This window comes from Pseudobacillus badius (assembly GCF_002189605.1).
Classification (GTDB): domain Bacteria; phylum Bacillota; class Bacilli; order Bacillales; family Domibacillaceae; genus Pseudobacillus; species Pseudobacillus badius.
Genome location: NZ_MWMM01000001.1, coordinates 517369 through 623267, shown reverse-complemented (window position 1 = coordinate 623267; position 105899 = coordinate 517369). Strand labels below are relative to the sequence as shown.

General features: G+C 44.2%; 94 protein-coding genes, 1 rRNA gene and 1 riboswitch (1 of these 96 running past the window's edge). Of the genes, 20 read left to right on the top strand and 75 right to left on the bottom strand.

Features of this window, described 5'->3' with window-relative positions:
• Positions 1-91, bottom strand: a 16S ribosomal RNA gene (locus B1A98_RS02945); the annotation flags it as partial.
• A gap of 310 nt (positions 92-401) precedes the next feature.
• Positions 402-602, bottom strand: a complete 201-nt coding sequence (cspD, locus tag B1A98_RS02940; RefSeq protein ID WP_041101023.1) for a cold-shock protein CspD — start codon at positions 600-602, stop codon at positions 402-404.
• A 324-nt stretch (positions 603-926) separates the two neighbouring features.
• On the opposite strand from cspD, the gene yhfH reads away from it, so the two are divergent.
• A complete protein-coding gene (gene yhfH / locus B1A98_RS02935) occupies positions 927-1058 on the top strand; it encodes a protein YhfH (protein WP_082028256.1) in 132 nt (43 codons plus the stop codon).
• Between the two features lie 110 nt (positions 1059-1168).
• Here yhfH and B1A98_RS02930 read toward each other — a convergent pair whose 3' ends face one another.
• The 8 genes from B1A98_RS02930 to B1A98_RS20315 all read right to left on the bottom strand — a co-directional run bounded on the left by B1A98_RS02930 (position 1169) and on the right by B1A98_RS20315 (position 10102).
• Entirely contained in the window at positions 1169-2698 is a 1530-nt protein-coding gene (locus tag B1A98_RS02930) for an FAD-dependent oxidoreductase (protein WP_063383640.1), read from the bottom strand.
• A 157-nt stretch (positions 2699-2855) separates the two neighbouring features.
• A complete protein-coding gene (locus B1A98_RS02925) occupies positions 2856-3848 on the bottom strand; it encodes a metal ABC transporter solute-binding protein, Zn/Mn family (RefSeq protein ID WP_063383639.1) in 993 nt (330 codons plus the stop codon).
• 147 nt (positions 3849-3995) lie between these two features.
• Positions 3996-4739 carry a type I methionyl aminopeptidase gene (map, locus tag B1A98_RS02920; protein ID WP_041101018.1) on the bottom strand — a complete coding sequence of 248 codons (744 nt, stop codon included), beginning with the start codon at positions 4737-4739 and terminating at the stop codon, positions 3996-3998.
• Between the two features lie 72 nt (positions 4740-4811).
• The gene (locus B1A98_RS02915; protein ID WP_158286007.1) at positions 4812-5993 is read right to left on the bottom strand and encodes an amidohydrolase; all 1182 of its coding nucleotides are present in this window, start codon (positions 5991-5993) and stop codon (positions 4812-4814) included.
• Positions 5994-6010: 17 nt separating this feature from the next.
• Complete coding sequence (locus B1A98_RS02910; protein ID WP_087903721.1) at positions 6011-6367, bottom strand: response regulator; 357 nt, start codon at positions 6365-6367, stop codon at positions 6011-6013.
• Complete coding sequence (locus B1A98_RS02905) at positions 6342-7958, bottom strand: sensor histidine kinase (RefSeq protein ID WP_063383637.1); 1617 nt, start codon at positions 7956-7958, stop codon at positions 6342-6344. The genes B1A98_RS02910 and B1A98_RS02905 overlap by 26 nt, the downstream gene beginning before the upstream one ends.
• A gap of 30 nt (positions 7959-7988) precedes the next feature.
• Positions 7989-9596: a response regulator gene (locus B1A98_RS02900; protein ID WP_063383636.1), complete on the bottom strand. Its 1608-nt coding sequence runs from the start codon at positions 9594-9596 to the stop codon at positions 7989-7991.
• A gap of 359 nt (positions 9597-9955) precedes the next feature.
• Complete coding sequence (locus B1A98_RS20315) at positions 9956-10102, bottom strand: hypothetical protein (RefSeq protein ID WP_158286006.1); 147 nt, start codon at positions 10100-10102, stop codon at positions 9956-9958.
• Positions 10103-10300: 198 nt separating this feature from the next.
• Here B1A98_RS20315 and B1A98_RS02895 point away from each other — a divergent pair, with 198 nt between their 5' ends.
• Positions 10301-11023, top strand: a complete 723-nt coding sequence (locus B1A98_RS02895; RefSeq protein WP_223663406.1) for a class I SAM-dependent methyltransferase — start codon at positions 10301-10303, stop codon at positions 11021-11023.
• A gap of 113 nt (positions 11024-11136) precedes the next feature.
• Here B1A98_RS02895 and B1A98_RS02890 read toward each other — a convergent pair whose 3' ends face one another.
• Positions 11137-11460 (bottom strand): hypothetical protein, encoded by a 324-nt coding sequence (locus tag B1A98_RS02890; RefSeq protein ID WP_063383635.1) that lies wholly within the window; start codon positions 11458-11460, stop codon positions 11137-11139.
• Positions 11461-11715: 255 nt separating this feature from the next.
• Between B1A98_RS02890 and B1A98_RS02885 the strand changes: the two genes are divergently transcribed.
• Together B1A98_RS02885 and B1A98_RS02880 are read left to right on the top strand one after the other, a co-directional pair.
• A complete protein-coding gene (locus B1A98_RS02885) occupies positions 11716-14880 on the top strand; it encodes a hypothetical protein (RefSeq protein WP_082821615.1) in 3165 nt (1054 codons plus the stop codon).
• A gap of 16 nt (positions 14881-14896) precedes the next feature.
• Complete coding sequence (locus tag B1A98_RS02880) at positions 14897-15607, top strand: glycoside hydrolase family 16 protein (protein ID WP_063383633.1); 711 nt, start codon at positions 14897-14899, stop codon at positions 15605-15607.
• Between the two features lie 58 nt (positions 15608-15665).
• Here B1A98_RS02880 and B1A98_RS02875 read toward each other — a convergent pair whose 3' ends face one another.
• Positions 15666-16838, bottom strand: coding sequence for an MFS transporter (locus tag B1A98_RS02875; protein WP_063383632.1), 1173 nt, complete (start codon positions 16836-16838; stop codon positions 15666-15668).
• Positions 16839-16980: 142 nt separating this feature from the next.
• Between B1A98_RS02875 and B1A98_RS02870 the strand changes: the two genes are divergently transcribed.
• Positions 16981-17739 carry a TrmB family transcriptional regulator gene (locus B1A98_RS02870; RefSeq protein WP_063383631.1) on the top strand — a complete coding sequence of 253 codons (759 nt, stop codon included), beginning with the start codon at positions 16981-16983 and terminating at the stop codon, positions 17737-17739.
• Between the two features lie 96 nt (positions 17740-17835).
• Here B1A98_RS02870 and B1A98_RS02865 read toward each other — a convergent pair whose 3' ends face one another.
• The gene (locus B1A98_RS02865; protein WP_041100998.1) at positions 17836-18462 is read right to left on the bottom strand and encodes an HAD-IA family hydrolase; all 627 of its coding nucleotides are present in this window, start codon (positions 18460-18462) and stop codon (positions 17836-17838) included.
• A gap of 228 nt (positions 18463-18690) precedes the next feature.
• Here B1A98_RS02865 and B1A98_RS02860 point away from each other — a divergent pair, with 228 nt between their 5' ends.
• Positions 18691-19431, top strand: a complete 741-nt coding sequence (locus B1A98_RS02860; RefSeq protein ID WP_063383630.1) for a YwaF family protein — start codon at positions 18691-18693, stop codon at positions 19429-19431.
• 596 nt (positions 19432-20027) lie between these two features.
• On the opposite strand, the gene B1A98_RS02855 is transcribed toward B1A98_RS02860, so the two are convergent.
• The 26 genes from B1A98_RS02855 to B1A98_RS02730 all read right to left on the bottom strand — a co-directional run bounded on the left by B1A98_RS02855 (position 20028) and on the right by B1A98_RS02730 (position 53178).
• Positions 20028-20687: a hypothetical protein gene (locus B1A98_RS02855; RefSeq protein ID WP_063383629.1), complete on the bottom strand. Its 660-nt coding sequence runs from the start codon at positions 20685-20687 to the stop codon at positions 20028-20030.
• 525 nt (positions 20688-21212) lie between these two features.
• The gene (locus B1A98_RS02850) at positions 21213-22697 is read right to left on the bottom strand and encodes an aldehyde dehydrogenase family protein (protein WP_041100990.1); all 1485 of its coding nucleotides are present in this window, start codon (positions 22695-22697) and stop codon (positions 21213-21215) included.
• A gap of 256 nt (positions 22698-22953) precedes the next feature.
• Entirely contained in the window at positions 22954-23691 is a 738-nt protein-coding gene (locus B1A98_RS02845; protein ID WP_063383628.1) for a S8 family serine peptidase, read from the bottom strand.
• Positions 23663-25342 carry an ABC transporter ATP-binding protein gene (locus B1A98_RS02840; protein WP_063383627.1) on the bottom strand — a complete coding sequence of 560 codons (1680 nt, stop codon included), beginning with the start codon at positions 25340-25342 and terminating at the stop codon, positions 23663-23665. The genes B1A98_RS02845 and B1A98_RS02840 overlap by 29 nt, the downstream gene beginning before the upstream one ends.
• Before the next feature lie 9 nt (positions 25343-25351).
• Positions 25352-26344, bottom strand: a complete 993-nt coding sequence (locus tag B1A98_RS02835; protein WP_063383626.1) for a peptidase U32 family protein — start codon at positions 26342-26344, stop codon at positions 25352-25354.
• 18 nt (positions 26345-26362) lie between these two features.
• Positions 26363-27295, bottom strand: coding sequence for a hypothetical protein (locus B1A98_RS02830; protein WP_063383625.1), 933 nt, complete (start codon positions 27293-27295; stop codon positions 26363-26365).
• Between the two features lie 35 nt (positions 27296-27330).
• Positions 27331-28401, bottom strand: a complete 1071-nt coding sequence (locus tag B1A98_RS02825; RefSeq protein WP_063383624.1) for a YncE family protein — start codon at positions 28399-28401, stop codon at positions 27331-27333.
• Positions 28401-29834 (bottom strand): radical SAM/SPASM domain-containing protein, encoded by a 1434-nt coding sequence (locus tag B1A98_RS02820; protein WP_240492397.1) that lies wholly within the window; start codon positions 29832-29834, stop codon positions 28401-28403. The genes B1A98_RS02825 and B1A98_RS02820 overlap by 1 nt, the downstream gene beginning before the upstream one ends.
• 94 nt (positions 29835-29928) lie before the next feature.
• The gene (gene peaA, locus B1A98_RS02815; protein WP_063383623.1) at positions 29929-31548 is read right to left on the bottom strand and encodes a quinohemoprotein amine dehydrogenase subunit alpha; all 1620 of its coding nucleotides are present in this window, start codon (positions 31546-31548) and stop codon (positions 29929-29931) included.
• Positions 31549-31562: 14 nt separating this feature from the next.
• A complete protein-coding gene (qhpC, locus tag B1A98_RS02810; RefSeq protein ID WP_041100977.1) occupies positions 31563-31883 on the bottom strand; it encodes a quinohemoprotein amine dehydrogenase subunit gamma in 321 nt (106 codons plus the stop codon).
• A gap of 247 nt (positions 31884-32130) precedes the next feature.
• Complete coding sequence (locus tag B1A98_RS02805) at positions 32131-33999, bottom strand: sigma-54-dependent Fis family transcriptional regulator (RefSeq protein WP_063383622.1); 1869 nt, start codon at positions 33997-33999, stop codon at positions 32131-32133.
• A 229-nt stretch (positions 34000-34228) separates the two neighbouring features.
• Positions 34229-35242, bottom strand: coding sequence for a ThiF family adenylyltransferase (locus tag B1A98_RS02800; protein WP_063383621.1), 1014 nt, complete (start codon positions 35240-35242; stop codon positions 34229-34231).
• A gap of 13 nt (positions 35243-35255) precedes the next feature.
• Positions 35256-36074, bottom strand: a complete 819-nt coding sequence (gene thiS, locus B1A98_RS02795; protein ID WP_063383620.1) for a sulfur carrier protein ThiS — start codon at positions 36072-36074, stop codon at positions 35256-35258.
• Complete coding sequence (thiH, locus tag B1A98_RS02790) at positions 36016-37194, bottom strand: 2-iminoacetate synthase ThiH (protein WP_063383619.1); 1179 nt, start codon at positions 37192-37194, stop codon at positions 36016-36018. Before thiH ends, thiS begins: the two co-directional genes overlap by 59 nt.
• A 15-nt stretch (positions 37195-37209) precedes the next feature.
• Positions 37210-37974 carry a thiazole synthase gene (locus B1A98_RS02785; RefSeq protein ID WP_063383618.1) on the bottom strand — a complete coding sequence of 255 codons (765 nt, stop codon included), beginning with the start codon at positions 37972-37974 and terminating at the stop codon, positions 37210-37212.
• A 212-nt stretch (positions 37975-38186) separates the two neighbouring features.
• Positions 38187-38287: riboswitch (TPP riboswitch) on the bottom strand.
• A gap of 84 nt (positions 38288-38371) precedes the next feature.
• Positions 38372-39796 carry a glycosyltransferase family 2 protein gene (locus B1A98_RS02780; RefSeq protein ID WP_063383617.1) on the bottom strand — a complete coding sequence of 475 codons (1425 nt, stop codon included), beginning with the start codon at positions 39794-39796 and terminating at the stop codon, positions 38372-38374.
• Positions 39793-40848 carry a HEAT repeat domain-containing protein gene (locus B1A98_RS02775; protein ID WP_063383616.1) on the bottom strand — a complete coding sequence of 352 codons (1056 nt, stop codon included), beginning with the start codon at positions 40846-40848 and terminating at the stop codon, positions 39793-39795. Before B1A98_RS02775 ends, B1A98_RS02780 begins: the two co-directional genes overlap by 4 nt.
• 203 nt (positions 40849-41051) lie before the next feature.
• The gene (locus B1A98_RS02770) at positions 41052-42479 is read right to left on the bottom strand and encodes an alanine/glycine:cation symporter family protein (RefSeq protein WP_370511045.1); all 1428 of its coding nucleotides are present in this window, start codon (positions 42477-42479) and stop codon (positions 41052-41054) included.
• Between the two features lie 169 nt (positions 42480-42648).
• Positions 42649-45078 (bottom strand): DNA topoisomerase IV subunit A, encoded by a 2430-nt coding sequence (parC, locus tag B1A98_RS02765; protein WP_063383615.1) that lies wholly within the window; start codon positions 45076-45078, stop codon positions 42649-42651.
• A 4-nt stretch (positions 45079-45082) separates the two neighbouring features.
• The gene (parE, locus tag B1A98_RS02760; protein WP_041114288.1) at positions 45083-47053 is read right to left on the bottom strand and encodes a DNA topoisomerase IV subunit B; all 1971 of its coding nucleotides are present in this window, start codon (positions 47051-47053) and stop codon (positions 45083-45085) included.
• Positions 47054-47379: 326 nt separating this feature from the next.
• Complete coding sequence (locus B1A98_RS02755) at positions 47380-47793, bottom strand: CoA-binding protein (RefSeq protein ID WP_041114287.1); 414 nt, start codon at positions 47791-47793, stop codon at positions 47380-47382.
• Between the two features lie 301 nt (positions 47794-48094).
• Positions 48095-48982: a DUF4097 family beta strand repeat-containing protein gene (locus tag B1A98_RS02750; protein ID WP_063383614.1), complete on the bottom strand. Its 888-nt coding sequence runs from the start codon at positions 48980-48982 to the stop codon at positions 48095-48097.
• A gap of 118 nt (positions 48983-49100) precedes the next feature.
• Complete coding sequence (locus B1A98_RS02745; RefSeq protein WP_063383613.1) at positions 49101-50024, bottom strand: ABC transporter ATP-binding protein; 924 nt, start codon at positions 50022-50024, stop codon at positions 49101-49103.
• A 92-nt stretch (positions 50025-50116) separates the two neighbouring features.
• Positions 50117-51052, bottom strand: coding sequence for a sensor histidine kinase (locus tag B1A98_RS02740; protein ID WP_063383612.1), 936 nt, complete (start codon positions 51050-51052; stop codon positions 50117-50119).
• Between the two features lie 4 nt (positions 51053-51056).
• Complete coding sequence (locus B1A98_RS02735) at positions 51057-51737, bottom strand: response regulator transcription factor (protein ID WP_158286005.1); 681 nt, start codon at positions 51735-51737, stop codon at positions 51057-51059.
• Between the two features lie 142 nt (positions 51738-51879).
• The gene (locus B1A98_RS02730; protein WP_063383611.1) at positions 51880-53178 is read right to left on the bottom strand and encodes a purine/pyrimidine permease; all 1299 of its coding nucleotides are present in this window, start codon (positions 53176-53178) and stop codon (positions 51880-51882) included.
• A gap of 177 nt (positions 53179-53355) precedes the next feature.
• Here B1A98_RS02730 and plsY point away from each other — a divergent pair, with 177 nt between their 5' ends.
• Together plsY and B1A98_RS02720 are read left to right on the top strand one after the other, a co-directional pair.
• Positions 53356-53937, top strand: a complete 582-nt coding sequence (plsY, locus tag B1A98_RS02725; protein WP_041100952.1) for a glycerol-3-phosphate 1-O-acyltransferase PlsY — start codon at positions 53356-53358, stop codon at positions 53935-53937.
• Positions 53938-54092: 155 nt separating this feature from the next.
• A complete protein-coding gene (locus B1A98_RS02720; protein WP_063383610.1) occupies positions 54093-54389 on the top strand; it encodes a HesB/YadR/YfhF family protein in 297 nt (98 codons plus the stop codon).
• 57 nt (positions 54390-54446) lie between these two features.
• On the opposite strand, the gene B1A98_RS02715 is transcribed toward B1A98_RS02720, so the two are convergent.
• Positions 54447-54749 carry a hypothetical protein gene (locus B1A98_RS02715; RefSeq protein WP_041100949.1) on the bottom strand — a complete coding sequence of 101 codons (303 nt, stop codon included), beginning with the start codon at positions 54747-54749 and terminating at the stop codon, positions 54447-54449.
• A gap of 18 nt (positions 54750-54767) precedes the next feature.
• The gene (locus tag B1A98_RS02710) at positions 54768-55190 is read right to left on the bottom strand and encodes an acyl-CoA thioesterase (RefSeq protein ID WP_041100947.1); all 423 of its coding nucleotides are present in this window, start codon (positions 55188-55190) and stop codon (positions 54768-54770) included.
• Between the two features lie 148 nt (positions 55191-55338).
• Here B1A98_RS02710 and B1A98_RS02705 point away from each other — a divergent pair, with 148 nt between their 5' ends.
• Positions 55339-56475 (top strand): M20 family metallopeptidase, encoded by a 1137-nt coding sequence (locus B1A98_RS02705; protein WP_082821613.1) that lies wholly within the window; start codon positions 55339-55341, stop codon positions 56473-56475.
• Positions 56476-56499: 24 nt separating this feature from the next.
• Entirely contained in the window at positions 56500-58200 is a 1701-nt protein-coding gene (gene ggt / locus B1A98_RS02700; RefSeq protein ID WP_063383609.1) for a gamma-glutamyltransferase, read from the top strand.
• Positions 58201-58319: 119 nt separating this feature from the next.
• Here the strand turns inward: ggt and B1A98_RS02695 are convergent, their stop codons facing one another.
• Entirely contained in the window at positions 58320-58457 is a 138-nt protein-coding gene (locus tag B1A98_RS02695; RefSeq protein ID WP_063383662.1) for an FbpB family small basic protein, read from the bottom strand.
• A 311-nt stretch (positions 58458-58768) separates the two neighbouring features.
• Here B1A98_RS02695 and B1A98_RS02690 point away from each other — a divergent pair, with 311 nt between their 5' ends.
• The gene (locus tag B1A98_RS02690) at positions 58769-59614 is read left to right on the top strand and encodes an AraC family transcriptional regulator (RefSeq protein WP_063383608.1); all 846 of its coding nucleotides are present in this window, start codon (positions 58769-58771) and stop codon (positions 59612-59614) included.
• Positions 59615-59770: 156 nt separating this feature from the next.
• On the opposite strand, the gene acnA is transcribed toward B1A98_RS02690, so the two are convergent.
• Together acnA and B1A98_RS02680 are read right to left on the bottom strand one after the other, a co-directional pair.
• Positions 59771-62494, bottom strand: coding sequence for an aconitate hydratase AcnA (gene acnA / locus B1A98_RS02685; protein ID WP_063383607.1), 2724 nt, complete (start codon positions 62492-62494; stop codon positions 59771-59773).
• Positions 62495-62653: 159 nt separating this feature from the next.
• Positions 62654-63595, bottom strand: coding sequence for a magnesium transporter CorA family protein (locus B1A98_RS02680; protein WP_063383606.1), 942 nt, complete (start codon positions 63593-63595; stop codon positions 62654-62656).
• Between the two features lie 285 nt (positions 63596-63880).
• Here B1A98_RS02680 and B1A98_RS02675 point away from each other — a divergent pair, with 285 nt between their 5' ends.
• Positions 63881-64177, top strand: a complete 297-nt coding sequence (locus B1A98_RS02675; RefSeq protein WP_082821612.1) for a hypothetical protein — start codon at positions 63881-63883, stop codon at positions 64175-64177.
• Between the two features lie 197 nt (positions 64178-64374).
• On the opposite strand, the gene B1A98_RS02670 is transcribed toward B1A98_RS02675, so the two are convergent.
• The 3 genes from B1A98_RS02670 to B1A98_RS02660 form a co-directional block, all read right to left on the bottom strand.
• Positions 64375-66537, bottom strand: coding sequence for a type IA DNA topoisomerase (locus B1A98_RS02670; RefSeq protein ID WP_063383605.1), 2163 nt, complete (start codon positions 66535-66537; stop codon positions 64375-64377).
• Positions 66538-66774: 237 nt separating this feature from the next.
• On the bottom strand, positions 66775-67230 hold the full coding sequence (locus tag B1A98_RS02665; protein WP_063383604.1) for a DUF3995 domain-containing protein: 456 nt from the start codon (positions 67228-67230) through the stop codon (positions 66775-66777).
• 368 nt (positions 67231-67598) lie between these two features.
• Positions 67599-68036, bottom strand: coding sequence for a ferritin-like domain-containing protein (locus B1A98_RS02660; protein ID WP_063383660.1), 438 nt, complete (start codon positions 68034-68036; stop codon positions 67599-67601).
• Positions 68037-68209: 173 nt separating this feature from the next.
• On the opposite strand from B1A98_RS02660, the gene B1A98_RS02655 reads away from it, so the two are divergent.
• Entirely contained in the window at positions 68210-69484 is a 1275-nt protein-coding gene (locus B1A98_RS02655; RefSeq protein ID WP_063383603.1) for an MFS transporter, read from the top strand.
• Between the two features lie 352 nt (positions 69485-69836).
• Here the strand turns inward: B1A98_RS02655 and tlp are convergent, their stop codons facing one another.
• Complete coding sequence (tlp, locus tag B1A98_RS02650) at positions 69837-70073, bottom strand: small acid-soluble spore protein Tlp (protein WP_063383602.1); 237 nt, start codon at positions 70071-70073, stop codon at positions 69837-69839.
• 388 nt (positions 70074-70461) lie between these two features.
• Between tlp and B1A98_RS02645 the strand changes: the two genes are divergently transcribed.
• A complete protein-coding gene (locus tag B1A98_RS02645) occupies positions 70462-72216 on the top strand; it encodes an AAA family ATPase (RefSeq protein ID WP_063383601.1) in 1755 nt (584 codons plus the stop codon).
• Positions 72217-72303: 87 nt separating this feature from the next.
• Here the strand turns inward: B1A98_RS02645 and B1A98_RS02640 are convergent, their stop codons facing one another.
• The 11 genes from B1A98_RS02640 to B1A98_RS02595 form a co-directional block, all read right to left on the bottom strand.
• Positions 72304-73830: an APC family permease gene (locus tag B1A98_RS02640; protein ID WP_063383600.1), complete on the bottom strand. Its 1527-nt coding sequence runs from the start codon at positions 73828-73830 to the stop codon at positions 72304-72306.
• Between the two features lie 187 nt (positions 73831-74017).
• On the bottom strand, positions 74018-75787 hold the full coding sequence (gene xsc / locus B1A98_RS02635; protein ID WP_063383599.1) for a sulfoacetaldehyde acetyltransferase: 1770 nt from the start codon (positions 75785-75787) through the stop codon (positions 74018-74020).
• A gap of 31 nt (positions 75788-75818) precedes the next feature.
• Positions 75819-77183 (bottom strand): aspartate aminotransferase family protein, encoded by a 1365-nt coding sequence (locus B1A98_RS02630; protein WP_041100919.1) that lies wholly within the window; start codon positions 77181-77183, stop codon positions 75819-75821.
• A gap of 327 nt (positions 77184-77510) precedes the next feature.
• On the bottom strand, positions 77511-78236 hold the full coding sequence (locus tag B1A98_RS02625; RefSeq protein WP_063383598.1) for a GntR family transcriptional regulator: 726 nt from the start codon (positions 78234-78236) through the stop codon (positions 77511-77513).
• A 129-nt stretch (positions 78237-78365) separates the two neighbouring features.
• A complete protein-coding gene (locus tag B1A98_RS02620) occupies positions 78366-79265 on the bottom strand; it encodes a selenium metabolism-associated LysR family transcriptional regulator (RefSeq protein ID WP_063383597.1) in 900 nt (299 codons plus the stop codon).
• A 57-nt stretch (positions 79266-79322) separates the two neighbouring features.
• The gene (locus tag B1A98_RS02615) at positions 79323-80363 is read right to left on the bottom strand and encodes a YeiH family protein (protein WP_223663355.1); all 1041 of its coding nucleotides are present in this window, start codon (positions 80361-80363) and stop codon (positions 79323-79325) included.
• A gap of 186 nt (positions 80364-80549) precedes the next feature.
• On the bottom strand, positions 80550-80690 hold the full coding sequence (locus B1A98_RS20305) for a hypothetical protein (protein ID WP_156136660.1): 141 nt from the start codon (positions 80688-80690) through the stop codon (positions 80550-80552).
• A gap of 99 nt (positions 80691-80789) precedes the next feature.
• Positions 80790-81530, bottom strand: coding sequence for a thermonuclease family protein (locus B1A98_RS02610; RefSeq protein WP_063383595.1), 741 nt, complete (start codon positions 81528-81530; stop codon positions 80790-80792).
• 23 nt (positions 81531-81553) lie between these two features.
• A complete protein-coding gene (locus B1A98_RS02605) occupies positions 81554-82141 on the bottom strand; it encodes a lytic transglycosylase domain-containing protein (RefSeq protein ID WP_041113171.1) in 588 nt (195 codons plus the stop codon).
• Between the two features lie 208 nt (positions 82142-82349).
• Positions 82350-83858: a glycine betaine uptake BCCT transporter gene (locus B1A98_RS02600; protein ID WP_063383594.1), complete on the bottom strand. Its 1509-nt coding sequence runs from the start codon at positions 83856-83858 to the stop codon at positions 82350-82352.
• A 215-nt stretch (positions 83859-84073) separates the two neighbouring features.
• Positions 84074-85660 carry a coiled-coil domain-containing protein gene (locus B1A98_RS02595; RefSeq protein WP_063383593.1) on the bottom strand — a complete coding sequence of 529 codons (1587 nt, stop codon included), beginning with the start codon at positions 85658-85660 and terminating at the stop codon, positions 84074-84076.
• Positions 85661-85896: 236 nt separating this feature from the next.
• Here B1A98_RS02595 and B1A98_RS02590 point away from each other — a divergent pair, with 236 nt between their 5' ends.
• From B1A98_RS02590 to B1A98_RS02580, 3 genes are all read left to right on the top strand, one after another.
• Complete coding sequence (locus tag B1A98_RS02590) at positions 85897-86253, top strand: DUF485 domain-containing protein (protein WP_063383592.1); 357 nt, start codon at positions 85897-85899, stop codon at positions 86251-86253.
• A complete protein-coding gene (locus B1A98_RS02585; protein ID WP_063383591.1) occupies positions 86250-87776 on the top strand; it encodes a solute symporter family protein in 1527 nt (508 codons plus the stop codon). Before B1A98_RS02590 ends, B1A98_RS02585 begins: the two co-directional genes overlap by 4 nt.
• A gap of 187 nt (positions 87777-87963) precedes the next feature.
• A complete protein-coding gene (locus tag B1A98_RS02580; RefSeq protein WP_082821611.1) occupies positions 87964-88674 on the top strand; it encodes a L,D-transpeptidase family protein in 711 nt (236 codons plus the stop codon).
• A gap of 92 nt (positions 88675-88766) precedes the next feature.
• Here the strand turns inward: B1A98_RS02580 and B1A98_RS02575 are convergent, their stop codons facing one another.
• The 7 genes from B1A98_RS02575 to B1A98_RS02545 all read right to left on the bottom strand — a co-directional run bounded on the left by B1A98_RS02575 (position 88767) and on the right by B1A98_RS02545 (position 97612).
• Complete coding sequence (locus tag B1A98_RS02575) at positions 88767-89309, bottom strand: hypothetical protein (RefSeq protein WP_063383590.1); 543 nt, start codon at positions 89307-89309, stop codon at positions 88767-88769.
• Positions 89310-89502: 193 nt separating this feature from the next.
• Positions 89503-90615, bottom strand: a complete 1113-nt coding sequence (gene ald / locus B1A98_RS02570; protein WP_063383589.1) for an alanine dehydrogenase — start codon at positions 90613-90615, stop codon at positions 89503-89505.
• A gap of 103 nt (positions 90616-90718) precedes the next feature.
• Positions 90719-91957 carry a PucR family transcriptional regulator gene (locus B1A98_RS02565; RefSeq protein WP_063383588.1) on the bottom strand — a complete coding sequence of 413 codons (1239 nt, stop codon included), beginning with the start codon at positions 91955-91957 and terminating at the stop codon, positions 90719-90721.
• Positions 91958-92222: 265 nt separating this feature from the next.
• A complete protein-coding gene (locus tag B1A98_RS02560; protein WP_041100894.1) occupies positions 92223-92402 on the bottom strand; it encodes a hypothetical protein in 180 nt (59 codons plus the stop codon).
• A gap of 212 nt (positions 92403-92614) precedes the next feature.
• On the bottom strand, positions 92615-93208 hold the full coding sequence (locus B1A98_RS02555; RefSeq protein ID WP_370511044.1) for an SCO family protein: 594 nt from the start codon (positions 93206-93208) through the stop codon (positions 92615-92617).
• Positions 93209-93329: 121 nt separating this feature from the next.
• Complete coding sequence (locus B1A98_RS02550) at positions 93330-96470, bottom strand: AAA family ATPase (RefSeq protein WP_063383587.1); 3141 nt, start codon at positions 96468-96470, stop codon at positions 93330-93332.
• Positions 96467-97612, bottom strand: coding sequence for an exonuclease SbcCD subunit D (locus tag B1A98_RS02545; RefSeq protein ID WP_063383658.1), 1146 nt, complete (start codon positions 97610-97612; stop codon positions 96467-96469). The genes B1A98_RS02550 and B1A98_RS02545 overlap by 4 nt, the downstream gene beginning before the upstream one ends.
• Positions 97613-97820: 208 nt before the next feature.
• Here B1A98_RS02545 and B1A98_RS02540 point away from each other — a divergent pair, with 208 nt between their 5' ends.
• The gene (locus B1A98_RS02540; protein ID WP_063383586.1) at positions 97821-98246 is read left to right on the top strand and encodes a DUF2621 domain-containing protein; all 426 of its coding nucleotides are present in this window, start codon (positions 97821-97823) and stop codon (positions 98244-98246) included.
• 118 nt (positions 98247-98364) lie between these two features.
• Here B1A98_RS02540 and B1A98_RS02535 read toward each other — a convergent pair whose 3' ends face one another.
• From B1A98_RS02535 to B1A98_RS02525, 3 genes are all read right to left on the bottom strand, one after another.
• A complete protein-coding gene (locus B1A98_RS02535; protein ID WP_170808511.1) occupies positions 98365-98838 on the bottom strand; it encodes a CcdC family protein in 474 nt (157 codons plus the stop codon).
• Positions 98839-98928: 90 nt separating this feature from the next.
• A complete protein-coding gene (locus B1A98_RS02530) occupies positions 98929-99288 on the bottom strand; it encodes a response regulator (RefSeq protein ID WP_041100888.1) in 360 nt (119 codons plus the stop codon).
• Positions 99289-99389: 101 nt separating this feature from the next.
• Positions 99390-100097, bottom strand: a complete 708-nt coding sequence (locus B1A98_RS02525; RefSeq protein WP_063383585.1) for a cytochrome c biogenesis CcdA family protein — start codon at positions 100095-100097, stop codon at positions 99390-99392.
• A gap of 210 nt (positions 100098-100307) precedes the next feature.
• Here B1A98_RS02525 and B1A98_RS02520 point away from each other — a divergent pair, with 210 nt between their 5' ends.
• Positions 100308-100499, top strand: a complete 192-nt coding sequence (locus B1A98_RS02520) for an aspartyl-phosphate phosphatase Spo0E family protein (protein WP_082028248.1) — start codon at positions 100308-100310, stop codon at positions 100497-100499.
• A gap of 470 nt (positions 100500-100969) precedes the next feature.
• On the opposite strand, the gene B1A98_RS02515 is transcribed toward B1A98_RS02520, so the two are convergent.
• From B1A98_RS02515 to yneA, 6 genes are all read right to left on the bottom strand, one after another.
• The gene (locus B1A98_RS02515) at positions 100970-101185 is read right to left on the bottom strand and encodes a YneF family protein (protein WP_041100882.1); all 216 of its coding nucleotides are present in this window, start codon (positions 101183-101185) and stop codon (positions 100970-100972) included.
• Between the two features lie 80 nt (positions 101186-101265).
• A complete protein-coding gene (sirA, locus tag B1A98_RS02510; protein ID WP_063383584.1) occupies positions 101266-101712 on the bottom strand; it encodes a sporulation inhibitor of replication protein SirA in 447 nt (148 codons plus the stop codon).
• A gap of 222 nt (positions 101713-101934) precedes the next feature.
• Positions 101935-103941, bottom strand: a complete 2007-nt coding sequence (gene tkt, locus B1A98_RS02505) for a transketolase (protein ID WP_063383583.1) — start codon at positions 103939-103941, stop codon at positions 101935-101937.
• A 155-nt stretch (positions 103942-104096) separates the two neighbouring features.
• On the bottom strand, positions 104097-104330 hold the full coding sequence (locus tag B1A98_RS02500) for a DUF896 domain-containing protein (RefSeq protein ID WP_041100876.1): 234 nt from the start codon (positions 104328-104330) through the stop codon (positions 104097-104099).
• A gap of 109 nt (positions 104331-104439) precedes the next feature.
• Positions 104440-105096: a YneB family resolvase-like protein gene (locus tag B1A98_RS02495; RefSeq protein WP_063383582.1), complete on the bottom strand. Its 657-nt coding sequence runs from the start codon at positions 105094-105096 to the stop codon at positions 104440-104442.
• A gap of 6 nt (positions 105097-105102) precedes the next feature.
• Positions 105103-105423 (bottom strand): cell division suppressor protein YneA, encoded by a 321-nt coding sequence (gene yneA / locus B1A98_RS02490; protein WP_063383581.1) that lies wholly within the window; start codon positions 105421-105423, stop codon positions 105103-105105.
• Positions 105424-105582: 159 nt separating this feature from the next.
• On the opposite strand from yneA, the gene lexA reads away from it, so the two are divergent.
• On the top strand, positions 105583-105899 hold the 5' portion of the coding sequence (lexA, locus tag B1A98_RS02485) for a transcriptional repressor LexA (RefSeq protein WP_041100872.1). The gene runs 301 nt beyond the window's last position; 317 of the gene's 618 nt are visible here — the first part of the coding sequence; its start codon is at positions 105583-105585; its stop codon lies beyond the right edge, outside the window.

Below are 105899 nucleotides of genomic sequence, written 5' to 3'. Positions count from 1 at the left end.
CGGAAGCAAGCTTCCGTCAAGTCCGCTCGACTTGCATGTATTAGGCACGCCGCCAGCGTTCGTCCTGAGCCAGGATCAAACTCTCCAAAAAGATGGTTTGACTTGCTCATGTTTTAAAAATAAGAATTAACTTACTGGCATGTTTTTGTTCAGTTTTCAAAGATCAATTTGTTTTCTTTCACAAGAACTCTATCATCATATCATTATATCAACGTGAAAGTCAACTCTTTTTTTATTTTTCCTTCTCACCGATTTAAAATTTAATTATCGGAGGAATTACATTCTATCATCCATTTCAATAGAAAGTCAATACCTTTTCAATAAATTAATGGTATGAATAAATCCCTAAACAAATCATAAAAAAAGACGATGTGGTTACACATCGTCTTTTGTATGTTTAATTATTGTTTTTCTACGTTAGCAGCTTGTGGTCCGCGTGGTCCTTCAACAACTTCGAAAGAAACGCTTTGGCCTTCTTCTAAAGTTTTGTAACCTTCGCCTTGGATAGCTGAGAAATGTACGAATACATCATCTTGTCCTTCAACTTCGATGAATCCGAAACCTTTTTCTGCATTAAACCATTTAACTTTACCTTGTAACATGTAAATATCCTCCTCGAGCTAACTTGCTCATTCATTTCTTGCTGTTTATTACTATTTCAAGACGAAAACAACTTTATGTAAAAACTTGCTCTCTTTTGAAACGAACTTAAACAACTGCTTTCACTATACCATCTTTGCTGTTAAAAAGCAAGAAAATGTCGCAATGTATTTGGATGAAACTTCTTTTTTTAGCGCTTCAGGACTATGGGACCAATTTTCAGAATATTTCTTTTTGTTGTTTACAACATCAAAAAGAGTGAATATACTGTATTATAACAGAAAAACAAATCACAAAACTGTTTTATAAAAGGAGGAAATTAAGCCATGATGAGTCCATTAGAGTTTTTCAGAACACTGCCGCCAAAAATGTGTCCGGAATGCGGAGAGCATATGCATGAACAAGCCGAGTCTTACATGATGGAATGTGACCGCTGCTTATCAAAAAAAGATGAATAGACTAAAACAAGAAATAAAAAAAAGCTGACAGCAGTTAGTTCTCTATCTGCTCTGTCAGCTTTTTGTCTTTGTTTTTACTTATTCAAAAACAAAATGAACGTTTACAACGGTCATTCCTGCCACGTTTGGCCCCCGATCTCTCCAAGGTTTTTCAACGGTTTCTTGGCTGGTCCTTCAATTACTTCCCCCGTGATGGAATAACGCGAGCCGTGACAAGGGCAGTCCCAAGTACGTTCGGCATCATTCCACTCACATTCACACCCCATGTGGGTACATGTCGTATCCACAAGATGCACGGTGCCGTCTTTTTCTTTAAAGGCCCCTGCCCGTGTTCCTTCCCAATTAACAACAATGCCCTGATCGACTGGCAGATTCCCCCGCTCCTTAAAGAAATAATCAAGCTTGCCTTTAATAAATGTGGCAGCGACATCGCTTTGCTGTTTAACAAATTGCTGGATGCCAGGATCGGCTTTAAACCGGTCTGGGGAGAATAATTCGGTATAACGATTTTGTTTATGGACAATTAAATCTGAAAGAAGCCTTGCTGCAACCACGCTCGTTGTCATTCCCCATTTCTTGAATCCGGTAGCTGAGTAAATATTCTCTGCTTCATCGGCTTTTCCGATATAGGGGATTTTATCCATCGGAACTAAGTCCTGTGTAGACCAAGTAAACAATAACTCTTCTATGCCAAATTCCTTTTCAGCAAAGTCCATTAAGTTCTGGTAATGGCTCTCGGTCGGCTGCCCTTTTCCTGTCTTATGGCCATCTCCGCTGATTAGCAGGACTTCTTCGCCATTGTAAACCGTACTTCGTACAGAACGGGTCGGCTGTTCAGCTGTAATATACATGCCGCCTGGAAATTCTTTTTTAGGCTTAATAGCTATCACATAGGAGCGGGTTGGATGCAATTTAGCAAAATAAAAACCATTATCATAAAAAGGAAAATGACTAGCCACTACAATATCATGCCCGATAGCCTTTACACCCGACCTCAAGACAACAGCCGGCCTTTCACCTTTTTCTATATCTTCGGCTGGTGAATGTTCATAGATGGCGCCGCCATTTTTAGTAATGTATTCAACCAGCGGCTTTAGAAACTGTAAAGGGTGAAAACGGGCCTGCCCCTTCATTTGCACTGCTTGCTTAAAAGGGGTTTTCCATGGCATCGAATCGACAAGCGATCCGTCGATGCCTAGCTTTTTATAACTTTCTGCTTCTTTCAGCAGACTGGGCTCTTTTTCCTCAGAGTTTGTGTAGACATAAGCCGTTTCCTCTTGAAATCCGCACTCGATTCCCTCTTGCTGGATTGTTCCCTTGATCCAGTGGGCTGCCTCCGCGTTTGCTTCATAATACAATCTAGCCTGCTCCTCTCCCACAGAGGTAATCAGCTGATCGTAAATTAAATTATGCTGGGCTGTCACTTTCGCCGTCGTATGGCCGGTCGTGCCATTCAGTAACTCATCCGCTTCAAGAATGGCTACTTTTTTTCCTTCCTTAGTCAGCATATAACCCGTTACAATGCCCGTAATGCCGCCGCCTACAATCACAACATCCGCAAATATTTGTTCTTGCAAAATTGGAAAAGACGGCAGTTCTGTATCTGCTCTCCATAATGGCTCACGATTCATTTTCGTCATGACTATTCCTCCTTATAAAACATTGCTTGTTTTATATCTTTCCTTGATTGAGGAAAAGTATGCCAAAGAAAGCAAAGCTTTTTCATTTCCGCCTCTCTTTAAACAGCCCACAAGAAAGCCGCCTTCCCATTAACTAGTGAAGGCGGCTCTTTAAAAATTAGTTTCCAACGGCTTTTTTCAATGTCTGAACATTATGCTCCATAAGGGTAAAGTAATTTTCTCCCTTCGCCTCGTCTTCTTCAGTCAGTACAGACAGGTTATGAATTTGAAGCGCTTCGGCTTTTAACTCTTTTTGTACAACCTTCGCCACTTTCGGCGTAACATTTTGTTCAAAAATAACGTATTGGATTTGATGCTTTCTCGCTGTTTCAATCATTTCTTTCAGCTGTTTTTGGGAAGGCTCATTAGTAGGGGACAAGCCTGCTACACTGATTTGTTTGAACCCGTATTCTTTCTCCCAATAACCAAACGCTGCATGGGATACGAGAAACTCTTTGTTAGTCGATTGTTCAGCGACTTTTTGAAATTCTCCATCTAATTTCATTAACTTGCTTTTCAGCTCTTCATAATTTCTTTCGTAATCCTCTTTGTGTTTCGGATCAAGATCTGATAATTCATCTTTAATCACACCTGACATTTCCACTGCCAGTACAGGATCGAGCCAAATATGCGGATCTGTTCCTCCATGCGCATGTTCATGGCCGTGTTCTTCACGCCCCTCTTCATCGGCATGCTCGTGATCAGCTTCTTCCTCGCCGGAAGCGTCTTTATGGTCATATGATCCCAAATCGATTTCTTCCCCTACCTCAACGACGCGCACGCCTTCTTTATCCATTGACTTCTTGACTTTTGCGCCGAATGGTTCAAGCCCTAATCCGTTATACATAAACAAATCCCCGTCAGCAATATCAATGATGGTTTTGGCCGTCGGTTCGTATGTATGCTCATCTACTCCGGCTGGCAAGATACTTTCGACATCGACATGTTCTTTTCCAATTTCTTCTGTAAAAAACGTTAAAGGGTAAATTGTCGTATATACTTTCAGAGCACCCTTTTCCTTGCTATCGTCTTGTTGGCTCCCCTTTTCCTGCCCGCAAGCAGAAAGAAGAAGAACAGCAAACACAAAGAAAACTTTTAAAAAGCGGAACAAAATAATTCCTCCTCCAAATATAAATATAAAATGATAACAATCAGCATTATATCGAAATCATTCCGTTTTGTAAATAGTAATCATTTCGATTTATAACTGATACAAAAAGCCAAATGCTCTCTATCTGCATTTGGCTGGATCTTCCTTTTATTTTGTTAAGATAATCGGCTCATCTTTAGTAATGACAATTGTATGTTCAATTTGGGCGACGAGGCTGCCATCCGGCGTTTTAAATGTCCATCCGTCTCCCCCTTCTACGATCATGTCCGCTTTAGCAGAGATAAACGGTTCGAAGGCAATGACCATTCCTTCTTTTAGTAAATCATTGTCCCACGGATCAAAATAATTTAATATGTGGTCCGGCGATTCATGAAGTGTGCGTCCGATGCCATGGCCGGTTAAGTTTTTGATCACCGTCAAGCCATTGCGTTTCGCTTCATTCATCACTGCTTTTCCGATTTGGTTTTGCTTAGCCCCTGCTTTTGCTTTCAGCAGGCCCCGCTGAAATGCCTGCTCGGCTGTTTCGCATAGCTTAAAGAGCAAAGGATCGCCCTCGCCTACAACAAAAGAAATGCCTGTGTCCGCAAAATAACCGTCATAAGAGCCGGATACATCAATATTGACAAGATCGCCCTCTTTAATAACACGGCTGCCCGGGATGCCATGAGCCACTTCATCATTCACGCTGATGCACGTATACCCTGGAAAATCATACTCGCTTTTCGGGCCTGATACTGCGCCTTTTTCTGCAAATAGCCGGCCGCCGAGTTCATCCAGCTCTTTAGTCGTTACCCCCGGCTTTGTTGCAGCGCGCATTTCGTCGCGAATTTCTGCCACAATCTTTCCGATTTTCTTCAATGACTGCAGTTCTTCTTCCGTTTTTATAATCATCAAACTCTTCCTTTATCTTAAAATTGTTTCCGTAACATACTATACAGAAAATACCTTTGATTGAAAAGAAGTTCACTCTTTCTCATTCAAAAATCTCCAAGCAGCTGAGGCTAAAATTTTCCCAGCATGGAGCATCGCTTCCTCATCAATATCGAACCGCGGATGATGATGCGGATATACTGCATTTTTTTCGGCATTGCCTGCTCCTGTTAGAAAGAATGTGCCTGGAACATGCTGCAAATAATAGGAAAAATCTTCGCCTACCATGAGCGGTTCTGTTACATAGCAATTGTCGCTTCCGAGAACTTCCTCCGCACATGAACGGACAAAATTGGTCTCGCGTGCATGATTGATAACCGGAGGATACCCTTTGATATATTGATAGTTGTAAGAGGCGCCTGCCGCTTCACACAGCGAGCGCACTATCGACTCCATTTTTCGCTCAATCACCTGTTGAACCTCTGTCCGAAACGTTCGCACCGTTCCTTTGATGGCTACTTTTTCCGGAATAATATTGAAAGCATCACCGCCATGAAAGGCGCCGACCGTTATAACAGCCGAATCGAGCGGGCTGACATTGCGGCTGACAATCTGCTGAACGAGCTGCACCCAGTTCGTTCCTAGCATAATCGGATCGACTGTTTCATGCGGCAGCCCGCCGTGCCCGCCTTTTCCGGTAATTTCCACTTCGAAATGATCTGCCGCTGCCATAATCGCCTGCGGCTGAAAAGCAGCCTGTCCTACTGGGATAGTTGACCATAAATGTGTGCCAAAAATCGCATCGACCCCTTCTAAGCAGCCATCCTTGATCATCTCTTTTGCTCCGCCCGGCACAAGCTCCTCTGCAAATTGATGAATCAGCACAACGTTGCCGCTTAACCATTCACGCTTTTCCTGCAGCGCCTTTGCCACCGACAGCAAAGCAGCAGTGTGGGCATCATGTCCGCACGCATGCATTTTTCCAGGAACGGTTGACCGATAAGCCACTTCTTTTAAATCCTGAATGGGCAGCGCATCAAAATCAGCCCGCAAGGCTACTGTTTTCCCCGGCCGCCCCCCGCGAATGATTCCGACTACGCCGCGCCCGCCAACTCCGGTTTTCACCTCTATGCCCATTTCTGTTAACAGGCGGGCAATAAATTTAGGTGTTTCTTCTTCTTCAAATGATAATTCCGGGTGCTGATGCAAGTACCTTCTAACCCTTACTGTTTCTTCAAAATCTCTCTCCAGCTGCTGATAAATTTCCTGCAACATCCTCCCATCCCCCTTCTTTATCTTTCTTCCAGTTCTGTCACTAATTCGATCAGTTTTAATGGGCTGAACGGCTTCGCCAGAAAAAAGTCTGCTCCCGCCTCCTTCGCTTCCTCTAAATTTCTCTGCTGTGTTTTAGCGGTCAGCATGACAATTTTCACGTCACTCGTTTCCCTTACCTTTCGAATCACTTCAATTCCTGTCATTCTCGGCATCATGTAATCCAGAAGCAAAAGGTCAAATGTTTTCTCTTGAAAACATTCGATTGCCTCGCGTCCATCAGCAGCCTCCGTGAGAACATGCCCTTCTTCCTCCAGCGTATCGACGATAAGCATCCGCAATACTTCTTCGTCATCTGCAATCAATATATTCATCAGACCTCTCCCCATTTACTGTCGTCTCTTTTTCCTCCCACAGAGGAAGAAGAACAGAAAAAACACTTCCTTCCCCATATTCGGAAGATACCGTAATGGTTCCTCCATGAGCTTCTGCTATTTCCTTGCAAACTGCGAGTCCTAAGCCAGTGCCGCCGATTTTCCTGCGATCAGAATTATCAATCCGATGGAACTTTTTAAACACATGCGGGATTTCGGCAGCCGGTATGCCAAGTCCTTCATCCTTTATCTTTATGAGCATACTCTTCTCATTGTTCGTTACATACACAGTGATCTGCCCTCCCTGCGGAGAAAACTTCACTGCATTGCCAAGTAAATTAGTAAATACTTGGATCAGGCGTTCCTGATCGCCGGACAGCCACTTTTTAGAACGTTGATCAATCAGCTGAAAATGATGGCGGTTCGTCGTCTGGCTGATCGTCTCTATAATTGACTCTATTAAAGGAGCGGGGTCTACCTTTTCAAATGAACAAGCGAAAGCGCCTGACTCCATTCGCTGCAAGTCTAAAAAGTCATTAATTAAGTTAGTCAGCCGCACAGCTTCCTGATGAATCGTCGTTAAGTATTTTTTCTGTTTTTCTTGATTAAGTGAACGATTCAGCATTAATTCGGTAAAGCCTAAAATGCCGGCCAGCGGCGTTCGCAGCTCATGACTGACGGTGCTGACAAGCTCAGATTTCAACTGATCCACCTCGAGCAGGCGGTCTTTCATCTGTTCCGTTTCCGCCAGCATTCTTTCCAGCTCTTCCTGCTGCATCATCAATTCCTCATTATGAGCTGTTAGTTCATGCTCCCTTTCCTGGATCGTTTTCGTCATATGAACAAATGCAGCAGAAAGCACACCAAGCTCATCTTTTCTTTTTATTTGACGAATATGTACTTGACCTCCCGCCGCTAATTTCTCAGCGGCTTCTGTCAGCTCCTGAAGCGGCTGCCCAAGTTTTCTCGAAAGCAGCCAAACTGCTCCGCTAGTCACGGCAAAAACGAAAACAAAATAACCGGCCACCGCTGCATTAAGCGCCCTTGTCCTCTCCAAAAATTGTTTATACCGCTGGTCAATCAGCTCATTTAGGCCGGACTTTTCCGCTTCAACCGCTTGTATTAAAGAGAGGATCTGATCGGTTGTCCCCAAAGACGACAATTGCCGCACGCCTTCATAATTCCCAGCCTTGACGAGAGCCTCTGCTTTAGGAACCAGTTGATTGGCATACGTACCGTTGAATTCAGCCAGCTCCGCAACGAGCTTTTTTTCCTCTGCCGAAGAAGCAAGCGGCTTAAATTTCCGCATCGCCTCCTTTAATTTGCGCGCACTGTTATATGCTTGCTGAAGTTCTTCTTCATTTTGGAAAGCGATATAACCGCGCATGGAGAAGATAGTATGTTTAAAGCTGCTTTCGACCAGTCCGATCGCTTTCACCTTTTCGTTCATCCTTCTTCTTTCTTCCATGTACTCATCAGCGAGCCGTTTTTCAGCCAGATAAGCAACTGCTGCTCCGGCCATTAAAAGCAAAAGCATGGCTACCATAATGACCAAGAATTGTTTGCGGATAGTTTGGCCGAATAGTGTAATCATGTAACCCTCCTATTCAACGGTCCAGATAGATTAATTGACGATTCTCATCGCAAGCCGGCGCACACGCGCTTCCAGCTCTTTCATGCTGAACGGCTTTGTTAAATAGTCATCCGCCCCTAACTCCAATCCTCTGACAATATCTTTTTCACTTTTTCTTCCTGTGAGCATAACGATAATAAAATCCTCTTCCGGGAATTCCTTTCGAAGCCGCTGGAGTACTTCTACACCATCCATTCTCGGCATGACGCCATCGAGCAAGATGATGTACTTTCCCCCTTGCTTGTACCAATCATCGTTAAAGAAAGCTTCCCCTTCCCGAAAGGAACGAATATCTATCTGATAATTTCCAAATGACATTTTGTGGAGTTGATCTTCAAGAATTTGCCTCATAACCGCATCGTCATCAATAATTCCGATGCGCAGCCACTTTTCTTTATCGATAGAAGGATTAATATCTTGATAGTTTGTTACCTTCCCGCGGCCGTTAATCTTCGAAGAGTAAAGAGCGAGATCTGCTTTTTTCAAAAATTCTCCCGGACGCTCTTCTGTATGATTGACTTCCGCTACCCCTCCGGAAAAGCTGCAAAAAACAGACTGGCCCTCAAACAAAAACTCATGCTGTTCAAACTCCTGGATCATCGATTGAATGATTTGCTTCGCCTTTTCTCCCGTGCATCCCGGCATAAGCAAAACAAACTCTTCTCCTCCAAAGCGGATAAAAAAGTCATCCTGGTGAATCCGGCCCCGGACCATGCGGCTAAACTCCTTCAAGACCTCGTCTCCAGAAGTATGGCCATATGTATCATTGATTTTCTTGAAATGATCAAGATCCAGCATCGCTAAAGAAAATGGAGAGTGAGATTCTTTTAATAAATGAAGCTGCCGTTTAATTTCCACATTAAAAAACTTACGGTTAAATGCTCCGGTCAGCTCGTCAATTAACACGACCTCTCTCATTAAATCCCGATAATTCATTTTATTCTTCATCCGAATAAGAATTTCATCTGGGTCAGCCGGAAGTTGAATGTAATCAAGGGCGCCTGCTTCATAAGCTTCCATGCGCGCTTGCTTTTCCGCGCTTGAACTAATCGCTATAACAGGAGTAAAACGGTTTCCTGCGATTTCTTGAATCTTTCTGAGCAGTTCGATCCCGCTGTTTTTTGGCATGTCCAAATCAATCAGCAAAAGATCCGGATGCTTTGACCAAAAAGCAGAAAGCCCCTTTTCCGGTGTCATTGCGGCCAGTACCACCCAGCCTTCCTTTTCCATTTCTCGCCTTAATGCCGTCAGCTTTTCAATATCGCTTTCAATAAACAGAACGACCTCACTGCCGCCGGCTTTTTTCTCTTTTATTTGCTCAATAGGCGGTGTTTCCTCTTGCTCATCATGATTTCCTAGCAGTTCCTTTAAAAAAAGCGGCCACTCTTCCCTGCTCCAGCGCTTGTCGCTCTCCTCATCCAGCTGTTCCAGCTTAGCAGCGGCCACTCTTGAAATATCTTCCAACCCAATCGAGCCGGATGTTCCTTTCAAGGAGTGAAGAAATCGGTACAATTCTCTTTCCGCAAGAAACGGCTGGCTCTTCCAGCGTTGAAAAGTGGTGTCCATTTTCTGAATGAATATTTCCTGATATTTTTTCACACATACCCTTCCCCCTTCCATTGATCATACATAAGCAGGCAGCTTACATAAGTGTATATGATAAATAGTTTGTAAATATTATCTCTCAACGACGCTATAACGAAAGCTTCATCTAAATATTGTACATGGGTTTTGTTATTGCTACAACGAATTCACCAACAGCCCGGCCGCAAAAAAAGCTTTGATATCTAACTATGTACAAAGTGACAAAACTGGAAAAGCAATGAACCAACCCATTTTTTCTGAAGAATGGATATGAAAAAAGCCCTTTAAGCAAAGGGCCTTATACTTATGGAAAGGGGCTCGAATCGTCTATAGGTGGAACAAAGCATTTCATTTTGTTTTAATTCCGGCAATAATTAATCTGGTGAGACCATCCCGCCGGCTCCAGCTGAATCAGTATCAGGGTGGGCGGCAAATGCAGATAATTCGTTTTCCTCTGGCTCAGGCTTTTGTTGTTCAGCAACTTGCAGCTTGCTAGATAACTTTTCTTGTTCAGCTTTCATAGTAAGATTGCCTCCTTATATCGGCCCCTTTTGTTAACTTTTCCCTTTTTATTCTTTATTAAACCGACGCAGAACTAATATATGGCTATCATCGAGCTTCATACAGGTTTTCTTATGTGAAAGCGATGCGGTAAAGAAGCTTGAGAGGAACCATCCTATTGGTGGCTTCATATCCTATAAAGGAGATTAATAAAGAAGGTGGTCTTCATTAGAGAGTCAATGTATTTAGATTTTTTATCAAAATTTGGTGTCGGCGGTGCCCATCCAGGCGGCCTTGATTTAACCCAGGAAATATTAAAAAATGAAAAAATCAGCGAGTCCTCACATATCTTAGATGTCGGGTGCGGCACTGGGCAAACTGCTGCTTATTTGGCCGATCGCTACGGGGCCAGTATCATCGGCATGGATATTAATCCGATTATGATAGATAAAGCGAAAAAGCGGATAAAACAATGTCAGTTGCCAGTAGAAATCATCCAGGGCTCTATCGAAAATTGTCCTTTGCCGGATGGTCAATTTGATTTGATCCTATCCGAATCTGTATTAGCTTTCGCCGATAAGCCCCGCTCTCTTCATGAGATATTCCGGCTATTAAAACGGGGCGGCCGTTTTGTTGCTAACGAATTAACGATTAACCAGCAGCTAAATTCCGCCTATATAGAAGAAATTCAACAATTCTACGGACTGGATTCTGTTTTTACGGAAAAGGACTGGCTCAGTCTGCTTGAAAAAACCGGTTTTACGGATATAAAGACCTCCATCCAAAAACCATCCATGCTTGAAAACAATCCTTCTCCTGAATTCCAATTCTCAGAACATATTGAACCGCACCTTTATATGATACCGGACCAGCATCTTTATATGATGACAAAATACCGGAATATTTTGGACTACAGAGTGTTTTCATGTACCAAAGAATAAACAGGCGCCAGCGGCTGTTGATCGACAAAAGGAGTTCGGAAGGGTCTTATTCCGAACTCCTCAGTCTTTTTATTTTTTTAGGGATGCCTGCAAGCTTGCAGGCATCCCTCTATTTAAATAAAGAATGGAAAGAACGGACCGAACCCTCTTATGCCATAGAAAGGAAAGCCAAACAAACCAAACGGGCCAAAAAAGGGATAGAGCCGACTTTCGTCTTCGGTGTGCATAGATGGAGCATTTGATGCATTCGGCTGATTCGTGTTAGGCATGATGATGTACATGTTATTTTTATCATAGCTATGCAGCAAGCCTTGATAGATCGCGCCGTCATCCATTTCTACTTGAATAAATTGATATAAATGCTTTTTACACTTATCGTGTAATTTTTTATGATCCCTCTGGTAATAAGGAGCAGCCTCATTTGCATGTGGTTGCATGATATTCCCTCCTCCAATTCATTATATTTACACATATTCTTAAGCCAGGCTTCATGTTACAAAGTCTTGCCATTATTCAAACTCCCGGCTTGAAAAACCGCAAAATTTTTCTGGCATGCTTTCGCTGCTGCGCTGCTCTTTAGCCGCTGTCTTCTGTCTCATTCCTGTATCAGGCCAATGAATGGTTGTTTATTTTATGGGTAAAGGAGCGATATAATCAATTGAAGCAATTTAAATTCGAAAAAGGAGTTAGATATGATGAGAAAATGGCTGTGGTTTGTTCTCCTGCTGATTGTGATCCTGTCACCGATACTCGTCTGGCAGTTCAAACCAGCTGAAAAACTAGATCTATTAATCTTTGATAAAACCGTGCCGGATGATACATACCGGGAGCATCAAGGGTTAATGTGGCTGTTAAATTACAATAAATACACGTCCTCCTCAGGTACAGCGTACAATAAGAAACTGGACTACGCCGGCATCAGGCCGGACGGCAAAGCATATGCGAATCGGCCAATTTCAGAGCTGGCCCACTCGCCGCAGCTTATTTACACAGCTGATACATATGGAGTGGATACCGACCGCCGGAAAGCCATGCACGGAGGCATGAGCCAACAAGAATGGACGGAACTGCAAGAGCTGTATTACGATCATCAGCCGGTGTGGGTATCAGAATATAATAGCTTTGCCTCCCCTACATCCAAAAGCGTGCGTGAAAATTTCTTAAACTTCTTAAATATCGACTGGACGGGATGGATTGGCCGCAGCTTTGCGGAATTAGACCCGGATAAGAACAAAGAAATCCCTGTTTCCGCTGTTGAAGCCTATGAAAAACAAGAAAAGCAGCCATGGGAAAGCTCAGGTCCCGGATTTATATTTATTCATGAAGATGGAAAAGTGGCCGTGCTCGAAGAAAAGCATTTAAAATCCCCTAAGTTAACCGTTCAATTTACCGCACAAGGAAAAAAAGAATTCGGCCTGAAAGAAAGTCCAGGCTATAACTATTGGTTTGATGTCATTGTTCCGCGCGACAAAAAGGAAGTGATCGCCCACTACCAGTGGCAATTGACGGACAAAGGAAAAAAACTACTCAGCCGCAATGGCATTCCTGAGCAATTTGCAGCTATCACGAAAACCGACAAAAACGGCTCGCCCGCCTACTACTTCGCCGGCGATTATAATGATACTAATCACTTGCCTTCTTTCCATAAAGTAGCCGGTCTTGTTAAAATGAAAAGCTTATTCACGAAAGAAAACAGAATCGACAGCGAGGCTTTTTACTGGAACACCTATGTACCGCTGATGAAAAAAATCCTTGATCAGGCCGCTCATGAAAAGCCGGAGAAAAAACAGACAACTGCTATAGAAACTAAAAAAATAGACGGTCTGTCTGTTAATGCCAAGCTAGCCAATGATCAATTTCAAATTTTGAGAAATGGCAAATGGGTGCCGCTGACGATCAAAGGGGTCAATATGGGAATGGGGAAACCGGGAGTCTTTCCGGGAGAAGCAGCTATTACGGAAGAAGAATATTACCGCTGGATCAAGCAAATTGGCGAAATGAACGCCAACGCGATTCGCATCTATACCCTTCATCCGCCTGGGTTTTACCGGGCGTTAAAGCGGTACAACGAACAAGCTGATACGCCAATCTATCTCTTCCATGGAATATGGATCGATGAAGCGCCGCTTGAAGAAAAGCTAGATGCGTTCGACAGCAAGATTATGAAGCAGTTTCAATCCGATATTAAGACTATTGTAGACGTGGTGCATGGAAATGCCAAGGTTCCTGAAAGACCTGGGCATGCGAGCGGTTCCTATCAGGCTGATGTTTCTCCTTATTTAATCGGCTGGGTCATCGGGATTGAATGGTATCCCTACATGGTGGATAACACGAATCAAAAACATCAGGGAAAAGGAGACTTTTCCGGCACATACATGAAAACGAAGGATGCGCAGCCATTTGAGCATTGGCTCGCTTATATGATGGACTACACTCTTCAAGAAGAAGCAGCTAATTATGGGACGCAGCACCCGATCAGCTTTACCAACTGGGTGACAACTGACTTGCTGGATCATCCGTATGAGCCGCTTGAACAGGAAGACTTAGTCGGGGTCAACCCGAATGTCATTCATCCGACACAAAAGCTTCAAGCGGGTTACTTTGCTGCTTACCATGTGTATCCGTACTATCCGGACTTTTTGAACATTGATAAAAACTATTTGAACTATAAAGATCATCGCGGCCAGCCAAACAGCTATGCCGGATACTTGCATGATTTAAAGAAAGCCCATACGATGCCGGTGTTGATTGCTGAATTTGGTCTCCCTGCCTCACGAGGCATCACTCATGCTAACCCATACGGCTGGAATCAAGGCCATAACAGCGAGAAAAAACAAGGAAAAGTGGTCGCCGAACGCTTTGAAGATATTATGAAGGAAGGATATGCCGGAGGGCTTGTCTTTAACTGGCAGGATGAGTGGTTCAAACGGACGTGGAATACAATGGATTTTGATAATCCTAACCGCCGCCCGCATTGGTCAAATGCCCAAACCAACGAGCAGCAATTTGGCATCCTTAGCTTTGACCGCTTCGCCATTCGCGTGGATGGAAAAACGGATGATTGGGAAAAAGCCGGCATTCAGCCGGTCAAACTAAAGAACAACGATGAAATCAAACGAGCTTTCGTCACTCACGATGAAAGGTACATCTATCTGCGCCTCGATTATAAGAAGGCAAAAACAGCCGGAATGGACACAACTCTTTTGATCGATACCATACCGAAACAAGGGAACAAAAAGATTCCGTACAATGGCGGCATCTCATCCGGACGAGGCATCGACTTTCTTTTGCGGCTTAACGGCAAACAAGATTCGCGCATGCTTGTTGACAGCTATTACGACAGCCATTATTTTATGTATGGCGAAAAGTTAAAGCTTATTCCTGAAAAAGCGTATGCTTCCAGAAAAAACAACGGGCAATTCCATAAAATCGAAATGGCTTTAAACAAAACATTAGTGAACCCTGTTACGAAAGAAGTCTATCCGTTTGAGTCATTTGAAACTGGAAAATTGGAAAAAGGAAACGGCAATCCTGCTGATAAAAGCTATAATTCTCTAGCTGATTATGAAATCAATAAAGAAACCGGCGTGGCAGAAATACGTATTCCATGGCTGCTTTTAAACGTAAAAGATCCAAGTACGAAGGAAATCGCCAGTGATTATTGGCAAGAGGGCTTGGAAGCCTCCCAAACGATTAAAAATATTTCCTTCGCAGTGGCTGCCGGACCAAAAGCAGGTCAATTTACTGGCGATGACTTTTTCTCATACAGCTGGAAGAAATGGGAGAAGCCGCAATACGAGGAACGGTTAAAACAATCCTATCCAATAATCAAAGAAGAATTTGCTAAATATAAATAACGATGGAGACAGACAAATGAAAAAGAAGTGGCTGCTGGCAAGCTTGTTTTTGTTTATGATTGTTTTTTCTGTGATTCTGCTGCTCTCACTGAAGGAGAGAACCGGAATGCCGAAAATAGAGCGAGAGAAGTTTACCCCTTCAACCGTTGATACATTTCAATTGTTCAATCGGGAAGACTGGGAGATAAGAGAGAAGTTTAAATTAGGACGCGGTTACCTGCTTGCCCGGCAAGTGGCGCCTGCTCCCGGCAAAGTAGAAATCAAATTAAACAGCCGCACAGCAGATGGCGGGGAAATAAGAACAAGGGAATCCTTTCAATACGGGCAGTTTGAAGCGGTTATTCAAACGGCCGATGCGCCCGGGTCCATCACCGGATTCTTTCTATATGCCCCTCCTGATCTGCATCATGAAATTGACATCGAAATTTTTAACGAAAGAAAAAGCAAAGTGCTTCTGACTATTTATCAAAACGGAAAAGTGGCAAAGCAAATGGAGCATCCCCTTCCTTTTGATCCGACAAAGGAGCTTCACCATTACCGGATCGATGTGCTCCCTGAAGAAACGCGTTTCTTGATTGACGGAGAACTCATCCAAGCATGGAAAGGCAACTTCAGCTCCAAGCCGATGCAGCTAATGATTAACAGCTGGTACCCTTCTTGGCTGGAGATCAAGAGAGACGCTTCATCAGCCACCGTTATTGATCAAGTCAGCTTCAGCCGCCAGTAAACAGCTTCCTTTACACAAAGCAGCCGGCCGGGAAACCTCTTCCCAGCCGGCTGCTTTGTTATTGCTTGACCGTTTTCATCCCCTCTGCCCTCTTGCTTTCTTTGGCAATAGAAAACACAGCAAGAATGAGGGCGATCACAATAAACACTCCGCCGACGCTCGCATTTTGTTCAACCGAAGCATGCTCAATCACGAGCCCGCCAATAAACGAACCAAAAGCGATTCCAAAGTGAAGCGCCGAATTGTTTAAGCTTTGCTGAATGTCAGCCGTCTCTGGGGAAATTTCTATTAAATAGCTTTGCATAGCTGGTGTAATGGCCCAGCTAAGCATACTCCATAGCACCATCACAATCAAAAAGATCGGCAAAGCAAAGGTCGTATGCGGAATGGCAAACAACGTAAAAGCAAACAACACGAGAACAGAAAGAATCGTCCGCTTCGTGCCGAACCGGTCCGCCAGCACGCCGCCAATCCCTCCGCCAAGTACGGCTGCGATCCCGAACACAAAATAAGCTATGCTCACCCATGTGCCATCTAAATGCAGCTCCGACTTTAAAAAAGGAGTCAAGTATCCGTACAGTGTTAAATGACCGGCAAGAAACAAGAATGAAATCAGCTGAGCAAGCAGCACCTTGCCTTCTTTTAACGTCATGAGCTGCTCTTTAAACGGGATAGACGGCTTGGCTTCCAGCTTTTCCATAAAAAGATAGACACCGGCCATGGAAAGAATGGTTAACAGTGAAATAAGAACGAATGGGGCTCTCCACCCAAATGCATTTCCGAGCACTAATCCGATGGGCACACCCAGCACCAGGGATGCGCTGATTCCCATAAATACAATGCCAATCGCCCGGGCCCGATATGTATCTGCTACAATATTCGCGGCCATGGTCACACATAAAACAACAAGCAGCGAGCCGCTTGACGCTGACAAAATGCGGGCAAATAACAAAATTTCATAGGTCGAACTGACCGCTGCCGCCATATTTCCGATCAAAAAAATAAACAAAGCAAGCAAAGTCAGCTTTTTTCGTTCTACCTTTGCAGTCATGGTCAATAAAATTGGCGCTGAGACAGCAAAGGTCAGTGAAAAAATAGTGATTAACAAACCGGCACGGCCAAGACTTATCTTTAGATCTGCCGCCACTAAATCGAGCAGTCCACCAATAATTAATTCTACCATTCCAACCACAAAGGAAACGATAGTTAATAAATACACTCTTTTATCCATAAAAGTTCAACACGCCCCTCAAAAAAAGTTACTACTAAAAGAGTAACTTTTATAAAAAGAAAAAACAAGAGTAAATTTTTAGGGAGAGCCGAGCTTTCCAGTTGTGTTATGATGGGGGTAAAAAACAATGAGGAGGCAAGCGATGCTTCAACAATTTGGATTCACCCAGTATGAGAGCAAAGTATATGAATCCCTTGTTTCAGCCGGGGAGCCGCTAGATGCAACCAGCATCGTTAAATTATCCGGTGTCCCCCGGGCAAAAGTGTACGAAGTCCTTCATCGAATGGGCGAAAAAGGAATGATCCTCGAATCAACTGTGGAGAAAAAGCGGCTGTATAGTGCTCTTCCTCTTGAATCAGCTATTGAGAAGCTAAAAGCGGATTTCGATTCCCACATTAACGAACTGCGCAAAGCCAAAGTGAAACAAGCAGCAGCAGATGACCGTATCTGGACATTAAAAGAAAATCATTCCATTCAAGCCTTGATGAAAAGCTTAATTAATAATGCAGCTGATTCCATCATTATTTCCGGATGGTCTGATGACTTTGCTGCCTATCTTCCTCTTCTTGAAGAAAAATATCTTCAGGGAGCAGAAGTAACTATTCATGTCATCGGCGAAATTTCCACAACAATCCCGACCGTTACTACATTAATTCCGGATACAAATCATGAACAGTTAGAGAAGAGCCGAATCTTAATTGCGGACGGCCAGGAAATGCTGTTTGCGGGAATTGAAGACAATAAGTGGCAGGCGATTCATACGATGTCCCGGCCGTTGGTTAAATTTTTCACCGAATTTTTCTATCATGATGTCGCCCTGACAAAAATCACAGGCAGATACAAGGATACAATTATGAAGGACCCGGACATTTGCGATCTGCTGCTCGCACTCAGATACTAACCTGCCGCCCGAGCAGCGGCTTAATCATGACAAAAAAGCTGCCGCCCGGCCATCTTTGGCTAGGCGGCAGCCCTTCGCAGTTATTCTTAGCCGCTATTACAAACTCGCTGCCATCTTTACAATATCCTCCGGCTGGCGCGCGATAAAGTCAGGGCTGGCTTTTAAGGCGATTGCTTCATCATCATATCCCCAAGCCACCCAGGCCACTTTAATCCCTGCTTTTTTGCTGGCAACAATATCCCTTTCCTCATCGCCAACATACAAAACGTCTTCCGCCTGCAATTTATACTTATTCATTAATTTTTTCATCAATTTGTCTTTGCTGAAAATATGCCGTGAGCACAGAATGTCCTCTATATAATCAATTTGATGCGCATTGAGTGAACGACTGATAATATCCGTTGCATTTGATGAGATAATCGCAATTTTCAGCCCTTGCTGATGAAGCTGATTCAGCATTTCTTCCATTCCTTCATAGAGAGGAAGCCCCTTCTCCGATTTTCTTAATGACCGGTAAATTTTTGTCGCCGCCAGCGGAATGTTCCTCATGGGAAAGTTCAAATGGCGGCATCTGTCAGGAATGGACATTTTGCTTAAAAACTCCATGTCCTCTATCTTTACTTCACGATAGCCTTCTTTTGCCGCCAAGTCGTTATAGCCAGCAAGAAACAGCTCCAGTGAGTTGGCCAGCGTCCCATCAAAATCAAAAATAATATATTTCACAGTTGTACCCCCTTGTTATTTCCTGTACAGTCGAATTATACCAATATTTTTTATGCCTTACATAATTGCACCGTATTTTATTTTGTTCAGATGCGTATAAATTAATAATAGAATAGAAACCAAGTAGATCTGCTCTAGGATCCCGTCAGCTTGTCTGCTTACTATTTCGATTCATTCACAACTTACTATTTATATGTAAAACTACTGCTCAAACAAGGAGGCGAGTAGATGGAATGGTTCAGCGGCAGTTATCAGCATGTCCAATTTAAGATGTTTTCTGCCAGCCACCTCATCGCGCTGCTTTTATTAACACTAATCGTTTGTACACTCTTTCTATTCCGGGAAAGGATGCAGCAGAAAAATATGCAAGCTATCGAACGGACGGCGGCTTTCTTTTTAATCGGAATTGAGACTGCTTATCACGCTTGGATGTTCCAAACCGGCATATGGACAGCAGACCGTTCTCTTCCGCTTGAATTGTGCAGCTTCGCTTCGTTCTTTACGATCCTCCTGCTGCTCACCGGAAAAAAGCTGTTTTATGAGATTTTGCTGTTCATTGGGCTGCTCGGAGCTTCTCAGGCGATGATTACGCCTTACTTATACTTTGGCTTTCCGCACTTCCGCTTTTTTCATTTCTTTTGTACGCATATATTGATTTTCTGCACGCCGCTTTACTTTACGTGGATAAAAGGGTACAGGCCTACATTTATGTCCGTTGTTAAAACGATGATCTTTCTAAACATTCTCGTTCCAGTTATCTCATTAGTCAACCTGCTTACAAAAGGAAATTACTTATACCTGCATCATAAACCAGCAACAGCGAGCATACTCGACTTGCTTGGTCCTTATCCCTGGTATATTCTTTCCCTTGAAGCCATGGCCTTTACACTCAGCACGATTGTCTGGCTCATTTTTCGGGAAAAATCAGCAGCCGTTATCGCTGAAAAGCATGTTCATCATCATTTCTAACATATGATAAGCCGTTTCAAAGCCTTTTAGACAGCAAGAAAAGAAGCGTTTGCTTGTGAACGGAGACAGTTGCTTTCCATTCCAGGTGCTTCGCTTTCTGCGGAGCAGGCGGTGAACCTGCAGGAGCTTCGTACCTTTCATTCTGTTAGTTTAGAATAAAGTTGGATTAAGAACTGTATTCAATCCTTATTTAACAGCAGCGGCAAAAGCTCCATTTTGAAAACAGTGATCAAAATGGAGCTTTTCGTTTTAGCTAAATATGAGGTTTTTATAAAAAAGTTTGAACAAAACAGTTAAAAAGGATATATACAACTATCGAGGAACTTATTGAAGCTGTAAAAGATTTAGGTTATTAGTACCAAGTCGCTAAGGATATATTACATGTTCCTCAAATTCAAGATCTAAACCAAACAGAGACGGATTGGCTAATACTCCGTCAACGTATATTTGTCCCCTTAGTATAAAAGCATACCTAGCATACAGAAATTGATCTGGCGAGAAATACTATCTGTTTCATGAATTTGGTGTGTATGAACCATAATCAGAAGTTAGTCTTTCATACCACCATATTCGTTCCTCTCATTTAATTTTACATGTTAGGAGGTTAATGGCTCTACCCTTATAACCCGACATTGAGCACAAAGGAAAAAGTTGAAAATTAGTTCTCCAAGTGAAAAGGGAATAACAGTGATTAAAGTTCCTTCCATCGCGTCCTCTGTAACGGCAGCTACATGTACCATTTCTTCATTGCAACATAGACATCTACATTTTTCTTCTGAAGGAGAGTCTTCTACTGGTCCACCAAAGAGGCGGGCAATGTATTCCGTTCCAAAACGGTCAAAAATAATATCCCTTTGATCATCTGTTGTCGAATCAAATAGTATCTCTTCTTCTTCAAGAGGAACCCGTTTAACGGACACTTCAGGCAACGGAACTGGTAATCTATCCTCTTCGTCCATAATCCAATGCTGCTCATCCTTTTGTAAAAGAACCTTTACTTGATTCTCCTCTATTTTGAAAAATTGTGTTTCCCAACACCCGGAACAATTTAAACAACTAACAAGCGGCAGTACAGAGAAATCAGCATTCACTCTTCTAAATACCGGGTCTGATAAATCGAACCTTAAGATTAAATGCATAGGTGTTTTACAGTTGGGACATGAGGGTGTTTGAATACTATCCCCGCCAAAATAATGCGCATATTCTCCCTTTCCCTCTAACATTTTATATCCTATAGATTGTTGATCTTGACACATATCCTGACCCCTTTTCTCTCAATTCAAACTTCCATGATTACAACTCCATTTGAATTATAACTGATATCATCTTCTGCAAAACGTAAATCCGGCCTTTTTATAATTTGGTATGGACCGGTAATTCAATTTACACTGAAATAGTAGCCGCCCACTGACTTATTTTGGATGTCACTGGAAATTCATCATCATTGATCCAAACTGATTGGCCGATAAAGCGTGCATATACCAAAGGGCTTCGCCTTGTTTCCACTACTATTTCTCTGATCATATAGTAAACATTTCATTTTAAATACTACTATGGCTTCAATGCACTGTACAAGTATAGGTGATACTTACCTTCACTGCCCTAACTCTCAAGAAAAGGATTTGAATAAGCGCCTTGGAAAGATCTATCGTTCTCTCAAATGGCTTGAAAATTATTTAAAAATCGAAAGGGGGTTCGGAATAAAATTATTCCGAACCCCCTTTTGTCGACAAACTGAAGCATTTGACTGTCTAGGCCAACCGCTTCTTTTTCTATCCTTGTTACATGTTCAAATCGACCCAGACGCTTTTCACTTCCGTATACGCATCGAGAGCATAAGAACCCATTTCCCGGCCGAGGCCTGATTGTTTATAGCCGCCAAATGGACTCGCTGCATCTAATGCATTATAGCAGTTCACCCACACGGTTCCTGCCTTCAAGCGATTGGCTATATAATGGGCTTTCTTTACGTTTTCTGTCCAAACTCCGGCAGCTAATCCGTAGTTTGTCTTATTCGCCCGTTCCACCAGATCATCAATATCCTCGTATGGAAGTGCTGATACAACCGGTCCAAAAATCTCTTCACGGGCAATCGTCATCGAGTCATCGACATCAGCAAAGATCGTCGGCTGCACGAAATATCCTTTTTCAAACGGCACAGATCCGCCCGTTAGCATTTCGGCTCCTTCCTCTACTCCCTTCTCGATATAGCTCATTACTCTCTTTTGCTGCTCATCCGAGACGAGCGGCCCCATTTCTGTAGATGGATCAATTCCTTGTCCCTGCTTGATTTTTTGCGCATGGCCGACCATATCGGCAAGAAAGTTGTCATATTGTTTCTTTGGCACGAACAAACGGGAGCCGGCACAGCATACTTGCCCCTGATTAAACATAATGCCGAACAAAGCCCCCGGCACGGCTTTGCTTAAGTCTGCATCAGGCAGAATGATGTTCGGCGACTTTCCGCCTAATTCAAGCGTTACTCTTTTCAATGTATCAGAAGCCTGTCTCATAATCAGCTTTCCTACTTGCGTAGAACCCGTAAAGGCAATTTTATCTACTTGTTCATGATGAACGAGCGGAGAACCGGCTGTTTCTCCAAATCCGGTAATCACATTGAGCACACCCGGCGGAAAACCGACCTCCTGGGCAAGCTCCGCTAAATAAAGGGCGGAAAGCGGCGTCTGTTCGGCCGGCTTCAGCACGACTGTACAGCCAGTAGCAAGTGCTGCACCAAGCTTCCACGTAGCCATCAGTAAAGGGAAATTCCATGGAATAATCTGGCCGACTACCCCTACTGGTTCATGGCGCGTATAATTTAAATAATTGCCGCTGACCGGGATCGTTTGGCCAAGAATTTTTGTTGACCATCCTGCAAAATAGCGGAAATGCTCAATAGCAAGCGGAACGTCCGCTGCCGATGATTCACGGATTGGCTTTCCGCTATCAAGTGTATCCAGCTGCGCCAGCTCCTGCTTATGCTCCTCCATCTTATCAGCAAGCAAATAAATAAGCCGGCTTCGCTCCGCAGCACTCATTTTGGACCACGGACCTTCATCAAAGGCTTTTCTTGCTGCCTTGACCGCTTGATCGACATCTTCTTTTTGTCCGTCAGCCACTACAGCGAGTACATCTCCTGTAGCTGGATTGGTTGTTTCAAATGTTTTGCCCGATACTGGCTGGACCCATTCACCATTAATAAACAGCTGTTTTGTCCCTGATAAAAACGTTTGAACGCGCGGCAGTACTGAAAGTGTTTTTTCCATAGTTATCCCTCCACTTTTTGAATAACAAACTGCAGCTCTTTTGGCGAGAGCTGTTTATCCGCTTACGAAGACTAAAAGAATCATAGATGAACGACATGTTATACTTATGCAAGAGTGATGCCATACATTCTTCTTTTTAAAAAGAGCGCCATTGCCCGCTTTCTCGCCATTGCCTGTGTGAAATTGTTCAAAACTCTTAAACAAACTGTTCAGCCTGATTGAACAATTTGTTTTCGATTCTGCCCCTTCTTTCTCTTTACGTGCTCAATGGGTGCTTCCCGATATCCATCAGTACGTGATTCATTTTCTCTATCGTTTCCGCCTCCGGGTATTTTTCTTTTATTTTGGCAAGAAACCCGGTCATGTGGGCTGCAGCAAAGCTATGTCCTTGAAAATTAAACTTTTGCATTGGGCCTTCCAAACTTCTCGGAAAACCCGATGTTTGAAATTGGACCGGCTGTTCAGGATGAAAGTAAAAGGACTGGCTCTTTCCGTTCTCCAATGACTGAACAGCATAAGCGGACCTGTAATATCCCGGCCAGTACAGCGCATTTTGCTCATCACAGGCTGAGACAATCATCACCCCCGCTTCATTTGCTTTTGCGCAAATAAACTGCAGGCTGTCCAGGTCTGTTTTTACCCCTAGGCTTAAATTAATAAAATCAGCCTCTTGTTCAATGCACCATTCAATCGCTGCACAAAGCACCTCAATATAAGAAAACAGCTGATCATGAAATATTTTCACAGCTAAGATCTCTGCATCCGGCACCTGCTCTTTAATCACGCCAGCTACTGCCGTTCCGTGGCCAAGGTCGTCCTGATAGCCCGCCGCCGTCACAATTTTTCCTTCCTCATTTACTTGAAAAGCGATGCCGCCGGCTACTCGGCCGACGTGCGGATGCCATTCGTTAATTCCGCTGTCAATATGCGCAATCCTGATTCCTTTTCCACGGCCCCATTCTTCCTCAGCCATGTAATATTGATACGCTGTCATTTGATCCTCCCCCCGCTTCCTGTTGACTGTACCGCTCCTGTCCTTCAGTTAAATCAATAATCCGATCCATCCAGTCTAAATTGTCATACCTGTGAGTAATCACAATGACTGTCTTTTCAGAAAAGCAATCCTTCAGAAGTTGAAAAAGCTGGTGCTCTGATTCCACATCCAAATGGCAGGTGGCTTCATCAAATATATAAATATCCGCCTCGCTTAATAAAGCGCGGGCGAGCAACAGCCGCTGCTTCTGTCCCGCTGATAGCGTGATGCCCCGCTCACCGATCACCGTCTGCCATTTTTCGGGAAGACTATGCAGCCATGCGGTTAGCCCAACAGCCTCAAGGGCGTTGAACATCTCTTGTTCAGAGGCTTTATGTTTCCCTAGTCGCAGCCAGTCAGCAACAGTGCCAAACCAGACGGGATGATGATGCGCCACCAAGCACACCGCTTCATGCCAGCTTTTCCTGGAGAAGCTGTGAATATCTTTATTATCAAGATAAATCGCGCCGGCAGACGGGCGGTACATGCGGGCGAGCAGCTGGGCAAATGTGCTCTTTCCAGCACCGTTTTCACCAATCACCCCGAGCTTTTCTCCCCTGCGAATCTCCATGCTCAAATCGGTAATTACGTCCCTGCCCTGCTCATGTGCAAATGACACACCCTGAAAATGGATGGCTCGAAAGGATGAAGGCAGCGGCTCTCCCTCCTCTTGTTCTTGAGGAAGATGAAAAAAGTCATGTACCCGCTGAATTGAAGCCTTGCCTTTTTGCCAGCGGATGTATAATTGCGACAATCCCTGAACGGTTCCGTATAAGCTCGCTTGGTAAGTAATAAAAGCAAGCATCGCTCCGATGGTCATCGTTCCGCTGATGACCCGAGCCCCTAAAAACCAGAGCATAAAGATAGCCGATATCATCAGCAGCACTTGAGGAATGCCTTGAGCCCACGCCTGGCAGACTATCACCTTCATAGTCTGCCGATTGATTTCCTGCAGCTCGTTTTTGAACCTCTGTTGCAGCGTGCTTTCTAGATGCGACGCGCGGATAAAGTCAATCGCTGAAAAAGTATCATACATAAAGCTCTGATTTTTGGCGGATTGCCTGCGCAACTCCATTTGATTGGCAAAAATCAAATGACGGAACTTTTGCATGCCCCAAATAAGCAGCGGCATGAATAAAAAAGAGAAAAAAGCTAAACGCCAATCAAGCCAAAATAACAGCACAATATTTAAGAACATGGTTAATCCGATTGTAAAAAACTGCAGCACGCTTTCTGTATAAAGCCGCTGAATTTCTGTTAAATCCTCATTCATCCTAGAAACGATATCCCCCGTGCGGTTTTTTATAAAGAAAGCAAACGGCAAATGAAGCAAATGGTTATAAAAAGCGGAGCGCATGTCGACCATAAGACGCAAGCTCATCCTTAAGTAAAGAAACTTCGTCAATAGAGAAACAGCAAAGCCGGTCAGCATGAGCAGCAAGCCGGCCGCAAAGACACTGGAAAAGGGAAACCGCTTAGCGATCAGCACTTCATCAATGAGAAATTTTCCCATAAGCGGCTGGACCGCTGTAAGGATGGTAGAAATGAGCCCCATGAAAAAAACGAGGACAAATATAAAGCGGTACGGTTGAATATAAGAACGGATATTCATCTTTTCCCCCTACCGGTAATAACACATCAAACCGGATTCACAATATTGCGGCTGGTTGCGGATTTTTCGCGCCAGCTTCGCCACCTCTTCCTCCGCAGCCTTTCCTCTTACCTGCTCCATTACCGCTTTGACCATTTGCACACTCGCCAGTTTTCTGTATGGAGCCCCTTCCCGTCCGACAATTTTCAGGGAATCAACCCCCATGCTGTCCAATTTAGCAAGAGAGCATAAGCCGCAAGGACCGAGCGGCAAGCCATCGTGAGCAATTTGACAGTTGCAATCATTGACAAACCAGACAAACTCCCTGTAGTCATCTACCTGCTCATTCAGTGTCTCCAGCTCCGCTGCCGTTAAAGACTTATTTCCATCAGCATGGAGAGGAACATAATCCCATTGCGCTTGAGAACAAAAGGCCCCTGCCGAATGTGTAGTCATGCAAAAGCTCTCCTCATACACGCAGCCGTCATTTAAAATAAAAACCTCTAATTCAATGTCGCCCGCCGCTTCTTTCAGTGCCGGTATTTCATTTAACTGGACGCTTCTTGGCAAAACGATGCGTTCGACCTGCATTTGCTTATACAGCTCTATACTTCCGGTATTCATCGGGGCAGCCAGGCTGCTGACATGAATAGGCGCTTTCGGCACTTGGCTTTTCATCGCCGCCATCAAACCCGGATCACTGACAATAAAAGCTTTAATTCCGACCTCTTCCTGGCAGCGTTTAATTAAATCAATCAGCATCGGATATTGTGTTTCCGTATAGTAAGGAGCATTCAGCGTTAAAAAAAGGGGGATATCATAGGCTTCTGCTCTCCGGACTGCTTCCTCGAGATCTTTAAAAGAAGGAAAGCCCGCATACGGATTGCGGCGGTTAATCCAGACACCGGGCGAATATTTTTCCATCCATTCCATCGGTGTGATCCCGCAGTAAAATTCTTCAGCTCCACTTTCTGCCAGCATTTCCACTTCTTCCTTCGCTCCCAATGGAGCAAGAATATTCACATTGATTCACCTCCATGATTACACCGGGATGCGCAAGCTGTAGACAGCCCGCCCGTTCTTCATTGCCCGCAAACTTTCTAACCCCATTCTTACTAAGCCGCTGTCATGGCTGTAAAAAGCACTGTTGCCTTTTTGAAAAACGCGGTTGCGCATATCAAGATGGCGCTTATTCTTCAATTCGAATACATAGCGCTGACACTGCTGCTTGCATTCGGGGTCTCCCCGGAATTTATCAGCTTTATTCTGATCAATAAAGCCAACCATACAGGCGCTGCCGCTCGCTGTGCAGCCAAAAGGGAAATGAAGGCCGATGGTCTGCTCGGCCTCTTCCTCACTTAAGGAATTCCCTTGAATTAACTGGTCAAATTCAAAGCCTGTCACCCTTCCATTACCGAGAAACTGGCGAAATGACTGAGAAAACAAGCCGGTTTTTTTAAAAAACTCTTTTCCTTCCTCCGGAGCATTCGATTCATTATAATAATGGGCGACTCTAGGATCACGAATTGATTTATTCAAAAGCCTCCCTATCACTAAATCCAGCTCCGGGAACCGCTTTTTCGTATAAAAATAAACGCCCCAATCATTGACAATGATCTCTATGTTCTTTTCATGCTTTTTCACCTGCTCATTCAGCACGGCCAAAATATCAGCAAGCTCTTGAAACTTTTCTTCATGCATATAAGAAGTGGCGAAGGAAAATTCCAAGCCGTTTTTCCAGCAGTAATCAAGCGCTTTATTCACCGCTCGTACCGTTGGAAGGCGATGCTGGCAAAATTCCGAGCCGAAAATAATCCGGCTCGGCGCCGCCACCTCTCCGAACACCTCTTTCCACGCCCCGAAAAAAGCAGACTGCATTTCAGTCTCGATCTCATTTTGCAAATCAATCGGAGCCCAAGGCTCTTTAACGAATTTCAAATCCCGCACTGACTGTACAGCTACAGCAAACTTCAATAAGCTGACCCCCTCCGCATTCGACATGATCCATTTTACTGCTCAATTTTTACCACTTTTAAATCTAACGTATCAGTCGGCAACACTAGCTGCTTCTCTACCTCCAACTCTTTGTTCGCAATGATAAATTCATTGCCGGCACCGCTGTAATATACCTTGTCTTCGTCTGCACTTAGATTCACGCCATACAGACTGCCATTCGGAGGGACGGATTCCTTCACAATCTTCTGACTTTTGATATCAACCTTGTACCATTTATTCAATGTGGTATAAGCGTATTTCTCTTCTTTATCAACGACCGCTGAGAACATTCCGACCGGTTCTCTGTCATATTCCAGCGTTTTTATGGTGCCGGATTCTCTGTTCATCCACATGATTCCTTCTGTCACGCGCCCATCAGGGTATTCCTTCATTAATGGAATCGAATTCATGCCATTTTCTCCTCTAGGGAAAAGCATCAAATAATTTCCGGTTCCATCTTTTTCATTCTTTGGATGCTTTATTCCTTGCCTCAAGGTTAATTTCATTTTTTTGAGATCCAATTCAAATAAATCATAGCCCCAAACAAAGAGAGTATTGGCGTCATTTTGTTTAAATTGAAGCACATGCGTGCCGTATGGAGCTTCTACACTTCGCAGCTCCTCCTTGCTTTTCAGATCGATTTCGATAATTTTGCTTGGATGGACTTTAAAGCTGCTTCTTCTCTTTTCCCCTTGGGTTACAAAGGCATAGGCTTTCTTTCCGTCCGGTGAAATTGCGCTTCCCCACACACGGCGGTCAAGCAGTCCTTGATCTGTTCGGGCCTCCAAATTGACTTCATTAACAATCTTATTTTGCACAGTGTCCACGACATAAAGAGATTTTCGGTCATTTGCAAGGAACAGTCCGGTTTTGCCGTCATCGGTAAAACTCATATCGCGAACGGGGCCTTTCACTTTAATGCTGGCGGCGATTTTAGGCGCAGCGGGATCAACAACAATAATTTGTCCGTATCCAGAAATGAAGACTCTCTCTGTATACTTTTCTGCGGCTGCCCCGGCAGGAACAGCACTTAAAATAAGCAGAGGAAAAACAAAAATGAGCAGTTGGACTAATCTCCTTATCATTAGTTACTAATACACCTCTCTTTCGTGATTCCGCTGATTTGATCTAAAAATGCCGGATTATGCTGCAGGATCTTCACGTATGCTTTCAAACCGATGGTGATCCATTCATGCATCCAGCTGCAATAATGGGCGTTAGGCGCCCGATAATCACCCTGCCGTTCCATTGCTTCATAGTAGCATCCGCCAGAACAAATATGCTTGAGTGCACACGATTGGCAAGTCGGCTTATGATCGACATGCAGCTCGTTCAGCATCGTTGTTCTTTTCTTCTGATCAATGCCAAAGTAAATGTCCCCGAGGCGAAACTCCTCCTGTTCGTTAAAGCGGTGGCATAAAAACAAACCGCCATCAGGGCTGACAGCAAAGAAGCCGAGCCCCGCTCCACAGCCGTACGCTTTATTCGTGCCGGTATGCAGCTCCTTTAATAAATTTGTCAGGTTGGAAAAGCCGACATATTCATTCTTGAGCGCATGCTCGACAAATAAGTCGGACAGTTCCTCAAACTGCCGCAATAATTCGGCTAAATCCTCTTCATCCAAAGCTAGCTGCATATTCGTCTCCGTGACAGGAGCAAAGCCCACCTCATAAAATCCTTTAGAAAGCAAATGCCGCAAAGACGTTTCCAGCTTTTCAAAATCCTTCACCACGGTCACTCTCGTTCCAATAGGTGCGGCCGTGTGAATCTCCATTAATTTTTCCACATTCTTGCTTACCCGGTCATAGGAGCCCTGTCCTCCAGCCATCGGACGGTAGCGGTCATGTGCTTCCTTCGTTCCATCCATGCTGACAGATACCATCACTTTATATTTATTTAAAAAAGCCATTTGCTCCTCGTTCATTCTCGTTCCATTGGTTGTGAGGGAAAAGCCTACTTTCTTTCCCCGCCGTTTTCCCTCTGCACTTGCTTGTTCAACCACATGCTTTAACGTTTTCCAGTTGAGAAAAGGCTCCCCGCCAAAAAGAACGATATTGACCTCTTTTTCTCCTAAGCTGTTTTCCATTAAAAATTGAATGGCGCGGTCGGCTGTCTCTACCGTCATATATTTTTTCGGAGCCCCATATTCCCCGTCGCCTGCGTAACAGTACGTACACCGTAAATTGCATTCATTCACTAAATGAAAGACTAAGGTTTTTACCGGCATATCTTCTGTCGTTTGCGGAGGAGGCGGGGTAGCAGAAAAACGGGCATGTTTCTTGTCGCTCTTCTTAACAATTTCCAGCTGCTCCAATTCAGCCAGCACGCGGGAAAAAGAAGGGTTCTCCTGCAATAGGGCCTCTTCGGACAAAATAGTTGTATCTGCGACATGCTCCCCCTTGCTTCTGAACACATCCACCATGTCTTTAGACAGATCATCCAGCTGAATAATGCTGCCTGTTAAGCCATGATATAAGAACTCTTCGCCCTGCACCCGAAATGGAATATAGTTTGTCAATGCTGCGTTTATGATTGTAACCCTCTCCTTCCCAATAAATGATCGCACCCAAAAGTTTGAGAGATTGTGATGCCTGTTGAAAAAATGAACAGCCTTAATGAATAGTATTTACGTAATCTGGAACAGTAGTAATGTGATGGGATTTAACCGTCAGTTCTTTCCCATCTACCTTTGCCTTCGCTGCAACCGTGGCGCTCCCCACATTTTCCTGAACAAACTCCCTTTCTTCATTTACACCTTCCACACTAGGTGTGTATAAGCCATCGGCAGCAATTTTCCCAATATAAGGGCGGTCGTCTCTCCCCTCTGCTCCTTCCGGATACGGCAGGAGCGACCATTCTGCCGGCACGGGGCCGAGCTTTAAATCATCTTCCGTTTCCTTTTTTCCATCCTTGCCCTTGCTATACGCATAAGCTACATATTGAATACTCATTTTATCCATCGGACCAGCGCCGCCCATCCGCGACACACCATAAGATGGTTCGATTTTTAAATAATCTGCCTGATCATAAACAGTAAACTTTCCATGAACAGCCGCTTGGTCTCCGTTGATCATAAACATGTTGGATTCCGCCTTTTTGTCCACTTTGACCTCAGCTGTCAGCTGCTCGTCAGAAACGGCCGTTAACTTGGTCAGCTCTACTCCTTCCGGCAAGCTCAAGTCTTTCTCTTTCAGCTTGTTTAAGTTCATGCCATAAAACGTAACTTTATTCACTGACCCTTTTCGCCAAGCCCGGGGCTCAGAATGGATAATTTCCGGCTTTTCCGTTTGAACTTTATAATAGGTTTCTTCTCCGCTGATGCCCAGGTCTTCTTTATAGGACCAGTCGCCTTTAATTAAATTTTCGCTCGTTACATTATAAAAACCATTGATCTTATGGTCATTTTGCTTATAATGCGAACGAAGCATATAGCCCGTATAGATTTTCATATCGCCGTTCAGTTGCTTTGTTTCTTGCCCTGTTAGAAACTTAATGGATTTTTTCTCGCTGTATCGATCATCCGCTTTCGTGAATTCGCTTTCCCCGAGATAAAAGCCTTTTGTTCCTTGAAAACCAACTACCTTCCATTTGCCGCTGACATCATATTCATTGCCTTTCCATTGATCCCATACCTTCGATTCCACCCCATAATTTTTTGCTAAATACTCGATCGCTTTATCTGCTTCCTGCGGCCAATCCATGTGGCGATGGTTTAAATAAATAGAAGGGTATGAAACAAGGTGAAAGTCCTTCAAGTTTTTCCATTCTTCTTCCGTGCGCCTTTGAGCTTCAAATCGGCCGGCAGCATGGCAATTAATACAGCTTTGGGCAACGCTTTCATTTTTCGGATCTGGTTCTGCATAAGATGGTTTATTGGCCAGCCAATACTGGACCTTTTCCGCTTCTTCAGGAGCAAGCCCTCTTTCCCGGCTTAAATCAGTAATCAATTGTTCCCGCTCCTCATCCGTGATCGTTAACCCATGAGTCCTTTCCATGCGGGCAATGGTTTGAGACCAGCCTTCTGGACTTTTTCTGACCGATTCAATTCTTTCCAGCTTCCCCCCCTGATCAACTGCATGACAGCCCATGCAGCTCTTTTCCACCTGCTGGCTGACATGAACAGCCGATGTTGCTTTTTCGTTTGTTTCAGTTGACGGGTTTTCTGCACAGGCACTCACTAGCAATGCCACTCCTACAGCGGCTGCCACAGATAAAAACTTTTGTTTGATCATCGCATTTCTCCTTTTTATGGTTTTACATATTTTAATTTTCGCCAGTCATTGGCAGCCACTGGACATTCGTCTGCCCAGCTTCCATAGTTCGTTAAGCCGTCAGGCACTTGAGCTGCCCACCAGCAATCACCATAGCAGCCATAAATATCACGGTAATGAGGCTGGCAGACCCCTTCAAGCCCCATGCCTGAGAAATCTGTTTCCCATCCTGGATCGAAAAGACTGGTACATCCCATCGGCAGCAGCGCCAGTCCTTGCACCTCGGGCTCCTTTTCCAAATTAACCGTTTGCTCAATCATTTTTCCTTTCCAGTTCAACGGCTTTAAATGCTTCATGCTGTCCCTCCGCTCCCTTCTTAGCTAAAGCTTGTTCATGCCACTGTTTAAAAAACAATGAATCACCGCCTGACAGGCATATAAAAACCTAAGGCAGACAAGTTTGATAATCAACTTGCAATTTCTATGCCATCTTATTTCATCGCTCACACCCGCTATTTTCGCTTCTTTCACCAGCAGAAGAGTTAAATTTATTCACTAAAATAAACAAACTGTTCAAAATAATTTGAACAGTTTGTTTATTTTATCATCTATAGGAAATATTATATTTCTTTAAACGATTGTACAAAGTTCCCCGGGAAAAGCCTAGCAGCTGGGCGGCTTTCGTTAAGTTGAAATTTGTCCGTCTCAACATATGCAGAATATAATCGCGTTCATCTTGATCGCCTTCCGGCTGATCTCCTGCTGATTCACTGCAAGCTTCTGCCGTCATTTGCTCATGAAAGGCATCCGGCAGATGAGAAGGCTCGATTACCTCATTCTCCGCAAATAATTGAGCATACTGAATGACGTTCTTAAGCTCCCTGACATTTCCAGGCCAGTCATACTGCTGCAATAGTTGTTCTGTTTCCGGTGCCAGCATCACATTCGCCTGTTTCTCGTTCTGTTTGATAAAATAACTGGCTAACAAAGGGATATCTTCTTTTCTTTCACGCAAAGGCGGAATCATTAAATGGATAACATTTAACCGGTAATATAAGTCCTCTCTGAAGGTTCCTTCCTTGATCATCTGCTTTAAATCTCTATTTGTCGCTGCAATGACCCTTACATTGATTTTTTTTGGAGCGTACTCTCCAATCCTCATGACTTCCTGTTCTTGCAGCACTCTCAGCAGCATCGGCTGAACAGACAGCGGAACCTCGCCAATTTCATCAAGAAACAGGATGCCCCTGTCGGCTGCTTCAAACAGCCCCTTTTTTCCTTCTTTTAATCCCCCTGTAAATGAGCCAGGCCCATAACCAAACAGTTCACTTGCTGCCAGATCATGATTCAATGAGGAACAGTTAAAAGAAACGAACGGCTGATCACAGCGATCACTGAGACGGTGAATCATCCGGCTGAATACTTCCTTGCCGGTGCCGCTTTCTCCAGTTAACAGTACAGGTACGCTGCTCGGTGCGATTTTCTCTATTTTGCTGATAAAAAAGTTAAATTTATTTCCGCGGCCGATAACGCCATAGTGGTTATATTCTTTCTTAGGAGCTGCGGAACTTTTCTCAAACAGATGATGTTGAGGAATTTGAACAATGATGCCAATCACACTGTTTTTATGAACAACAGGCAAAACTTTGCCGCGGGGATGGCCATGCAAAAATGGAATTATTTGTTCTTCCCATTCCGGCTCGCCCGAACACTGCCATTTATGCATATATTCATGCCAATTAAACGGTGTTTTCCAAACATAGTGAAACGGCTCGGACAGGTGATTTTGCTCCATTAAGCTCCCTTGATCATCAATGGCCAATAACCAGTCGCTGCGTAGTCTGCGGCTATGTTCTAAAAATACCTCTTTTAACAAATTATTTTTTTCATAAATACGGACAAGCATATCCGCTTGAATCATTTCCGCTATCGCCTTTGTTAAAGGCAAACTGTGTTTGCGGAAATCCTCATCTTTACTTGATAAATCAAGCACTCCTATCACTTGCTTATCCACAGGGTGCCAAATAGGAACTCCAGCACATGAAAATGCACTCCACGCCTCGCAATAATGCTCTGCCGTATGTATAGTCACAGCTTCTCGGGCAGCAAGGGCCGTGCCGATTGCATTCGTCCCTGCTATCGTTTCATCCCAATGACCGCCTGGATAAAAATTCACCTCACCCAGCTGGTCATGCAGCTTGCCTTTCATGCGCACGCCAATCATTCTGCCGTCTTTATCAGCCAGACCAAGGGCGTAGCAATCATCAATCTCGTTTTTCATTCTGCTATAAGCAGCTGCAAACGACTGGTATAGTTCGCCTCTGCTTTTTATCAGCTGCAATTCCGTTTCCGTTAGCACGAGAGGCGCTTTAGAGAGGTCACGTGATATATTATTCTTCCGGCTTCTCTCCCACGATTCCATCACTAGTTCAGACATGTTTTTCTTAACCAGTTGACCACGTTTTCCTATCATGATCGCTATCTCCCTTCCACCCTATATAGTGATAACCAAGCAGGATAGTTGTGATTGTGTCACAAGTTCAGATTAAACTATTCTAAATATTAAGTCAATTCAACAGAGGCTTTTGCAGAGAAGATGGGCTTGATTTCCCATGTTCTCTCTGTGAAGGCCGGCAAGAAAGAAAAAGGGCCGTCGTCTTAGTCAGATATGGACAGCCCTTTTCCCTCTATTCTGCTTTCTTTTAACCGAGCAGCCGCTGATAAAGCTTTTTTGCCTCTTCCGGATCCTTTGATCCATGTACCAGCATTCTTCCGTCCTGGAACAAGACAATTCTCTTTCCGGAAACAATCGCCGACAACAAAAAACCATTCATCTTTACTGAAGCGTCCCACTGCTTCAGCATAGCGGCAATCTCTGGCAAATTAAATGCCCTGTTGTTCGGCGGTCTTACTTGTACCGTATTTCTTCCGCATAAGACCGCCGTTTTTGTTTGATTTTCTTCCGTTAAATACGGATAGACGGCTGTGTCGCTGCAGGATGGGCAATCTGCCTTCTTTAAAGAGGCTGTAGAAATAGATGAATATGTATTTTTCCACAAATCAACAGCCACAAGCTCCCGGCGAATGTCCTCCCCGCGGCCCGCAAGTATTTTCAAAGCCTCTGCTCCTTGGAAAGCCGTTGTCATTTGAACAGCTGGCGCAATAATTCCTGCCGTGTCGCATGTCATTCCTTCTGCCGGCAGAACATCGAGCAAACAGGCGAGGCACGGAGTTTCTCCCGGCACAATCACACAGCTGACTCCCTGGCTGCCTACGCAAGCACCATATATCCAGGGCACCTGATATTTTTGAGACAGATCATTGATAACGAATCTTGTCTCAAAATTGTCCGTTCCATCAAGCAGCAGGTCCGGACATTTTTCATCCATAAGCGCAGAAAGCTCCTGCGGGCCTGCATCGGCTGTGATAGCCGATATGCTGACGTCGGAATTAATCTCCTGAAGCCTTTTTTTTGCCGCCTCCGCTTTAGGCAGACTATCCCGTGCGTCCTGCTCATTATACAGCTGCTGGCGCTGGAGGTTGGTCCAATCGACGTAATCACGGTCAATGATAGTAAGCTGCCCAATGCCGGCCCTGACCAGCATTTCGGCCAGTGCAGAGCCAAGTGCACCGGCTCCGACAAGCAGCACATGTTTAGTAGTGTAAGGATGCTCTTCCTTTAAAAATAACTCCTGTCTCGAATAACGGCTGTTCATTGCCTTCTCCTCCTCAACCGCCTCCCACGAATTGAACAATTTCAATTCGGTCTCCTTCATGAATAGTTGTCAAGCCAAGCCGTTCTTTCGGCACGATATGGCCGTTTATCTCTACAATGACCGCTTTTCCTTGCAAGGAATAAGAAGCCAGCAGCTCTTCAATAGTCAGCTCCTGCAAAGAAATTGGCGTCGATTTCCCATTAACCACAATGTGCATGTCGTTGATTTCCTCCTTTTTTATTGCTGTTTGATAACTCGCGGCTGCAGCCGCCGGGTCCTTGCTCGCAAAGATCCCTGACATGACTGCCACGCCTCTTGCTCCGGCGGCCTTGACTTCCCTAATATGGTGCGGTTTAATGCCTCCGATAGCAATAACAGGCACGCGGGAAGCATAAGCTGCGGCCTGCAATGTCTCCAAGCCTCTTGGTTTCCTCCCAGGCTTTGATGCTGTATCATAAATGTGGCCAAATAAGATCCAATCCGCCCTTCCTTCATTGGCATGAGCCACGGCATCCAGCTCATGAACAGAGCAGCCTGCCGCCAGTTGTCTGAGAAATGGGCGAACCTGCTTTAACGGCACGCTGCTTTCCGTCAGCTGTACACCGCCGGCTCTGGCTGCAAGAGCAACATCCAGCCTGTCATTAACAATAATCTTTTCGGCCGGAACCCCCGCTTTCCTAAAGGCTTCCACCCAATACAACAGCTCTCTGGCGCTGCGCTGTTTTTCTCTTATGTGAATATAGTCAACAAATGAGTGAATGGCGGCGGCAATGCTAGACGCCTGCGCCAGCCCGAGTGTCCCCGTGGTGATGGCGTGAAGCTGAAAAGTCATTCCATTCCTCCTCGTCCGCCAAAATGTCCCAATCTTTAAAAATCGGCTGATACCCAAGCTGCTTTAAGCGTTTTTTTACTTCTGCCACCGAACGAGTATCGGAAATTTCAAATTGGCTATTGTTTTCTTTCTTCGCCGCGTAGCCGCCAACAACTGTCGAAGAAGCAGCGGACATTTTTGTCACGCCCAATTTAATAAGGTGATCTCTAAGCCCTGCTTCCTCGCGTGTAGACAGTGTAATACCTGCCCGGGGCATAAACAGGCGGACAGCAAGCATCGCTTGCACAAGATCTTTATCCTCCACAACAGCACGAGGCTCGAACCCTCCAAGATTCGGGCGAATACGAGGAAATGAAACGGCAATGTCCGTTTCTAAATATCTTTTTTGCAGGTATTGGGCATGCAGAGCAGTGAAAAACACTTCCTTCCGCCAGTTATCCATTCCGAGCAGCGCTCCAATGTTTACCGATCTCATGCCGGCCTGGCATCCCCGCTCTGGTGCATCCAGGCGGTAACGATAGTTTCTTTTTGGACCTTTTATATGAATCTCCTTATAAATTTCTTCATTATATACTTCTTGATAGACAGTAAGCCCATCCACTCCCGCCTGGAACAACTGGCGGTATTCCTCGGCATCAAGGGGCTGTACTTCAATGGAAATCGAGGAGGCATATTTTCTTAAGATACGGGCGCTTTCTGTAAGATAGGCAACGGATGAATGAATGCGCGATTCCCCCGTCAGCAGGATGACATGCTGAATCCCCATGTCTTTCAACGCTTTTGCTTCTTGACTGATCTCCAAAGCGGTTAATTTTCTTCTCGGAAAGTCATTGTCAAAACTGAAACTGCAATATGCACACTTGTTTACACAGTAATCCGTTAAATAAAGCGGCGCATACAAGGAAATCACTTTTCCGAAATTCTGAATGGTCAGCTTTCGAGCTTTCTGGGCCATATCCTCCAGCCGCTCTGCAGCAGCCGGGGAAAGGAGCGCCAGTAAGTCATATTCGTCCGGTTCCGCTTGATTCAGTGCCTTGTCTACATCTTGAACCGTCATAGCAGCAAGGATTTCCTCATAGGGATGATGCTTGATTTTGTTGTATCTGTCATAAAAGCTCATAGAAACTCCTCCTTTTTACCGTAAAAACCCAGTGAGCGGAGATGAAGCAGCTGCCCGTTGCGACACCGGTCCGAGCCCTGCAAGATAAGCCTTTCTGCCGGCTGCTACAGCTAAACTGAATGCCTCTGCCATCCGCACAGGGTCGTCTGCTGTAGCAATAGCCGTATTTACGAGAACCGCATCCGCTCCCATCTCCATTGCTTCAGCCGCTTCTGACGGCTTGCCGATTCCGGCATCCACGATGATCGGCAGTGTTTTTTCTTCGATAAGTATGCGGATCATCTCTTTCATGCGGATGCCCCGGTTTGATCCGATCGGGGAACCAAGCGGCATGATGGCCGCAGCCCCGGCATCAGCCAGCTTTTTGGCTGCCATTAGGTCTGGATTCATGTAAGGAAGAACAACAAAGCCTTCATTAGCCAATATTGCGGTCGCCCGGATCGTTTCTTCATTGTCAGGAAGCAAATATTTCTGATCAGAAATAACTTCGATCTTAATCCAATCTCCCATCCCGGCGGCCCTTGCCAGCCTTGCAATACGGACAGCTTCCTCCGCATTTCTTGCCCCGGATGTATTGGGCATAATCGTCATATTCTCTGGGATATCTGCTAAAATATTTTCATGGCCTGCCTCTAAATCCACTCTTCTTACTGCTACAGTTACCACTTGCGAGCCTGAGGCACTAAAGGCTTGTTTCATAACAGAGTGATCGGCAAACTTCCCCGTTCCTGTAAACAGCCGGCTTGACAACTTTTTTTGACCAATAATTAATTCATCCATTTAACATCCTCCTTTTTGCAATAGGCTCTGCCATTATCGACGATTGATTGGTTAATTGTTCACCTAAAAGGGCAAAAGCGGCGACTTCCACGGAAAGTGTCCGCCTGCAGTGAAACCGATAGACAAACCAACGATATTCTTTAACAGAGCCGTACAACAAAAAAAGCCTGCCACAACGGCAGGCTTTTCTTTATGCATCATAAATAAAGACACGTAAATAAAGACAGCTTCCCTCCGTTGGTACTAACCAAATCAGGTTCAAGAGTTGGATGCATGCATCCTCTCAGCCGTAAAGGCACCCCTAGCTTACTTTTTCTATATTCAGTTTCCTCTAGTATACTCCTAATATTCTAAATTGTTAACCACTTTTTCAAAAAAAGAATTCCGCTTTTTTGCTTTATTTCGCTTCGGTCTTCGCCCCTACGCCAATCCGCTTCATTTCTCCCCAATCCTTCTTGCCGGCTAAAAACTGAAAAAAGCCTTCCAGCCGCCATTTAATCATGAGCGGCCGATACCAAAACGTTTCAGAAAGTGCAAAGAAAAACAGTCTGACGATGTCTCGCGGCTTCGGATATTTTCTCAAGCTCCATTCCTCTAAGAGCACTCCGCCCATCGATAACACCGATCCGTATAAGAACGACAAAGAGGCAATCAGGACGGTGATTTCAACACTGATAAACGAAAACAGCAAACCGAACAGAATAAGCAAGTAACCAAGCAATTCGACAAAGACACCCATCAGCTCAATCAAAAAGAAATAAGCCATCGATAGCACACCAACCAGGCCATATTTAGGATTAAACAGCATATCCTTGTTATTCCAAATCACTTCGCAAAGTCCGCGGTGCCAGCGCTGGCGCTGTCTGCGCAAATAAAGGGCGGACTCTGGCGCTTCTGTCCAGCAAACAGGATCAGGAACATACAATATCTTTTTCTTTAATCCTCTATCTTTAATCATCCGGTGCAGGCGGACAACCAGATCCATATCTTCTCCGACTGTATCCGTGCGGTACCCGCCGATTCTGGTCACTGACTCTTTCTCAAACACACCGAAAGCACCGGAAATAATCAGCAACAGGTTATGACGGCTTAAGCCAATCCGGCCGATTAAAAATGCGCGCAAATACTCGATCACTTGCATAACCACCAACGGTTTTTTAGATAAACCGACCGTCATCACTTCCCCGCCTTCAATATGACAGCCATTCGCAATCCGCACGCTGCCGCCGACTGCAATCACCTCTCCGTCTGAATCAAGAACCGGCTTGATCACTTTCAAAAAGGCATTTCTCTCTAATACAGAATCTCCGTCGAGTGAACAAATGTACGGGTAATGGGATAAGTTTATTCCAGCGTTCAAGGCATCGGCTTTTCCGCCATTTTTCTTGTCAATCATGTATACATTTTCATAAATCGTTGACCGGTAGATGCCATTAATTTCAGCAACAGGTATTCTCGTACGTACAACAAAATTTATTTTTACCATTTGAAAGGCCTCAATCATCGTTTCGGCTGTTTTGTCTGTCGAACCGTCATTGATAACAATCACTTCATATTCCGGATAGTAAATACTTAAAAGAGAGCGGACACTGTTATAAATCCCTGCCTCTTCATTATAGGCAGGCACAAGAATCGAGACCGGTTTTGTATCAAAAGAATCCAGCAAATCTTCTTCTGCCTCTTTTGAATTAAATCCATATTCGCTCCGCAGCTGCCTGGCTGAAATAAATAAAATGACGAGATAAAACAAAATGACAAAGGAGGTGTAGAAAATAAATAACCACGGCAAAAAGGTGAACAGATTGCTAATGAATTGAGTCATCCTATTCTCACTCCTTCACTCTCAAGCCACTGGGCAGCCATATCCTTTGCATATCGGTCATGATGGGTTTCAATAATATGCTGCAAAATCAGTGTGCCGTTTGCATATTGCTGCAGCGCTTCCCCTGCCGCATTGCGGACAAACCAGTTTTCATCTGCAATCAACTTCGTAAGCTGAGGCAGAAAACCGTCTTTTTTCGCTGCGCCTGCCAGCTTGGCGAACATCATTCTCTCCTGCCAGTGCTGAGAATAGCTGAATGGATACACATCTGCTGAATCAGCCGTGTACCCGAACAAATAAAGCACTTTTAAGGCAGCAATTCTTAGCTCTAAATGCGGCTGCTTCAGCTGTTCTACTACAAAAGGAAGATAGCTGTACTCCTGTGTTTCTGCTACCCACTCAATGATTGCCTGCTTAAACACATTGTTCAGCTTCTCATAATTCTGGATAAACCCTGCGTCATATGTATCGTTAAATCTTCTTAATACATCCTTGTAAACAGCTTTCGAAAGCGGAGGATCCAGGCTGATTAAATCCCTGGCCAGCGCGTTCGATTGCAAGGAAGCCAACACACGGATCGCTTCTGTCCGTTCTGCCTCTGTTCGCAGAGCGTTTTCGGCAAGCGCCAGCCACAAATGATGCGAAAAGGAAGACATATAAAAATTTTCAATGCGATAAAGCACATTCATTCGTGTGCTCCACCTTCCTTTCGCCAGCCGCCGATGATACTCCTCTTTCAGCCACTCCTCAGCAAGAAGTGTAATCGTCTCTCCTACCATTTCTCCCTTTAGGATACTTGCAGCCTCCTCCAGCAATTCTTCTAATGCCTGAATGCTCAATGGATCATTATTTAGCCATCTGTTATGGATCTCCTCTTCCGTTCCTAACAAATAAGCAAATAAATCCGGACGCAAGTAATCTTTTATTTGTTCCACTCTCTCTGTTCTTTTATTTGTTATCACTTTTTGAACAATCAGAAAAACGAGCAAGAAAAGCAGAATGCCCAGGAGGATCAAATTGATATATATAATGACTTTCATCGTATCGCTCACATTTTTTCACCCGCTTTACCATTTGCTTGGCAGCTCAATTCCTTCTACTTCCTTTATTCCACGAATAAAAAACGATAAACTGGCCGTGCCTCTTCGATTCTACCAAAGTTGTCAAAATAAAAATAGATGTCTATAGAAGCGAATGTCTTGTTCTATTCATCCTGCATGCAAATAAGCATAGGGCAGCCGAAGCTGCCCTATGCTTATTTTTCTTCCTGCGGTTTCCGTTCCCAGCAATCCGCCGTACCGACTCCTTCGATGGAATCAGCATAAAACACCGGTTCTTTGCCGGCTTTTCGCTGCTGCTGATAATCTTTTAAAGCAGCCACAGCAATTTTATAAAGCATGGTAATGGCCACTAAGTTGATCAGCGCCATAATCGCCATGAAAAGATCGGCCATATCCCAAACAAGGCTGATTTTGGCAACTGAGCCAAAGTACACCATGCCGAGTACAGCTAAACGATACACAAACAAGGCAGCGGGAGAGTTTTTAATAAACTCAATATTCGTCTCCCCGTAATAATAGTTTCCAATCACAGAGCTGAAAGCAAAAAGGAAAATAGCAACCGCTAAGAAGATAGATGCCCAATCACCGATATGCACGGAAAGAGCAGACTGTGTTAGGTTAATAGAAGAAGCGTCTTCCCTTAAATATTCGCCTGACAGTAAAATAATAAAAGCAGTAGCTGAACACACGACAATCGTATCAACAAACACGCCAAGCGTCTGAATCAGACCTTGTTTGACAGGATGGCTGACAGCAGCGGCAGCGGCAGCGTTAGGAGCAGAACCCATCCCTGCTTCATTAGAGAATAAACCGCGTTTAATTCCGTTCATCACAGCCGCACCAAGCGTCCCGCCCAATGCCTCTTCTATACCGAAGGCATTTTTGATGATAAGCATAAACATTGCCGGAATTTCAGTAATATTCATAATTAACACAACAAGAGCGACAAGAATGTAGATAATAGCCATAACAGGGACAAGCACTTGTGTCACGTGAGCGATGCGTTTAAGCCCCCCAAAAATAATTAACGCTGTCAATATACATAGAACTACACCGACAACAGGCTTTGAAACATGAAAGCTTTCATTCATTGCGATTGAAATGGTGTTAGACTGAACAGAATTGAAGACGAGGCCAAAGCAAAAAGTAATTGTAATGGCAAAAATAATCCCCATCCATCTTTTATTCAAGCCTCTTTCCATGTAGTAAGCCGGGCCGCCGCGAAAGCCAGTTTCATCCTTTACTTTATAAATCTGGGCGAGTGTGCTTTCTACAAAACTGGAGGCCGCACCGATAAAAGCAATCAGCCACATCCAGAAAACAGCACCTGGTCCGCCGGCTGCAATCGCTGTCGCTACACCAGCAAGGTTGCCGGTGCCGATTCTGGAAGCCGCACTGACGGTAAACGCCTGGAACGAAGAAATTCCTGCCTTTCCTTTAGTGGAGATGGTCGACTTTTCAAAGATCACCCGAAACATTTCCCCAAATAAACGAAATTGCACAAACCTGGTTCCGAATGAAAAGAGTAGACCCAGTCCAATTAATAAAGCGATCATTACATTCGTATACAAAAAGTCATTTATTTTCAGTATGTAATGATCAATCATTTCCATCCAATCCATAAAACGCATCCCTTCTTAAAGTGAAATGGTAAAAGTTAATCTATTTCAATCTATCAAAAGATAGCTATCCAATCAACCGGCATAATGATCATTCCGCTCTTCTTTTTTAGCAGGAACGGGCACAAGGAGCGGCACACAGCCGAAAAATCGACTGATGAGCCGCCCCTTGTCAGGATTCCTCTGATTCGATCTTTTTCCAAACAGCTATGACTTTTCCGCTCTCATTCTCATCTAAAACGAATGAGCCGTTCGAATAGCGGTCACTTTTCTTTAGAGGGGAGAAATCAAATGGGTCGGATAGGCCCTTTTCTGTTTGCAACACAAACTGTGCTTCTTGTTCTATCAATTTCAGTCCCGCCACACGATGCGGATTCCCTTTTAACTCCCGAAGCATTACCACGCCTCTCGAAGCGCGTGAAAGCGGTTCAAACTCTCTTGAGCTCATTTTCTTAACAGCGCCCCGCTGAGTGACGAGCAGCAAATCCCGTTCTTCGTTCGCTTCCCATACCTCCGCGCTGACTACAGTGTCGTTCTCTTTTAAGTTGATTCCTTTGACTCCCGCTGCACGCGGGCCAACAAGGCTCGCCTCCTCCTCGGCAAACAAAAGCCCGTAACCGAAATAAGTCGCCAAGAACACCTGCTTGCTGCCGGTGGTGAGGTGTACGTCAATCACCTCATCATCGCCTTTTAGCTTAATGGCGGTTAACGGCCTCGAGTAGCGCTGCACTTTATAAGCAGCCAGCTCGGTTCGCTTTACCATGCCGTTTTTCGTCACAAACAATAAATACAGAGGGGCTTGAAAATCTTTCACAGCAAAAACACTTATAATCGATTCATCTTTTTCAAGAGCAACAAGGCTCGCCACATGTTGCCCCAGATCTTTCCAACGAATATCAGGCAGTTCATGGACCGGCAAGTATAAATAGCTTCCCTTGCTCGTAAAGACAAGCAAAACATCGGTTGTATGAACCTCTTCCTTAAAGAGCAGACGATCCGTCTCCTTCATCGCCAAATCTTTCCCGCCGGATGCCGAATAGGAACGCAGACTGGTCCGTTTAATATAGCCGTCTTTTGTCACTGTAACAATGACCTCTTCATTCGGAATAAGCACTTCAAGGTTCACTTTGATTTCTTCAATTTGCTCTTCGATCACGGTCCGCCGCGTGTCGTTATATTTCTTTCGCACATCTTTCAGTTCTTTTTTAATGACACCTGTCAGCTTTTTCTCACTTGCCAGAATAGCGGTGAGCTGCTCGATTTCTGCCAACAATTCTTCGGCTTCCTTTTGGAGGGCAGTGATATCTGTATTCGTCAGCCGGTATAACTGCAAGCTGACAATCGCTTCTGCCTGCGCCTCTGTAAACTCAAAGGCTGCCATCAAATTATTCTTGGCATCGCGCTTGTCCTTCGATGCCCGAATGGCCGCAATCACTTCATCTAGGATGGATAAAGCCTTAATCAAGCCGTCTACAATATGCTGGCGGGCCCGCGCCTTCGCCAATTCATATTCAGAACGCTTTGTAACCACTTCTTTTTGGTGGCTTATGTACGCATCAAGCAGTTCAGGCAGTCCCATCAGCACTGGACGCTGATTATGGATGGCCACCATATTAAAGTTATAACTGATTTGCAAGTCGCTGGCTTTGTATAAATAATTTAAAATGCCTTGGGCGTCACCATCTTTTTTCAGCTCAATGACGATGCGGAGCCCTGTGCGGTCTGTTTCATCCCTTACTTCGGCTATCCCTTCTACTTTGCGGTCCAGACGGAAATCGTCTATTTTTTTCACCAGGTTTGCTTTATTGACATCATAAGGAATTTCGGTGATGACGATTTGTTTTTTTCCGCCGCGAATATCTTCAATCTCGGCTTTTCCGCGTACAATGATTTTGCCTTTTCCTGTTTTGTACGCTTTCTCAATTCCTTCAATTCCTTGAATAATGCCGCCGGTCGGAAAATCAGGCCCTTTGATCACCGTCATCAGCTCCTCGACCGTGCAGCCAGGGTGCTCCATTCTCATAATCGCTGCATCAATCACTTCGCCGAGCTGGTGCGGCGGAATTTCAGTTGCATATCCGGCGGATATCCCGGTAGAACCATTGACTAATAAGTTAGGGAAGCGCGCCGGCAAAACGGTCGGCTCCTCTGTCGTATCATCAAAGTTCGGAATAAAATCCACTGTGCGCTTATCAATATCTTTCAATAATTCGCCGGAAATAGCAGAAAGCCTTGCTTCCGTGTAACGCATGGCAGCCGGCGGATCGCCGTCCACGGAACCGTTATTTCCATGCATCTCAACGAGCAGCTGCCGAAGCTTCCATTCCTGGCTCATCCGCACCATCGCGTCATACACAGACGTATCGCCGTGCGGGTGAAAGTTCCCGATGACGTTCCCCACTGTTTTCGCGGATTTACGAAAGCCTTTTTCGTGGGTGTTCCCCTCTGTATGCATCGCATATAAAATCCGGCGCTGTACAGGCTTCAAGCCATCACGGGCATCGGGAAGCGCCCGCTCTTGAATAATATATTTACTGTAACGCCCAAAACGGTCTCCAAGCACCTCTTCAAGCGGTAAATCCTGAAATACTTCTTTTTGCATCTACTTACTCCTCCTTGCCGACTGAAAGATTCTCATTATCTAAAATATTGCTGTCTTCTTCCAGTCCGAAAGCAACATTTGACTCGATCCATTTCCGGCGCGGCTCTACTTTGTCCCCCATTAGCGTCGCAACACGACGTTCGGCGCGGGCAGCATCGTCAATCAGCACACGGATCAACGTTCTTGTTTCCGGGTTCATGGTCGTTTCCCACAGCTGGTCTGCATTCATTTCCCCGAGCCCTTTGTAACGCTGGAGCATGCATCCCTTTCCGACTTTCTTCATCGTTTCCGCCAACTCTTCATCGGTCCAGGCATACTCCACCTTTTCTTTCTTGCCGCTTCCCTTGCTCACTTTATAAAGCGGCGGCAGTGCAATGTATACTTTCCCCGCTTCAATCAGCGGCTTCATGTAACGGTAGAAGAAGGTCAGCAGCAGCACTTGAATGTGGGCGCCGTCGGTATCTGCGTCCGTCATGATAATTACCTTATCATAATTGGCATCCTCCACGTTAAAATCCGGTCCTACCCCTGCTCCGATCGCATGGATAATCGTATTGATTTCTTCATTTTTGAAAATGTCGGCCAGCTTGGCTTTCTCGGTGTTAATAACTTTTCCGCGCAGCGGAAGAACGGCTTGAAAGCGACGGTCGCGCCCTTGCTTAGCCGATCCTCCGGCTGAGTCCCCCTCCACTAAATACAACTCATTTTTTTGCGGATTGCGTGACTGGGCAGGAGTCAATTTCCCGGACAGAACGCCTTCATTGCGCTTGCGTTTTTTTCCGCTGCGGGCATCTTCACGGGCCTTTCTTGCCGCTTCTCTTGCCTGGGCGGCCTTGATAGCTTTTTTAATTAGCAGAGAGCTTGTTTCTGGATTTTCCTCAAGAAAGTAAGAGAGCTGTGAAGAAACTACACTGTCTACTGCGGAGCGGGCTTCGCTCGTCCCTAGCTTTCCTTTTGTCTGACCTTCAAACTGCAGCAGCTCTTCCGGAATACGCACGGAAACAACGGCCGCTAAGCCTTCACGGATATCGGAGCCCTCTAAGTTTTTTTCTTTCTCCTTAAGCAGGCTTACTTTGCGGGCATATTCATTGAATACTCTTGTCATCGCTGTGCGGGCGCCTGCTTCATGAGTGCCGCCGTCTTTTGTGCGGACATTATTTACAAAAGACAGGATCGTTTCAGAGTAGCCGTCATTAAATTGGAAAGCAAAGTCTACTTCAATGCCGTTTTGATCTCCTGCAAAGGAAACAACCGGGTGCAATGTATCTTTCTCTCCATTTAAATATTTAACGAATTCTTCAATGCCTTTTTCATAGTAAAACACTTCTTCTAATCGCTGCCGTTCGTCCGTCAAACTGATTTTCAAGCCTTTTAACAAGAAAGCTGACTCCCGCAGGCGCTCGCTTAACGTATCAAAATTATAATGAATGGTACTGAAGATAGACGGATCTGGCTTAAAGTGAATTTTCGTTCCTGTTTTTTTCGTGTTTCCGATCTTTTCAAGGGTGGTGACCGGAACGCCTCCATGTTCAAAGCGCTGCTCATAAACGAAACCGTCGCGGTGAATGGTCACTGTCAGCCACTCAGATAAAGCATTGACGACAGAAGCGCCGACGCCATGCAAGCCGCCGCTCGTTTTATATCCTCCCTGGCCAAACTTCCCGCCGGCATGAAGAATCGTTAAGATGACTTCCGGTGTCGGCTTTCCGAGTTTATGCATACCTGTAGGCATACCGCGGCCAAAATCCTGGACGCTGACCGATTGATCTTTATGAATAATAATTTTAATTTCGCTGCCATAGCCGGCAAGCGCTTCATCCACTGAGTTGTCTACGATTTCATAGACTAAATGATGCAGCCCCCGTGTATCCGTGGAACCGATATACATTCCGGGGCGCTTTCTGACTGCTTCCAGGCCTTCGAGAACCTGAATAGCGTCATCATTATAGTCAAAGGTCACTTCTTTTTTCGTCACAAAAATTCCCCTTTCAGACTTCCTAGAGAAACAAACAAACGTTCGTACGCTTCATTATATCATAAAAATTCCAATCCTTCATCTCCCCCGCCGCCGGGAGCTTATAATGGTACTGTGCCGTTCTGTATTTTCCTCTGCCTTATTGTATGGTCAACAAGCCATTTATGCAAACGCCTTGTCCAGATTTTTTGTTCTTTTTCAATCATTTTGATGACAAAAAAGAGAACGCGGAAACGTTCAGGCTGTATCGTTTACTTTTAGATATATCTTCATCTTTCACGTTAAAAAACAAGCGGCAGCACACCGCTTGTTCTTTGTTTGGCTGATTATTTTGTGAGAGCATGCTCCACTTTAATGCATCTATCCATAATCACCGTTTTGCCTTTCTCTTTTAGAAATTGATACGCCTCTTCATTGGCTACGCCGAGCTGCGCCCAAAAAATCTCACTATCTATTTCAGCAAATTCTTTAGCAATTTCCGGCAAAAATTCTGAGCGCCGAAACACGTTCACGATATCCACCGGCTCTTGAATTTCTTTAAGAGAAGCAACCGCCCGTTCTCCCAGCACTTCATCGATCGCAGGATTAACCGGAATAATTTTATATCCGGCCCGCTGCATTGCTTCAGAGACCATATAGCTTGTCCGCTCGGGGTTATCACTTAAACCGACTACGGCGATCGTTTTCGCTTTTTTTAACAGCTTGCCCATTTCTTCTCTTGTTGGATTTATTATCATCAATAACTCTCCTCCTTGCACAAACTAATTCGTTCCTGCCCAGTCATTTTCCTTCTGCCGCTTTCCCCGACATGCTTATCTTAAAATAAAGTTTGGTTCTATCTTTTCTGCATACTTTAGAATCTATCCGATATGCACTAAAATTTCCAGGGATTTAAAGGGCCCGCTCTCGCTTGGAAAATCCGCAGGCAACTGATGCATATATACCCATTCTATACCGGATTGGCGACTATCAGCAATCAAATGACGGATGCATATCCATAGGACAGAAAAAAATGACTTCAAGGAAAGTTAAGCAACGTGATTAAAAAAACTTAAATGAAAAGTCTCCGGATTCCGTTCTTGCATTGAGCAAATATTTTTTCTTCCCGATCTCTCCCAGCAAACTATTTTCTGTTTTTTCTTTAATAGTAAAGTATTTTTCCGGCAAATGAGCCTTTCCTGAATGGCTTAAAAAATCAACCTTTAGCGAATCTGGCTGTTGATTTGACTGAACAAGTATATCACCGCTTGATGAAGCCAGCTTCATATTCCCTTCCATGCTTTCGGCAGAGACGGAAATATCCCCAGATGAAGTGCGGGCTGTTAAATGATCGGCCTGCATACCTGTTGATTGAATATTTCCGCTTTCGGTAAAGAGCTTTGCTTTGTTAGCTTCGTTGTGTTTAAGACTTAAGGAGCCGCTTGATGAAGCAAGGGCCAGCTGTTCATGAATGATTACCTCATTCATTGTCTGATCCCCTGATTCAGTTTCTATTTCCATGTGTTTTGTATGTACTTTTTTAACCGCTATATCTCCGGAAGAACCCTTCACTTGCAGGCTGTCATACAGCTTTTCCGGAAGCTTCACAATGAGGTTAACATCTTTATCACTGCCTGTGCGCAAGCCTACTTTTCCTTTTTTCAGAAGGTACTTCACCTGCAATTTGTGATTTTCCTGCTCAACTGTCCATTGATATCGATCAACCATCCTTTCATCGATTTGCCCTTCAAGTGAGACCACGAGATCCGTACCGCTTGCCGGTATAACTTCAATATCAGAAGCAGCTGTCTCAATGAAAACTTCATCCACCGCCTTTCCATCCATCGTTTTCTCTTCATGTACATCCGCCGTCCCCCCAAAGCCGAACCAGCCGCATCCCGCCAGGATGCCGCAGCCGGCGGCGAACAAAAATAGTCTTATCCTCTTCATCCTTCTGCCCACTCCTTCTAAACCCTTCCTCAATTGGCGTTCTCACGCTCTATGCTTTGGAAGGATAAACATCCAAACGCTGCCATCGCTTAAGTTTTCCGGCCTTGCATCTCATCATTTACGCACTCGTTTTGCTCCCATTAATAATATCCATAAAATAATCTTCCAGAGAGTGGCTCTTTTGGCTGATCTCTTTCACAAGCACATCACTCATAATCAATGCCTTGGAAATCTCTGCTTGAGAGTCAGCAGCTTCATACACTCTTATTCTTGACTCATCTATGATCTTATAATTTTTCAATGCTAGTTGATGCTCCAGCACATAACCGGCTTTTTTCACATCGTCTACCTTCACTTCCATATACTCCGTTGTCCCCTGGTGAATCGATTCCAGAGAAACCTCCTGCAACAGCCTCCCGTCACGGATAACGCCAATCGTATCAGCAATTTGTTCAATTTCAGCTAATATATGGCTGGAAATGAACAAAGTAATGCCATATTCTTCAGACAACATGTGGAATAAATCTCTCATTTCTTTTATTCCGACCGGATCAAGCCCATTGATTGGCTCATCCAGAATTAACAGCTCCGGCTTCGTGATCATCGCTCTGGCAATGCCGAGCCTCTGTTTCATCCCAAGTGAAAATTCCTTCACCGGCTTCTTCTCGCCCACGGATAAACGGACAAGATCCAAAGCTGATTGGACGGCCCCGTTTTTGTAATACCCCATATACTCACAATGCAGTTCAAGATTTTCCCGTGCCGTCAAATGGTCATAGAAAACCGGATATTCAATTAAGCTTCCGATTCGCTTGAGCTTTTCATGCGGCGTGGAATGAACCTCCTCCCCGAATAAGAGGATTTCTCCGGCTGTCGGTTTGACTAAATCCATCAGCATCTTCATCACCGTTGTTTTCCCTGCGCCATTCGGGCCGAGGAATCCATAAATCTCGCCCTTTTTCACATGAAGATTGACATTGGATACGACTTCTTTCCCTTTGTAAACCTTCGATAACTGTCTGGTCTGGATAATATAGTCCATTGTTTTGAATTCCTTTCATCTCAATTTCTTTTATTGTAGGGAAAAGAATTTTCTTTTTTCTTACTCAATCCTTAAGAAAATCTTACGTTTATTTAAAATGAGATCTTTTTTAATTCCACAGTAAAGACCGTCTGAACATACGGCTTGCTTTCAAGATAAATCCTGCCGCCGAGCTGTTCTATGATTCTCTTTGTAATGGTCAGACCCAGCCCGCTTCCTTGATACGCTTTATTTCTGGAGTCCTCCAACGTATACAGCCGTTCAAAAACGCGGTCTTGTTCAGGCTCGCGAATGCCTTTTCCCTGATCCCAGACATCTATGAATACGGTCTGATCATTCGAGCGAAGAGCAAGGCCAACCACACCTCCCTCGCTGCCATATTGGATCGCATTGGAAAGTAAGTTATGAAGCACCCGGTCCAGCTCTTCATCATTTCCCCAGCCATAAACCGGGTCTTCAGGAATATCAATCCTAACTTGCAAAGCTTTTTTCGTTAACACGTCGTAAAAGCCGAGAATATTCCTCCTGCACAGTTCATTCATATTCACCCGGGAAACCGCTATCTCTTTATCCCCTGAATCCAGGCGGGAAAGCTCAAAGAACTTTTTAATAAGGGCGGACAGCTCCGCGGCTTTGCTATTTGTCTTTATCAGCAACGTCTTCATTTCTTCCTCGCTGGCATTGGCATCGTTCAAAATAATCTCAATGTAGCCTTGAATAACAGTAAGCGGTGTTTTTAAATCATGAGAAATATTGGCAAGCATTCTCCTTTTCGAAATCTCCATTTTCCGATAAGCGGCGATCGTCTTCTGGTTATGCTCGAGCAAGGCATTAATTTCTCTTAAAACAGCTTTCATTGAGGGATCATCTGTATCGATCAGCAGCTTTTCACCTGTATGCTCTGCTATGATCCGGTGCATTTTTTGGGCCGCGTACTCAAGCTGTCTTTGCTGCTGCCGGCGTGCCCGATATTGGTATATGTGGCCTCCTGCGCTGGCTAGCAATATCATAAACAAAACAAGCGCCATCCTATCATTCTCCTAATTTATAGCCGATCCCCCACACCGTTTGAATATACCGGGGAGCTGACGGATCGTCTTCAATTTTTTCTCTTAATCTTCTAATATGTACGTTGATGACGTTTTCGTCTCCAAAATAGTCTTCATTCCAAACTTGCGTATAAAGCTGCGCTTTTGTAAAAACCCGTTCCGGCTTGGCAGCAAGCAGATTCAGTATTTGAAATTCCTTCGCTGTTAACTTGATATCAACTCCTCTTTTTTGAACAGAGAAGTTCGTCGAATGAATAAGCAGATCGCCTACCTCGATTGCAGCCTGCTCCGGCTGGCGGGCGACTGTGTAAAGGGTGGCCCGGCGTATAAGCGCTTTGACCCTGGCAGCCAGTTCAATCATGGAAAAGGGCTTTGTAATATAATCATCTGCTCCAAAACCAAGACCAAGCGCTTTATCTACCTCGCCATCCTTCGCCGATAGAATAAGGACCGGCACCGTACTTGTTTCCCGGATCTTTTTCAAACAATCCAGCCCATCCATTCCCGGCAGCATTAAATCGAGCAGGATTAAGTCAAATGGATCAGTCTGCCCGAGCACCTCTATCGCTGACAAACCGTCGAACACCGGCGTTACAGCGTATCCTTCTTTCGTTAATTGCATAGAAACAACATCGCTGATTGACGGATCATCTTCTATAAGCAATATGTTTTCCCGCAAATCGATCACCCACTTCTTTCGTTATGTTAAAAATAGAAAAAAAACGCTTTGCATTGCGGAGATGGCAATGCAAAGCGGACGTTTACTGTTGTATGTTGCTGCCAAGAATTTTCATCCAGCCCGATGTTCAAGCGCCGGCCTTTTTTCGCTTGCCTGCTGCCCGTAAAAACTGTTCTACACAAATAGCTGTCATGGTCCCGAGGATAAGTCCATTGTTCAAAATAGAAGCAGCGGCAGCCGGGAGATTAGTGAAGGCAGCAGCCGGCACAAACATGACACCTACCCCGGCCAACAGCGACACTCCAGCCACAAGACGCGCACGGTCCTGCTGTGTCTCCTTTTCCATTTCCGCAAAGGCAAAACCGGCCATGCGGGAGAAAATAACAAATGTCACAGCATACCCCACAGGAGCCGGCAAGGAAGCAAGTCCATTCATCACCGGCGGAAACAAGCTCATCCCGACAACGAGCAGCGAACCGGCCAAAAACGGACGAACCGACGCATTGCCGGTTTGGGCGACAAAGCCGGCCGCTCCCGAAATTGGAACAGAACCGATGGCGGAGAATGCGCCCCCGAGCATTTGATTAAGACCTGCGGCTACTCCAGCACTGCGGTAGCTGCCTTTTCGGCCAGTCGCATGCAAATGAGCCATCACCTCTTCCATCACCCTGATTGAAGCGATCATATTCGCTGTTAATAGCAAGGTAATAAAGGCAGCGGTAACAACCGTGCCGGAGTCGAACAATGGCGGGCCAAAAACAAACAAGCCCGGCAAGCTAAACAGCTGATTGCCTGAGGAGGCCATGAGCGGAGCCTCGCCAATCAGGAGAAACAGCAGCCAGCCAAACGCTAACGAAATAATGACAGAATACTGCCTCACCCACTGGATTTGATGCGAAGAAAAATAAAAGGCGGCCAGCAAAGTAGCGGCACTGCCTGCCAAAATAAGCGGACGAATCGTTCCCGCTTCATTCGGCAAGCCGAGCATGCCGTTTAAAAACGATCCGCTCAATTGTAAAATCAGCAAAAGCAAATAAATGAACGTTACCGTTGGCGTAAATAGCTTCGCCATCTTTTCCAATAAACCGAAAGCGGCCAAGAAAATAAAAATAACGCCTGAAACAATCATCCCGCCTTCAAGACTCTGCAGCGCCTGCTCGGTCGAAGAGTAAATAGTTCCGGCAAAGCCAGCATAAATGGCAAACACACCCCACCAAAGCCCAGCCGGTCCTTCATTGATCGGCAGCCTGTGGCCTATCAGCACTTGCAAAACGCCTGACAGCCCCAGCACAAACATCGTCCGCTGAACAAATTCTGCTGTATCGGCCGGAGAGAGATGAAATAACCCGGCAATCGCAATAGGAGCTACGAGTGAGCTCGCCAGCATAAAAAACAGCCATTGGACAGCGCTAAAAAACAATCCCATACTTTCACCTGTTTCTTTCTTAAGTTAACTTCTTCCATTTAATCAGCGTACGCTAATTTTTTCATTCAGGCAACGGAAAAATCTCCTTTTCTCATTCTTTGCATGTTAAAATAGGAATCAGCATGTAAAACTTTTCATACATATACTCACAAAGGACAAGATTAAAGGAGTAAGTTTATGATTACTGCATTTATTATTTTACTAGCGTATTTACTCGGTTCCATTCCTTCGGGCCTAATCATCGGCAAGTCCTTTTTCGGCATTGATATCCGGGAGCATGGCAGCGGCAATCTCGGTGCAACAAATTCATTCCGCACGCTCGGTGTAAAAGCGGGCATCGCTGTGACACTTGCCGATATTTTAAAGGGAACCGCAGCGACGCTGCTTCCGCTTCTTTTCGGATCGGGCCTAGACCCGCTGATCCCTGGCGTAGCAGCTGTCATTGGACATATGTTCCCCGTCTTCGCCGGCTTCAGAGGCGGGAAAGCGGTGGCCACCTCAGGCGGTGTTCTCTTAGGTGTTCAGCCTGTCATGTTTCTTGTGATTTTTCTCAGCTTTTTTCTTTCACTTTATCTCACTAAATATGTTTCTCTGTCATCCATTATCGTTGCGGTGGTTGCGCTGACCTATGCCATTATCCTGCAAAATACACCACTGATTCTCGTTGTCGGCATTTTAGCTTTTTTTGTCATTTACCGTCATCGGGCAAATATCGTGCGGATTAAAAACAAGACAGAGCCGAAAATTAAGTGGATGTAAAGTACCTTTATAAAAGGAAGCGAAAAGCATCGCCTTGCTTGAGCAGGCGATGCTTTATTATATCGGCTGGATAAGGCGGTCCGGCAGTGAGGCATCTATTTTCCTTATTTCAGGCTTCCATGGTACACTTGGGGAAAAGCAGAGGTGAATCACCCATGAATATTCAAATAGGAAACAAAGCCCTCTCATGGTTTAAAGAGGAAATGGACGTGAATCGAGGCGATGCCATCCGCTTTTTCGTCCGATACGGGGGTTCCAGTCCGCTTCATGAAGGATTTTCACTCGGTGTTACGAAAGACGAACCGATGGAGATTGGTGCCCAAACAGAAATAGACGGAATCGTTTACTTTGTTGAGCAAGCCGATCTCTGGTATTTTGACGGACATGATTTGCATGTAGAGTACAACGAACAGCTGAACGAACCGCGCTACCAATATGTCCATCCTTCTTAAAAAGCGAAAAGGCCGCTTCCTGCGCCTTTTCGCTTTTTTATTATTCAACGGGTTGATTTATAAACGAAATTTCTTAATATGGCTGTGCAGCCCTTCTTTTTCCAAAATTTCTTTCTGCCGGTCGCCAAGCAGATCAAAGTGCGAATAGCCATCCTTTCTCCGATCAATCCACTCTTTTTGGAGCCCGTGTGCTTCTCCCCAGCAGGCCAGCTTGTCTAAATCCCTGCAGCCTGCCTTCGTTACCGTACGGCAGTGAGGGAATCGATCATCGAGCCAATAATGGGTTAAAAAAGCGATATTGCCTTTGTCAATTTGCCGCTTCCACTCCGCCAGCTCCCGTTTGTCTACACCAAATGCCATTCCCTTCGCCTGCCCGTCCTATGATTGTTTTTTATTTTCCTCGTACACTTTATGCCAATCCGGAAATACACGCTTCATTGATACCGGCCGAAACGTGTCTTTTTTCACGATTGTGTGGGAGGTGGTGCCTGTCAAACACACCTCTCCATCCTTGTTTTTAATTTCATACCCGTATACCGTGCGGACTCCATTATATTCTTGAATCCACGTATAGACCCAAGCGGTATCCCCGTAACGAAACGGCTTTTTGTAAGAAAGCTGGATATCCAAAACTGGCGCCACATACCCTTCTTTCTCCATCTCTGCATAATTAAAGCCTAGATCTTCAATCAATTGAGTGCGGCCCAGCTCAAGCCAGACGACATACTGGCCGTGATAGACTACCTGCATTGCATCTGTTTCTGCATAGCGTACTTGTACTTCTTTTTCTGAAACGAACATCTATTGATTCTCCCTTATTCTTTCTTAACGTATATCTCCTGATTAAACTAGTATATCTTAGCCAGCTGGTAAAATAAAGCATGTTTACCTTCAAAGCTAAATAGGGAATTAAACAAGGACAACTACCAATAAAGAAGGAGTGCTTCTTGTGATTGATTATTTGCAAAGCCAAAAGCAAGAGATGATTTATTTGTTAGAAACGATCGTAAATATCGACAGCAATTCTTATGATAAAGATGGTGTCGACCAAGTGGGTGCTTTGCTTAAAGATAAATTTGAAGAAATCGGAATGCATGTAAAAGTTCACCGCCAAGCGGAGCACGGCAATCACCTTGAAATTAAAGCGGAGCGGGAAAGTGAACCTAAAATTTTAATCGTTGCGCACATGGACACTGTATTTCCGAAAGGAGAAGCTGAAAAACGCCCATTTTCCATTATTGGAGATAAAGCGTACGGACCAGGCGTCAACGATGAGAAAGCGAGCCACGTACAGGTTCTATATGCGATGAAGGCGCTAAAGGAAAGCGGCTCCCCCGCTATCCGCAACGTTCACATCATTTTCAACAGCGACGAAGAAATCGGCTCTGTGTCTTCGAAAGCATTAATAGAAGAAGCAGCCGCAGAAAAGGATTACAGCCTGATCGTGGAATGCGGACGGCCAAATGACGGAGTCGTCACTTCCCGAAAAGGAGTCGGCCACTTTACGATGAATGTACAAGGAAAAAGCGCGCATTCCGGGGTAGAGCCAGAGATCGGGGTCAGTGCAATTGAAGAACTGTCCCATAAAGTGATTCGCCTTCAAAAATTAAATGACTATGACCATGGACTGACCGTAAATGTTGGCTTGATTAAAGGCGGTACCTCTGTTAATACGGTCCCGCCCCATGCAGAAGCGGAAATTGATGTCCGGATAAAAAATAAAGATCAAGGAATGAACGTGACAAAATCCATTAATGAAATTGCCTCGGAGGAAACCGTAGAAGGAACCAGAACAGAACTGACAGGCAGTATTAGCCGCCCTCCTATGGAACGGACAGAAGGAACAGGGAAATTATTTAAAACCATACAGGAAACGGGAAAAGAACTAGGATTTTCCATTCATGAAGTCAGTACCGGAGGAGGATCGGATGCCGCTTTTACAGCATCAAAAGGAATCCCTACGATTGATGGCATGGGGCCGATTGGAGAATTTTCTCACAGTGAAACAGAAGAATATACTGATTTAAACTCTCTCGTTGATCGAACCCTTTTACTCGCCAAAACCATTGAACGATTGTCTGAATAACTTATCAAATTTGAGGTGGAAAAAATGAATATCGAATCTATTATAAACAATCAAAAAAGAGAAAACGGCGGGCAGCGCGCCTGGGCTGACGGCGGAATGACAGCAAGCGCCACAGCGGAATCCTCCGCCATTGGCGCCGAGGTGTTAAAAGCCGGAGGAAATGCGATTGACGCCCTGGCTGCTATGCAATTCGCCCTGGCCGTCTCTGAGCCTTTTAATACAGGTCTCGGCTCCAGCGGGTTTATCGTCTATTATGATGCCAAAAAACAAAAAACCACCGTTATTCAAGGGCATTCAAAGGCACCTAAAAGCGCCAGAAAAAATGTGTTTGTTGATGAAAAAGAAGATGTGATCCCCTTTCTAGAACGCTCAACACCCGGCACAGCCGTTGCCATCCCCGGTATTATTAAAGCCTTTGATAAAGCAATTAAGCTTTACGGCAAAAAAACATGGGAGGAAGCGCTAGAGCCGGCCATCCGCTTATCAAAGGAGGGCATAAAAGTAAATAAAACATGGGTTTCAGGTCTTCAGCGATTCGGCAACCGCCTCGGGAAAGAAGGACGGGCTTTTTTCTTTCCTGATGATGTGCCGTTGGCAGAAGGCGAAACAGCTGTTAATAAAGAGTTGACCCGTGCCTTAATCGAGCTTCAGCAAAACGGCGCCGACTCCTTCTATGGAGGCACGATCGGAAAGGCCATTGTAGAAGAGGTGCAGAAGCTGAAAGGCTGTTTAGAGCTTGAGGATCTGGCCGGGTATGAGGCTGAAGTGAAAGCTCCCCTTCAAGCCGCCTATAAAGGATTTGATATTGTCGTGCCGAGTCCTCCCAATGGGGGCGGCTTTGCCCTTCTTTATATGCTAAAGCTGCTTGAGCAGCTAAATATTGGCCAGTACGATGTTCATTCCTGGGAGAAATATTATTTAATTGCAGAAACATTAAGGGTAATGACCGCCGATAAATTAGCGTTTATGACAGACCCTGACTATTATGATATTCCTATTGACGGCTTGCTTCACCCCGACTATATTAAAAAACGGCTCAAGCTGTATAATTTTTCATTCCGAAATGATCAAATCAACCCTGGTAATCCTTGGGAATTTGATCGAGATAAAAAGCCAAGCGGTTTAAAGGCTCAAGCCGTTGAAGTCGGATCGGAAACTACTCATTTTATCGCTGTAGATGCTGAAGGAAATGTTGCTGCCTGCACTTCTTCTTTAGAGCACACATTCGGTTCCGGCATCATGGTGCCAGGTTACGGCTTTTTATTAAATAATGATATGACTGATTTTGATCCTTCTCCGGGAGGCATTAACAGCGTAGAACCAAATAAATATCCTGTCAGCATGAAAACACCTACGCTGATTTTTAAAGACGGCCGGCCATTTTTGACGCTCGGTTCTCCTGGCGGCCCTACCATTGTAGCTTCTGTCCTGCAAACGATCATTCATGTGATTAACTATGGAATGGATGTAAAGGATGCCATCGAAGAACCGCGGATTTTTAATGGAACGGGCCCGCTGATCTGGTGGGAAGATGGTTTCCCGGAAGAAGCGATGCAAACATTAAAAAAGATGAATTATCAGTTTGATGATATTGCTCTTGCGATGGGCAATGTACAAGCCGTAATGTTTGACCACCAATCGAATCAGCTATACGGGGCGAGCGATTCCTCACGGCCTGGCATTCCTGTCGGCGTGGAGAAAAACGAAATTCAGTGGAACCAATGATAAGCTAATTTTCATTTTATAGAGAAAAAAACAATAGTGACTAACGCGAAACAGCTCTTCTGTTTTAACTAATTAAAACAGAAGAGCTGTTTTTATGTATGGCAAGCCGTTCTGCCCTCTTACTTGGCTGACCGTTTTATTTCTAAACGCTCTTCCAGTCTTTCTTCTATCTCCCGCATAGCAGCCGGATTTCTTAATAACTCGCTTTTATTTTCCTTTACAAGCTCAGCAAAGCTTTTCCTTTGTTTTCTTCTCATTCTTAATTGCTCCTTTTTTGTATAAATCGTTATGATGATCATTCTGCCCCTAACTCTTCTTTTTAATACTAAATTTTCAAATAACTGCGATAATTAATCTGTATGCTCCACCGCTGTCCGCTAATAAAGAAGAGGCCCGTAAAGAACCTGAGTTGAACCTTTTTTAGTTAAGTTTAAGGGATAGAGCATCCAGAGAAGGAAACTTCCTGTAAATTATAGAACTATTATAAAAAATCCGACTTGTTTGTGCATGAAATGTCGGATGAATTGCTTCCTCTTATTTTAGAGTAGAAATAGAAAGGAGTGAAAATATGGAATGGCTGGAGCGAATGAATCACGCATTAGATTATATTGAAGAAAACCTTAAATCAGAAATAGATTATAAAAAGATAGCGCAAGCGGCTTGTTGTTCCGAATACCATTTTCCAAGGATGTTTTCGGCTTTATCAGGCATAACACTTTCAGAATATATAAGACGCAGGCGCTTAACACTGGCTGCTTTTGAATGGCAAAAAAATGATCCTCGTATCCTTGATCTAGCATTGACCTATAGATATGAGTCCGCTGATTCTTTTTCACGCGCTTTCCAAAAGACACTCGGATTAAAACCATTGGATGTCCGAAATAAAGGAAAGCTATTAAAAGCGTTTCCGAGAATTTCCTTTCAACTGTCAATCAAAGGAGCTATTGAGATGGAGTATAGAATAGAGAGGATTGATTTTGAATTAAGCATTATAGGAAAGGGGGCGCCCGTGAAAACAAGCCAAGCAGCTGAGGCGATCCCTGCACTATGGCATTCGGCTCAACTGAATGGATTGATGCAAAAACTAATTGATCTATCCTGGGAAAATCCGAAATGCACTTTAGAAAGTCTATTAGGTATTTGCGGAAAGCAAGCAGCCATAACAGAGGATGAATTTACTTACTTTATGGGAATACGGTACGATGGCCATGTCCCTGATGGCATGGACACCCTGGTCATCAACCACCGTACGTGGGCTGTTTTTCCGAATATAGAATCGGCCTGGAAACGTTTATATGCCGAGTGGCTTCCTGCTTCAGGCTATGAGCTTGCTGATTTACCATGCATTGAATGTTATTATCCGCCGAATCATCAGCCAGAAAATGAGCTTTGGGTTCCTGTAGTTTCTCTATAGCTACATAGACAGGGCAGAAAAGGAATGACCAGAAGATTGAATTCCCCTGCTGGCTGACTCAAGTATCTTTCATTTAGGCCTCTTCCCCGAAAGATAAAAATAGCTCAATAATAAGCAAACAAGACCGGCCAGCTGGCCGGTCTTGTTTCAGCGTTCTTATTTTGTTTTGACATCTTTCAGCTTATTGCGAAGCACCATTTGCAGGATGCCTCCGTTGCGATAGTAGTCAACCTCTACCTCAGAATCAAAGCGGACAAGAGCTTGGAATTGCTTCTTGCTGCCGTCTTCATCTATAGCTGTTACTGTAACCACGTCACGCGGCTTCACGTTGTCGTTTAAATCTACTTCAAACACTTCTTTGCCCGTTAAACCAAGAGTTGTTGAGTTCTCGCCAAGCTTGAATTGAAGCGGAAGAACACCCATCATGACAAGGTTGGAACGGTGGATACGTTCGTAGCTTTCCGCAATGACTGTTTTAACGCCCAGCAGGTTTGTACCTTTCGCTGCCCAGTCACGGGATGAGCCCATACCGTAATCTTTACCAGCCAATACTACAAGGCCAGTACCATCTTCTTGATACTTCATGCACGCATCATAGATCGGCATGATTTCGCCTGTTGGCCAGTAAGTTGTAAATCCGCCTTCTGTACCCGGAGCAATTTGATTGCGGATACGAATGTTCGCAAATGTTCCGCGCATCATTACTTCATGGTTACCGCGGCGGGAACCGTAAGAGTTAAATTCACGCGGCTCTACGCCTTTTGAACGCAGATATTTGCCGGCAGGTGTATCCTTGCCGATTGCACCGGCAGGAGAAATATGGTCAGTTGTCACTGAGTCACCGAATTTACCCATTACACGCAAACCTTTAAGCGCTTCGATCTTCTCAGGCACTGCAGACAGCCCTTCAAAGAATGGCGGGTTTTGAATGTAAGTAGAGTCATCGTTCCAGCTGTAAAGAGCTTCATTGCTTGTTTGAATTTGATTCCAGCGAGAGTTGCTGTCAAATACACGCTCATACTCTTTACGGAATAACTCAGGCGTTACCGCACGACTTACCACTTCTTTTACTTCTTCGGTTGTTGGCCAGATGTCTTTAAAGAATACATCTTTGCCATCTTTATCTTTACCGATTGCCTCTTTAGCAAAGTCAATATTCACTGTTCCCGCAAGAGCGTAAGCAACAACTAACGGCGGTGAAGCCAAATAGTTCGCTTTTACAAGCGGATGAATACGGCCTTCGAAGTTACGGTTACCTGAAAGAACAGATGTAACTAAAAGATCGGCATCCATAATGGCTTTTTCAATTTCTTCTTTCAATGGACCGGAGTTACCGATACAAGTTGTACAGCCGTAACCGACAAGGTTAAAGCCCAGTTTCTCCATATAGCCCATTAATCCAGCATCACGCAAGTAGCCGGTAACAACTTTAGATCCAGGCGCCAAGGATGTTTTTACATACTTAGGCACTTCAAGGCCAAGCTCAACGGCTTTTTTCGCCACTAGACCCGCTGCAAGCAGAACATATGGATTGGATGTATTTGTACAAGATGTGATCGCAGCGATGGCAACCGCACCTGTTTTCATTTCAGCTGTTTCTCCGTCAGCAAACTTAACAGTTGCTGTTTTATCCAATTCTTCAGGTTTCAAGCCGAAGCCTTGGTTGCCTTCTGGGGCACTGATTGCGCCTTGGAAAGATTTCTGCATGTTGGAAAGCGGAATTAAATCTTGCGGGCGTTTTGGACCGGACAAGTTCGGCTCAATTTCAGCAAGATCCAATTCAACAACGTCTGTGTATACAGGATCTTCGTTATCAGGCGTAAAGAACATATCATTTTCTTTCAAATACTGTTCTACTACTTTAATATGGCTTTCTTCACGGCCTGTTAAGCGCATGTAGTCCAGTGATTCTGAATCGACTGGGAAGAAGCCGCAAGTCGCCCCGTATTCAGGTGCCATGTTAGCAATCGTTGCACGGTCCGCAAGCGGCAGCTGGGATACACCCGGTCCAAAGAACTCAACGAATTTGCCGACAACGCCTTTTGCACGCAATACTTGCGTGACTTTAAGAGCCAAGTCTGTCGCTGTTGCGCCATTTGGAAGCTCGCCAACCAATTTCACGCCGATAACTTCCGGAACAGGGAAATAAGACGGCTGGCCAAGCATTCCTGCCTCTGCCTCAATACCGCCGACACCCCAGCCAAGAACACCGATACCATTGATCATGGTTGTATGGGAGTCCGTTCCGACGAGTGTATCTGGGTACGTCTCGAATTCACCGCTTGCTGTTTCTACCGCATGAACAACATTTGCCAAGTACTCAAGGTTTACTTGGTGAACGATACCTGTAGCCGGCGGAACAGCACGGTAGTTATCAAACGCTTTTTGTGCCCAGCTTAAAAACTCATAACGCTCAGCATTGCGTTCAAATTCAAGTTCCATATTGCGCTCAAGCGCTTCAGGTGTGCCGTATGTGTCTACTTGCACAGAGTGGTCAATAACAAGGTCCACTGGAATTTCAGGGTTGATTACGTCTGGGTTTCCACTCATATCTCCCATTGCTTTGCGCAAGGAAGCAAGGTCTACAACAACCGGAACACCGGTAAAGTCCTGTAAAATAACACGTGAAGGCTTAAATGGCACTTCAGCATCCTTTAAGTCTGCTGCTCCCCATTTAGCCAGGTTTTCAACATGGTCTTTTTTAATAACATAGCCATCATGCTGGCGTAATACAGATTCTAATAATACTTTGATCGAATATGGCAGGCGGGATACTTTCGCCACACCCGCTTCTTCCAGAGCTGCTAAACGGTAGTAATTATACCGTTTGCCATCAAGCTCAAAACTTGAACGGGCATTGAATACATCATTGTTTGCCATCCCGATTCCCCCTCTTTTTATAGATATGTAAGCATCGTTGAAAGCGAAGCAGAGATCGCTCCCAGCTTTCGCACTATTTCATCATAATACAATCGTTAACATAAGTAAATAACGTTAATCAAATCGAGTTCAATAAGTATTTCTTATAACACAATCATACTATTTGAAAAAGGAGTGCTTCTTTTTTCCGCGCAAAATGTCACCCATCCAGCCTTTTTTCAATAAATAGACATACAGCGCCAACGTACTGACGGCGATCACTGCCCAGGAGAAAATATAGCCGATTTTCCATTCTAGTTCCGGCATATTTTTAAAGTTCATTCCCCAAATCGCCCCCCAGGCGGTCACAGGCGTAAATAGCGTAGTCAGGACGGTCAGAGTTTTCATAATTTCGTTCCCTCGATGCGTAGAAACCGTATTCTCGAGTTCAACCATCGCTTTTAATTGTTTGTCGTACTCATTCAATAGCATATGGGCCCGCTCGATGCGCTTGGACGCGCGTTTAAAATAAAGTCCTTTTGATACGTCATCGCCAAATGTTTCTTCAATTCCGTATTTGATTTCTAAAATAGGGATAATTAAATTCTGCCATACGAGCAGTTCATGGCGGCTTTTTGCTGTTTGATCGAGGATTTCTATATTATTTTTCTCCCTGATTCGCCAAAGCAAGTCCCTTAAGCGAACCTCGAACATATCAATTTTGGCGAGAAAATGGCTCATTAAATCGCCAATCATGATCATGAATCCCTCAACCGGGCATTCTGCCTCATCCAGCTTCTTTCTCATGACCGCTTCATCTACCTTATCGAGCAGGGACAAGTCTAAGTTATCAGTAATTAGCCGCTTTTTTGTTAAGTAGAAATGAAAAACACGTCTTCTTTCCTTATCTTCGACGTCCTGGAAATAAACAAGGGAACCCCATAAGGCTTCTTCCCCCCGTTCACTCGTATCTGCCTGCAAAATACTCGTCATATTTTTCTTTGTTTCTTCTGACCATCTTCTATATGAATCATTTTGTTCAACGTATTTAGCCGCCGCATCCGTTTCGGACTGCTTCAGCTCATACCAGGACCATCGACCTTTATTGAAGGTATGCTCCATTCCTATTCCTCCTATAAACTGATGACTGCATTTTTTAATACCCTATGCAGAGGAGAAAAAAACAAAACTTAAAGGGAAAATCAGTTTTCTTGATAAAACTTTGTAAATCGACCGGGCAGTCTCTGCGAGATTAAGCTTCTTTCTTATAAGCAAACAAAGACAAAATTGTTTCTTTAGGCGCTCTTTAGTTTTAATTTGTCCAGTTTTGGGTAAATATAATGCAAGCACAAGTAATTGGTTTTTACAAAATATGAAAAGCTTGAAGTGTTAAGGAGGAATTCTATTATGTTTGGAAAAAATACGGATAAAAATCAGGGTGGTATGGGAACTAATTTAAGTTATATGCTTTTAGGAGCAGGAGCTGCGGCTTGGTGGCTTTCAAAAGAAGAAAATCGCGATAAATTAGAAGGCTGGATGAATACGGCAAAAGAAAAAATGAATATGGATGTTCAGCCTTCTACAGAAGAATTCCCCGTTTTGAAAGCTGGGCACCCTCATCCTGACGATATTGCTGACAATAAAATGGTAGCTGAAGGCTCTCAATTCGGCGTTCATTATTACAACGAGAAAGAACAACAATAAATCATGAAAAAGACGGCTTTCCAGCCGTCTTTTTATTTTGCCGGAAAAATGGCTTCCGAATATCACTCTCCCACGCTCGCACATAAAAGAAAAAGCAGTTCTGTTGATCGGAATGGAAGGTGTGCCGCCCGCCCTGCGGAAAGCGAAGCGCCTGGAATGAAAAGCAGCAACCTTCGTCCGCAAGCAAAACTAGACGTTTATTTAAGAAATTCCATTTCCCAGCTGAAATACGGTTGATCTTTGTTTTGCACATACCGTAAGCGAGCATCAAACTTATTGCCCTTTTTGCTCGTTAACCCTTTCACTACAGCCGAGCCATTTTTCAGCAGAGCCTTCACCATTGTTTTAGTCGGCTTCTTTTTTAAAGCTGCTAAAAATTTATCGTTTTTCCAAATGACAAACTTACAGCCATTCTTCCAATTGCTGCAGCCAAAACCCTTTTGCCCTTCAATGATCCCATGCCCGCACAGAGGACACTTCCCAAGTATTTCAGCTCGCTTCTTTCCTTTAGAGACCTCGCTAATGACGACTTCCTGATCACTTTTTATTTTTTCAACCGCTTTAGAAGTAAAGTCAGAGATCGCATTCAAGAAAGATTCTTTGGTGAAGCTCTGTTTTTCAATATCTGATAATGTTTTTTCTAACCGTCCAGTAAACTCTAAATCAAATAACTCCTTCACAGGAAAGGTTTCTACTAATTTCCTGCCAAGTTCGGTACATATTAAATTCTTATTTTGCATTGTAATATAGCCGATATCTTTTAACTTTTTAATGGTTTCGGCTCTTGTGGCCGGAGTGCCAATACTGTACCCGCTTAGAATAGAAGCAAGCATTTTTTCTCCTTCTTCTCCTTCTTCGCTCCCGCCGCCTTTCCCGCATGTTTCCATGACCCTGAGCAATGTCTTTTCTATATGAGGCTTGGGAGGCTTTGTCACATGAGATGATACCTTTTGCTTGATTATATCCACATGTTCATTGAGCGCAACAGCTGGCAACAGCGTATCTTTCGATTCAATGTTTTCAAGCTTTTTCCATCCAACAATCGTTTGCACTCTTCCCTTAGAAATAAACACACCTTTTATCTCGCTAACATTCGCTTTCGTCGTAATTTTCGTTTCTTCAAATTCTGCGATAGGCATAAACTGAATGATAAAGCGGTTTTTAATGGCCGTGTAAACAATCTCTTCGTCCTTCGTTAACGATTTAGGCACTAAATAAGTAGGAATAATCGCGCTATGGCTCTCCACCTTAGCGTTATTAAATATCCGTTTCGTCTTCTGGAATTTAATTTCTGCTTCAAACGGCAGCCCCTTTTTTAAGACATCCAGCACTTTAGCTGCCTTGCCGGCAAGGCTTTCCTCTAACGCAATACTCGCTGTTCGCGGGTATGTAATCAATTTTTTCTCATAAAGAGATTGGGCTACTTTTAATACTTTGTCGGACGTCCACCCTTTATATTTGCTCGTAATGTACCCTTGTAAATTGGACAGGTTAAATAAATAAGGAGGGAATTCCTTTTTCCGTTCTATTTTCTTATCAATAATAGTTGCACTTTGATTAGCTAGGGCCTTTTCAATTAGTTCGAGAGGCTCTTTGCTTTTAAATTTCTCCTGCCCCTCTTCGAAATAAGTTCCCTCGTACTCTTGTCCGTCTTTTGTTTTAAACGCAGCGGTTAATTTATAATAATCCTCCGGCACGAAATTCTCGATTTCCTTATCACGGTCGTAAATAATTTTTAAGGTTGGCAGCAGCACTCTTCCAATATTTAAAGCCTGTCCTCTTCCCTTTTGATACTTTAATGTAGCAACTGAAGTTAAGTTGATGCCAATGAGCCAGTCTGCCCATTGGCGGCTTAAGCCGGCATCCTGGAGAGGCTTCATCTCAATATTAGGTTTAATATTTTTGAGACCTTTTACTACTTCCTCAGGCGTCCACTCGTTCAATAACAGCCGGTAGACCTTTTTCTGAGACTTCAGATTATAAATGATCGTATCACCAATAATCTGGCCCTCGCGATCATAGTCACAAGCTGAAATTACAGCTTCCACATCATTTCGTTTAATCAAAGAATAAATAATTTTCAGCTGCTTTTTCGCTCCCAAGTCTTCTTTGTCCCGATTGCGCGGATCGCTCTTTACTTTGTAACGAAAATGCGATGGGACGAAGGGGAAATTCTCCATGCTCCACCTTGTCAATTTTTCATCATAATCCTTTGCATCATACAGCTGCAGCAAATGCCCGAAAGCCCAGGTGATAATATAGCCATTCCCCTCAAAGTAACCCTCTTTTTTCGTTCTGATCTTTAACGCATCCGCAATATTTTTAGCGACAGATGGCTTTTCTGCGATAATAACCTGCATTCTGTTAAACTCCCTAATCATTATATAGTGTTTATTATTATAGCTATTTCCCTTTATAGTTTAAAGAAATGAAACTGTCCTTAGAAAGAAGGATGCCCTATGTTTAAAAAAGCCATAGAAATCCTTATGTGCTTGGCTGCTGTATGGAAACGAATACAGCGGCCCGCACTTTAAGGTAGACCTCTTGCTATTCATCATTTCTGCAGATAACATTTTGCAGCCTGCTGACATGGCCGTTCATTTACCTCTAAATCCTTTCGCCGATAGAATAAATAATATGCCGCCGAGCATCCAGAATGGTTCCCAGAATAACATCCGCCATTTCAGAGAATACTCCTCTAGTTCAAGGTTTAATACAGCAAAACAATCAAGAATAAGCGTAGTAAAGTTGGCAAGGCCGTATAAAAATAAACACACTCCGCCGGCCAGCGACAAATAATACAACACTTTCCTCATGGACTCTGGCCAATCTCTAAGCAGCAGCAACAAGAAAAACCCTCCGAACATTTTTACAACTCCCGTTAACCGAACGATCGAAAGAAAATTTTCATCACCTGACAGCGCCTTCTCATAAATAACTCCACCTAGAGATCGCACGCCCAGCATGCCGCCGCTTGCCCAATAAAAGGTTAGTGCCGCAAATGCCATACACCAAATGAAGCCGGCATAAATAACAAGGTTTTTCTTTTGCATCGTACCTCTGCTTCCCTTCTTTTCTCAGCCTATTCTCCGAAAAAGCGCATAGAGCTAGGTGAAATTTCTAAAAATGGTTTGGATCATTTCAAGTCATGCCTTTCATCTCTAATCAAATTAAGTTCCCTTGCTTTTTCATAAAGCAAGTTCGGGAGAGCCTCTCCGATATCTCTTTCTACTAGTTTCATTATAATATGACACAGCTACATTAGACAGAAGGCATAGATAGAAGAGAGGAAGAAATAGTTGATTTTATTTTTGATGAAAAAGATAGCTGCTGGCCATCCCCCATCATTCATACAATAATAAAGCGCAAGAATGGCCTTTAGAGCGGCACCCTTCTTGCGCTTCTTGTGTTCCTATCCATCTCACCGGCTCGTTCTTCCTTTAGTAAAATAATACAAAAACCAAACAGCATGGTTTTGTTCGTCTGCTGCCGTTCGGCGAAAGAGCTCTTTAATATATTGATTAGATGTTTCATCAGAGATGCTTAGATAAAAATCAACCGCTTCTTGTTCATCTTTTAAAGCTGCTTCCAATCCCTTCATATACTTATTCGGGCAATTCTCTATCACTTTGGGCTGCGGCTGGCGCCCTGTCAATTGAGTATACAATTGCGTGAATTGCTGAAAATGCCGCTGTTCATCCCGGCGAATTTCTAAAATCCGCTTCTTGACCGCCTCGCTTGGAGCCATTTTCGCTAAACTTGTATAACATTGAATAGCTGTATATTCTCCATTGATTGCCTTTTCAATATCAGTGATCAACTTATTTGTTTGCCTGCTTACAGCAGAATAAGGATACATTTCTGACACGTATTTTCCCTCCCCGCTTCAACTATTATTATCTTACGAAAAACCACTGAAAGAGGTGCAGCATTTATCCATATGCTTTTTCAGTCTCCTGTATAAATGAAAATACTTCACTTATTCAAACTTATTTACATAAAATACCCCTTACCGTATAATGAAAGTAATAAATGAAAGCAGAAGGGGATCCGTGCTTCTGGGAGGTGCACCATTTGAAGAATATCCAAGCAGGAATAAAAGAAAATTTACTGCAGTTTTCATTGCTAGTCGTCATTAATTTTTTTGTAGGCTCGATGGTCGGTCTGGAAAGAACGGTTCTGCCGATTATAGGGGAAAAACAGTTCGGCATTGCGTCAACTAGCGCTGCCTTGTCTTTCATTGCCAGCTTTGGCTTTTCCAAGGCGGCCACTAATTTTTTTGCCGGAAATCTGGCTGACCGGATTGGCAGGCGGCAAGTGCTGCTGTTCGGCTGGGGCATCGGGTTATTTGTTCCGCTGCTCATTATCTTTGCCCAGTCATGGTGGGTCATCATCTTAGCTAATGTTCTTTTAGGCATCAATCAAGGATTGACTTGGTCTATGACTGTAAACATGAAGATTGACTTAGCAAAAGGGACAGAGAGAGGATTGGCTGTGGGGTTGAACGAATTTGCCGGTTATATCGGCGTGGCCTCTTTTGCCATGATTTCCGGTTACGCAGCCTCCACTTATTCGTTGCGTCCCGAGCCATTTTATATAGGGATCGGCCTCGTTGTTATCGGTTTTCTGCTTTCACTCGCAGTAGCAGACACGACAAAGCACTTGACCATATCGGGTCAAAGCAAACCGGCTAACAGTCATTTAAAGAGGGTATTTGCTAAAACAACTTGGAAAGACCGGACCTTATCAAGCATCAGCTTTGCGGGAATGGCCACTAATTTAAAGGATGGAGTAGCCTGGGGGCTATTTCCGCTGTTCTTTGCTTCAAAAGGCTTGACACTCGCACAAATCGGAGTAATTACAGCTGCTTATCCAGCCGCATGGGGGATTTTTCAGCTGTTTACAGGGGCTTTAAGTGATCGAGTCGGGCGCAAATGGTTTATTACTGCCGGCATGTGGCTGCAAGGTCTTTCTCTTTGGTGGATTCTCTTTGTTGACAATTACTTCTTGTGGTTGGCTGGAGCAATTTCGTTAGGCCTGGGAACGGCGATGGTCTATCCCACACTGATTGCTGCTATCGGCGATGCCGTTCCTTCTAGCTGGAGAGCCACGGCCACAGGCGTATACCGTTTTTGGCGTGACAGCGGCTATGCCTTTGGCGCTCTGATAGGAGGCCTTCTTGCCGACCAACTAAATATTAACTGGGCTATCGGCTTTATTGCCCTCCTTCCTTTCTCCGCTGGGATAATAGCCGCTCTCCGGATGAAAGAAACATTAAAAAAAGCTGAAAAACCAGCCTTTAAATAAACTATAAATTTATTATGTTAACTTTAAACGGTAATAAAAATCTAAAGCGACCCTATCTATTTGGTCCTGTGGGATGGGATTGTGTTTCGGCAGCCTCTTCCTCCCCTCAGGCGTTTGATCGATTTATTTTCAAACAGATATAGCTGTACGGCATCCCTTTTTTGTGCACTCCGTTGATTGCAATGGAAGGTGCGCAGACTCCGGCGGGATTTGCGGGACAGGTGGGACCCCGCACGCGCTTTGGCGCGGAGGAGGCTCACCGCCCGCCCCGCGGAAAGCGAAGCGCCTGGAATGGAAATCAACCGGGTCCATCCGCAAGAAAAATAAAAAGGCGCATGTGTGCGCCTTTTTATTATCCCTCTATTTGTCCATTTTCACGAGCGGCTGCTTCATCCTTTATTTCCTCGCGCATACCGGCAATGCTTTCTCGGCGGCGTGCATTTTTTTCTTCAATTTCCTGGCGCTGCTCAGAATTGGCATTCATCATAGTTTCTTCTGCTCTTTCCATATTGCCGATTGTATTCTGCACCATGTCCTGAAGTCTTTCTACATTGTTTGATCTGTCATCTGGTTTCGGTTTGTTGTTCATTCCATAATCCTCCTTTTGATGATGATTCATACAATAGCCTTTCCTATTCGCCTAGTCTTTAACGAGGTAATTTGTGGAATTTATGAATTTTGCACATATCTAAATTTACATATTTTTTCACTTTCGAAAACGTATTTAGTTATTAAACAGCTGAAGCTCTGAACAAAATTAGAAGCAAATATATAGACAAATGCCTATCCTCCTCTATACAATGCTTTATAAACAGCTATTGCTATTCAAAACCTTTTTCCCACATCTAATGGTTTTTTAAGCTTGCCAAATGATTGATTTTCTTTATTTTAACAATATATACATTACATTTTACCTATTTATATATAAGTTTAAATACTTATAATAAATATATATATTATTTAGGGAGTTGAATTGAGTGGAAGCTAAATCCAATTTAATGAAAAAGCTCTTTCCGCTGTTCGCCTTAATCGCCATCATTATTGCGGCGGTTTCCTGGTCGTTAAAAGATGTTGATAAGCCAGTCACTGTCTCCTTTTCCTCAATGGAAAAGATTATACAAGAACAAAATGGCGCACCAGTTTCTCTCGAGGAAAAGCCAGATGGCGCCCTTTATTTGACAACGAAGGATCATCAATACGTCTCGTACACTTCCCCTGGAAGCTCGTCAGTAGACAGATTGGTTGAAACATATAATATCCGCTATTCCTATTCTAATAAAGGACCGTATGATAATTGGATTATCGGCGGCGTCCTGCTCGCTGTTATTGCATTGGCAGCTGTTCTTTATAAAAAAGGAAGAAGCGGAGCAAATTCATCAACAAAAGCTATGAAAAACAGCTTATCAAAAGCGGTTCCTCTTCCTTCCATTACACTGAATGACATCGGGGGACTGTCCGCTGAAATGAAAGCTGAAATTAAACAAACGCTGGCTATATTAAAAAACCCTGAGCGGTCAGCTGAAATTGGAGTAAAGGCCCCGCGGGGAATCTTGCTGTATGGCCCTCCGGGAACGGGCAAAACGCTGCTTGCACAGGCGATCGCCAAGGAACTGAATGCCACCTTCTTTTCAGCAAGCGGGTCCGCGTTCACTGAACTATTCGTCGGAGTCGGTGCTTCCCGCGTCCGCAGCCTGTTTGAACAAGCTAGAAAACAAAAGCCTGCCGTCATTTTTATTGACGAGGTGGATGCTCTTGCCGGACGGCGCAAAGCCCATGGCGGCGAGGAGGCAGAAAGAACGTTGACTGAACTGCTCGTTCAGCTTGATGGCGGCCATTCTAACGATGATATCCTATTTATAGCCGCCACGAATAGAAAAGATATGCTTGATGAAGCGTTCCTTCGTCCAGGCCGGATTGACTTCTCTTTCCTTGTGCCGCTTCCGGATACGAAAGGCAGACGCGAAATTATCGACATCCACATTAGAGGAAAAAAACTTGCTGACAATGTGCTTTCCCGGCTTGAAGATCTGGCAGAAAGCACGTCCGGATTTTCGGGTGCAGAATTAAGTTCGTTGTTTGAGACGGCCAGCCGCAGCGCGATCCGCAACGAGCGAAGTGTCATCGAAAAGAGCGACCTTGATTATGCGCTCGACCGCACGATTCTCGGCAGCACTTCCCGCACGCTTCAAGACCCTGAAACAAAGCGCCGTGTCGCCATCCATGAAGCCGGACACGCGCTGGTTGCTGCTGCTACTAATCCCGGGTCTGTCAGAAAAGCAACAATCATTCCAAGAGGACAGGCGTTAGGTTATGTGGCTCCTATCCCAAAGGAACTCCACTTGTCTACTGCCAGTGAATTGATGGATCAAGTAGCCATGATCTTGTCAGGCGGGACAGCTGAGCGCAAATTTCTTGGTGAACATAGCATTGGGGTAAGCGGCGACGTGCAGCAGGCCAAGCAAATTATTGAACAAATGGTCGATATGGGCGTCTTGCAAGACGGGTTCACCCTTACATTCGGGAAAATGGAGCGGGAAACGAAAATGCAGGAGCTTTTCCAAAAAGCGCTCTCACGCTCTGAAACACTGATCGCTGAACGGGAAGACCAGTTTCATCAATTAGTTGATGCCTTATTAAAAAAAGAAACGCTAGAGGGCTGGGAAGTAGAGCAAATTGTAAATGGCTCCTCTACAGCAAATGAAGTGAGTGAAAAAGAAGCTGTGCTCGTTTAAATACCGTTATTATTAACCGCAAAACAGGATGCACCTATTCAGTGCATCCTGTTTTATTTACTTCTCTGTATAACGGAAAGCCTTGTCTCATTTAGAAACATCCCATTCCAGCTCAGCGAATGCTTTTTTCTCCCCCTCCTTATATTCCTTAGGCATTTCTTTTCCAAGAATATAATAATCAAGTGTTTCTTTAGGCACTTTCTGATAATCTTTTGCCTTATACATATAGAAAGCAATTCCAAGAAGTGTCCAAACAGCTAAAGCAATAAGGGAAGGGGCTCCAAGAGCAGATGGAGAGCCCGGGACAAGCAGCAAGGCTAAAAAGACTATACTTGACAATGTCCCTAAAAGGCAGATAAGCTTCTTGACTGGTGAAACCATTCTTCCCTCTTCCTCACTCTCCCCTTTTCTCCCTCTTAAGTAATCGCTTTCAAATCCCCAGACAAACTGTTTAAATGCGGCGAGGCACGTATAAAGATACGCAATCGTGACGCCAATCGCTGACATATCCACAATCCATAATAAAACAGGGCGGCCAAACCATGGAGCCAGCAAACAAAGAACGCAAGTAAACAAGATTCCGATATAAGGAGTTTTATGTTTACTATGCAATTTAGAAAAGGCAGCGGGAAGAATTTGTGCTCGCCCCATCGCAAACATTAAGCGGCTTGCTGACACGTAAAAACCATTTAACCCTGTAAAGATTCCCATACAAACTGAGATGGCCAGGCAAATAACCCCTAGTACACCTAACCTTTGAGAAACAATATCTCCTGTTCCCCATACCGGCTTGCCGGCAACAAGCTGCTGCCAAGGTCCGCCGACAGCTGTGGCTATCACCATAAAAGCATATAAACAGATGGCAACGATAATAGAATAAATAATTAAAGAGAAAGCTTTCTTCGCCGGGAAATTAAATTCTTCTGCTGCCTGAGGGATATTATCAAATCCGACAAAAGCCCAGGGGGCAACAGCAAGTATCGCTACAATCCCGGCAATAGGAGCAATTCCTGGCTTAAAGGCTGGTGTCATATGAGTGAAATCGGAGGCGGGGTGCAAGAGCATGCTGGCTGTTAATAATATGATTCCCAAAACAAGGATCAGACAGAAGATAAATTGCAGCTGTCCTGACAAGGAAGCGCCTTTAATATTAAACCAAGCGAAAAAGATAAGGACAGCGCTTGCAACCAGGACTTCCCCTAGATAAACTTGCCATCCGTTGATTTCATATAAAAAGACTGTATTTGTAATGGAAGGGAAAAGAAATTTTCCAAGCAGCGCCATCGCTGAAGCATTCAAAGCTACAATACAAATGTAGCCTAGCGTTAAAAACCAGCCGCAAAAGTAGGCATGTGTTCGGCCAAATCCAAGATAAGCGTATGTGAAGCCGCCGCCCGAAACCGGAAACTTGTCTATGAGAATGCCGTAGCTTACGGCAATAATCATCATAATGAAACCGCCAAGAAGCAAACCGATAATCACTCCGGCCGGCCCCGCTTTTGCCATCCATTCCGTTGGCAATATAAAGGCTCCCCAGCCAATTGCAGACCCTAATGCAATGGCCCACACCCAATGCGGCTTAAATGTTTTATCAAGCTGAACCCTTTCTTCCATCGTATACCTCCTGTACTGCCGGATTATCCGGCTGCTTCTTCATATGGCTTTAATCAGCTAATCAAAAATACTAATTGGTCTGCCGCTTTCTAATTTGCTGCAAGCTGTATCAATAGATAGCCTTTTCTCGGATGGAGGAAACATGTTTTTTAAAAAAAGGGGCTTTTCAAGAAAGCCCCTTTTGTCTTTACCAGTTTTTATGATCAAGGTGTGCATATTTTTCAAGCAGGCGCGTCGGCATTTGCAGTGCATCTTTTCTGAATGGCGGTGCCAATTGTGTGCCATCCACTAAAATGTCAATGACCGTTGGTTTTTTTGCGGCAAGCGCTGTTTCAATCGCTTGTCGCAGGTCTTCCGGGTTATCTACACGGATTCCCTGAGCCCCCATGCTTTTCGCTACCTCGGCAAAGTTTGGCCCTTCAATATCCGCTCCCACAAAACGATTATTGTAGAAGTCTACCTGATTTTTCTTCTCGGCACACCAAGCACCATTATTGAATACACAAGCAATGACCGGCAAATTTTGCTCTACTGCTGTGCTTACCTCATGAAGGCTCATGCCCCAAGCACCGTCTCCAACAATACAGAAGGCTGGAGAGGACGGATCAGCCAGAACAGCTCCCATAGCGGCTGGATAGGCGAAGCCGCAGTTTCCAAATGTCAGGGCGGCTAAGTGCTTGCGCGGCTGATTAAATGTTAAATAGGCATTAGAGGTAGATGATGTATTGCCGATATCAGAAGCAACCACCGCATGATCCGGAAGCGCCCGATTAATTTCCAGCAGAGCTCTTCTCGGATTCATCGGCTGGCCTGGCACCATAGCCAGATCAACCAGCTCTTGCTCCCACTTCTCCTTTTCAGCAGCCATTTGTTGCAGGCGTTCTTTATTTGGCTCAAAGGAGGCACCGCTGTTTGCCAACCGTTTTAAAATTTCTGCTGTAGCATCGTAAGCATCGCCAAGAATCCCGACTTCCACCGGATGCGTTCGCGCAATATTCCGATGATTAATATCAATTTGAATAATTTTAGCACTTTTCGGAAAATAATCAATATCGTAGCATGGAAGCGTGCCGAAAACAGACAGTCTCGTTCCAATGGCCAAAAGAACATCTGCTTCTTTCAAAGAATTCATCGCCGCTTTGGAACCCATATAACCAATCGGTCCTACGGCTTGCGGGTGGTCTGCCGGAAATGCGTCATTATGCATGTAAGAAACAGCTACCGGCGCACTTAACTTCTCCGCTAGATCTTTCACAAGTTCAATAGCGTCTGCATCAACTGCCCCCCTGCCTGAAATAATCACCGGGTTGTTAGCGGCTTTCAGCAGCTCTACCGCTTGATCAATAGCCTGGGAATCTCCAAAGCCCTTCTTCTCCACACGATATTGTGACGGCTTTAAAATATAATCTTCTACTTCTCCATAGAAGTAATCACGCGGGATATGATAAAGAACCGGTCCGCGTTCGGCATATGCCAGGCGGAAAGCGGTGCGCAAACAGTCTGCCACACGGCTCGGGTGTGTCACCTTTACTGTTGCCTTCGTAATCTTATCGAATACAGAAGCTTCATCACATTCCTGGAAACCGTCCCATCCGATTGTCTTAGTACCGGCAGACGGGGCAATGACGATCATCGGCGTATGGGCCATGTTAGCAGCTGCGACGGATGTAACCATATTGGTCACCCCCGGACCGTTTTGTCCGATCACCACTCCTGCCTTTCCAGTGATCCGTGTAAAGGCATCTGCCATATGGGCCGCACTTTGCTCATGGCGAACCGGGATAAATTTAATGCCGGCTGTTGGCAGCAAATCCAGCATATCCATGAAGGCTGAGCCAAGAATACCGTATATTTGATCAATGCCTTCCGCAAGCAGGGTCTCAACAATGGCCTCGCTTGGCGTCATCTTTAATTTTTTCCCTTGCATCACTTTTAGTTCTTTTTCTGCTTTAACCATATTTTTTCATCCTCTCTTTTTATCATTTCTTTTATTTAGTATCTTGAAAGACTTCAAAGATCGTGTTGACAAGAAACTGCAAATCTTCTTCTGTTGAAGAGAGCGGCGGAGCTACGATAAGAACATTGTTAAAACCGGGTACCGTATCACCGTTTCTTCCAATAATTAATCCTTTTTCTTTGCACTTGGCAATGATCTCACCAATGACTGGGTCGGCAATCGGCTCTTTTGTCTCTTTATCTTTTACCAGTTCCAAGCCGTACAAAAAGCCTTTAGAGCGCACTTCTCCGACAAACGGATGATCAGCCAGCTCATGCAACTTACTCAACAATGTTTCTCCAAGCCTGGCTACCCTTGCGACTATGCCTTCCCGCTCAATAATTTCAATGTTTTTTAAAGCAACAGCACAGCTTGCCGGATGCCCTCCGTATGTTGAAACGTGCCGAAGGTGATTATCTGTGCCTTGTTCTTTGAATTTTTCATAAATGCGGGAATGAACAGCAGTCGCTCCAAGCGGCAAATATCCGCTCGTCAAGCCTTTCGCCATCGTTACAATGTCCGGCTGTACTCCCTCAGAGTGCATAAAGCCAAACATCTTGCCTGTACGGCCAAAGCCCGAAACAACTTCATCAATGATCAGCAATACATCATGCTTTTTGCAAATTTCAGCCACTCTTTGCAAATAATCGCTCGAAGGCACGATGACTCCGCCGCCGGAAATAAACGGCTCCATAATAACGGCAGCGACCGATTCGGCTCCTTCCCACACAATCATTTGGTCAATTTGATCAGCAGCGACTTTATCACAATTGGTTACTTCCTCTCCAAATGGACAACGGTAACTATATGGAGGCGGAACATGGAGAAAGCCTGGCACGCCTGGATCATACTTTACGCGCCGGTTCGCTTGCGCGGTCGCACTTAGCGCCCCAAGCGTTGATCCATGATATGCACGATATCTGGAAATAAATTTATATTTTCCCGGATTGCCATTTTGCTGATGATATTGCCGGGCAATTTTGAAGGCGGTTTCATTTGCTTCAGAACCGCTGTTTGAGAAAAAGGTTTTATAGGAATCCCCCAGAAGCTCGCTTATTTTTGCAGATAATTCAATCGCCGGCTGATGACTCAATGTAAGCGGGAAATAAGAAAGCCTTTTCATTTGTTCAGCGGCTGCTTCTACAATTTCCTCGCGCCCATGTCCCAAATTTAAACACCAAAGTCCTGAAACCCCATCCAGATAACGCTTGCCTTCCAGATCGGTAAACCATGCTCCCTCTCCTGATTCGGCAATCATCGGTTTACCGCCTTCTACATGCCGGCTCATCGCATGCCACAAATGATCAAGATCTTGTTTTTCCAGCTTTTCACTGTCCCTTACTTCTAATTGAGTCATCCTCTTTTCCCCCTTTAACAAGTAATTACAAGTAGCTGATTATCTATTAAACTCAGCTGGCTCTGCAGCGAATTTATTAGGAAATTTCTTTGACGTCTAATCTGCTCCTTTCTTAACTATTTGTCACATCATGTCGTCATGTCGTCCGTACCAGTTGATGCATCATCGTTGTTATTTATATTAAAACACACGTTTTTAAAATATTCAATCTATTCTAACTATATTACCTATTGTAAAATCCACTTAGTCTTATCCGTTTTTTTAATAGGTAGGACAACACCCCAACTGGCAGAGAGCAGATCTGCTTTTCATGAGGCTGCTCTCTCATTAACTGTTTCTTTGGCTTAGCTTTATGCGAAAGGAGTACATATCAGACCGAAAAGAAGCCACATAGTATTCAATCAGCCTGCCCGAGTGATCCATCAATTTTCTCTCTGTATTTAAAACATTAAATGAATCCGCAACCTCTAACAACTCCGCATCTTCCGCACTTAAAAAGCCGCTCGTAATCAACTGTTCTGCTTCAGCGAGCTGAATGCCCAGGTTTTCCTCCATCAAGTCAAACAGCGTTCCTTTGTCAATATCAAACTTTGCCAATTGACTTCCGATATCAACAGGATAATATTGCAGCTCAATAGCAAGCGGGATATCATTCGCATATCTGACACGTTTGATAAAGTAAGCTTTTTGAAGGCCCGTGGCTTCCACAATTTCCTCAGGCGGCTCAATAATTCCATGTGTAATCAGTCTCGCTCCCGGTTCCATTCCCATCTTTCGGATTGTTTCTGTCGTGCTCGTTAATGAACCGAGCCAGTCCTGAATCACTTTCGAAGAAATAAATGTCCCTTTGCCATGGACTTTTTCTACAATCCCCTCCCTGACAAGGTGTGCAACAGCTTCTCTTACTGTGCTCCTGCTCACTTCATACTCATCCATCAATTGCCGCTCGCTCGGAATTTTATTGCGGTAATGCCCTTCATTAATCAAGCCTTCAATTTTATTTCTTAATTGAATATGAAGCGGCACCGGATCTTTAGGGTTCAGCTTCTCCATATGAATACCCCTTTCCTCGTAAATGTTCTTTCTTCTTTTTATCTTATGATGATTGGACAAGATTGTAAAACAATTCCTAAAAAACCTCTTGCGTTCTCCTTGTATAAAAACATGAGAACGCAAGAGGTTTTAAGATAAGCTGCCCGATTGGGAGAAAACGAGCTCTATCAATTTTTTGCTTGTCAGCTGTAACGCTTCTTCAAAATAAACCATATAAAACTGCCTTGTTAGTGTGACCCCCTCTATCTTTATTTCTTTTAAAGTCCCCAATTGCAATTCCTTCTTCACTGCGGATTTAGAAATAATGGCAATGCCCAAATCTGCTTCCACCGCACTTTTGATGGATTCTGTATGTTCAAGCTCTAACACCGTCTTTAGCTGGTTGGGGTCAACCTCATTTTTTCTGAGACTGCCTTCGATCACCTGCCTCGTTCCCGATCCTTTTTCTCTGATAATAAACGGCAAGGATGTGAGCTCATCCTTTGACAGGCGCGTGCTTTCAATGATTTGGGAGGAGCTTGAAGCAATTAAAATAAGCTCATCTTCCTGAAAGGGGATTTGCTTCAAGTTTGGGTACGAGAGCATAGATTCAATAAAGCCGAGATTCAGTTCATGTTTATACAATTTCTCGATAATCTGCTCAGAGTTGCACATTTTTAAATGCACATCAACGAGCGGGTAACGCTTTTTATAGCCGGCAATTAAAAATGGCAGCACATGCTCGCCAATGGTCAGGCTGGCTCCGATATTTAAATGGCCGGCTACCTCCCCTTTGAGCTCTTGCAGCTCGTTTTGAATCTCATTCATTAAGAAAAGCATCTTTTTTGCTTTCTGGTATAGTATTTGCCCTGCCGGCGTTAATTCGACCTTTTTTGTTGTCCGTTCAAACAGTTTTGCCTGAAGCATATCTTCCAAATGCTTGATTTGCAGACTGACAGATGACTGGGAGATGTGCAATTCTTTCGCCGTCTGCGAAAAGTTCTTGTTGTTTGCTACTGCATAAAATAACCGTAAATACTCTAAATTCATTTTTCTTCTCCCCTCTGTTCCCCTTTCATTATAAATGAACGAGAAGAGCTTTTTCACTTAAATCGTGCGAAAGATCCATAAAATCAGCGGCGACAAAGCCAGAAGTCCGGCGAAGCCGGCCACAGCGACTGCTGCCGGCTTGATGCCTTCCTTGGCAAAATCCTTGTAATTCACATTCAGCCCAAGCCCGGCCATCCCCATCGCCAGCAGATAAGTGCTCAGCAACAGGCAGTAAGAGACGATGCTGTCAGGAAGAAAGTGAAGAGTATTAATAAAGCTGGCAAACAAAAATCCAAATATAAACCATGGAACCGGCAAGCTTTTCAGCCCTTTTTCTGCAAGCTCCTTCCGGTTGACAATCAAGCTGATCACTAAAGCCACAGGTATTAATAACAGCACCCTTCCAAGTTTGACGACGATTGCAGCCTGACTGCTTTCCTCCCCTCCCGGCACAGCAGCGGCAACGACATGGGCAAGCTCATGAAGCGTCGCTCCCGTCAACACCCCGTACTCATACTTGCTGACAGGCAAGTAGGGAAACAAAAAGATATAGAGCAGTGCACCGATCGTTCCTAAAATAGCAATACATGAAACAGCGATAGCCGTGTGTTCTTGTTTGTTCTTAATAATGGGGGCAACCGCAATGATAGCAGCTGCTCCACAGATCGCTGTTCCTGCGGCAATCAACATTGACAGCTGCTTATCGAGCTTGAACACTTTTCCAAGCAAGAGGATAAACAGCATTGTAAATGCAATGACTAAAACATCCGCTGCCAAAACAGCATAGCCGGCCGCTGCAATATCCAGCAAATTGAGCCGAAAACCAAGCAAAATAATTCCGGCCCGCAGCAGGACCTTGCTGCTGAATTGAATTCCCTGCTGGTAATCTTGCTTGACTTGAACAGTGTTTTTCCATATCATTCCGATCAAAATGGATAAGATCATCATGCCCATAATTTGAAAAAAAGGCAGCTTCGCAATTAAACCCGCAACAATGGCGATCAGCAAAGTGAGCGACACGCCTTTTGACGCTCCGCGAAATTGGCCCTGTTTTTTCCGTCTCTCTTCTGTATAGGATTGTAATTTTGGTGCTTCCAACCTGATCACCTCCGCAGTAGTTACATTAACCGTAACATACTTTGGCTGCTCCATTATTTTGATTATGTGATAAGTGTTATTGTATTCCTTCATGAAAAGACGGTTCAGGAGGCTGCCAAACCATCCCAGCGAACGCGCCAATGACTTCTACACAAAAAAGCGACCTGTACAGGCCGCTTTACTGCATTACTTATTTCTCTTAGGAGGCTCCTCCTGTTTTGGGGCAGGGCGCTTTCCCCACCAAAATTCATTCACGCGCCGCATATGCTCCTGGCGTTCTTCCTCTGTCATGCCTACTCTTTCTTCCGGCTTATTTTTTTCGCTCATTTTAAATTCCCCTCCGCAGGTGATTTTGTCATAATATCTTATGCACCTTAAAGGAAATGGTGCCTCATAGACTAGTCACATTAAAAGAGGGAAAGCTTTTTACCGTTTAGCTGCCCTGAACCCCGCCGCTTCTGCTTCTTCTTTTGTGCAAAACATTTGTTCAGGTTTTGTTGCTTCATAAGACTGGTTTCCCGGCATATGATAGATTTTCTCTCCCCCGCCTGATATATTCCCTTTTATTCGGCAAGCGGGCTGGGGAGATGCTTGATCGCCGCCTTCAGGCTGTTCCGCCCTATAGCCGCGGTCGGTTACGTAATCCTCCACTGACCAAATGCCGAGACGCTGCTCGCGGGCATGCTGCTGCACCTCTTCAAAGCGGTCAACATATTTCGTATTCGGCGGAAAAACAGCTACGCGCGCCAGCCCTTTGGCGACCAGCTGCTCATTTACAAGCTCTTCGTCCAGCCATACATAAGCAAGCACACGTCCATAACGGTCGCGTTCTTGAACATCCATTTCTAAAGATACTTGCTTATCTGTCAAAAGATCTTTCGTATAAGCTGAAGCTTCCGGACCGAATGGCTGAACCCCGAGGCGCGGATGTTTCGTTTCCGGCGTATCAATCAAGGTCATTCTCACTCTTTCTTTTTTGCCGCTGGTGAATTGAATATCAAACGTGTCGCCATCAACCACGTAAACAACTGTGCCCTGCAGCCGGTCTTCCGCTGCTAGTTGCTCTTCCTTTTGCTGATCCTCTGCGGGATCTGCAGACGGCTCTGCTGCGCAGCCGCTAATAAGCAAGAAAACGGCAAGAAATAAAGCAGTTTGGATTTTACTCATTAAAAACACCTGTTTCTCTATAGTTATTCTCTAGAGGTATACGCATGAAAATAATGAAGTACATCCTCTACATATTGGTCGCTGTGATTATAAGAATAAATGGCTTTTTTTAACTTGCCCTCGGCTGCTCCGTGCGCCTTTAAATAAGCCGCTGCACTGAAAACGGCATCTTCAATATCGTAAGGATCTGCTTTGCCGTCTCCATTGGCATCCACCCCGTAGCCGCCATATTTTTGAATAACAGCCGGATTGACTTTATCTTGATTCGGAATGTTCCCCTTTCCAAGTCCGCTGCATGTCGGATGGCTCCAGCCAACAAACGTGCATGGCATAAATTGCAGCGGACCTTCTGCGCCAGCCGGTGACAACATAGGGTCCATTGTTGAAAATCTCGTCTCTACCCGATGATGGGCCGCCAACAGCTCCCAAGGCACGCCATATTCTTGTTCTGCTGCCTGATACACCGGAATAAACTCTTCTGGGATAGAAGATTCGACAACAGAATTTTGCGGAGCGCTTTTCTGATTCAACGCTATATACACTAATGCGGCTATAACTAGTAAAAAAAATAATTTTCTTTTTACTGATTTTTTCAGTTTTCTCTTTTTCATGCTGTTCTCTCCAAAATAGAAAATCGGTTCGCATTTATATTAGATAACTAAAGGGAAATCTGCAAGCAAAAATAACGCCGTTCAGAAAAAGACCGTCCTGCATCGGACAGGACGGTCAGTCTAAAGTCTGATTTTTTAATGATCGGCGCCCGTTCGGCTTATTTTAATAAAGCCTAAGAAACACGCTTAGTCTATAAATAAGCAAGCCCTATTTCTGCGGCGCACGAAGCGATTTGATCAGTTCTTTTCTTTCTTTCGCAAGTGACCGGTACAAGGACAGCATCATTAATATCATGATGACTGAGAATGGCAGAGCGGCTATAATTAAAGCATTTTGCAGCGCCTGCAACCCTCCGCTGTACAAGAGAATCACCGCTATGAGTGATTGGGCAATTCCCCATGTCAACTTCACACGTGATGGCGGTGTTAACGAGCCATAGGTTGTTTGCATCCCTAATACAAAAGTAGCGGAATCAGCAGAGGTAATAAAGAAGGTGCTCACCAAAGCAACGGCCACTACAGAGAGTACAGATGACCACGGGAGCTCATTGAACACGGCAAATAATACTTCCTCTGTCGCATTTTTTGTTAAATCTACTGCACCTGAGAACTGCAGGTCAATCGCCGCAGAGCCAAACACAGCAAACCATAAAAAACTGACAAGCGCCGGCATAATAAGCGTCCCTATTAAAAACTCGCGAATGGTCCGGCCTTTAGATACACGCGCAATAAAAATACCGACAAATGGGGACCAAGAAATCCACCAGGCCCAATAAAAAATAGTCCAGCCATTAATCCACGTCCGATGCTCCTCATTTAAAGGAGCAATGCGAAAACTCATATTTACCAGGTTTTGCAAATAGCTGCCAAGGGTATCTGTAAACATATTCATCGTAAACAGCGTCGGTCCAAGAATGAGCATAAGCCCCAACAGCACAATAGCCAATACCATATTAGCATTACTCAATATTTTAATGCCTTTGCCTAATCCGCTCATAGCAGAAATTAAGAATAAACACGTGACAACAATGATGATGACCAACTGCACAGAGAAGCTGATCGGCGTGCCGAATAAATAAGACAACCCGCCATTAATTTGGGCCGCTCCAAAGCCAAGTGTCGTAGCTACACCTACGACGGTAGCAAATACAGCCATCACGTCAATGGCTGTGCCAAGCGGGCCTTTTGCCTTTTCCCCTAAAATTGGAACTAGCGTTGCGCTGATTAGCCCTGGCTCTCCTTTACGGAACTGATAATAAGCAAGCGCAAGCGCTACAATAGCATAAATGGCCCATGCATGAATGCCCCAATGAAAAAATGTATAGCGCATCGATTCTTTAACTGCCGCTTCTGTGCCTGCTTTTGCTAAAGGGGGATCGATCGCAAAATGACTCAACGGCTCTGCAGCCCCCCAAAATACTAAGCCTATTCCCATACCTGCACTAAAGAGCATCGCAAACCATGTAGGAGTAGAATAATCAGGCTTTTCTCCGGGCTTCCCCAGCCTAATAGCTCCTACAGGGCTAAAAATTAATAATAAGCAAAATAAAACAATACCGGAAACCAAAATTAAATAATACCAGCCAAAGGCTGATGTAATAAATGTTTGAACATTGCCTGTCAGCTGTTCAAACGTTTGTGGCGCTGCTACGCCGAATACAACCGAAGCGAGCACCAAAGCGAGTGTAATCCAAAAGACATTTGAAATTTTCTTCACAAAATTCTCCTTTCATTATTTAGACGAAATTAATGCACATGGGAATGGGCAGTATATAATGGCGTTCAATCGCGCTTTTTCGACAGCCTCTATTACCCTAACAAATAACTGGAAGCCTATCAAGTAAAGACACTTTCTCCTCTATACCTTACCCCCATCCGTGTAAAAAAAAACCCCCGCGGGCGCATGAACGCCGGCAGAGGATTAGAAAGTGATTACCGTTCATTATGCTGGGAAAAGGTTTGTTCTTCCATTGCAGCTTTATATAATTGCGAGAGGCCATACGTTTGCTTTTCCGCCTCCGCAATCGCGCTTCGCATTTGCTTTTCCTGTTGTTTCGCTTCCGTTAGCTTCTCTGTAAATTTGTCAATCTTGCGCTGAATCTCCTGTTTGCGGCTGTTTAGTTTTACCAGCTCGTCATCGGAGAGATGAATTTCCAAAACCAATTCAGGCTCGTAATCATGATATTTATCTAACACTAAGGCGCTCATATCATTGAACACCTTATCGATTTTCTTTTCAAGCTGGGTCTTTTCGGTCTGATAATAACTGGATTTGATAAAGGTGGAAACTGCTCCGATAATTCCCTTCTTCTCTTTTTCCTGCTTGGCTAACTTCGCTTCTACTCTTCTTAAATCCTCCTGCAGCCGATTGTTCCTCACGCTTAGCTCACCGAAATAAGGACGGGCCGGGTCTTTCTTTAATTGCTGTGTCAGCTTTCCATGAAGCTGTTGGTTGTAAGCCTCCGTTTGCCGGAGCACGGTCTCTACCTCCCGCAGCTCCTCTTCTAAAATGGACAGCCCTTTTTTCCAGTCGTTTTGCTTTTGAACTTTTTCATTGACTGAGCGCAGCATGTTTCTGTAATCATCAAACCGCTTATTCCAAGAACGATTAATGATCGCCAGCTCCTCATCCTGTTCTTCTTCAGACAGCTTGTCTGCCAAATAAGGAAGCATTGTTTCAAATAAAACCATCGGCAATAATCCTTTGTTAAATAACAGGTTTTGATAGCGGTAAAGAATTCCGCCTCCTTTGAAAATGAGTGACAACAGCAAATCCGGATTTGTCATCCAGGAAAAATAAGCAGCCTCCTGTGGCGCAAAAGCAGACGCCTGTCCTGTATTTGAAAAACACTGAAGCAAATATTTATAAAAACCAAAGCCTGTCTTTTCCACAATGGCAGTAAAAACGAGAAAAGGATCGTCTGAAAGAGCCGCATGCAGCTCGGCCTTTGTCCACTCCGACAGGTGAATCCGCTCCTTCAGCTGTTCCTGCTGGTAAGTTGGCAGCTGTCCAATAAAGGCTAACATTTCATCTACCCAAATCATGGCTGCCATTTCTTTTTCAGCTTTGGATTTCTGAGCATTCATATGTCTGTACAACTGGGTCATTTCCCAATGGACAAGAAACTCCACCTTGTTTTTCTCAGGAAACTGGTCAAATGACTTGGAGAAATCCTTATATTGCTTTTGAAGCTGCTGAAAAGCTTCTTCAATAATTTCTTCGCATTGTTTTATCACTTTATAAGGATCATCTAACAGCCGCATTGGAAGCTTAAGCGCCTTGCTTAACTCCAGCAGCAAATCAAGCTGTAATTCTTCATCCTTTACTACATTCAATTTGTCGGCTTCCTTCTGCAGCCACTCATAAAAATGAGCAGATTGTTCTTTTGAGACTAAGTCCTTCGTTTTGGAAGAAACAAGATCCCAAAAATTCAAATCATGCAGCATAACATATACAAAGCGCAAATGTGCACCTTTTAGCGACACGAGTGAATGTGCCAATTGCCGGCCTTCCATCATAATCAATCCGTCCAATCTGTTGAAGTTATTTACGTATCATTATATATCAAAATACCAAAAGAAGACATTTTTAGAAAGGAAATCGCTATTCTCTGCCTGCAGTGTCGAACCTTGTCTAAAACTAATCAGTCTGATTTCCCGTGTGTTATTGCAGAACTGGCAAAATTTCTTTAAAATTAATATATAATTCTGAAATTTTTATAATTTCAAGAAATTATTAACCAAGGAGGATGTTTATGGAAAATACCAAATTGAAATCCCCGCTCCAAGAAGAAAAAACCATCTATGAAAACATTGCCTCAAGTCCAAAGTTTACACAAATGGTGAAAAGTAAAAACAAGTTTCTCGTCCCTCTTTCCGTCTTCTTTCTGCTCTTTTATTTTTCGCTGCCGTTGCTTACATCCTACTCAAATATCTTAAATAAACCGGCGCTCGGCCCCATTTCATGGGTCTGGATTTTTGCGTTCGCTCAATTTATCATGACTTGGTCTCTGAGCATGATTTACGTAAGGAAGGCCAACCAATTCGACCAAATGTCAGATGAGATTTTGAACGACTTTCAAGCAGAGGCCAAAGGAGAGCAGCAATTATGAGTATCGTCGGTTTAGTATTCTTTGTGGCAATCGTCGGATTGACTCTTGTTATCACTTACTTTGCGGCCAAACGGACAAATACAGCCAGTGAATTTTATACAGCTGGAGGCGGACTGACAGGCTGGCAAAACGGACTGGCCATTGCAGGGGATTATTTATCAGCAGCTTCCTTCCTTGGCATCGCCGGGGCGATCGCTTTAAATGGCTTTGATGGCTTTTTTTTCAGCATCGGCTATCTTGTTGCTTATTTAGTCGTACTTTATTTAGTGGCTGAACCGTTGCGCAATTTAGGAAAATACACGCTGGCCGATATGATTCATGCCCGCTTTGACCAAAAGAAAGTCAGGGCGACAGCTGCTCTCAGCACGATTACAATTGTTATTTTCTATATGATTGCCCAGCTTGTCGGCGCCGGCGCCCTGATTCAATTACTGCTCGGCATCGATTACTGGATAGCCGTTTTGATCGTCGGTGTCATGATGACCATTTATGTACTCTTTGGAGGCATGACGGCTACGAGCTGGGTACAGATTATTAAAGCTGTTCTGCTGATGATTGGCACGGTCATCATTTCTTTCCTTGTATTAATGAAGTTTCACTTTAACATTTTTGAAATGTTCTCTGATGTGAAGTCAGCTACCTCACATGGCGAAAACTTTTTAAACCCCGGCGTGAAATATACCAATCCTGTTGATACACTGTCTATGACGGCAGCTCTCGTATTCGGAACAGCCGGACTTCCGCATATTCTTATGCGCTTTTTCACTGTAAAAGACGCCAAAACAGCGAGAAGTTCTGTTGTTTACGCTACCTGGATTGTTGGCATCTTCTATATTCTTACGATCTTCCTTGGCTTTGGCGCCGCTGCCTTTGTCGGTTCCGAGAACATCATAGCTGCCAACGCTGCCGGCAATATGGCTGCTCCGCTGCTTGCCCAGGCTCTAGGCGGCGACATGCTGATGTCGTTCGTATCGGCTGTGGCCTTTGCCACTATTCTTGCTGTCGTAGCTGGACTGGTCTTGTCAGGTGCTTCCGCCTTTGCCCATGACATCTATGGCGAAATTATTAAAAAAGGCAACGTAACGGAAAAGCAGCAAATGCTTGCTGCCCGCTATGCTTCCATTTCGGTGGCTGTCTTTTCCATTTTGCTTGCTTTGTTCGCCCAAAAAATGAATGTTGCTTTTCTTGTTTCTCTTGCCTTTTGCGTAGCTGCCAGCGCCAATCTTCCAGTGATCTTATATACAATTTATTGGAAGCGCTTTAACACGACTGGGGCTGTTTCCGCCATGTTAACAGGCCTATTATCCGCACTGATCCTAGTAGCTGTCAGTCCGAATGTATTAGGACCTGAAGGCACAGCCATCTTTGTCGGCACTCCGCTATTTCCGCTCACGAATCCAGCCATCGTCTCTATACCGGCCGGCTTCCTGGCCGGCTATATCGGCACGGTTCTTTCGGCGAAATCGGATGCCCGTAAGTTTGCCGAGGTAACAGTGAAAGCAAACACCGGGTTTAAAGGATAGGCATGAAAACCAACAGCCGATTCAGGCTGTTGGTTTTGGCTTTTCCCGGCTGTCCTGTTATGCTTTACAATTGATGTCTTAATCATTCGTATGATGAAGCGCCTCCTGCGGAAAACGCTATCTGCAGCGAAATGGAGAAAGGAACAATTGTTAACAACACTTCATAAATGAAAAAGCAGGTGAAAATATGAGAAAATGGATTTTACTGGGCTTATTGATTGCGAGCTTTCCTTCTGTCTCTTCAGCTGCCGCCCCCTCTCCTTTTGAAAGTAAGCTGTCCGAGCAATTAACTGCTATCAAAGACAGCAGTCAGATCATCGTGGTGGAAGGAAAACAAACAAGCTATCAGGCAACTCTGCGGACGTATGAAAAAAGAGGAAGCAAATGGATACAAACTTACAAAACAGCAGCTGTTATCGGAAAAAATGGGCTGTCTTCCTCTAAAAAAGAAGGAGATGGGCGCACGCCTTCCGGGCTGTTCCCTATCGGAGAAGGATTTGGGTTTGCCCAAAAACCAGCTCGGATAAACATGCGCTATACACAAACAAATCACTATCATTATTGGGTAGATGATCCTGGTTCACCCGATTACAATAAGTGGGTCTATTACAGAGGAAATCCGGATAAACGGTGGAAATCCTACGAACGAATGAACCATTTTTTATACAAATATGCCGTTGTTATCAAATACAATGAAGACCCGATCAGGAAAGGAAAGGGAAGCGCTATCTTTCTCCACAGATGGAGAAATCCTTCAAGCCCTACTGCCGGTTGTGTAGCTCTTAACGAACGCCAGCTGCTGTATGTTATGCGCTGGATCATGCCGTCCAAACAGCCCCGAATTGTCATCGGAGATCAAGCCTCCATCCTTGCCGACCTTAGATCTTCGGCTAAATAAAGATGTCAAACGAAAACAGAAAAAGGGATCAACAGGCGGCTGGCCTTTGGATCCCTTTTTCTGTTTGATTTGGTTAAAACTTAACTGTATTGCTACATTTGTTCCATTCTATTTTTAACGATAGCTAATCCGTTTTTCAATTCTTCTTTTAATGCCTTTTCCTTCTTTGTCAAATTAGCAGATGGTTCTTGCGGATGAAGAGCCAAATGTAAATACTGTTTGTATGTAATATGGACATCGAGCAAAACAGAATATATATCAGTCATCGTTTCAGGAGGATCAGCGAGTTCAGACAGCAAATCATGGCACTTTTCTGAATCTTGCTGCAGCTGCTGGGCCATCTCTGCCTCTGACATTGCCTCGTAAGAATGGCTCTGCCCAGCTACAATTCCTTCTCCCTGACGGCTAGCTACTCCCTGGCTATCAGAATGGTTAGAAACAACCGACTCTGCTTTCACCGCACTCTTGTCCATCAGCTGATAAATCACTTCGAGCTGTTTGGCATAGGCCTGTTCATCTTTGTATTCTTTAAAATAATAAAGAGAAATCCCCACAAACAGCAAGGCGCCGCAAAGAACCAAAAAAAGAGCTTTCCCGAAATAACTCGTTTTAATGGATGAGCGTTTAACAATCATGTCTATCACCTGGCCCTTTACTGTTTATTCTCCTCATAGTCTGCCGCTCACATTCATCTTGCAGAAATTATATCATAGAACTTTCGACAAAAAAGAAAACCTTACAGGATTTAACAAAATTGATACATTTGTAAGAATAAGGATTTACTATCCATAAAAAAACCTGTCATTTTATTGACAGGTTTTTTAAGGGTTAAATTAGCTCTTCTACTGCTTTGTAATCATATCCAAGGTCTTTAGCTACCGCTTCGTACGTAACATGACCTTTATAAGTATTCACTCCAGGTTTCAACGAAGGGTTTTCTTGAATCGCTTGAGTGAATCCTTTGTTAGCCATTTGTAAAGCGTAAGGAATGGTCACATTTGTCAAAGCTACTGTAGAAGTGCGTGGAACAGCTCCAGGCATGTTAGCTACCGCATAATGAACAACTCCGTGCTTTTCATATGTCGGGTTATCATGTGTTGTTACATGATCAACTGTCTCAAAAATACCGCCTTGGTCAACAGCTACGTCAACAATGACAGATCCCGGAGACATTGACTTCACCATTTCCTCTGTCACAAGTTTCGGTGCTTTTGAACCCGGAATTAATACAGCTCCGATGACAAGGTCAGATTCTTTGACTGCTTCAGCAATATTAAATGGGCTGGACATTAATGTTTGAACGCTGGATCCAAAAATATCTTCCAACTGGCGCAGACGCTCTGCACTTAAGTCGATAATCGTTACGTCCGCTCCAAGGCCGGATGCGATTTTTGCCGCATTTGTTCCTACCATGCCGCCGCCGATAACTGTTACTTTACTTTTCTTTACTCCCGGTACTCCACCAAGAAGGACACCTTTGCCGCCTTTGTTTTTCTCAAGGAATTGAGCGCCGATTTGCGCTGCCATACGGCCAGCAACTTCACTCATAGGTGAAAGCAAAGGAAGTGTGCGGTTAACTGACACCGTTTCATAGGCAACACCTGTTACGCCGTTTTCTACAAGCGCTTTTGTCAAGGCAGGCTCTGCTGCGAGATGCAAGTACGTAAATAACAATAAATCTTTACGGAAATATTGGTATTCCGATTCGATCGGCTCTTTTACTTTCAGCACCATTTCTGCTTGAGCCCATACATCTGCTGCTGAGTCAATCAGCTGCGCGCCAAGCTCTTGGTACTCTTCATTAGTGAAACCGCTTCCAAGACCCGCATCTTTCTCCACTAATACTTTGTGTCCGGCTCTAACTAAAGTAGTAACTCCAGCTGGAGTGATGGCTACGCGGTTTTCATTGTTTTTAATTTCCTTAGGAACACCAATAATCATCTGAACATCTCTCCTTCTTTTCAATATACGTCTATATTATGATATATTTTTCGTCATTTCATCATTATAAATAAAAAATTCGGAGAGATGTTTTTGTGTTTTTCTACAAATTTTCTTCTTCTAGTTGTTTAATGAGCAAATCAAGGTATAATGTCATTTTCTGATTGGCATCCTTTAAATTAATATCAGCTATTTCAGAAATCCTCTTCAGCCGATAAGCCAGCGTATTGGCATGGATATGCAATGCTTTGGCAGCATCATTCATATTGCCGTCATACTGTAAAAAGGTAAAAATTGTTTCCTGCAAATTGGCATGGTGATTATCATCATATTGGCTTAATTTTTCAATAGCCAGATTCTGATAGCCCGACCGTTTTCTAATGACAGCAAGATCTTCAATAAATTGAAACACACCCAGCTTTTCATATCTGAAAATAGAAGCTGCAGCTGACGGAAACTGCTGTTTCACTTTTAATACATACAGCGCTTCCTGGTAGCTGCGGGCAAGCGCCAGCGGATTATCCGTCATGCTTCCCGAAGCTGCGACAATTCCCGAAATGTTTTGGCGCTCCTTGATTTTCCCGATTAAATTATTTATAAAATCAGAAAGTGCCTGGTCTTTCTCCTTCTCCGGGAGCCTTACTAATAAAATTAATTGTCCATTATCAAATGTTCTGGCGATAATCGGCAGCTGCTGCATCGTTTCCACCAAATAATTGGTTTGGCGTTCCACCGATCGGTTAACCGGCTGCAGGAAATCAACAATAACAACCGTCATCATTCCTTTTAGCACTAAGTTGTAGCGCTCATTTACTTGCTCTAAATCGCGGAGACGGGTGAAATGTCCTGTAAGCAATTTCCAAAAAAGCTCTTCATAATTTTTTTCCGTTTCTGTTTTCTGTTTTTGGCGCTGAATCAGCTGATTTTTCACTGCTTTTGCTGCTTCCTGCAAGATGATAATTTTTTGCTCATCGAACGGCTTGCTCGGATGCGCCCAAATAAAGCCGACTACTTCCTTGTTCTTCCGAACGGAAATAGCCACCCTCTCTCTGATTCCCACCTGGTCAATCCGCGGCACAACCACCGGTTCTTCTGTTTCAAACAGCCTCGGTATCGCACCGACTTTCCATAAGCTGTTAATCACGTTTTCCGGTACGCGCCGTCGCATAATCGTCGCAATTCTGACAGGATCTACTTCATCTTCATGCCGGCTATAAGCAATGATACGGTGATTATCATCCTCTATAGTAATCGGACATTCTAATTCTTCACTAATTAAATCGGCGAGCATCTCGAGTGATTCATACTCATTAGAGAAGAAGTTTCCAGTTACTTTTTCCATATAACCACTTTCTTTCTTTAATTTCATTCTGTACCAACATTATATTATTAGAGCGCATGGCTTGAAAGCTATTTTTCACTTATTGCTGTTGAAATACAAGGCAGCCCGTTACCTTGCACGAAAATTCCCCGCAATAGGAAAACGGAGCTGCCGGGAATAGGCGGGCTCCGTTTAAAAAGACTGAAGTTATAAGAATTAGCAGACAATCTACTAAATTGGCAGGCAAATGGGAAATGAATACTAGAAGGCTAGTGATCGGGAGAAATTAGTATTTTCGGGAATCGCAGTTCGGACAAATATAAACATCTTCTGCATCAAAGATAGAACCGCACTTGGTTTGCTCAAGAACTACAAACGCTTTCTTCAAGTCAGCACGGACTCCTTCCCAGCCGCACTCGCACTTAATTTGCTTGAATGATCCGAACTTATAAACACCGTAGTTCATAAATTTCACCCCTTTTTAAAATTTTCAGAAAAACTTCTGTGTAATCATCTTACCCAAATTAAGCCGAAAAATCAATTAAATGATTGTGAATTTTTTGTTAATTTTAGCAAAGTCAAGTCTTGTTTTTTATTTTATAGGTCATTTTACCTTTGATTTTTCCCTAATCAAAAAAGAGCTCCAGTAGCGGAGCTCTTTCTTGAAAAACAGCCATTTTATTTTTCTTCAACGAGCGTTTTCACATCTTGAACAATTTCTTCAAATGGCACGTCTTCCGCTCCGCTGTAATTTTTCACAGCTTTGCCCTCTTTGTTAATTAAATAAAAGCTTGTGCCATGTGTAACCTGATTGGAATTTGGGTCAGGAATCGCCAAAGTTTGCAGGTTTTTTTCAGCAAATTCACGAATATAATCCTGTTCATAGCCTGTCAACAAATCCCATTTCTTTTCATCCACTTCAAAATTAGAAATATATTCCTTCAGCTTTTCTGGTGTATCCACTTCTGGATCCACACTAAACGAAACGATGCGGTAGTCTTCTACCCCTTCCTTTTTGAGCATTTTCTGCAAATCAGCCATATTTTTTGTCATCGGCTGACATACCGTCGTACAGCTTGTGAAAATTAAATCGGCCAGCCACACTTTTCCTTTTAAATCATCTAGACTGACTTTTTCGTTATTCTGATTTACATGTTCAAAGTCTTGTATTTTAACGTCCATATTACTTTCAAAATCACTTTTGCCGCAGCCCGCTATGAGCAACACAGCAGACAATGCAGCGGCTGCTAAAAAAGAACGCAAGTATCTCAATTCATTTTCCCTCCTGCAATATTCTATCTAAAATAATGTTATTGCATAAAAACAACAAATACAACGGCAGGCAGGTAGTTATCTTGAATAATTTATGAACAAACCGGTCCATTAACGTACACTATAAAGAGGCAAGGGCTAATTGGAACTGGGTGTAGCTGCCGCTTTGGGTGGACATTACTTCAAGACGCGCATCAATTCTTTCTTTCAGCTCCGGTACATGCGAAATGACGCCGACAAGCCGGCCGGAATCTTGTATTTCCATGAGCGCCTCGATTGCCTGATCTAGCGATTCGGGGTCGAGCGTACCAAATCCTTCATCAATAAACATTGTTTCCAAAGAGACGCCGCCGGCATACTGCTGAACCACCTCTGCCAAACCAAGAGCCAGCGCCAAGGCGGCTTTAAAGCTTTCGCCGCCTGATAACGTCTTCACATGGCGTTCCTGTCCAGTATATTGATCGAAAATCAGCAATTCCAATCCGCTTTGAGCGTTCCCTTTTGCCCGGTCTGTTTTCCGGTGCAAGGTATAGCGCCCGCTTGTCATCTTAACAAGCCGCTCATTAGCCACTACAAGAATATCATCGAGAAAAGCGGCAAGGACATATCTTTCGAACGTTAGCTTATGCACATTTTTCCCATGGGTAATGTCATAAAGATGGCCAACTACACTATAGTCTTTTTCAAGCTCGCGCAGATGCTCCTCAATAGCCTCTGCCCTTTCCTCAATTCGCCGGTAGCTGCTGATCAAATGATTCAACGCCAGGCGCTCTTTATCCCGTTCCGCTATCTGGTTATCAATCTCTGCTTTTTTGGCTGTCAATGCGGCGAGGTCCGGTTGTTCAATTCCCTTAAGGCTGACTGTAAATTCCTCAAGCAAATCAGATACCGAGCGAAGCCGTTCATTAAAAGAGTGAATTTCCTGCTGCTGCCTTTTAATCTCTTCGTCTGTCCGCTTGCTGGCTGCGTAATGCTTGAAATCCCCAAAGCCGTTTTCCTCCATTAACTGCTTAAACCGGGTGCGCTCAGCCGCCAGCCGCTCCTTATGCTGGCCAATCGTACTTTGGATTTCCCGCCAGCCGGCTTCTGCCGCTGCAAGGGCCGTTTCGGCTGCCTGCCTTTGCTGCAAAGCGGCTGCTAAGCGTTCCTCCAGAATCCGGCTGCTTCTTTCAGCATGCTGTACGGCCTGGTCATAAGCTGCTTTTTGCTGAAGCGGCTCAGGAATCAGCTTGAACAGCTCTTCCACCCGGGATTGTTTTCTCGCATATAATTCACGGGCCTCCAGCTCGTTCTGCTGGCATTTGGTTACTTCGGCACGGAGCTCTTTCCAGTGCTCGTTCAGCCGGCTGCGCTCTTCTGTCCATGCTCTTTTCTGCTGCAGCTTTTCATTCGCTTGCTGAATGGCTTGTCCGGCAGCGGCTTGTGCTGAAGCCAGCTGCACTTCTTGGGCGGCCAAGTCCGAATCCTCTAGCTTTAACTCCAGCTCAGCTGTTTCCTGCTTCCATTCCAGCAGCAATTCTTCTTCTTTCTGAACATGTACCTGAATGCGGGCAAGCTCGCGGGCGGCTTCCTGCTGCTCTTTTTCTGCTTGAGCTGCTTTTTGTTTGGCCGCTTCCATTTCTTCTTTCTCGGGAGCATACGCATGGGCGCTTGCCGGGGAAGGATGGCTAGTAGAACCGCAAACAGCGCATGGCTGTCCCGCAACAAGGGACTGGGCCAGCAGGCCGGCCTGCTGCTTGTGCCAAGCCTCTTCCAGTTGCTGCACTTGCGCTTTTGCCGCTTGCAGCTGCTGTTCTTTCTCTGCAGACAGCCTCTTCTGTTCTTGCTCCTCCTTCTTCAGCCGGCTGACCCGTTCGGTTCCCTTGATCATTTTCTCAAGAAGCTTCATTTGGGCTTCCACTGTTTGCTTTTTCTTTTCCTCATCATAAAGTACACGCTGCCAATAATCCAGGGAGCCCAGTGCCGCTTCGAGCTTCTCTATTTGAGCTTCCGTTTGTTCCGATTGAGCCGCAAGTGCTTCCCGCTTTTTTTCATACGCTTGCACTTGAGCGTGCAGGCGGTGTAAAGTCGCTTTTTCCTGATCAAGCGAGGAGACGGCCTCGTTAAGACTAAGCAGCTTGTTTAAAGCTTCTGCCGCTTGCTTTCTCTCCTCTTCCCTGCTGTTTTCTTCCTGCCATTGCCGTTCTGCTTCCTCAATAGCTTGCTGCTGCTTCAAAAGTACTGTACGTGACTCTTCAGCCCGTTTTTCCTCTTTATCAAGGTGCTCTTTTAGCTGCATGCACAGTTCTTCCTGGCGGCCCAAGTTTTTTGCTTTTTCAGCCCATTCAATTTCAGCTGTCTTTCTTGCCATTTCCGGCTTTTTATCTTCCAATTCCTTCTTCTCTGTTTCTAACTCTTTTTGGCGGGCCATTTGCTGAATAATATGCTGCGCCTGGTGGATGCTTCGCGTTAATTCATCCCGTTCATTTTGCTGCTGTTCAATTTCCTTTGTCATGCCGGCTAATTTTTCAGCTAGCAAATGAGCATCTACTTTCAGCTGTGAAAGGATGGCTGCCTCATTCCGCGGCTTTTGTTCAAGAAGTTCCGTCATTTCGGCGGTTGCCGGCTCAATGCCGCTAAGAAGCTGGGCTCGTTCTCTTTGCCCGCTTTCCACTTTTTTTGCTAATTCAGCTGCTTGGTTCTTTAACTTCTCTTCTATTAATTTATAAAACTCCGTATGGAACAAGCGCTGCAAGACTTTTTCCTTCTCTTTGCTGTCGGAAACGAGCAGTTTTCTGAACTCCCCTTGTGGAATCATTAAAATTTGCCGGAACTGATTAGCATCAAGCTGAATGATCTCTTTTACTTTCTCGTCCACTTCCCTGACATTGGCCGCAATCAGCTTTTGCTCTCCCGTATCGCTTATTTCATACAATTCAGCCTTGGCATTGATCGTGCGGAAACCCTCGCCGCGTTCTTTTTTCTTTTCTTGCTGCGGAGAGCGGTAAATATAGTAACTCCGGTCCTTTAGGGAAAACTCAAGTGATACCTCAGTTAACAGTTCGTCCTTGGCAAACTGGCTGCGGAGGTCGCTTCCCGTCCTTTCTTCCCCGCTTGCCCGGCCATAAATGGCAAAGCTAATCCCGTCAAAAATGGTCGTTTTGCCGGATCCAGTCTTACCGGAAATGACGAACATCGTCCGATTCTCAAGCTTTCTAAAATCAATCTCTTCCCTTCCCGCATAAGGACCGAATGCTTGCATGATTAATTTGACTGGCTTCATTTTTGATTCGCCTCCAGCTGTGCTTCTTGAATGACGCGCTCCATGAGTTTTCTCTTCTCCGGCGTAAAATCATCGGTCGTCATCTCGCTATAAAAATCAGCAAATAAGTCGATATCATCTTTTTTTTCTTCACGCTTCATTCCGTAGCTTTCCTTTTGGCGCTGATCGATCATGTCAATCTTCCTTTCAAGATGAAGAACATTCGGATAAGCCTGCCTCAGTTTACCCATCGGATCAATGATGGCTCCCCGGTCAAGAAGTGTGATCTTTAAATAATCTTCTGTCGCTTCTGCTTGAATGCGGGCCGGGTCCAGCAGCTCTTCCAGCGTCCCTTCTAATACCCGCATGTCCCGCTTTGGACGAAGCGTTCTTTCTTCGATAGAAACAGTTCCCTTTTCATCAACCGTTACAATCGACACGCTTTTCCGCTGATTTGCCTCGGAAAAAGAGTATTTTAACAGCGAACCGGAATAACGGACTTTCTCATGCTTAATAGCATCCGGACTATGCAAATGGCCGAGCGCTGCATAATTAAAGGGCGCAAACAGCCCGGCATCTACACAGCCGGAACCTCCAACGGATAAAGTCCTTTCAGAATCTGTCGTCTTTCCGCCCAGAACAAAGGCATGCCCGACAAATATATTCGGCTCTCTGCAGTCCATCTCTTCTTCTAATTTTCCTATCAGGCGCTTCATTGCACCCTGGTGAGTATGGATCGAGTTGTCCCCAAAGAGCTGCCGAATGGTGCCTGGTTCTGCATAAGGAATGCAATAAAAGTTCACTCCATTAATCCGGACGGGCGAAAATTGATCATCAACTTTTCCTTTTAAATAAAACTGGCTATGCCGGAACCAGGAAGAGCCAAAGGACAGCCGCTCGGCACTGTCATGATTGCCGGAAATCGCTACGATCGGCGTTTTCAGCTCTACATTAATAGCAAACAGCATCTCATTCAGCAGCTCAACAGCGCCGGTGGGCGGCACAGAACGATCATATAAATCACCGGCGATCACTACTGCATCCGGCGTCTCTTCTTCTACTAGTCTGACAAATTGCTGTAAAACCTCCCGCTGCTCCTCTGTCATATAAACTCCATGCACCAGCTTGCCTAAATGCCAGTCGGCCGTATGTATAAATTTCAATTCTGTCACCTCTAATAAAGTCTCTCTTTTCATAGTAGCGGAAATTATAGAGAAAGCAAATTGCTTTTCTGCTTGTCGGCAAGCGGATAGTTAAATTCTCTTTCTTCCATCCTCCTTTTGAGCAGAACACTCTGCATTAACGGTTGTATCCCTTTTCGCGTTTGTCTATAATTAGTAGCGACAGAAGAGAAATGTGGAGGTTAGCACCATGCTGGAAGGTTGGTTTTCCTACTTTATAATTATATGGGTTGTAATCCTGGTCGGCAGCTTTGCGATCGGGGGATTTTTTATGTTTCGCAAGTTTTTAAAAAGACTGCCAAAAGAAGACGGAAAGTCAGATATGGACTGGGAAGAATACTATGTGGATCAAACGAGAAGCATGTGGGAGCAGCCAGAAAAGGAGTTACTGGAAGAGCTAGTCAGTCCGGTGCCTGAACTTTTTCGGGATGTGGCACGCCAAAAAATCGCCGGAAAAATCGGCGAACTGGCGTTAGAGGAAAAGTCGGACATGATCACACAAGATTTAGTGATACGCGGATACATCATAGCCACTCCGAAAAGGGACCATAAATTTCTGCGCAAAAAACTAAATGATATGCAGATTGATATGACTCCTTATGAACACTTGTTTTAAAAGTGTCATTGAATGCAAAACTTCTTGGGGCAGTCACTGGCGATTCATCTATTTGTAACATCACCATTTAAAAAGGGCTTGCAGCGATGTGCAGGCCCTTTTTTAAGAAATTCAGTTTTCAATCAAGCCGTTCTTGGTTTAATGTGGCACGCAAGCTGCGGTACTGCCGGTACATGGCAATCCGCCATGGAACAATCATAGCAAAAGCAAGAATAAAAAACATTCCGCTCAACTGCCCCACATCAATGGTCGAGCTTAACATCACTTTGCCGATGATCCGGACAATCAGCAGGCTGATTAAAATAATTGGAAATGCTTTCGACCGCTTTAAATAAATATCCTCATCACGAACCTCGAAATTTGATGTTTTAATTAATAGAATTGAAAATAGCATGCCTACGGCCACAGCCTCTAATAATTCCATAGAAGTAACCCGAAACTCCGGTATGACAAACATCAGCGCCCCTGTACTCATAAACAGGGGAGGCAGCATAATTTTATTAGCCGAAGTCGGCTTCTTCGCGGCCTTCATGCGGATGAATATTACCGTAATTCCCATTACTACCGCTAATACGGATGAAGCAACAAGCATCATCTTCATCATTCCTTATCTTTTACATTTGCTAAGTTATTATAATCAATTTTCTTTCGAAAAACAAAAGCTGTTTTCACAGAAAACAGCTTAAGCAAGCAAACGGCGTAATGCTTCATTCACACGAACCTCATCAAAGGGCTTGGTAACAAAGTCTTTTGCCCCCGCCTCAATTGCCTCCATCACCATTCTCTGCTGTCCCATCGCTGAACAAATGATAATTTTTGCCTCAGGAAACTCTGACAGGATGGTTTCGGATGCTTTGATTCCGTTCATAATCGGCATCGTAATATCCATGATGACGATATCCGGCTTCAGTGCTCGGTATTTTTGTATGGCTTCTTCTCCATTTTCAGCTTCTCCTAGCACTTGATGATTCAGATTCGTCAGCATATCTACTAACGCCATCCTCATAAACTTCGTATCATCTACAACTAATACCCCTGCCACCGGCCATGTGCCTCCCTCTTCTCTGGGAAATAATGTAACGTTTCTCTTTATCCTAAATATACCTGTTTCGGCCAAGGAAGGCAATCCGCAAATGGATACAGCTAGAAGCCTTGGAAGCCGCCAAATAACGGACTGAGGAAAATAATAATTTTTGTCATCCAATCAAAGAAGAGGACAACCCCCATGACAATCATAATGTAACCGCCCACCTTCATAATCACTCCGCTATGAGTTCGAATCCACTTCATGCGGCCAATAAAGAAGGAAAGGATGAAGAACGGAATGGAAAAACCAAGCGTATAAGCAACCATATACAATAGACCTGATCCTGGATTGCTTGCAGCAAGCGCAAAAACCGATAATAAAATCGGACCCGTACAAGGCGTCCAGCCGGCAGCAAATGCTAAACCGATTAACATGGAGCCTACATATCCGCTCGGACGGTTTTTAAATTCAAGCCGCCGTTCAGTCATCATAAATTTCGGCTGCAGAATGCCAGTCACAACCAAACCGAAAAACACGATAAAAATAGCCCCGATTTGCCTAATTAAATCCTGATATTGAGACAAAACGTTGCCTATGAAGCTTGAAGCAAAGCCTAACGAAACAAATATTAAAGAAAAACCCAACAAGAAAAACAATGTGTGCAACAAGCTTCTCCGCTGCAGCATTTTATTCTCATTTTTTAAGTCACTGACACTCATGCCGGTAATATAGGAAAGAAATGCGGGATACAGCGGCAAACAGCACGGTGAAATAAAGCTGAGAAACCCTGCGCCAAAAGCTAAAAAAAAGTTAAGATCGTTCAATCATACCTCCTGCCTTTCATGGATATTGTAGCAGAGTTTGAAGCAGGAATCGAAAAAAAGAGATATGAATAATTTGTGTCTGCCTCTACTTGGGAAAAAAGAAATTTTTTGATTAAAAATAACTTTGTTTTTGAAAAAAAGTAAAAGATTGGGTATACTAGAGAAACTAATACACTTCTAGCCATTATCACATAGAAAGGACTTTCTGCCGTGCATAAAGACGACTTGCTGGATGCTATCGAGAAAAAGCGGTTAGAGCTATTTCAAATTGTCACTATTAAAGGATTAAACTCTCCACTCGCCGTCAAATGCAGCCAAGAGCTTGATCTTTTGCTAAATGACTACGATCGCAAATACGTTCACTCTGCAACTCCCCTCTATAGAAAACAATTGCCCAACTAAAAATGAGCAGGTTTGCCAAAAACAACTGCTCATTTTTATATTCGTCTTTTAAAAACTTCAAATGCAAGCAGCTTTAGGAACGTCATGGATAGACCGCTGCCGCCTGGCTGCCCTCCCCCATAAATCTCCAAAGACCCGGTGTACCGTTCATAATTCGAAGAAGAAAAAAATTCTCTTCTTCGCTTCATTAAAATTTTTCATTGCGGCTATTCATTATTTCCTGCCATGCAGTTGTTCGGCCGCTCATCGTGCCCAACGGAGGCTTTCGTTGGGCTGCTTCAACAAAAAAACCACCTTTCCTATTAAATGAAATCATTCAACAGAAAAAATGGTTTTGCTGGCTATAAGAAAATAAAGCATATATCGGATATATCTGCAAAGAAAGATCAACCTTCTCGACCTTTTCTTGAAAGAAGCTTGTCCGAAAAAAATATATGGAATCAAACGATAAATCCTTATATGACAAGGATTTATTTATTATCGAACTGCTTGTTCATTTGTGACATCATTTGATTTATTTTTTTCTGCGACGGCTTCATTCCCATTTGCATCATCATCATTCGCAGCATTTGTTCATTAATTGGCGGATTCTTTTTTAAATAGTCCATCATGTATTTGCGGGCTATAAAAAATCCAAGCGCAACTCCGGCAGCTAAAGCCAGAATCCCGACGAGTACATACCACATACACTACTTCCTCCTTCATGTCGTCTACTAAAAGTTTACTAAACCAAAAGACATTATACAACATGAAAGAGAAATTTTCTTTACTTAAATAAATTTTCTTTCTTAATCGGTTCAAGCCAACCGTAATTTTTACTTTCAAAATCAACAGCAAACAAGCAAGCATTCAATTTCTTTAAGGAAGAGAAAAACACCGTTTCCGCTTCGTAGCTTCCCTTAGCCTTTAAATGAAGGCACTTTTCTTCAGCGGACAAAACAGCCTTGCCTTTCTTTTCCGGAAGCTCAATGGTAAAGCAATTGTTTTTGTCAACGGCAAAGCTTTCTTTGTCCATTAATGCTTCTTTCAAAATAGAGGCAAGAGAGCGCAGCGAAAATTCTTTTGTAATATATTGAATTTGTTTCTCCACAACATTCTTTTCACTTTTTTGGCTAGTGGAGCTTTCAAAAAACAATTGGAAAAAATTTTGTTCACGTCCGTAAAAATAATGAGCAAATTCTTCGCCAATCCAGTAAATTTGATAGCTTCTCATCCATTTTACCTCCTGCTTGTCCTTTTCTTTATTATAAAAAGGAACAGGCGTCAAGGTTGTTGAATTTTGAAAAAAACGTTCACTAGTTTTGTCGATTGCATTGTAACTTTGGCCTTATAAGACGAGGAGCAGGTCATTCCTCTGAAAACAAGCCTTCGCCGGGCGGCTGAATAGACAAAAAAAGCTGGTTTCTTTCAAACGAAACCAGCTTTTTTGTATTTATTATTGATGGAGTAACGCTTTTGCCCGTGCAACGACATTTTCTACTGTAAATCCGTATTCTGCCATTACTTTATTGCCCGGAGCAGACGCACCAAATTGATCGATCGCAATGATATCGCCTTCGTCGCCTGTATAGCGCTCCCAGCCAAGAGACGCACCCATTTCAATCGCAAGGCGCTTCTTCACTTCTTTCGGAAGAACGGAACGCTTATATTCCGCGCTTTGTTTCTCAAAGCGGTCCCATGACGGCATGCTGACAACCGCAGCATCAATGCCTTCTTGCTTAAGCGCTTGTTGCGCTTCCACAGCCAGGCTCACTTCCGAGCCGGTTGCTAGCAGCAGCAAGTCAGCTGTCTCTTTGTCGGACGCTGACACGATGTATGCCCCTTTTGCGACTCCTTCTGCAGCTGTCTCAGATGTGCCTTGGATGGTTGGCAAGTTCTGGCGAGTCAACACAAGTACAGTCGGTGTTGATTCGGAAGAAACAGCTAATTTCCAAGCAACTGCTGTTTCATTAGCATCCGCCGGACGGATCACAGACAGATTTGGCATCGAACGCAGTGCAGACAAATGCTCGATCGGTTCATGTGTCGGTCCATCCTCGCCTACTGCGATACTGTCATGTGTGAAAACATAGGTAACCGGCAGCCCCATTAGAGCCGAGAGACGCATTGCCGGGCGTACATAATCAGAGAACACGAAGAATGTCCCGCCGAATACTTGAAGGCCGCCATGGAGCGCCATCCCATTCATTGCTGCTCCCATTGCGAATTCACGGACGCCAAACCAGATGTTGCGACCTTCATAAGCAACTGCAGAAAAATCCTTCTCATTTTTGATGCTTGTTTTGTTAGAGCCTGCTAAATCCGCTGAACCGCCAATAAAAGTCGGAAGGTTTTTCGCGATCGCATTCAGCACTTCTCCTGATGTGGCACGGCTCGCCAACGATTTGCCCGGCTCATAGCTCGGAATATCCTTATCCCAGCCGCTAGCCAATTCACCATTTATAGCCGTTTGAAGCTGCTGGCCAAGCTCTGGGAATTTCTCTTTATACTCTTCGAAGAGTTTTCCCCATTCTTGTTCAGCCGCTTTCCCTTTTTGTACAATTAATTCCTCGAAGCGGGCATACACTTCTTCAGGCACATGAAAATCCTCTTCGAATGTCCATTTATAATAATCCTTTGTCAGCTTCAATTCATCCTCGCCAAGCGGAGCACCGTGCACATCTGCCTTGCCTGATTTGTTAGGAGAACCGTAACCGATCACTGTTTTCACTTCAATGAGTGTCGGACGATCTTCATCTTTCTGTGCTTCTTCAATCGCTTTGGCAATCTCCTCCATGTCATTGCCGTTTTCCACGCGGAGATATTGCCAGCCATATGCTTTAAATCGGTCTGCTACACTCTCGGAGAAAGACTTATCAAGATCTCCATCCAGAGAAATGTCATTAGAATCATAAAGGGCAATTAGACGGCCCAGCTTTAGATGACCGGCAAGAGAAGCTGCCTCAGAAGCTACCCCTTCCATCAAGTCTCCATCACCGCAAAGTGTGTATGTATAATGGTTGACTACCTTGTATTGATCTTTATTATAGACGGCAGCCAAATGTCTTTCTGCCATCGCCATTCCTACAGACATAGCAATTCCTTGTCCAAGCGGGCCTGTTGTTGCCTCAACACCGTCTGTATGTCCGTACTCCGGATGTCCTGGCGTCTTGCTGCCCCATTGGCGGAAATTTTTAATTTCATCCATGGATAAATCGTAACCTGACAAATGCAGCAGGCTGTACAAAAGCATAGAGCCGTGTCCCGCGGATAAAACAAAACGGTCGCGGTTAAACCATTTAGAATTTTTAGGATTGTGGTTCATAAACCGGCTCCACAACGTGTAAGCCATCGGGGCAGCTCCCATCGGCAAGCCCGGATGTCCGGAATTGGCTTTTTCAATCGCATCTATAGAAAGTGTGCGGATCGTATTCACTGCTAATTGATCAACTTTATCAAACATGGCAAACTTCCTTTCCTCACAAATATTGTACCTACTTAAATATATAGGTCTTTATCAAATTATACAAGACGTCTGCGAATATCTGATAGCAGAGTTTCGCTTGTTCATTAGTCTTTCCGTTTAAGCATTAAAAAAGCCGGCAGCTGCCGGCTTTTTTAATGCATTTTTTTCCGCTTTTGAATATCTTGAAGCTTTTTGGGGGTGACTTCATTTCCTTCAGTATCGAAAATGCGCACTCCCTCTACTGTATCCTTCATAGATGAACGAAAAGCTGCTAAATATTCTTGACGCAGGCTGGCCTGTTCTGCTTGTTCTTCAGCGGACAGTCCTGTCGTTTTTGATTTTTTGGAAAGTTCATTAATGCGGGCAAGTTTATCTTCAGAAAGCATACATGGGTTGCTGCTAATCCATTGTCAATTAGCAGGCTCTCCTTTCTTTTCAGCATTTAATTCTTGCCCTTATTGTATTAAAAAGTGCACGAACAAACAAGTGGATTGCTTAGTCAATCTCTTCGCCCGCCTGTTCGGTATACTCTTGAAACCTTCTATGGACAGTCGCTTTTGATACTTGATAGCCAAACCCCTTTAATGTAGCAGCAATTTCTTCAAAGGTTAAATTGTTGCGGCGCAGCCGGACAATCTCTTCTACAGGTACTTCTTTTCTCTCCCTGCCAGCAGGATTTCCCCGGTTTTTCAAATTTTCTTCCGGCCGGAAACCATTTTCCACCGCCCGCTTCATGCCTCGTTTGATTTTTAAGTTATGAATCTTTCGCTGGTACTCCTCTACCATGCTGACAATTTGAATAACCATGGAGTCAGATTCAGACAGCTGCAATTCTCCATCATCGGCGATGCTGAACACCTTGACCCCTTCTTTAAACAAGCAGTGCAGCAAAGCAATTTTAGCGTTCCCTCTTCCAATTCTCGTTTCATCCTGAATGAGAACAGCATCAATCGGCTCCCTTTTCGCTAAATCAAGTAAATCAAGCATGCCTGGCCTGTCCAGATCATACCCGCTCGCCTGCTCCTTAATAACCTCTGCCACCTCGTACCCTTTTTTGGCAGCAAGGCTGAGCAGCTCCTCCTCCTGCCGCTGAAGCGAGGTTTCCTGAACTTCCTTTTTCGTACTTACGCGGCAATATATAATAGCTTTCACTTAAACTCATTCTCCTTTGAATGCGACTTGCCCGCCCGCGTGAGAGGGATGCGAGGCAACGGGGATAATCAATGTATCACCAGGCAGAATTTTCACAGAATGCAGCTGATTTTCTTTTTGAACCCACATAATGAAATCCTCTTCCTTCATGTCTTTGGCATTGTTGTATTGTTTGGCAATGCTCCAAAGCGAGTCTCCTTCCTGCACGGTAATTTCTTGATACGGAAGTCCTTCCTCGCTCACGCTGAAAATCAGCATTGCTCCCGCTATTATTGTAACAGCCATAAATAAGAGAACAAAAGAATTGTTTTTTACAAATGTTTTCATCACTTCACAGCCCTTTCAAGCGAATATTCGTTCGTATATTTATTTTTATTGTAATAGGAACATTTGTTTGAGTCAAGATTTTATTCGAACTTATGTTTGTATCACGAAAAATAGCATGTTATAATACAGAAAAGAGACAAATCTAAGAGGTGCAGACAAATGACAAAATTATCGAAGAGGCAGCAGGATATTTTGGACTTTATCAAGCTGGAAGTCAAAGCAAAAGGCTATCCTCCGTCCGTTCGGGAAATCGGTGAAGCCGTCGGGCTTGCATCCAGTTCTACTGTCCACGGTCATCTTTCCCGGCTGGAAAGCAAAGGATTGATCCGCCGCGATCCAACGAAGCCGCGCGCTATTGAAATACTGGAAATGGAGGACGCGGTGCCGCGCCAAAAGGTAGTTAATGTGCCGTTAATCGGAAAAGTAACAGCAGGCTTGCCGATTACCGCGATCGAAAACATTGAAGAGTATTTCCC

What these genes read in the sequence shown, in the direction of transcription:
- cspD (WP_041101023.1), bottom strand. Translation starts at nt 602, where the DNA reads ATGTTACAAGGTAAAGTTAAATGGTTTAATGCAGAAAAAGGTTTCGGA.
- yhfH (WP_082028256.1), top strand. Translation starts at nt 927, where the DNA reads ATGATGAGTCCATTAGAGTTTTTCAGAACACTGCCGCCAAAAATGTGT.
- B1A98_RS02930 (WP_063383640.1), bottom strand. Translation starts at nt 2,698, where the DNA reads ATGACGAAAATGAATCGTGAGCCATTATGGAGAGCAGATACAGAACTG.
- map (WP_041101018.1), bottom strand. Translation starts at nt 4,739, where the DNA reads ATGATTATAAAAACGGAAGAAGAACTGCAGTCATTGAAGAAAATCGGA.
- B1A98_RS02915 (WP_158286007.1), bottom strand. Translation starts at nt 5,993, where the DNA reads ATGTTGCAGGAAATTTATCAGCAGCTGGAGAGAGATTTTGAAGAAACA.
- B1A98_RS02905 (WP_063383637.1), bottom strand. Translation starts at nt 7,958, where the DNA reads ATGATTACACTATTCGGCCAAACTATCCGCAAACAATTCTTGGTCATT.
- B1A98_RS20315 (WP_158286006.1), bottom strand. Translation starts at nt 10,102, where the DNA reads ATGAAAGCTGAACAAGAAAAGTTATCTAGCAAGCTGCAAGTTGCTGAA.
- B1A98_RS02890 (WP_063383635.1), bottom strand. Translation starts at nt 11,460, where the DNA reads ATGCAACCACATGCAAATGAGGCTGCTCCTTATTACCAGAGGGATCAT.
- B1A98_RS02885 (WP_082821615.1), top strand. Translation starts at nt 11,716, where the DNA reads ATGATGAGAAAATGGCTGTGGTTTGTTCTCCTGCTGATTGTGATCCTG.
- B1A98_RS02880 (WP_063383633.1), top strand. Translation starts at nt 14,897, where the DNA reads ATGAAAAAGAAGTGGCTGCTGGCAAGCTTGTTTTTGTTTATGATTGTT.
- B1A98_RS02875 (WP_063383632.1), bottom strand. Translation starts at nt 16,838, where the DNA reads ATGGATAAAAGAGTGTATTTATTAACTATCGTTTCCTTTGTGGTTGGA.
- B1A98_RS02870 (WP_063383631.1), top strand. Translation starts at nt 16,981, where the DNA reads ATGCTTCAACAATTTGGATTCACCCAGTATGAGAGCAAAGTATATGAA.
- B1A98_RS02860 (WP_063383630.1), top strand. Translation starts at nt 18,691, where the DNA reads ATGGAATGGTTCAGCGGCAGTTATCAGCATGTCCAATTTAAGATGTTT.
- B1A98_RS02855 (WP_063383629.1), bottom strand. Translation starts at nt 20,687, where the DNA reads ATGTGTCAAGATCAACAATCTATAGGATATAAAATGTTAGAGGGAAAG.
- B1A98_RS02850 (WP_041100990.1), bottom strand. Translation starts at nt 22,697, where the DNA reads ATGGAAAAAACACTTTCAGTACTGCCGCGCGTTCAAACGTTTTTATCA.
- B1A98_RS02845 (WP_063383628.1), bottom strand. Translation starts at nt 23,691, where the DNA reads ATGACAGCGTATCAATATTACATGGCTGAGGAAGAATGGGGCCGTGGA.
- B1A98_RS02840 (WP_063383627.1), bottom strand. Translation starts at nt 25,342, where the DNA reads ATGAATATCCGTTCTTATATTCAACCGTACCGCTTTATATTTGTCCTC.
- B1A98_RS02825 (WP_063383624.1), bottom strand. Translation starts at nt 28,401, where the DNA reads ATGATAAGGAGATTAGTCCAACTGCTCATTTTTGTTTTTCCTCTGCTT.
- peaA (WP_063383623.1), bottom strand. Translation starts at nt 31,548, where the DNA reads ATGATCAAACAAAAGTTTTTATCTGTGGCAGCCGCTGTAGGAGTGGCA.
- qhpC (WP_041100977.1), bottom strand. Translation starts at nt 31,883, where the DNA reads ATGAAGCATTTAAAGCCGTTGAACTGGAAAGGAAAAATGATTGAGCAA.
- B1A98_RS02805 (WP_063383622.1), bottom strand. Translation starts at nt 33,999, where the DNA reads ATGATAGGAAAACGTGGTCAACTGGTTAAGAAAAACATGTCTGAACTA.
- B1A98_RS02800 (WP_063383621.1), bottom strand. Translation starts at nt 35,242, where the DNA reads ATGAACAGCCGTTATTCGAGACAGGAGTTATTTTTAAAGGAAGAGCAT.
- thiS (WP_063383620.1), bottom strand. Translation starts at nt 36,074, where the DNA reads ATGACTTTTCAGCTTCACGCCATCACCACGGGGACACTCGGGCTGGCG.
- thiH (WP_063383619.1), bottom strand. Translation starts at nt 37,194, where the DNA reads ATGAGCTTTTATGACAGATACAACAAAATCAAGCATCATCCCTATGAG.
- B1A98_RS02785 (WP_063383618.1), bottom strand. Translation starts at nt 37,974, where the DNA reads ATGGATGAATTAATTATTGGTCAAAAAAAGTTGTCAAGCCGGCTGTTT.
- B1A98_RS02780 (WP_063383617.1), bottom strand. Translation starts at nt 39,796, where the DNA reads ATGACTCAATTCATTAGCAATCTGTTCACCTTTTTGCCGTGGTTATTT.
- B1A98_RS02770 (WP_370511045.1), bottom strand. Translation starts at nt 42,479, where the DNA reads ATGGATTGGATGGAAATGATTGATCATTACATACTGAAAATAAATGAC.
- parC (WP_063383615.1), bottom strand. Translation starts at nt 45,078, where the DNA reads ATGCAAAAAGAAGTATTTCAGGATTTACCGCTTGAAGAGGTGCTTGGA.
- B1A98_RS02750 (WP_063383614.1), bottom strand. Translation starts at nt 48,982, where the DNA reads ATGAAGAGGATAAGACTATTTTTGTTCGCCGCCGGCTGCGGCATCCTG.
- B1A98_RS02745 (WP_063383613.1), bottom strand. Translation starts at nt 50,024, where the DNA reads ATGGACTATATTATCCAGACCAGACAGTTATCGAAGGTTTACAAAGGG.
- B1A98_RS02740 (WP_063383612.1), bottom strand. Translation starts at nt 51,052, where the DNA reads ATGGCGCTTGTTTTGTTTATGATATTGCTAGCCAGCGCAGGAGGCCAC.
- B1A98_RS02730 (WP_063383611.1), bottom strand. Translation starts at nt 53,178, where the DNA reads ATGGGATTGTTTTTTAGCGCTGTCCAATGGCTGTTTTTTATGCTGGCG.
- plsY (WP_041100952.1), top strand. Translation starts at nt 53,356, where the DNA reads ATGATTACTGCATTTATTATTTTACTAGCGTATTTACTCGGTTCCATT.
- B1A98_RS02720 (WP_063383610.1), top strand. Translation starts at nt 54,093, where the DNA reads ATGAATATTCAAATAGGAAACAAAGCCCTCTCATGGTTTAAAGAGGAA.
- B1A98_RS02715 (WP_041100949.1), bottom strand. Translation starts at nt 54,749, where the DNA reads ATGGCATTTGGTGTAGACAAACGGGAGCTGGCGGAGTGGAAGCGGCAA.
- B1A98_RS02710 (WP_041100947.1), bottom strand. Translation starts at nt 55,190, where the DNA reads ATGTTCGTTTCAGAAAAAGAAGTACAAGTACGCTATGCAGAAACAGAT.
- ggt (WP_063383609.1), top strand. Translation starts at nt 56,500, where the DNA reads ATGAATATCGAATCTATTATAAACAATCAAAAAAGAGAAAACGGCGGG.
- B1A98_RS02695 (WP_063383662.1), bottom strand. Translation starts at nt 58,457, where the DNA reads ATGAGAAGAAAACAAAGGAAAAGCTTTGCTGAGCTTGTAAAGGAAAAT.
- B1A98_RS02690 (WP_063383608.1), top strand. Translation starts at nt 58,769, where the DNA reads ATGGAATGGCTGGAGCGAATGAATCACGCATTAGATTATATTGAAGAA.
- acnA (WP_063383607.1), bottom strand. Translation starts at nt 62,494, where the DNA reads ATGGCAAACAATGATGTATTCAATGCCCGTTCAAGTTTTGAGCTTGAT.
- B1A98_RS02680 (WP_063383606.1), bottom strand. Translation starts at nt 63,595, where the DNA reads ATGGAGCATACCTTCAATAAAGGTCGATGGTCCTGGTATGAGCTGAAG.
- B1A98_RS02675 (WP_082821612.1), top strand. Translation starts at nt 63,881, where the DNA reads ATGTTTGGAAAAAATACGGATAAAAATCAGGGTGGTATGGGAACTAAT.
- B1A98_RS02670 (WP_063383605.1), bottom strand. Translation starts at nt 66,537, where the DNA reads ATGCAGGTTATTATCGCAGAAAAGCCATCTGTCGCTAAAAATATTGCG.
- B1A98_RS02665 (WP_063383604.1), bottom strand. Translation starts at nt 67,230, where the DNA reads ATGCAAAAGAAAAACCTTGTTATTTATGCCGGCTTCATTTGGTGTATG.
- B1A98_RS02660 (WP_063383660.1), bottom strand. Translation starts at nt 68,036, where the DNA reads ATGTATCCTTATTCTGCTGTAAGCAGGCAAACAAATAAGTTGATCACT.
- B1A98_RS02655 (WP_063383603.1), top strand. Translation starts at nt 68,210, where the DNA reads ATGAAAGCAGAAGGGGATCCGTGCTTCTGGGAGGTGCACCATTTGAAG.
- tlp (WP_063383602.1), bottom strand. Translation starts at nt 70,073, where the DNA reads ATGAACAACAAACCGAAACCAGATGACAGATCAAACAATGTAGAAAGA.
- B1A98_RS02640 (WP_063383600.1), bottom strand. Translation starts at nt 73,830, where the DNA reads ATGGAAGAAAGGGTTCAGCTTGATAAAACATTTAAGCCGCATTGGGTG.
- xsc (WP_063383599.1), bottom strand. Translation starts at nt 75,787, where the DNA reads ATGGTTAAAGCAGAAAAAGAACTAAAAGTGATGCAAGGGAAAAAATTA.
- B1A98_RS02630 (WP_041100919.1), bottom strand. Translation starts at nt 77,183, where the DNA reads ATGACTCAATTAGAAGTAAGGGACAGTGAAAAGCTGGAAAAACAAGAT.
- B1A98_RS02625 (WP_063383598.1), bottom strand. Translation starts at nt 78,236, where the DNA reads ATGGAGAAGCTGAACCCTAAAGATCCGGTGCCGCTTCATATTCAATTA.
- B1A98_RS02620 (WP_063383597.1), bottom strand. Translation starts at nt 79,265, where the DNA reads ATGAATTTAGAGTATTTACGGTTATTTTATGCAGTAGCAAACAACAAG.
- B1A98_RS20305 (WP_156136660.1), bottom strand. Translation starts at nt 80,690, where the DNA reads ATGAGCGAAAAAAATAAGCCGGAAGAAAGAGTAGGCATGACAGAGGAA.
- B1A98_RS02610 (WP_063383595.1), bottom strand. Translation starts at nt 81,530, where the DNA reads ATGAGTAAAATCCAAACTGCTTTATTTCTTGCCGTTTTCTTGCTTATT.
- B1A98_RS02605 (WP_041113171.1), bottom strand. Translation starts at nt 82,141, where the DNA reads ATGAAAAAGAGAAAACTGAAAAAATCAGTAAAAAGAAAATTATTTTTT.
- B1A98_RS02595 (WP_063383593.1), bottom strand. Translation starts at nt 85,660, where the DNA reads ATGATGGAAGGCCGGCAATTGGCACATTCACTCGTGTCGCTAAAAGGT.
- B1A98_RS02590 (WP_063383592.1), top strand. Translation starts at nt 85,897, where the DNA reads ATGGAAAATACCAAATTGAAATCCCCGCTCCAAGAAGAAAAAACCATC.
- B1A98_RS02585 (WP_063383591.1), top strand. Translation starts at nt 86,250, where the DNA reads ATGAGTATCGTCGGTTTAGTATTCTTTGTGGCAATCGTCGGATTGACT.
- B1A98_RS02580 (WP_082821611.1), top strand. Translation starts at nt 87,964, where the DNA reads ATGAGAAAATGGATTTTACTGGGCTTATTGATTGCGAGCTTTCCTTCT.
- B1A98_RS02575 (WP_063383590.1), bottom strand. Translation starts at nt 89,309, where the DNA reads ATGATTGTTAAACGCTCATCCATTAAAACGAGTTATTTCGGGAAAGCT.
- ald (WP_063383589.1), bottom strand. Translation starts at nt 90,615, where the DNA reads ATGATTATTGGTGTTCCTAAGGAAATTAAAAACAATGAAAACCGCGTA.
- B1A98_RS02565 (WP_063383588.1), bottom strand. Translation starts at nt 91,957, where the DNA reads ATGGAAAAAGTAACTGGAAACTTCTTCTCTAATGAGTATGAATCACTC.
- B1A98_RS02560 (WP_041100894.1), bottom strand. Translation starts at nt 92,402, where the DNA reads ATGAACTACGGTGTTTATAAGTTCGGATCATTCAAGCAAATTAAGTGC.
- B1A98_RS02550 (WP_063383587.1), bottom strand. Translation starts at nt 96,470, where the DNA reads ATGAAGCCAGTCAAATTAATCATGCAAGCATTCGGTCCTTATGCGGGA.
- B1A98_RS02540 (WP_063383586.1), top strand. Translation starts at nt 97,821, where the DNA reads ATGCTGGAAGGTTGGTTTTCCTACTTTATAATTATATGGGTTGTAATC.
- B1A98_RS02535 (WP_170808511.1), bottom strand. Translation starts at nt 98,838, where the DNA reads ATGCTTGTTGCTTCATCCGTATTAGCGGTAGTAATGGGAATTACGGTA.
- B1A98_RS02515 (WP_041100882.1), bottom strand. Translation starts at nt 101,185, where the DNA reads ATGTGGTATGTACTCGTCGGGATTCTGGCTTTAGCTGCCGGAGTTGCG.
- sirA (WP_063383584.1), bottom strand. Translation starts at nt 101,712, where the DNA reads ATGAGAAGCTATCAAATTTACTGGATTGGCGAAGAATTTGCTCATTAT.
- tkt (WP_063383583.1), bottom strand. Translation starts at nt 103,941, where the DNA reads ATGTTTGATAAAGTTGATCAATTAGCAGTGAATACGATCCGCACACTT.
- B1A98_RS02500 (WP_041100876.1), bottom strand. Translation starts at nt 104,330, where the DNA reads ATGCTTTCTGAAGATAAACTTGCCCGCATTAATGAACTTTCCAAAAAA.
- yneA (WP_063383581.1), bottom strand. Translation starts at nt 105,423, where the DNA reads ATGAAAACATTTGTAAAAAACAATTCTTTTGTTCTCTTATTTATGGCT.